The organism is Nocardiopsis terrae (assembly GCF_014651695.1).
In the GTDB taxonomy this organism is placed as follows: domain Bacteria; phylum Actinomycetota; class Actinomycetes; order Streptosporangiales; family Streptosporangiaceae; genus Nocardiopsis; species Nocardiopsis terrae.
Genome location: NZ_BMXJ01000003.1, coordinates 27,046 through 142,388 on the forward strand (window position 1 = coordinate 27,046; position 115,343 = coordinate 142,388).

At 70.9% G+C, this 115,343-nt stretch carries 89 protein-coding genes, 2 pseudogenes, 1 CRISPR repeat array and 1 riboswitch (1 of these 93 running past the window's edge); of the genes and pseudogenes, 45 read left to right on the forward strand and 46 right to left on the reverse strand.

Going from position 1 to position 115,343, the window contains the following annotated elements; genetic code table 11:
* Positions 1-313 (forward strand): annotated as a pseudogene (locus IE195_RS08020) (ABC transporter ATP-binding protein); the annotation flags it as partial.
* A gap of 134 nt (positions 314-447) precedes the next feature.
* On the opposite strand, the gene IE195_RS08025 reads toward IE195_RS08020, so the two are convergent.
* From IE195_RS08025 to IE195_RS08035, 3 genes are all read right to left on the reverse strand, one after another.
* Positions 448-1,110 carry a LuxR C-terminal-related transcriptional regulator gene (locus IE195_RS08025; protein WP_191269170.1) on the reverse strand — a complete coding sequence of 221 codons (663 nt, stop codon included), beginning with the start codon at positions 1,108-1,110 and terminating at the stop codon, positions 448-450.
* Positions 1,092-2,465 carry a sensor histidine kinase gene (locus tag IE195_RS08030; protein WP_191269172.1) on the reverse strand — a complete coding sequence of 458 codons (1,374 nt, stop codon included), beginning with the start codon at positions 2,463-2,465 and terminating at the stop codon, positions 1,092-1,094. Before IE195_RS08030 ends, IE195_RS08025 begins: the two co-directional genes overlap by 19 nt.
* 127 nt (positions 2,466-2,592) lie before the next feature.
* Complete coding sequence (locus IE195_RS08035; RefSeq protein WP_191269174.1) at positions 2,593-4,368, reverse strand: PhoX family protein; 1,776 nt, start codon at positions 4,366-4,368, stop codon at positions 2,593-2,595.
* Between the two features lie 170 nt (positions 4,369-4,538).
* On the opposite strand from IE195_RS08035, the gene rpmG reads away from it, so the two are divergent.
* The 7 genes from rpmG to IE195_RS08070 all read left to right on the forward strand — a co-directional run bounded on the left by rpmG (position 4,539) and on the right by IE195_RS08070 (position 10,393).
* Positions 4,539-4,703 (forward strand): 50S ribosomal protein L33, encoded by a 165-nt coding sequence (rpmG, locus tag IE195_RS08040; RefSeq protein WP_191269176.1) that lies wholly within the window; start codon positions 4,539-4,541, stop codon positions 4,701-4,703.
* A gap of 29 nt (positions 4,704-4,732) precedes the next feature.
* Positions 4,733-4,975 carry a type B 50S ribosomal protein L31 gene (locus tag IE195_RS08045; RefSeq protein ID WP_191269178.1) on the forward strand — a complete coding sequence of 81 codons (243 nt, stop codon included), beginning with the start codon at positions 4,733-4,735 and terminating at the stop codon, positions 4,973-4,975.
* Between the two features lie 108 nt (positions 4,976-5,083).
* A complete protein-coding gene (locus IE195_RS08050; protein ID WP_191269180.1) occupies positions 5,084-6,223 on the forward strand; it encodes an RNA-guided endonuclease InsQ/TnpB family protein in 1,140 nt (379 codons plus the stop codon).
* Positions 6,224-6,441: 218 nt separating this feature from the next.
* Positions 6,442-6,612 carry a 50S ribosomal protein L32 gene (gene rpmF, locus IE195_RS08055; protein WP_191269182.1) on the forward strand — a complete coding sequence of 57 codons (171 nt, stop codon included), beginning with the start codon at positions 6,442-6,444 and terminating at the stop codon, positions 6,610-6,612.
* Between the two features lie 155 nt (positions 6,613-6,767).
* Positions 6,768-9,158 (forward strand): lysylphosphatidylglycerol synthase transmembrane domain-containing protein, encoded by a 2,391-nt coding sequence (locus tag IE195_RS08060; RefSeq protein WP_191269185.1) that lies wholly within the window; start codon positions 6,768-6,770, stop codon positions 9,156-9,158.
* Between the two features lie 105 nt (positions 9,159-9,263).
* Positions 9,264-10,019 carry a MerR family transcriptional regulator gene (locus IE195_RS08065; protein WP_191269187.1) on the forward strand — a complete coding sequence of 252 codons (756 nt, stop codon included), beginning with the start codon at positions 9,264-9,266 and terminating at the stop codon, positions 10,017-10,019.
* 44 nt (positions 10,020-10,063) lie between these two features.
* Complete coding sequence (locus IE195_RS08070) at positions 10,064-10,393, forward strand: hypothetical protein (RefSeq protein WP_229826128.1); 330 nt, start codon at positions 10,064-10,066, stop codon at positions 10,391-10,393.
* 76 nt (positions 10,394-10,469) lie between these two features.
* Here the strand turns inward: IE195_RS08070 and IE195_RS08075 are convergent, their stop codons facing one another.
* Positions 10,470-12,266 carry an acyl-CoA dehydrogenase gene (locus IE195_RS08075; RefSeq protein WP_191269189.1) on the reverse strand — a complete coding sequence of 599 codons (1,797 nt, stop codon included), beginning with the start codon at positions 12,264-12,266 and terminating at the stop codon, positions 10,470-10,472.
* A 145-nt stretch (positions 12,267-12,411) separates the two neighbouring features.
* Here IE195_RS08075 and aroQ point away from each other — a divergent pair, with 145 nt between their 5' ends.
* Positions 12,412-12,867, forward strand: coding sequence for a type II 3-dehydroquinate dehydratase (gene aroQ, locus IE195_RS08080; protein WP_191269191.1), 456 nt, complete (start codon positions 12,412-12,414; stop codon positions 12,865-12,867).
* A gap of 58 nt (positions 12,868-12,925) precedes the next feature.
* On the opposite strand, the gene IE195_RS08085 is transcribed toward aroQ, so the two are convergent.
* Positions 12,926-13,561: a histidine phosphatase family protein gene (locus IE195_RS08085; RefSeq protein WP_191269193.1), complete on the reverse strand. Its 636-nt coding sequence runs from the start codon at positions 13,559-13,561 to the stop codon at positions 12,926-12,928.
* 157 nt (positions 13,562-13,718) lie between these two features.
* Between IE195_RS08085 and IE195_RS08090 the strand changes: the two genes are divergently transcribed.
* Positions 13,719-14,927, forward strand: coding sequence for an FUSC family protein (locus IE195_RS08090; protein WP_191269195.1), 1,209 nt, complete (start codon positions 13,719-13,721; stop codon positions 14,925-14,927).
* A 76-nt stretch (positions 14,928-15,003) separates the two neighbouring features.
* Here the strand turns inward: IE195_RS08090 and IE195_RS08095 are convergent, their stop codons facing one another.
* The 4 genes from IE195_RS08095 to rox form a co-directional block, all read right to left on the reverse strand.
* Positions 15,004-17,289 carry an FdhF/YdeP family oxidoreductase gene (locus tag IE195_RS08095; RefSeq protein ID WP_373295654.1) on the reverse strand — a complete coding sequence of 762 codons (2,286 nt, stop codon included), beginning with the start codon at positions 17,287-17,289 and terminating at the stop codon, positions 15,004-15,006.
* A gap of 262 nt (positions 17,290-17,551) precedes the next feature.
* The gene (locus IE195_RS08100) at positions 17,552-18,142 is read right to left on the reverse strand and encodes a hypothetical protein (RefSeq protein ID WP_191269199.1); all 591 of its coding nucleotides are present in this window, start codon (positions 18,140-18,142) and stop codon (positions 17,552-17,554) included.
* A 444-nt stretch (positions 18,143-18,586) separates the two neighbouring features.
* Entirely contained in the window at positions 18,587-19,069 is a 483-nt protein-coding gene (locus IE195_RS08105) for a YbaK/EbsC family protein (RefSeq protein WP_191269201.1), read from the reverse strand.
* A gap of 108 nt (positions 19,070-19,177) precedes the next feature.
* Entirely contained in the window at positions 19,178-20,605 is a 1,428-nt protein-coding gene (rox, locus tag IE195_RS08110; protein WP_191269203.1) for a rifampin monooxygenase, read from the reverse strand.
* A 590-nt stretch (positions 20,606-21,195) separates the two neighbouring features.
* Between rox and IE195_RS08115 the strand changes: the two genes are divergently transcribed.
* Together IE195_RS08115 and IE195_RS08120 are read left to right on the forward strand one after the other, a co-directional pair.
* A complete protein-coding gene (locus IE195_RS08115; protein WP_191269205.1) occupies positions 21,196-22,008 on the forward strand; it encodes a sporulation protein in 813 nt (270 codons plus the stop codon).
* 146 nt (positions 22,009-22,154) lie between these two features.
* Positions 22,155-22,940: a sporulation protein gene (locus IE195_RS08120; protein WP_191269207.1), complete on the forward strand. Its 786-nt coding sequence runs from the start codon at positions 22,155-22,157 to the stop codon at positions 22,938-22,940.
* Between the two features lie 116 nt (positions 22,941-23,056).
* Here IE195_RS08120 and IE195_RS08125 read toward each other — a convergent pair whose 3' ends face one another.
* On the reverse strand, positions 23,057-23,836 hold the full coding sequence (locus IE195_RS08125; RefSeq protein WP_229826129.1) for a DUF4097 family beta strand repeat-containing protein: 780 nt from the start codon (positions 23,834-23,836) through the stop codon (positions 23,057-23,059).
* A 175-nt stretch (positions 23,837-24,011) separates the two neighbouring features.
* On the opposite strand from IE195_RS08125, the gene IE195_RS08130 reads away from it, so the two are divergent.
* The gene (locus IE195_RS08130; protein ID WP_191269209.1) at positions 24,012-24,515 is read left to right on the forward strand and encodes an SMI1/KNR4 family protein; all 504 of its coding nucleotides are present in this window, start codon (positions 24,012-24,014) and stop codon (positions 24,513-24,515) included.
* 61 nt (positions 24,516-24,576) lie between these two features.
* On the opposite strand, the gene IE195_RS08135 is transcribed toward IE195_RS08130, so the two are convergent.
* The 4 genes from IE195_RS08135 to IE195_RS08150 all read right to left on the reverse strand — a co-directional run bounded on the left by IE195_RS08135 (position 24,577) and on the right by IE195_RS08150 (position 28,738).
* Positions 24,577-25,299 (reverse strand): SMI1/KNR4 family protein, encoded by a 723-nt coding sequence (locus tag IE195_RS08135; protein ID WP_191269212.1) that lies wholly within the window; start codon positions 25,297-25,299, stop codon positions 24,577-24,579.
* Between the two features lie 234 nt (positions 25,300-25,533).
* Complete coding sequence (locus tag IE195_RS08140) at positions 25,534-26,571, reverse strand: FecCD family ABC transporter permease (protein ID WP_191269214.1); 1,038 nt, start codon at positions 26,569-26,571, stop codon at positions 25,534-25,536.
* 20 nt (positions 26,572-26,591) lie between these two features.
* A complete protein-coding gene (locus IE195_RS08145; protein WP_191269216.1) occupies positions 26,592-27,683 on the reverse strand; it encodes a FecCD family ABC transporter permease in 1,092 nt (363 codons plus the stop codon).
* 8 nt (positions 27,684-27,691) lie between these two features.
* Complete coding sequence (locus IE195_RS08150; RefSeq protein WP_191269218.1) at positions 27,692-28,738, reverse strand: ABC transporter substrate-binding protein; 1,047 nt, start codon at positions 28,736-28,738, stop codon at positions 27,692-27,694.
* A 25-nt stretch (positions 28,739-28,763) separates the two neighbouring features.
* A riboswitch (cobalamin riboswitch) is annotated at positions 28,764-28,945 on the reverse strand.
* Between the two features lie 513 nt (positions 28,946-29,458).
* On the opposite strand from IE195_RS08150, the gene IE195_RS08155 reads away from it, so the two are divergent.
* The 3 genes from IE195_RS08155 to IE195_RS08165 all read left to right on the forward strand — a co-directional run bounded on the left by IE195_RS08155 (position 29,459) and on the right by IE195_RS08165 (position 40,979).
* Positions 29,459-32,980 (forward strand): LamG-like jellyroll fold domain-containing protein, encoded by a 3,522-nt coding sequence (locus IE195_RS08155; RefSeq protein ID WP_191269220.1) that lies wholly within the window; start codon positions 29,459-29,461, stop codon positions 32,978-32,980.
* Positions 32,981-34,264: 1,284 nt separating this feature from the next.
* Positions 34,265-40,252 (forward strand): RHS repeat-associated core domain-containing protein, encoded by a 5,988-nt coding sequence (locus tag IE195_RS08160; RefSeq protein ID WP_373295655.1) that lies wholly within the window; start codon positions 34,265-34,267, stop codon positions 40,250-40,252.
* 76 nt (positions 40,253-40,328) lie between these two features.
* On the forward strand, positions 40,329-40,979 hold the full coding sequence (locus IE195_RS08165) for a hypothetical protein (protein ID WP_191269222.1): 651 nt from the start codon (positions 40,329-40,331) through the stop codon (positions 40,977-40,979).
* A gap of 217 nt (positions 40,980-41,196) precedes the next feature.
* Here the strand turns inward: IE195_RS08165 and IE195_RS08170 are convergent, their stop codons facing one another.
* Complete coding sequence (locus tag IE195_RS08170) at positions 41,197-41,796, reverse strand: IS630 family transposase (RefSeq protein ID WP_229826131.1); 600 nt, start codon at positions 41,794-41,796, stop codon at positions 41,197-41,199.
* Complete coding sequence (locus IE195_RS08175) at positions 41,769-42,284, reverse strand: helix-turn-helix domain-containing protein (RefSeq protein ID WP_308428417.1); 516 nt, start codon at positions 42,282-42,284, stop codon at positions 41,769-41,771. Before IE195_RS08175 ends, IE195_RS08170 begins: the two co-directional genes overlap by 28 nt.
* A gap of 483 nt (positions 42,285-42,767) precedes the next feature.
* Here IE195_RS08175 and IE195_RS08180 point away from each other — a divergent pair, with 483 nt between their 5' ends.
* The 4 genes from IE195_RS08180 (at position 42,768) to IE195_RS08195 (ending at position 50,755) form a co-directional block, all read left to right on the forward strand.
* Complete coding sequence (locus tag IE195_RS08180; protein WP_229826132.1) at positions 42,768-45,290, forward strand: alpha-L-arabinofuranosidase family protein; 2,523 nt, start codon at positions 42,768-42,770, stop codon at positions 45,288-45,290.
* Positions 45,291-45,489: 199 nt separating this feature from the next.
* Entirely contained in the window at positions 45,490-46,191 is a 702-nt protein-coding gene (locus tag IE195_RS08185) for a response regulator transcription factor (protein ID WP_191269228.1), read from the forward strand.
* On the forward strand, positions 46,188-50,198 hold the full coding sequence (locus IE195_RS08190) for an MMPL family transporter (protein WP_229826133.1): 4,011 nt from the start codon (positions 46,188-46,190) through the stop codon (positions 50,196-50,198). Before IE195_RS08185 ends, IE195_RS08190 begins: the two co-directional genes overlap by 4 nt.
* A 164-nt stretch (positions 50,199-50,362) precedes the next feature.
* Positions 50,363-50,755 carry a VOC family protein gene (locus IE195_RS08195; protein WP_191269230.1) on the forward strand — a complete coding sequence of 131 codons (393 nt, stop codon included), beginning with the start codon at positions 50,363-50,365 and terminating at the stop codon, positions 50,753-50,755.
* A gap of 56 nt (positions 50,756-50,811) precedes the next feature.
* Here IE195_RS08195 and IE195_RS08200 read toward each other — a convergent pair whose 3' ends face one another.
* A complete protein-coding gene (locus tag IE195_RS08200) occupies positions 50,812-51,795 on the reverse strand; it encodes an ABC transporter substrate-binding protein (protein ID WP_191269232.1) in 984 nt (327 codons plus the stop codon).
* Between the two features lie 83 nt (positions 51,796-51,878).
* Here IE195_RS08200 and IE195_RS08205 point away from each other — a divergent pair, with 83 nt between their 5' ends.
* The 6 genes from IE195_RS08205 (at position 51,879) to IE195_RS08230 (ending at position 57,550) form a co-directional block, all read left to right on the forward strand.
* Positions 51,879-52,658, forward strand: a complete 780-nt coding sequence (locus IE195_RS08205) for a helix-turn-helix domain-containing protein (RefSeq protein ID WP_229826134.1) — start codon at positions 51,879-51,881, stop codon at positions 52,656-52,658.
* 364 nt (positions 52,659-53,022) lie between these two features.
* A complete protein-coding gene (locus IE195_RS08210; protein ID WP_191269234.1) occupies positions 53,023-54,051 on the forward strand; it encodes an iron-siderophore ABC transporter substrate-binding protein in 1,029 nt (342 codons plus the stop codon).
* Positions 54,048-55,091: a FecCD family ABC transporter permease gene (locus IE195_RS08215; protein WP_191269236.1), complete on the forward strand. Its 1,044-nt coding sequence runs from the start codon at positions 54,048-54,050 to the stop codon at positions 55,089-55,091. The genes IE195_RS08210 and IE195_RS08215 overlap by 4 nt, the downstream gene beginning before the upstream one ends.
* Entirely contained in the window at positions 55,088-56,140 is a 1,053-nt protein-coding gene (locus tag IE195_RS08220; RefSeq protein WP_191269238.1) for a FecCD family ABC transporter permease, read from the forward strand. The genes IE195_RS08215 and IE195_RS08220 overlap by 4 nt, the downstream gene beginning before the upstream one ends.
* A complete protein-coding gene (locus tag IE195_RS08225) occupies positions 56,137-56,955 on the forward strand; it encodes an ABC transporter ATP-binding protein (protein ID WP_191269240.1) in 819 nt (272 codons plus the stop codon). Before IE195_RS08220 ends, IE195_RS08225 begins: the two co-directional genes overlap by 4 nt.
* Positions 56,956-57,169: 214 nt before the next feature.
* Positions 57,170-57,550 carry a VOC family protein gene (locus IE195_RS08230; protein WP_191269243.1) on the forward strand — a complete coding sequence of 127 codons (381 nt, stop codon included), beginning with the start codon at positions 57,170-57,172 and terminating at the stop codon, positions 57,548-57,550.
* 343 nt (positions 57,551-57,893) lie between these two features.
* Here IE195_RS08230 and IE195_RS08235 read toward each other — a convergent pair whose 3' ends face one another.
* The 5 genes from IE195_RS08235 to IE195_RS08255 form a co-directional block, all read right to left on the reverse strand.
* Positions 57,894-58,439 carry a hypothetical protein gene (locus IE195_RS08235; protein ID WP_225942451.1) on the reverse strand — a complete coding sequence of 182 codons (546 nt, stop codon included), beginning with the start codon at positions 58,437-58,439 and terminating at the stop codon, positions 57,894-57,896.
* A 273-nt stretch (positions 58,440-58,712) separates the two neighbouring features.
* On the reverse strand, positions 58,713-61,118 hold the full coding sequence (locus tag IE195_RS08240; RefSeq protein WP_191269245.1) for an ATP-binding cassette domain-containing protein: 2,406 nt from the start codon (positions 61,116-61,118) through the stop codon (positions 58,713-58,715).
* 56 nt (positions 61,119-61,174) lie between these two features.
* Positions 61,175-61,585 (reverse strand): VOC family protein, encoded by a 411-nt coding sequence (locus IE195_RS08245; RefSeq protein ID WP_191269248.1) that lies wholly within the window; start codon positions 61,583-61,585, stop codon positions 61,175-61,177.
* A gap of 10 nt (positions 61,586-61,595) precedes the next feature.
* Entirely contained in the window at positions 61,596-62,048 is a 453-nt protein-coding gene (locus tag IE195_RS08250) for a helix-turn-helix transcriptional regulator (RefSeq protein WP_191269250.1), read from the reverse strand.
* Between the two features lie 236 nt (positions 62,049-62,284).
* On the reverse strand, positions 62,285-62,695 hold the full coding sequence (locus IE195_RS08255; RefSeq protein WP_191269252.1) for an arsenate reductase ArsC: 411 nt from the start codon (positions 62,693-62,695) through the stop codon (positions 62,285-62,287).
* A gap of 144 nt (positions 62,696-62,839) precedes the next feature.
* Between IE195_RS08255 and IE195_RS08260 the strand changes: the two genes are divergently transcribed.
* The 3 genes from IE195_RS08260 (at position 62,840) to IE195_RS08270 (ending at position 65,416) form a co-directional block, all read left to right on the forward strand.
* Positions 62,840-63,124, forward strand: coding sequence for an ArsR/SmtB family transcription factor (locus IE195_RS08260; RefSeq protein WP_225943268.1), 285 nt, complete (start codon positions 62,840-62,842; stop codon positions 63,122-63,124).
* On the forward strand, positions 63,124-64,218 hold the full coding sequence (arsB, locus tag IE195_RS08265; RefSeq protein WP_225942450.1) for an ACR3 family arsenite efflux transporter: 1,095 nt from the start codon (positions 63,124-63,126) through the stop codon (positions 64,216-64,218). Before IE195_RS08260 ends, arsB begins: the two co-directional genes overlap by 1 nt.
* A gap of 118 nt (positions 64,219-64,336) precedes the next feature.
* Positions 64,337-65,416: an ArsO family NAD(P)H-dependent flavin-containing monooxygenase gene (locus IE195_RS08270; RefSeq protein ID WP_191269256.1), complete on the forward strand. Its 1,080-nt coding sequence runs from the start codon at positions 64,337-64,339 to the stop codon at positions 65,414-65,416.
* 52 nt (positions 65,417-65,468) lie between these two features.
* On the opposite strand, the gene IE195_RS08275 is transcribed toward IE195_RS08270, so the two are convergent.
* The 3 genes from IE195_RS08275 to IE195_RS08285 form a co-directional block, all read right to left on the reverse strand.
* The gene (locus IE195_RS08275) at positions 65,469-66,521 is read right to left on the reverse strand and encodes a flavin-containing monooxygenase (RefSeq protein ID WP_191269258.1); all 1,053 of its coding nucleotides are present in this window, start codon (positions 66,519-66,521) and stop codon (positions 65,469-65,471) included.
* Between the two features lie 65 nt (positions 66,522-66,586).
* Positions 66,587-67,792 carry an MFS transporter gene (locus IE195_RS08280; protein ID WP_229826135.1) on the reverse strand — a complete coding sequence of 402 codons (1,206 nt, stop codon included), beginning with the start codon at positions 67,790-67,792 and terminating at the stop codon, positions 66,587-66,589.
* A gap of 17 nt (positions 67,793-67,809) precedes the next feature.
* Entirely contained in the window at positions 67,810-69,144 is a 1,335-nt protein-coding gene (locus tag IE195_RS08285) for an FAD-dependent oxidoreductase (RefSeq protein WP_191269262.1), read from the reverse strand.
* A gap of 93 nt (positions 69,145-69,237) precedes the next feature.
* Here IE195_RS08285 and IE195_RS08290 point away from each other — a divergent pair, with 93 nt between their 5' ends.
* The 4 genes from IE195_RS08290 to IE195_RS08305 all read left to right on the forward strand — a co-directional run bounded on the left by IE195_RS08290 (position 69,238) and on the right by IE195_RS08305 (position 75,221).
* Positions 69,238-70,131, forward strand: a complete 894-nt coding sequence (locus tag IE195_RS08290) for a helix-turn-helix domain-containing GNAT family N-acetyltransferase (RefSeq protein WP_191269264.1) — start codon at positions 69,238-69,240, stop codon at positions 70,129-70,131.
* A 235-nt stretch (positions 70,132-70,366) separates the two neighbouring features.
* Positions 70,367-71,602, forward strand: coding sequence for an L-rhamnose isomerase (gene rhaI / locus IE195_RS08295; RefSeq protein WP_373295642.1), 1,236 nt, complete (start codon positions 70,367-70,369; stop codon positions 71,600-71,602).
* Between the two features lie 56 nt (positions 71,603-71,658).
* A complete protein-coding gene (locus tag IE195_RS08300; protein ID WP_191269268.1) occupies positions 71,659-73,710 on the forward strand; it encodes a bifunctional aldolase/short-chain dehydrogenase in 2,052 nt (683 codons plus the stop codon).
* The gene (locus IE195_RS08305; RefSeq protein WP_191269270.1) at positions 73,707-75,221 is read left to right on the forward strand and encodes a rhamnulokinase; all 1,515 of its coding nucleotides are present in this window, start codon (positions 73,707-73,709) and stop codon (positions 75,219-75,221) included. The genes IE195_RS08300 and IE195_RS08305 overlap by 4 nt, the downstream gene beginning before the upstream one ends.
* 64 nt (positions 75,222-75,285) lie before the next feature.
* On the opposite strand, the gene IE195_RS08310 is transcribed toward IE195_RS08305, so the two are convergent.
* A complete protein-coding gene (locus IE195_RS08310; protein ID WP_191269272.1) occupies positions 75,286-76,506 on the reverse strand; it encodes a cation:proton antiporter domain-containing protein in 1,221 nt (406 codons plus the stop codon).
* A gap of 511 nt (positions 76,507-77,017) precedes the next feature.
* On the opposite strand from IE195_RS08310, the gene IE195_RS08315 reads away from it, so the two are divergent.
* Positions 77,018-78,817, forward strand: coding sequence for a LamG domain-containing protein (locus IE195_RS08315; RefSeq protein ID WP_191269274.1), 1,800 nt, complete (start codon positions 77,018-77,020; stop codon positions 78,815-78,817).
* 852 nt (positions 78,818-79,669) lie between these two features.
* Here the strand turns inward: IE195_RS08315 and IE195_RS08320 are convergent.
* The gene (locus IE195_RS08320; RefSeq protein WP_191269276.1) at positions 79,670-80,725 is read right to left on the reverse strand and encodes a LacI family DNA-binding transcriptional regulator; all 1,056 of its coding nucleotides are present in this window, start codon (positions 80,723-80,725) and stop codon (positions 79,670-79,672) included.
* A gap of 364 nt (positions 80,726-81,089) precedes the next feature.
* Between IE195_RS08320 and IE195_RS08325 the strand changes: the two genes are divergently transcribed.
* The 5 genes from IE195_RS08325 to IE195_RS08345 all read left to right on the forward strand — a co-directional run bounded on the left by IE195_RS08325 (position 81,090) and on the right by IE195_RS08345 (position 86,182).
* Positions 81,090-82,565: a sugar ABC transporter ATP-binding protein gene (locus IE195_RS08325; protein WP_191270441.1), complete on the forward strand. Its 1,476-nt coding sequence runs from the start codon at positions 81,090-81,092 to the stop codon at positions 82,563-82,565.
* A 40-nt stretch (positions 82,566-82,605) separates the two neighbouring features.
* Entirely contained in the window at positions 82,606-83,673 is a 1,068-nt protein-coding gene (locus IE195_RS08330; protein ID WP_191269278.1) for an ABC transporter permease, read from the forward strand.
* Positions 83,666-84,736 carry an ABC transporter permease gene (locus IE195_RS08335; RefSeq protein ID WP_229826137.1) on the forward strand — a complete coding sequence of 357 codons (1,071 nt, stop codon included), beginning with the start codon at positions 83,666-83,668 and terminating at the stop codon, positions 84,734-84,736. The genes IE195_RS08330 and IE195_RS08335 overlap by 8 nt, the downstream gene beginning before the upstream one ends.
* Positions 84,733-85,800: a rhamnose ABC transporter substrate-binding protein gene (locus IE195_RS08340; protein ID WP_191269281.1), complete on the forward strand. Its 1,068-nt coding sequence runs from the start codon at positions 84,733-84,735 to the stop codon at positions 85,798-85,800. The genes IE195_RS08335 and IE195_RS08340 overlap by 4 nt, the downstream gene beginning before the upstream one ends.
* Positions 85,801-85,864: 64 nt before the next feature.
* Complete coding sequence (locus IE195_RS08345) at positions 85,865-86,182, forward strand: L-rhamnose mutarotase (protein WP_191269283.1); 318 nt, start codon at positions 85,865-85,867, stop codon at positions 86,180-86,182.
* A 104-nt stretch (positions 86,183-86,286) separates the two neighbouring features.
* Here the strand turns inward: IE195_RS08345 and yjfF are convergent, their stop codons facing one another.
* The 4 genes from yjfF to IE195_RS08365 form a co-directional block, all read right to left on the reverse strand.
* Positions 86,287-87,270, reverse strand: a complete 984-nt coding sequence (gene yjfF, locus IE195_RS08350; protein ID WP_191269285.1) for a galactofuranose ABC transporter, permease protein YjfF — start codon at positions 87,268-87,270, stop codon at positions 86,287-86,289.
* Positions 87,267-88,289 carry an ABC transporter permease gene (locus IE195_RS08355; protein WP_229826138.1) on the reverse strand — a complete coding sequence of 341 codons (1,023 nt, stop codon included), beginning with the start codon at positions 88,287-88,289 and terminating at the stop codon, positions 87,267-87,269. The genes yjfF and IE195_RS08355 overlap by 4 nt, the downstream gene beginning before the upstream one ends.
* On the reverse strand, positions 88,286-89,833 hold the full coding sequence (locus IE195_RS26450; protein ID WP_191269287.1) for a sugar ABC transporter ATP-binding protein: 1,548 nt from the start codon (positions 89,831-89,833) through the stop codon (positions 88,286-88,288). Before IE195_RS26450 ends, IE195_RS08355 begins: the two co-directional genes overlap by 4 nt.
* A gap of 79 nt (positions 89,834-89,912) precedes the next feature.
* Complete coding sequence (locus IE195_RS08365; protein ID WP_191269289.1) at positions 89,913-90,872, reverse strand: ABC transporter substrate-binding protein; 960 nt, start codon at positions 90,870-90,872, stop codon at positions 89,913-89,915.
* Positions 90,873-91,213: 341 nt separating this feature from the next.
* Between IE195_RS08365 and IE195_RS08370 the strand changes: the two genes are divergently transcribed.
* The gene (locus IE195_RS08370; RefSeq protein ID WP_229826139.1) at positions 91,214-92,245 is read left to right on the forward strand and encodes a LacI family DNA-binding transcriptional regulator; all 1,032 of its coding nucleotides are present in this window, start codon (positions 91,214-91,216) and stop codon (positions 92,243-92,245) included.
* A 17-nt stretch (positions 92,246-92,262) separates the two neighbouring features.
* Here the strand turns inward: IE195_RS08370 and mmsB are convergent, their stop codons facing one another.
* The 11 genes from mmsB to IE195_RS08425 form a co-directional block, all read right to left on the reverse strand.
* Positions 92,263-93,558 (reverse strand): multiple monosaccharide ABC transporter permease, encoded by a 1,296-nt coding sequence (gene mmsB, locus IE195_RS08375; RefSeq protein WP_268249159.1) that lies wholly within the window; start codon positions 93,556-93,558, stop codon positions 92,263-92,265.
* Positions 93,555-95,132: an ATP-binding cassette domain-containing protein gene (locus IE195_RS08380; RefSeq protein WP_191269291.1), complete on the reverse strand. Its 1,578-nt coding sequence runs from the start codon at positions 95,130-95,132 to the stop codon at positions 93,555-93,557. Before IE195_RS08380 ends, mmsB begins: the two co-directional genes overlap by 4 nt.
* The gene (gene chvE, locus IE195_RS08385; protein ID WP_191269293.1) at positions 95,129-96,220 is read right to left on the reverse strand and encodes a multiple monosaccharide ABC transporter substrate-binding protein; all 1,092 of its coding nucleotides are present in this window, start codon (positions 96,218-96,220) and stop codon (positions 95,129-95,131) included. Before chvE ends, IE195_RS08380 begins: the two co-directional genes overlap by 4 nt.
* A gap of 54 nt (positions 96,221-96,274) precedes the next feature.
* On the reverse strand, positions 96,275-97,798 hold the full coding sequence (arfA, locus tag IE195_RS08390; RefSeq protein ID WP_191269295.1) for an arabinosylfuranosidase ArfA: 1,524 nt from the start codon (positions 97,796-97,798) through the stop codon (positions 96,275-96,277).
* Between the two features lie 113 nt (positions 97,799-97,911).
* Positions 97,912-98,811 (reverse strand): carbohydrate ABC transporter permease, encoded by a 900-nt coding sequence (locus IE195_RS08395; RefSeq protein WP_191269297.1) that lies wholly within the window; start codon positions 98,809-98,811, stop codon positions 97,912-97,914.
* A gap of 2 nt (positions 98,812-98,813) precedes the next feature.
* On the reverse strand, positions 98,814-99,761 hold the full coding sequence (locus IE195_RS08400) for a carbohydrate ABC transporter permease (RefSeq protein ID WP_191269299.1): 948 nt from the start codon (positions 99,759-99,761) through the stop codon (positions 98,814-98,816).
* Positions 99,762-99,772: 11 nt separating this feature from the next.
* Positions 99,773-101,092, reverse strand: a complete 1,320-nt coding sequence (locus IE195_RS08405; protein WP_191269301.1) for an extracellular solute-binding protein — start codon at positions 101,090-101,092, stop codon at positions 99,773-99,775.
* A 90-nt stretch (positions 101,093-101,182) separates the two neighbouring features.
* Complete coding sequence (locus IE195_RS08410) at positions 101,183-102,619, reverse strand: L-fucose/L-arabinose isomerase family protein (RefSeq protein WP_191269303.1); 1,437 nt, start codon at positions 102,617-102,619, stop codon at positions 101,183-101,185.
* Positions 102,620-102,628: 9 nt separating this feature from the next.
* On the reverse strand, positions 102,629-103,321 hold the full coding sequence (locus tag IE195_RS08415) for an L-ribulose-5-phosphate 4-epimerase (protein WP_191269305.1): 693 nt from the start codon (positions 103,319-103,321) through the stop codon (positions 102,629-102,631).
* The gene (araB, locus tag IE195_RS08420) at positions 103,318-104,991 is read right to left on the reverse strand and encodes a ribulokinase (protein WP_191270450.1); all 1,674 of its coding nucleotides are present in this window, start codon (positions 104,989-104,991) and stop codon (positions 103,318-103,320) included. Before araB ends, IE195_RS08415 begins: the two co-directional genes overlap by 4 nt.
* 41 nt (positions 104,992-105,032) lie before the next feature.
* Positions 105,033-106,076: a LacI family DNA-binding transcriptional regulator gene (locus IE195_RS08425; protein ID WP_191269307.1), complete on the reverse strand. Its 1,044-nt coding sequence runs from the start codon at positions 106,074-106,076 to the stop codon at positions 105,033-105,035.
* A 254-nt stretch (positions 106,077-106,330) separates the two neighbouring features.
* Here IE195_RS08425 and IE195_RS08430 point away from each other — a divergent pair, with 254 nt between their 5' ends.
* Positions 106,331-108,511: an alpha-N-acetylglucosaminidase gene (locus IE195_RS08430; RefSeq protein ID WP_191269310.1), complete on the forward strand. Its 2,181-nt coding sequence runs from the start codon at positions 106,331-106,333 to the stop codon at positions 108,509-108,511.
* A gap of 100 nt (positions 108,512-108,611) precedes the next feature.
* Positions 108,612-109,364, forward strand: coding sequence for a class I SAM-dependent DNA methyltransferase (locus tag IE195_RS08435; RefSeq protein WP_191269312.1), 753 nt, complete (start codon positions 108,612-108,614; stop codon positions 109,362-109,364).
* A gap of 91 nt (positions 109,365-109,455) precedes the next feature.
* Here the strand turns inward: IE195_RS08435 and IE195_RS08440 are convergent.
* Together IE195_RS08440 and IE195_RS08445 are read right to left on the reverse strand one after the other, a co-directional pair.
* Positions 109,456-110,541: pseudogene (locus IE195_RS08440) on the reverse strand (DUF3500 domain-containing protein); the annotation flags it as partial.
* Positions 110,542-111,150: 609 nt separating this feature from the next.
* Positions 111,151-111,789: direct repeats of the CRISPR family, unit length 29 nt; unit sequence GTGAGCCCCGCGCACGCGGGGATGGACCG.
* A gap of 332 nt (positions 111,790-112,121) precedes the next feature.
* The gene (locus IE195_RS08445; protein WP_191269316.1) at positions 112,122-112,697 is read right to left on the reverse strand and encodes a hypothetical protein; all 576 of its coding nucleotides are present in this window, start codon (positions 112,695-112,697) and stop codon (positions 112,122-112,124) included.
* Between the two features lie 167 nt (positions 112,698-112,864).
* Here IE195_RS08445 and IE195_RS08450 point away from each other — a divergent pair, with 167 nt between their 5' ends.
* The gene (locus tag IE195_RS08450) at positions 112,865-113,170 is read left to right on the forward strand and encodes a hypothetical protein (RefSeq protein ID WP_191269318.1); all 306 of its coding nucleotides are present in this window, start codon (positions 112,865-112,867) and stop codon (positions 113,168-113,170) included.
* Positions 113,171-113,205: 35 nt separating this feature from the next.
* On the opposite strand, the gene IE195_RS08455 is transcribed toward IE195_RS08450, so the two are convergent.
* Complete coding sequence (locus tag IE195_RS08455; protein WP_191269320.1) at positions 113,206-113,418, reverse strand: hypothetical protein; 213 nt, start codon at positions 113,416-113,418, stop codon at positions 113,206-113,208.
* 164 nt (positions 113,419-113,582) lie between these two features.
* Entirely contained in the window at positions 113,583-114,065 is a 483-nt protein-coding gene (locus IE195_RS08460) for an ATP-binding protein (protein WP_191269322.1), read from the reverse strand.
* 348 nt (positions 114,066-114,413) lie between these two features.
* On the opposite strand from IE195_RS08460, the gene IE195_RS08465 reads away from it, so the two are divergent.
* Complete coding sequence (locus tag IE195_RS08465; RefSeq protein ID WP_191269324.1) at positions 114,414-115,223, forward strand: helix-turn-helix domain-containing protein; 810 nt, start codon at positions 114,414-114,416, stop codon at positions 115,221-115,223.
* Positions 115,220-115,343 carry the 5' portion of a DUF397 domain-containing protein gene (locus tag IE195_RS08470; protein WP_191269325.1) on the forward strand. It continues 62 nt past the right edge of the window, so only the first 124 of its 186 coding nucleotides appear in the window; its start codon is at positions 115,220-115,222; the stop codon falls past the right edge of the window. The genes IE195_RS08465 and IE195_RS08470 overlap by 4 nt, the downstream gene beginning before the upstream one ends.

The following is a 115,343-nucleotide window of genomic DNA, read 5'->3' on the forward strand; positions in this document are numbered from 1 at the left end:
CATCTGTGACGAGCCGGTGTCGGCGTTGGATGTGTCCACGCAGGATCAGGTGTTGCGGTTGTTGTCGGAGTTGCAGGATGACTTCGGGTTGACGTACATCTTCGTGGCTCATGATCTGGCGGTGGTGCGTCAGGTGAGTGATCGGGTGGCGGTCATGCGTAAGGGTGAGGTGGTGGAGATGGGGGACAGTGACTCGGTGTACGAGAGTCCGCGCAGTGAGTACACGCGGCAGTTGTTGACCGCGGCTCCGGTGCTGGACCCGGACGAGGCCCGCCAACTACGCGCCGAACGTGTCGCCGGGCGCGCCGCCTAGCAGCACGCGCGAACGGGGCCGGCACGCCGTTCCCCGACGGGCGCCGCGGGGGGAGACCCCTGCGGCGCCCGTCGCGTGTCCGGGTCCCGCCACCCCCGGCGGGTGCGGCCGCCCCGGCCTTTCGCCCGCTCCGCCTACTCGGGCCGTTCCCGCAGGTAGGTGAGTACGGCCATGACCCGACGGTCCACGTCGGTGCCCTCCGGAGGCAGGTCCAGCTTGGCGAGGATGTTGCCGATGTGCTTGCCGACGGTGGGCTCGGAAACCACCAGGTCCCGGGCGATCCGCGCGTTGGAACGGCCCTCGGCGAGCAGGGCGAGGACCTCGCGTTCACGTTCGGAGAGCCGCTCCAACGGGGTGCTGCGGCGGCGGACCAGCTGGCGGACCACCGTGGGGTCGATGACCGTGCCGCCACCGTGGACCCTGCGCAGGGTGTCCGCGAAATCGGCGACGTCGACCACGCGCTCCTTGAGGACGTACCCGACGCCGCGTCCGTCCTGGGAGTCGAGCAGTTCGGCGGCGTAGCTGGACTCGACGTACTGACTGAGCGCCACCACCGCCAGGGCGGGCCGGGAGCGACGCACCCCGACGGCGGCCCGCAATCCCTCGTCGCCGAAGCCCGGAGGCATACGGATGTCGGTGACCACCAGGTCGGGTTCGTGCTCCTCGACCGCCCTGACCAGTGCCTCGGCGTCACCGACCGCCGCGACCACGTCGAAGCCGAACCTCTGCAGCAGGCCGGACAGGCCCTCGCGCAGCAGGGCGCCGTCCTCGGCCAGTACTACCCGGATGCAGGACAAGGGATCTCCGCTCGAAGCCGTGTGGGTCCGCCCGGAGGGCTGGACAGCCAGATCCTGCCACCCACGACGGCGACCCGATCAGCCAGGCCGGTGAGCCCGGTACCCCCGCCGGGGTCGGCGCCGCCTCGGCCGTCGTCGGTGGTCTCGACGATCAGCGTGTCACCGTCCAGGGCGGCCTTCAACCGGACACTGGTGGCGTCGGCGTGCTTGGCGATGTTGCTGAGCGACTCGGCGGCCACGTAGTAGGCGGTGCCCTCCACGTGTGCGGGCAGGCGTCGGGGCAGGTCCACACGGGTCCGCACCGGGACGGCGGAACGGTCGGCCAGGTCGGGCAGGGCGGAGGGCAGCCCCCGGTCGCTGAGGATCTTGGGGTGGATGCCGTGCACGATCTCGCGCAGGGAGCCGATGATCTCCTTGGCCTGGGCGTGCACCGAGGAGAGGGCCCGCTCCATGTCACTGCCGGGCGGGGCGTCCATCCGGGCCAGCCCCACCTGCATCGCCAGAGAGATGAGCTGTTGCTGGGCGCCGTCGTGCAGGTCCCGTTCGATCCGGCGGCGCTCGGCCTCGAAGGCGTCCACCAGACGGGCGCGGGAGCGGGTGACCTCGACCAGTTCCGAACGCAGCTCGTCGGTTCCGCGGTCGTCCAGCAGCACACGGGCCAGGGCGGTGTGTGCGTGGGCGGCCAGGGCGACGGGATACGGGGACACCAGGAGGATGACGAGCCCGAGCCCGGCCAGGGGAAGTGTGCGCAGGGGGTCGTCGAAGCTCCAGGGGAACAGGTCGACGGTCCAGCCGAGCGCGGTGGCCCCCGGGGAGGCGAGGAGGAAGACGCCCGCGCCCACGGTCAGGAACAGCACGGACCAGCTGATCGTGTCGAGCACCGTGACCAGCAGGAGCATGTAGGCGAACTCCCGCCAGGTCGCGGCCTCGGTGTAGCGCACGCGCAGCCAGCGGAGCACGCCTCCGTCGGCGGGCCGGTGCCCGCCGACCACCGGGGGGTGGACCAGGCGCAGCCGCCAGCGCTCGAACCGGGCGACGGGAACCGCCACGAGGGGCCCGAACAGCAGGAGCAGGGTCAGTCCCAGTCCGAGCAGGGACGCCAGGAGCCAGCTCGGCCGGCTCCCGCCCCGGACCATCTCCTCCAGGACGGCACCCAGATGGAGGAGGGGGAAGGTGAAGGGGGTGTTCAGGGCCGCGATCACCGCACCGACGACCACGGTGGAGGCCAGGTACGCCAGGCTCCGCCAGGGCCAGGACGAGCGCGGGAAGCACCGCCGTCGCAGCGCCTCCAGGGGTGTGCGCGGCGCGGCCGCCTCCCGGGGCGGTGTCGTCGTCTCCTCCGGCTCCGCACTCACGGTCCCAAGCTAGGGGAACGGCTGTCCCCGGGTGAAGGCCGCCCGCCCTACCTCCGGCTACGGGCCTGCCCTACCCGCTGCCTCCGCGGCGGTCGCGCCGGGGGCGGTCCCGGGAGGTCCGCCGGTCTCAGGTCCCGATGATCCCGCCGTCGTCCTTGCGGATCACCACCACCGCGGACCGGGGCCGACCAGCAGGGTCGAAACCCGGCCAGTTGCTGACCGCGCGCGGATCGTCCACCGTGGGCGCTCCCACCCGGGCGGCGGCCGAACCGGGACCCTGCACGGTGACGAACAGGGTGCGCTGGTCGGGACTGGACGCGGTGCCCCCGATCCCGCAGCCGCGCGGCCCGGTCAGGAAGCGCCGGACCTGCCCGCTCTCGGGGTCGGCGCACAGCAGGGCGCTGTTGGCCGGGGGTACGCGTGCCCCCTCGTCCGCCTCGCCGGGCCGGGTCACGTCCGTCCTGATCCACAGGCGGCCGTCACCACCGCAGTGCAACCCGACCGGGGCGGCGAAGACCGCGCCGCGGCCGTCGTCCGACGCCGCTCCGGCCCGCACGAACTCGTCCCAGGAGAAGAGCGCGGCACCGTGGTCGCGGGCCCCCTCGGTCCACGAGAGCACCCGGCCGCCTCCGCTGCCGGCGGCCTCGGGGCAGTAGACAACCCCCGTCTCCGGGTGGACGGCGGGGGTGCCCGGTCGCCGGAACCCGGTGGCCCCCACCGCGTCGGCTGCCTCGCGGGCCCGCAGGAGTACCTCGGCCTGGTCGGCGAAACCGTCCCTCCTGGTCAGTCCGGACCGGCCGTGGACCAGGGGGAGCCAGTCCCCCAGACCGTCCGAGGACAGCCGGGCCGCGTAGAGGGTGCCCCTGTCCAGCGGACCCGGGCCCCTGCCCCGGGCCTCGCGCCAGGGCCTCGCGCCGACGAACTTGTAGATGTGGGTCCGGTCGCTCATGTAGACCACCGCGCGTCCCCGCGATTCGGTGACGGCCGCGCCACCGTGGGCCAGGCGCCCCAGGGCGGTGCGTTTGGCCGGTGCGGACGAGGGGTCGAAGGGATCGACCTCCACGGTCCAACCGAACCGGTGCGCCTCGTTGGGGTTGCGGGCCAGGTCGAAGCGCTCCCGGTGGGTGTGCCAGCCGTAGACCCCGCCGTCCCCGGTGAGTCCGTAGCGGCGCTGGGTCTCGGTGGCGGTCCAGCCCGCGACCTCGGTGCCGAAGACGTCGCCGAGTGTGTCCTCACCGGTCAGACAGGTTCCCCACGGGGTGGTGGCGTGCGCGGAGCCACCGATGACCCCCGCCGGTCCGGCGCCGGTCTCCAGGTCCCCGTGCCCGGCGAGAGGACCGGACAGGCGTGTGGGCGAGGCGGCGGTGAGCCGCCGGTTGAGTTCGTCGTCGAGCACTCTCCAGCGCCCGTTCGTGAGTTCGACGCGGACCACGGTCATCCCCAGGGACGCCATCTCCTTGTCGGTGCGGGCGGCGGTGGCGGCGCGGCCGCCGTCCGCGTGCAGCAGGACCGGGTCGGCCCAGGAGTGGTTGAGCACGAGCAGTCCGCGGCGCCCCCCGTCGTGGCCGGGGTGCAGGGGGACGTAGCGCAGCCCGCCGTGCCCGGTGCCCACCTGGCGTGCGGCCTCGGCCGCGGTGTCGGAGGCGTCGGGCCGCCAGCGGGGGGTGTCGCGGTGCAGCGGCGCGCCCCAGGGGAGCAGGACCCGGGCGGTGTACCCGGGCGGGACGGTCACCGTGTCGGCCCGGGCGAGGGGTACCCCGCGGAAGGAGGGCGCCGAACCGGTGTCGGGGGTGGCCGCGGTGGCCGGTGCGGTGTCGCCGAACAGGGCGGCCGCGGTGAGGACGCCGATCCCCGCTCCGCCGCGCAGGACCTGTCGCCGACCGGGTCCGTGTCCGGGTGCCATGTTCTCTCCTCCGACCGGGCGTGACGCACACTGCTTCGAGCTTTATGTGACGAGGTAATCACAGAAAGTGGTTTTTCCTCTGTATTCAGGGGTGCGGTGTCGCGTGGTTGTCATGGGAATGAAAACGGTTATCATTTGGTTGTTAGGTCCGACAGCACGAGGAGGCGCCCATGGCACGCAACGAGACCCGCCCCATCATCAAGCTCAAGTCCACGGAGGGGACCGGGACCACCTACGTGACCCGGAAGAACCGACGCAACACCCCCGACCGCCTGGTCCTGCGCAAGTACGACCCCAAGCTCCGCCGCCACGTCGAGTTCCGCGAGGAACGCTGACCAGCGGCCCGAATCCAACGGAGAACCGTATGCGAAAAGACATCCACCCCGAGTACGGACCCGTCGTCTTCCGTGACAAGGCGGCCGACTTCGCCTTCCTCACCCGGTCCACCAGGACCAGTGCGAAGACCGTCGAGTGGGAGGACGGACGGACCTACCCGCTGGTCGACGTCGACATCTCCAGCGCCAGCCACCCCTTCTACACCGGCACCGCACGCGTGGTGGACACCGCCGGCCGGGTGGAGCGCTTCCAGCGCCGCTACCGGCTTTGATCCGAGAGTGCTCCGGCCTTCGGGCCGGAGGTGAATCGGCTCTGAAAAGCCTCCCGTGTGTCCTTGGTCGGTCACGTTCTGTCGTAGCCCGCCTCTACTGTCAAAGGTATGCAGTTGCGGTACAACTTCCGTGTGTACCCGAACGCCGATCAGTGCACAGATCTGGCCCGCGCGTTCGGGTGCTCCCGTGTGGTCTACAACGACGCCCTGCGGGCGCGGGAGACCGCGCGGGCGCAGGGTGAGGCCTTCCCCAAGACGGGGGAGTTGTCCACGCGGTTGATCACCCAGGCCAAGGGAACCGAGGAACGGTCCTGGCTGGGCGAGGTCTGCTCGGTGATCCTCCAGCAGTCGTTGCGCGACCTGGATACCGCCTACCGCAACTTCTTCGCCTCCCTGAAAGGTAAGCGCAAGGGTCCCAAGGTGGGTCGGCCCCGGTTCAAGTCCCGCAAGGACCACCGGCAGTCGATCCGGTTCACCGCCAACGCCCGCTGGAAGATCACCGATCAGGGCAAGCTGTGGTTGCCCAAGGTGGGTGAGGTGAAGGTGAAGTGGTCACGGGCCCTGCCCTCGGCCCCGTCCACGGTCACGGTGATCAAGGACGCCGCCGGGCGCTACTTCGCCTCGTTCGTGGTCGAGACCGATGACACACCGCTCCGGGAGAGTGCGGATGATGTGGGGATCGATCTGGGGTTGGGCCACTTCGCGGTGCTCTCTGATGGCACCAAGGTGTCCAACCCGAGGTTCCTGCGCCGTGCCGAGAAGAAGCTGAGGAAGGCCCAGAAGGACCTGTCCCGTAAACGGGAAGGGTCGAACAACCGGGCCAGGGCACGGGTGAAGGTCGCCCGCGCCCGTGCGGGGGTGGCCGATGCCCGCCGTGAGTTCCACCATCAGCTGTCCACACGCATCGTCCGCGAGAATCAAGCGGTGTTCGTGGAGGAGCTGTGTGTGAAGGGGCTCGGGCGCACCCGGTTGGCCAAGAGTGTGCACGACGCCGGGTGGTCGGCGTTCGTGGGCATGCTGGAGTACAAGGCGCAACGGTACGGGCGCACCTTTGTCAAGGTGGGCCGGTTCCTGCCGTCGTCGCAGACCTGCTCGGTGTGCTGGGTGGTCGATGGCCCCAAACCTCTCCATGTGCGTACCTGGACGTGTTCTGGGTGCGCGACGGTCCATGACCGGGATGTGAACGCGTCTCGGGTGGTGCTCGCCGCTGGACGCAAACTCGCCCCAGGGCGGGAAGCGGAGAGCTGAAACGCCTGCGGGGGTTGGGTAGGACCACCGCCCTTACGGGTGGGGTGCCGGCCAGCGAAACAGGAAGCAGCGGACGCCGTGAGGCGCACCGCGCCTACAGCCGCGAGGCTGTGGGAATCCCCGGGGGTTCACCCCGGGGAGGACGTCAACAGCGCAGGTAACCGAAGAACCCGGGCGGTGGGGGCCTCCCGCCGCCCGAACAGAAAGGACCGGGCCACATGGCCGTTCCCAAACGCAAGATGTCGCGGTCCAACACCCGCACCCGCCGATCCCAGTGGAAGGCCGCGACCCCCGACCTGGTCACCGTGCACATCGGCGGCCGCGAGTACCGCGTCCCCCGCAACCTCGCCCGCGCCTACCAGCGCGGACTCCTCCCCCTCCCGGAGTAGTCCGGCACGGGACGCACCGAACCCGATCCACGGCGCCGCCGGGTCCGCCCGACGGCGCCGTTCCGCGTCCGGCGGCACGGGCCGACGGAACGGAACGGACGAAACACCCGCGTCCCTGGTGCTCGAACCCCCATGAGTCGGGCAGTCTTGTTTCCGTGACAACAACCCCGACCGACACACCGGCCCCCGCCCCGGGCCGCTCCGCAGCACGCGCCCCGCGCAGTCCCGTCGACCTCCTGACCGGCATCGCCGGGCTGGTCCTGGTCTTCCTGGTCCTGCTACTGGTCAGCGACGCGGTGGCCGACGGAGCGCCGACGGACGACGCCACCCAGCTCCGCGCGGTGATCCCGTCCTGGCTGCTCTTCCTCACCGCCGTGGGCGCCAACCTCCTGCTCATCGTCCTGGTCGCCTACGTGGTCCTGCGCACCCTGATCACCGGGGGCCTGCGCGACCTGCTGCGACCGGCCCTCGCCGCGGTGTCCGCCTACGCCATGACCTCCTGGGTCAACTCGGTACTCACGACCGCCACCTACAGCGCCGAACCGCTCCCCGGGCTCCCCGACGGCGTCCTGACCGCCGCCACCCTCGGCTACGTCGCCGCCGGTATCGCCTTCGCCCGCACCATGCCCGCCGGACAGCCCCGGGTGCGCTCCCTGATCTGGGCCGCCAACACCGCGATCGCCCTGGTCTCCCTCATGGCCGGGGTCAGCAGCATCCTCGCCGTCCTCTTCACCATCCTCATCGGTCTGACCTGCGCCTCCCTGGCGCGCTACGCCGTCAGCGCGAGCGTGCCGCCCCCCGCCACCGGCCGCATCCACGCCGAGCTCCACCGCTTCGACCTGACCGCCGACCGCATCACCCGCGCCGGCAGCGACGAGGAGGGCGACCCCCGGTACCTGGCAGACCTCACCGACGGACGCCAGATCGAGATCTCCGTGCTCAGCTCCGAGAACACCAGGGGTTTCTGGTGGCGCCTGCTCGACCTGCTCATGCTGCGCGGCCCCGTCGCACCCCGAATGCTCTACGGGGTCCGCAGACGCGCCGAACACGCCGCGCTGATGAGCTTCGCGGCCCGGGACGCCGGGGTCGACGCCCCCCGCGTCCTCGCACTGGGTGAACTCGCCCCGGGCACCGTCCTCCTGGCCCGCGAACGATCCCGGCTCAGGGGACTGGCCGACCTGGACCCCGCGGAGATCACCGACCCCCTGATCGACGGACTCTGGCACCAGATCGGCCTGCTGCACCGACGCCGCATCTCCCACGGCCACCTCAACAGCGCCACCGTCGGCGTCCTCGCCGACGCCCCCGGCACCGCGGCCCTGGCGGGGGTGGACCGGGGCGCGGTCGCCGCCTCCCAGGTCCGCACCTCCCTGGACGCCGCCGCGATGCTCACCCTGCTGGCTCTGCGGGTGGGACCCGAACGCGCGGTCGCCTCGGCGGTACGGGCCCTGGGCGTGAACGCCACCGCCGCGCTCCTGCCCCTGCTGCAGCCCCCGGGCCTGCCGCACGAACTCCGCGCCGAACTCCGCGGATCCGACCGCGGACTCCTGGGCGTGCTGCGGCGGCACATCGCCAAGATGGCCCCCGAGGCGCCCGCCGAACCCGCGCGCCTGGAACGGATGCGTCCGCGCACCATCGTCAGCTTCGTGGTCGCCACCGTCGTCGGGCTCGTGCTCGTCTACCAGCTCGCCGGGGTCGACCTGGCCGCCATCCGCCACGCCGACCCCGTGTGGTCCTCGGCCGCCCTGGTCATGGCCACCCTGTGCATGATCGGCGCCGCCATGGTGCTGGTCGGCTTCGTTCCGGCACGGCTTCCCTGGTGGCGGACGGTCCTGGTGCAGTACGCGGGATCGTTCGTGCGCATCGCCGCCCCGGCCGGTCTGGGATCGATCGCGGTCAACAGCCGATTCGTGGTCAAGGCCGGCGTACCCGCCTCGCTGGCGCTGTCCGCGGTCGGCCTCTCCCAACTGGTGGGCTTCCTCATCCACGTGCCGCTGCTGCTGGTGTGCGCCTACCTGACCGGCACCTCCTACTGGACCGGGTTCACCCCCTCCCCGACGGTCGTGCTCGTCACCCTCGGCGGGACCGCCGCCGTCGCCGCGGTCCTGCTGCATCCGAAGCTGCGCCGCGCCGTCCGCGCGCGGCTGCGCCCCTACCTGAGCGGTGTCCTGCCCCAGTTGCTGGACATGCTCCAACGGCCCGCCAGCCTCCTGCTCGGGTTCGGCGGCACCCTGCTGCTGACCGCGGCGTTCGTCCTGTGCCTGCACTTCTCGGTCCTGGCCTTCGCCGGCCCCGGGCTCCAGGTGAGCCTGGTCGCCGTCGCCGTGGTCTTCCTCGCGGGCAACGCCGTCGGCTCGGCCGCGCCCACTCCGGGCGGGCTCGGCGCCGTCGAGGCCGCCCTCATCGCCGGGCTCACCACGGTGGCCGCGGTCCCCACCTCGGTGGCCCTGCCCGCCGTCCTGCTGTTCCGGGTGCTGACCTTCTGGTTCCCGGTCCTGCCCGGATGGGCGGCCTTCAGTTACCTGCAACGCCGCGAGGCCATCTGACCGGGGCCCGTGGAGACGCGGCCCATGCACGCTTGCGGTTGACGCGGCGTCAACGCCTAGCGTCGTTCCCGGGCCGGAGGAACCGGCCTGACGAGGGGAGACGGGATGTCGTGGCCGACGGGCGAGGTCTGCCGGATGAGCGGGGTGACCTCCCGGACGCTGCGCCACTACCACCACGTCGGCCTGCTGGTCCCGGAGAGCACCGGCCCGGGCGGGCTGCGCCGTTACGGCCGGCGTGAGCTGCGCAGGCTCCAACGGATCCTGGTCATGCGCGAACTCGGGCTGGGGCTGGCGGACATCCGCCGGATCCTGGACGCCGAAAGCGACGAGGCGGCGGCGCTGCGCCGACACCTCCACGGCCTGGAGTCCGAGCGGGACCGTCTCAGCGTCCTCGTCGAGACCGTGCGCCGCACCGTCGACGCACTGGAGGGAGACGACATGACCAGCCGACCGGAGGAGCTCTTCGCGGGCTTCGACACCGCCCACTACGCCGAGCGGGCCCGCACGCACTGGCCACAGCAGTGGGAGCGGGCCCGGGCAGCGGGGGAGGGGATGACACCGCAGGAGGACGAGCGGATGCGTGCCGAGGCCGCCGAGCAGATGGCCCGGATGGCCGCACACCTGAGGGCAGGGACCCCGGCCGACGCCCCGGCCGTCCAGGCGGAGGTGGAGGACCACCACCGGCGGATCCGCCGGATGTGGACCCCGGACGCGGACGCCTTCGCCAACCTGGCGCGGGTCTACGCCGAGGACGGGCCCTGGCGCGAGGTGTACGAGCGGGTGGCCCCCGGGCTGGCCGACTACCAGCGCGAGGCCATGGAGGTCTACGCGGAGCGGAGTCTGCGGGGTGCGGGGACCTGATCCCCGGGCACTGGCTCCCCCACCGCCGGGAGGAGGACGGGGAGGTGCTGGGCTACCTGCGCCCGGAGGCCGGCGGCCACGTGCCGCTCACCCCGTTCGGCCGCCCCGTCGCCGACGTGCTGCCTGAGCCCGAGGCCCGTGCGGTGCTGGACGCCCTCGGGCTCTCCTATCTGGCCGATCCGTGGTTCCTGGAGCTGCCCGGCCGGGAGGACCCGGTCACCGTGCGGATCGTGGAGGTCACCCCCGAACGCATGCGGGTGGCCAACGCCGACCACGGGTACGAGGAGGCCGACATCGGGCACCTGTTCGTCCTGCGGGTCCCCGAACCCGGGCGTCTGCGCCCCGGCCCGGGCGGGGTCGGCGGGCGCGGCTGATCCGCCCCGGCGACCGCCGGGGCGCCCCCGCGGTCGGCTCCTGGAGGAGGGGCCGGCCGCGGGGGCGGGCCCCGGGTCAGAGAACGTCGGGGGACACGTCCAGGACGGTGCGGTCACCGGAGGCGACCAGGTCGAACTGGGGCCCGGTGCGGGGCAGCTCGTGGCGGAAGAAGTACGCGGCCGCGGCCCGCTTGCCCTCGTAGAACTCGCCCTCGCCGCCGTGCGCGGCGACCAGCTGGTCCAGCCACAGCCAGGCCACGACCACGTGGCCGACCGCCTCCAGGTACGGGGTCGCGTTGGCCAGCGCCGCCGCCGGGTCCCCCTCGGCCCAGGCCGCCCCGGCGGTCTGCGCGGTGCGCTCCAGGGCCGCGTCGAGCAGGTCGGCGTACTCGGCCTCGCGGCCGCCGAGCGCACGTGCCCGCTCCGCGGTGGCGCGGGCCGTCTCCACCAGCAGCGACAGCCGGGCGCCGCCGTCCAGGACGGCCTTGCGGCCCAGCAGGTCCAGGGCCTGGATACCGTGGGTGCCCTCGTGGATGGCGTTGAGCCGGTTGTCCCGGTAGTGCTGCTCCACGTCGTACTCGCGGGTGTAGCCGTACCCGCCGTGCACCTGGATGGCGAGGCTGTTGGCCTCCAGGCACCACTGGGAGGGCCAGCTCTTCACGATCGGGGTGAGCACGTCCAGGAGCAGCCGCGCCCTCTCGGCCGCCTCGGGGTCCTCGCTGCTGTCCTTCTCGTCCACGAGCCTGGCGCAGTACAGCACCAGGGCGAGGGCGCCCTCCACGTAGCTCTTCTGCGCGAGCAGCATCCTGCGGACGTCGGTGTGCCCGATGATGGGGATCTGCGGCTCCTCGGGGTTCTTGGCGCCGAGGGGGCGGCCCTGGAGGCGTTCGCGGGCGTAGGCGAGCGACTTCAGGTAGCCGGTGTAGCCGAGCGCCGTGGCGCCCGCGCCCACGCCGATGCGGGCCCCGTCCATCATGTGGAACATGTACTTCAGGCCCTGGTGGGGTTCGCCCACGAGGTAGCCGACCGCCCCGGGTTCGCCGCCGGGGGTGTGCTGGCCCTCGCCGAAGTTGAGCAGGGTGTTGACGGTGCCCCGGTAGCCCATCTTGTGGTTGAGCCCCGCGGGTACCACGTCGTTGCGCTCGCCGAGGGAGCCGTCCTCGTTGACGAGGTACTTCGGCACGACGAACAGCGAGATCCCCTTGACCCCGGGCGGCCCCCCGGGGATCTTGGCCAGGACCAGGTGGACGATGTTCTCGGTCAGCTCGTGGTCGCCCCCCGAGATCCACATCTTGTTGCCGAAGACCCGGTAGGTGCCGTCCTCCGCGGCCTCGGCGCGGGTGGTGATGTCGGACAGGGAGCTGCCCGCCTGCGGCTCGGACAGGCACATGGTGCCGGTGAAGCGCCCCTCGACCATGGGCCGCACGAACGTGTCGACCTGCTCGGCGCTGCCGTGCGCGAGGAGCAGGGAGGCGTTGCCGGAGGTCAGTGAGAGGTAGGCGGAGGTGCCCAGGTTGGCGGCCTGGAAGTAGGCGTTGCAGGCGCTGGCGACGACCCTGGGGATCTGGTCGCCGCCCACGGAGGCGTCCATCGCGATGGAGGACAGGCCGGTCTCGGCGTACACCTCCAGGGCCTTCCTCACCTCGGGGATGAGGTGGACGCGTTCGCCGTCGAAGTGCGGTTCGTTGGCGTCGTTGGCCTTGTTGTGCGGGGCGAAGTGGTCGGTGGCCACGCGCTCGGCCAGCTCCAGGGCTCCGTCGAAGGTCTCCCTGGAGTGGTCGGCGTACCGGGGGCGCCGGGTCAGGGCCTCGGCGTCGAGCCACTCGTAGAGCAGGAAACTCAGGTCACGCGCGGACAGCAGTGTGGACGCCACGGGTTGCCTCCAAAAGTAATCAACCGACTGGTCGGTATGCTACCTGGCCCGACGGGTGCCCGCCGGGCCGGGGCGGCCGGGGCGAGGGGTCTAACCTGGACCCACCGAACCACCGCTGTGGACCGCCACGACAGGAAGCACCCGCATGACCGACACCGCCCGCACCGTCCTGCTGCTCAACGGCCCCAACCTCAACCTGCTGGGCACCCGCGACCCCGCACAGTACGGCACCACCACCCTGGCCGAGGTCGAACGGCGGGTGGTCGCCCTGGGCGGGGAACTCGGTGTGGAGGTGGTCTGTGCGCAGACCAACAGCGAGGGCGGCATGGTCGACCGGATCCACGCCGCCCGGCACTTCGCCGGGGTCGTGATGAACCCCGGGGCCTACGCCCACTACAGCATCGCCCTGCGCGACGCCGTCGACGCGGTCGAGGCGCCCGTGGTCGAGGTGCACATCTCCAACGTCTACGCCCGCGAGGAGTTCCGCCACACCTCCGTGACCGCCCCGGTGGCCGCCGGGTACGTGGCCGGGTGCGGGGTCCTCGGCTACGAGCTCGGGCTGCGCGCCGTCCTGGCCCGCGACGCCGAACGCCGGTCCTGAGGACCCCCGCAACTCGAAACCAACCAGTCGGTATGTGGCGGGCGTGAAAAGGGGCGGCTCAGCGGTAGGTCATCAGCTCCGGGCCACCCTGCTCCAGGTGGGCGTGGTCGTTGAACGACAGGAGCTGGGTACCGCCCCGGCCGTGCACCAGCTTGCTCACCGAACCGTTCACCACCACCCGGTTCATCGCGACGAACCCGGAGTCCGGGGCGCCCAGCAGTGCCGAGCAGACGGCCCCGATCACCCCGGCCGAGGTGAACACCAGCGCCGTCTCCCCCCTGCCCAGACGGGACGTCAGCGCGTCCAGCCCCGCACGCACACCCGCACGGAAGGAGGTCCACGAACCCTCTCCCCGCTCACCCGAGGCGGTCCACGAGGTCAGGGAGGCGTCCAAACGCTGTTGGAGCGAGCCCTCACCGGTCGGGTAGCGGCCCAACAGGTGCAGGTGGTCGTACTCGTTCCACCGCTCGTCGACCGAGGGCCGCACGTCCAGGCCGGCCTCGGCCAGAGCTGTCTCGGCGGTCTGACGCTGCCGCCGCAGCGACCCCGACACCACGGGTCCCGCAGCCAGACCCCGCCGTTTGAGTTCGGCGCCCAGCAGGCGCGCCTGTTCGTATCCGGTGGGGCTCAGCTCGTCGTAGTCCGCCGCCTCGGGGGAGGCCTTACCGTGGCGGATCAGGTAGATCGTAGGCATGCCGACACAGTACGGGGCAGACCGCACGGCACCTCCCACCGGGGCCCGGAGCCGCCCGCCCAGGCATGGCGCAACAACACTCGGCCCACTTCGGCCGGTATGAATGACAGAGCCGGTCCCCCCGGACCTCCGGCGTCTGCGAGCGGCGAAGGAGAACATGGGAGCCCTGTCCACGGGAGGACGATCCATGCGGCGCGCGGTCGGGACCGCCGTGTCCAAGGCGCGTCGGCGCGTGTCCTCGTACCTGTCCCAGATCCTGCTGGCCGTCATCGCCGCCGCACTGGCCTGGACCATCGCCGGAGGCCTGGTCCAGGACCACTACCCCTTCTTCGCGCCCATCGCCGCCGTCATCGCGCTCAACGCCTCGGGCGGCGAACGCGGGGCCAACGCCATCCGGCTGCTCACCGGAGTCTTCCTCGGCATCATCGCGGGCGAGTTCGCCCTGCTGGTCACCGACCGGGGCGTCCTGGCCCTGGCACTGGGCACCGGCATCGCCATGACCGCCGCGGTCGCGGTCAACGCCGAGCGCATCATCATCGGCCAGGCCGCCGCCAGCGCCATCCTCGCCACCATCCTCGTCGGCGGCAACCCCGGGACGGGCCGACTGGTGGACGCGCTGATCGGGGCCGGGGTCGCCCTGCTCTTCAGCCAGCTCCTCTTCCCGGCCCGCCTGGTCGCCATGCTGAGACGGATCGAGGAGAACGCGCTGCAGGAGATGGCCGACATGCTCGACGCGGTGGGGCTGTCCCTGACCGAGGAGGGCGAGGCCTCCAGCGAGCAGGTCGTCAACCGGCTCGGTGACCTCAGCCGCCCCATGGCCGAACTCAGCCGGGCCCGCGAGGCCAGCATGTCCACGATCCGCCTCTCCACCATCCGCTGGGGGGACACACAGCCCGTACTGGACGAGGACGCCATCATCGAACGGCTCATCCTCCTCGGTGAGAGCTGCCTGTACCTGGCGAGGACCACCACCTCCATGGGCGCCGAGGAGCGCCGTGAACTCGGCCCCATCGTGCGCGGCATGGCCGCCGTGCTGGCCATCCTCGCCGACGACCTCAGCAGCAGGCAGACCCGCGAACAGGCCGTGGAACAGGCACTCACCGCGGCGCGCCTGTACGGGGCCAGCACCGCCGAGGACGATCCCGTCACGCACGCCACGCACCTGGCCGTGGAGATGGTCGCCGCCGACATCATGGTGTTCGCCGGGATCCGCTTCGAGGAGGTCGAGGACGTCCTCCAGGGCGACCTGGAGGACCCCACGATCCCGCTGCCGCCGCAGGAGCCGTGGCTCCCGTGGCTGCGGTGGCGGCCCCGCCTGCCCCGCCCGCCCAAGATCCGCTTCGGCCGCTTCCGGGAACGCCGCTGACCGGGACCGGGCGCCCCGCCCGGCGCGGTGGCCGAGAGGGGCCACCGCGCCGGCGCACACCGGCGCTCCCGGTCAGCTAGACGCGTTCGGGGGACGGCTCGAAACGCACCACCACCGACTTGGACGTGGGCGTGTTGCTCACCTCGGCCGTGGAGTCCAACGGCACCAGCACGTTGGTCTCCGGGTAGTACGCGGCCGCGCTGCCCCGCGCCGTCGGGTAGTGCACCACCCGGAAGTGCGGAGCCCGCCGCTCGCGGCCGTCCGACCACTCGCCCACCAGGTCGGTGTAGGCCCCGTCGGCCAACCCCAGCTCCCGGGCGTCCTCGGGGTTGACCAGCACCACCCGCCGACCGCGGCGCACGCCCCGGTACCGGTCGTCCAACCCGTAGATCGTGGTGTTGTACTGGTCGTGCGAGCGCAGCGTCTGCAACAGCAGCCGACCCGGAGGGACCCGTGGCGCGTAGGTGCCGTTGACGGTGAAGTTGGCCAGACCCGTCGCGGTGGGGAAGCGCCGGTCGTCGCGCGGGGCGTGCGGCAGCGCGAACCCCTCCGGCCGCCGGGCCCTGGCGTTGAAGTCCCCGAACCCCGGGACGACCGCCGCCACGTGGTCGCGCACCCGGTCGTAGTCGGCCATCGCGTCCCAGTCCACCGGATCGTTCCCGAACAGCCTCCGGCCCAGTCCGCGCACGATGTCGACCTCCGAGCGCATCCCCTCCGACAGCGGCGGCAGCACCCCGTGTGAGGCGTGCACCAGCCCCATCGAGTCCTCCACCGTCACCCAGCGCGGCTGATCCCCGCCCAGGTCACGGTCGGTACGGGCCAGGGCGGGCAGGATGAGCGCGCGCGTACCGGTCACCACGTGCGAGCGGTTCAGTTTCGTGGACACGTGCACCGTCAGCCCCACCCGGCGCATCGCCTCCTCCGTCACCTCGGTGTCCGGGGTGGCCGCTACGAAGTTGCCGCCCATCGCGAAGAACACGCCCACCTCACCGCGCGCCATCGCACGGATCGCGTTCACCGTGTCGTGGCCGTGCTCGCGGGGCGGCTCGAAACCGAACTCCAGCCCCAGGGCGTCCAGGAAGTCGTCCGCGGGACGCTCGAAGATGCCCATCGTGCGGTCGCCCTGCACGTTGGAGTGGCCGCGCACCGGGCACACGCCGGCCCCGGGCCGCCCCACGTTGCCGCGCAGCAGCAGGAAGTTGACCACCTCACGGATGGTCGGCACCGAGTGCCTGTGCTGGGTCAGCCCCATCGCCCAGCACACCACGATCCGCTCCGAGGCGACCACCATCGCGGTGAGCTCCTCGACGAGCGCACGGGGCAGACCGGTGTCGCGTTCGGTCCGCGCCCAGAACTCGTCCTCGGGTTCGGCCAGCAGCGCCTCGGCGAACTCCTCGAACCCGTGTGTGTACGCGTCCACGAACCCGTGGTCCAGGACCTTCCCGCCGCTCCGGTCGGCCTCCAACAGCAACCGGTTGACCGCCGAGAACAGGGCCAGGTCACCGCCCAGCCGGATCTGCGCGAACAGGTCCGTCAGCTCGGTGCCGCGCCCCACCAGGCCCCGGGCGTTCTGCGGGTTGCGGAACGCGCGCATGCCCGCCTCGGGCAGCGGGTTGACGGTGACGATCCGGGCCCCGGAACGCTTGGCCCGCTCCAGCGCGGAGAGCATCCGGGGGTGGTTGGTGCCGGGGTTCTGTCCGGCCACGATGATCAGGTCGGCCTGGTGGACGTCCTCCAGTGACACGCTGCCCTTGCCCACGCCCAGCGTCTCGGTGAGCGCCGACCCGGACGACTCGTGGCACATGTTCGAACAGTCGGGCAGGTTGTTGGTGCCGAGCTGGCGGGCCAGCAGCTGGTAGGCGAAGGCCGCCTCGTTGCTGGTGCGCCCCGACGTGTAGAACACGGCGCCGTCGGGGGTGTCCAGGGCGTGCAGCTCCTCGGCGACCATGTCCAGGGCACGGTCCCAGGAGATCGGCTCGTAGTGGGTGCCGCCCTCGGGCAGGTACACGGGCTCGGTCAGCCGCCCCTGCTGGCCCAGCCAGTACCCGGAGCGTTCGAACAGCTCCGCTACCGGGTGCCGGGCGAAGAAGTCACCGGTCACGGCCCTGCGGGTGGCCTCCTCGGCGACCGCCTTGGCGCCGTTCTCGCAGAACTCCGCCCTGTGCCGCCTGTCGGGCTCCGGCCAGGCGCACCCGGGGCAGTCGAACCCGCCCTTCTGGTTGACGGCGAGCATCGCGGGAACCCCGCGCCGCACCCCGGCCTGCTCGCCCACGTGGCGCACGCTGCTGAGCACGGCCGGGACCCCCGCCGCGCTCTCCTTGGGCGGCCCGACCTCCGGCGCGTCCTGGACGGGATCGGGCATGTCCGATTCGTGGTTCTTCACGCTGTTCATTCTCCCACTGGGTTGTCCCGTGTCCAGAGTCCCCGCAGGACCGCGGCCCTGAACCACGGCCCTGAACAGGGGCGGGTCGCACGGGGTGCGACGGTGTTCCCGGCCCGTTCCACCGGTGCGGAAGAACGGGGAAGCGGACGCCCGTACCGGCCGGGAAACCGCGGGGCCCGCTCTTTCCCTGCCGCTGCGGGGCGCTGCCCGCAGGCTTGCGCGGACCGGTCCGGGCCGCCGCTCAGCCGACCGTGCCCGCGAAGGTCACCGCCGGGTAGAGCGGAACGAAGTCCTGGTCGTGGAACTCGACCGTGTACTGGACGTGGGTGTCCTCCTCGTCCGCCCAGCAGTCCTCGTCCCACGATCCTGACTGCCCGGGGTCCAGGCTCTCGGGAGGGTTCACGCTGTCACCCAGCACCGGGGAACCGGACTCCCGCAGGGGGTCGCCCACCGAACAGGACCTGGTCACCAGACCGGTCCGGACGGTCTCGGAGCCCTCGTTGGCGATCTCCACCGTCCACGACAGGTAGGGCAGGTCGCCCTCCTGCCCCGTGTCGGGATCGACCCCGCCCACCTCGACACCGCGCTCGAACCCGTCCAGGCCGATGGTGAACCCGTCACCGAAGTCGTGGGTCTCGTCCAGACCGACGGTGACCGCCTCGAACCCGGTCTCGGGCCGGTCCTCCACGTCGTCGGGGTGCGGGTTCCGGGCGGAGGGCTCCGGGACGGGCGGCGCCGCCGAGGCCCGCTGGGCGAACCAGCCGGCACCGAACCCGAGGACCAGGGCGACCGCCGTACAGGCCGCGGCCACGAGCCAACCGGTTCTGGTCATGCGGGGGGAGTCCTTCCCGGACCGGGCGCGTGAGCGTCCACCTGATGTCGGGGCGACCGTACCGCACGACGCCCCGCCGTAGGGGGTGCGGCGCGGCGGGGGATGACGCGTTCGGACGTAGGAGGCCGGGACCGGGGACTGACGCGCCGCGTACCCCCCGTCCCTGACATGGGACGCATGAACCCACCAGACCGGCCCGCCCCGCGGAGCGGCCCCGGGCCGCAGACCCGCTCCGCCCTGGGGCCGTCCCTTCCCGCCGTCGGTCCTGCACGACCTCGGGATCATCCACGAGGGCACCTTCGCCAACGCCCTGTTCGTGTTCGTTACGCCCCTGGTGTGGATCACCGTGGTGCTGTGGCGGCGGGTGCCGAACCCGTTCCCCGGCGGGCTGACCGCCGACGGCCGCCGCCCGGATGACGGCCGGGCGGCGGCCGGGGCGCCGGATCAGTTGACGGCGGCCTCGGAGCCGCCGGTGATCCTGACCAGCTCGGTGTAGTCGAGCGGGAAGATCGTGTTCGGGGTGCCGCCCGCGGCCCACAAGAGTGGGTAGTCCGCCAGGGCGGGATCGACGACGGTCTCCACCGGTACCGGGTGGCCCAGGGGCGCGACCCCGCCGATGGCCTGTCCGGTCGCCGCCCGAACCTCCTCCGGTTCGGCACGCCGGATCTCCGTCCTGCCCAGGCGTTGGGCCAGCAGGGCGACGTTCACCCGGTGCCGTCCACTGGTCATCACCAGCAGCGGCTTCCCGTCGGCCATGAACACCAGGCTGTTGGCGATCGCGCCGACCTCGCACTCCAGGGCTTCGGCGGCCTCCGCCGCGGTCCGGGTGGAGGCGGGCAGTGCACGCACCCTTCCCCGCGCCCCGAGCGCGCTGAGCGCCCGCGCCACCTGACGGCTGCGTTCGGGCAGGTCCTCGACCTCGTCCATACCGATCCCCTCGTCGCTTCCGGACGCAGGTTATCCAAGCGCCCCCGCCCCGGGGCCCGGATGGCGGACCGGCTCCCGAACCGGCCCCGTAGCCCACCCGGGTCCGGCTCAGCCGGAGGCGGCGCCGAACCACCTCGGCAGCTCGTCCAGCAGAGCCCCCTGGTCCTCTCCGGCCCACGCCACGTGGCCGTCCGGCCGCAGCAGCACGGCGGGCACGTCCAGTTCCTCGCTGGTGTCGACGACGTGGTCGACCCGGTCCGCCCAGCCCTCCACCGAGAGCCGCCCGGTCTGGTCCAGGAGCAGCCCGCGCCCCCCGTGCAGCAACCCGTAGAGGCGGCCCCGCCCCAGGCCGATGTCGCGCATCCGCCCGCCGAGCAGCCCGTGCCCCTCCCCGAAGTCGTAGCGGACCCCGAGCGCGGTGATCTTCTCGGTCAGGTACCGGTTCACCCCGTCGAGGTCCATCAGCTCCGACACCAGCCCGCGCACCGCCTGCGGCCCCGGCTCGGTGGACATCAGTTCCATCTGCGCACGGGTGTTGTCCAGCACGTCGGCGGCCACCGGGCGCCGTTCGGCCTCGTAGCTGTCCAGCAGCCCCTCCGGCGCCCAGCCGTTGACCTCGGCGGCCAGTTTCCAGCCCAGGTTGACCGCGTCCTGGACACCGAGGTTGAGCCCCTGACCGCCGGTCGGCGGGTGGACGTGCGCCGAGTCGCCCGCCAGCAGCACCCGGTCGACCCGGTACCGCTCGGCCAGTCTGGTGGCGTCACCGAAACGCGACAGCCAGCGCGGTGAGTGCACCCCGAAGTCGGTACCGGCCACCGCGCGCAGCCGCTGCCTGAACTCCTCCAGGGTCGGCGGGACCGCGCGGTCCTCCGCCACCCCGTCGGAGGGCACGATGACGCGGTGGACCCCGCCGCCGAAGGGCGCGAGACCGAACCGCTTCTGGGTCTTACGGACCTCGCCCACCACGGCGGCGACCTCCTCCGGCGGTGCTGTCACCTCCATCTCGCCCAGCAGCGTCTCGACCCTGGAGGGCTCACCGGGAAAGCCCACGCCGAGCAGTTTGCGCACCGTGCTCCGGCCGCCGTCACAGCCGACGAGGTAGCGCGAACGCAGCCGCGTGCCGTCGGCCAGTTCGGCGCTCACCCCGTGTTCGTCCTGGTCCAGTCCGACCAGCGCACAGCCGCGCCTGACCCGGGCGCCGAGTTCGGTGGCGCGCTCGGCCAACAGGCGGTCGACGGTGGGCTGCGGGATGCCGAGGACGTAGGGGTGTGCGGTGTCCAGCCCCTCCGGTGCCGGTTTGGCGATCCCCGCGAAGAAACCACCGAGCGGATACCGCTGGCCGAGCGCGAGGAACCGCTCCAGCAGACCCCGCTGGTCCATCAGCTCGATACTGCGCGCGTGCAGGCCGAGTGCGCGAACCACCCTGGTCGGCTCCGCGTCCCTCTCCAGCACGAGCACGCGCACACCGTGCAGCCGCAACTCGGCGGCCAGCACGAAGCCGGTCGGACCGCCACCGACCACGATCACGTCAAACATGAGCCCTCCCCGTTCGATCAGCCCGGACCCCGGCCGTCCCGTGCGGCCTGTGCACCGACGACGGCACAAGCGCCTTTCGGCCCCCTCACCTGGAGGTTCCGGTTACGAGCGTTGATTCTGCGGCATGCCCCGGGCCTTGCCGCAAGCCCCCCGGTGCGCTATACGTTGAGAGTGGCGGGGAGTGTTCTCAACTCCTCGCCTTCGCTTTTCCGCACCTCGGCAGCGGCCGCCCGGGCACCGAAGCCCCCTCGCGTGGTTCAGCCGGACGGCCCCAGTCCGACGCCGCGCGGCCGACGGCCCGCAGGATCCGGCGGGCGTGCTCCTCGGCGAAGGGCAGGGCGTCCAGGATCTCCTCGACCCGGCCGGGGGCGGAACACGCATCGGGTTCGGACCGCGCGCCCCCTGGTGCGGACCGCCCCCCGCCCCGTGGCCGACACCGAAGAAAATGCGGAAAACTCCACAGCGGCGGGAACCGGTACCACCAGCGACGCGTCCTACCAACAGCGCCGGATTCTCCACGAACCCCCATCGGTCCCACCGCCCACCTCCCCTGGCGCTCGGGCAGCGGACCTAGGTAGGAAGAAGACGCTTTGATCTTCAAGCGCATGCTCGCCAGCGTCGGCATCGGCAGTGCCACCGTAGAGACGACCCTCGACAACGAGACCGTCCAGCCGGGCGGTACCGTCACCGGCACCCTCAAGGTCACCGGAGGCAAGGTCGCCCAGACACTGGAGGGCATCAGCGTCGGTCTCCGCGCCAACGTGGAGAAGGAGTACGAGTACGAGGACTCCGAGGGCGAGACGCAGTCGGGCGAGTACACCATCGACGTGGTCGTCGCCGAGCAGACGCTCACCGACGAGGAGATGGAGCTGGAGCCCGAGCAGGAGTTCGAGCTCTCCTTCGAGATGACCGTTCCGATGGAGGCCCCCATCACCTCCATCGGGGGCACGCACGTCCTGGACAACGTGGGTCTCAACACCCGTCTGCACGTGGACAAGGCCCTGGACCGCAAGGACGTGGACCCGCTGCTCATCGAGCCCCTGCCGGCCCAGGCCGCGGTCCTGCAGGCGCTGGACGCACTGGGTTTCGTCCTGAGGAGCGTCGACCTGGAGAAGGGCGAGATCCCCGGCACCCGCCAGAAGCTGCCCTTCTACCAGGAGCTCGAGTACTCCACCGCCGGCCAGTACGAGGGCCTGGAGTCACTGGAGCTGACCTTCCTCACCGACGACGACGGTGTGGACGTGGTGCTGGAGCTGGACAAGAAGCCCGGCATCCTCTTCAGCGAAGGCGGGGACACCCTCCTGCGGCTGAGCATCGAGCACGAGGACACCGACCCCGAGGAGATCGCGGCCAAGCTCCACGAGTGGATCCACGCCATCGCAGGCAACCGCAGCCTGCTCTAGGCCGTGTCTCCGGGCGCCACTGAGCCCGGGCACCCCTACGAGTGCGGCCGGACGATCACAGGGGCCCGGCCGCACCACCAGACTCCGGGTGCGCTCGCCATCCCCGACGTTCCCGGCCAAGCACCCACCGGGAAAAGGAAGTATCCATGGTCATCAAGCGTCTGCTCGCCGGTATCGGATTCGGTGGAGCCTCGGTGGAAACCTCTCTGGACTCGTCCGTGACCGTCCCGGGGGGCTCCCTGCGGGGCACCGTCGTCATCGAGGGCGGCGACGTCGAGCAGCAGGTCGAGCAGCTCACCGTCGGCCTCCAGGCCCGGGTCGAGACCGAGGTCGGTGACCACGAGGTCAACAGCGACATGGAGTTCCACCGGGTCCGCCTGGGCGAGGGCGTGGCCCTGGTCCCCGGACAGCGCTTCCAGGTGCCCTTCGAGCTCTTCGTGCCCTGGGAGACCCCCATCACCGCCCACCGCGGCCGCCACCTGCACCACATGAACCTCGGTGTGAACACCCGCCTGCACGTGGCGAACGCGGTCGACCCCGGCGACCTGGACCCGGTGGGCATCGAGCCCCTCCCCGCGCAGGCCGCCATCCTGGACTCCCTGTTCTCCCTCGGGTTCACCTTCAAGCACGCCGACCTGGAGCGGGGCCGCATCGCCCAGACCCGGCAGCGGCTGCCCTTCTACCAGGAGATCGAGTTCCACGCCCCCAGCCGTTACCGGGGCCTGAACGAACTGGAGCTGTCCCTGGTCACCGACGAGCACGGTGTGGACGTGGTGCTGGAACTGGACAAGAAGCCGGGCCTGCTCTTCTCCGAGGGCCGCGACACCTTCCACCGCTTCGCCGTGAACCACCACGACGGCGCCGGACGCGACTGGACGGGCCACCTGCACCAGTGGATCGACTCCCTGGCGGGCCGCAGGGACCTGTTCTGAGCCAGGCGGGCCCGGGGGCGGTCCCCGGGCCCGGGGCCGCTCCTCGCGAGCGCACTGAGGGGCGCCGACCGCGAACGTCTCGGGGATGACGCGGAGGGCGGGAGCCGGGTCGGAGGTCAGCCGGCCGGGACCAGGGTGATGGTCCCGTTCCCGGTCCGAGCGGTGACGGTGTTGTCGCTGGCCTCGTCCACCGGGACGTCGGCGACCACCCGACCGTTGTCGGAGGTCTCGAACACGGCGTAGGGGCCGCCGGGCAGGGCGATCGTGGCGTCACCGTTGTTGGTGCTGACCTCGACCTCGGAGGGGGCTTCTGCGAACGCGGCGTCGATGCCGCCGTTGTCGGTGGCGGCGCTCAGGCTCTCCGAACCGATCCCGGTGAGGTTCATGTCCCCGTTGACCGAGGTCAGGGTGAGCGGTCCGGTGACGTCGGAGATGTCGAGGCCGCCGTTCCCGGAGCTGATCTCGACCGGGGCGCTGAACCCGGACACGGTGACGGGGCCTTCGTCGGTCGCCACCGTCAGCGCGGTGTCGGCCGGGACGATGACCTGGTAGCGGATCCGGCAGTCGGAGAACGCCGCGCAGTCCGTTTCCAGGCGGAGGGTGTCGCCGGTCAGTTCCCAGTCCCCGTTCGGGTTCCCCTGGGCCTCGCGCTGTACCCGTACCTCGTCGGTGCCGCCGGGGACGATCTCCAGCGCGGCGTTGTCGTTCTCGACGATGAGCAGTTCGGGCACGCCCTCGTAGCTCTTCTCCTCCGGATCGCCCGGTTCACCGGAGCCCGAGTCCTGCCCGCACCCGGCCAGCAGGGACAGGGTCAGAAGAACGCTTCCGGCGGCGAGCAGCCTGTGCCGCACCTCCTCGCGGACGGTGCGGGACGTCGGCTCCTGGGATCCTGCCACGGTCCGAAGCTAGCATGCCCGCAGGTATCGGACGCCCGTGGGTGCCGAAGGGCACGGAACCCCGGGGGTGGGGCCGGGACCACTCGCCGGGAGCTGGAGTCCGTGATCCCGGCCGGGTGCGCCGCAGGCGCGGGCCCCTCGGGCCGATGTCCGTACGGAGCGCTACTGTCCACCCATGATCGATCTCTCCTTCCCCCCGATGCTGGAAGACCTCAGGAGGACCCATGGCGCCCGGGACATGGACTTCGAGATGTACGAAGCCTTCGAGCACCCTGACGAGACCGCGTGGTGGTACCGGTTGTGGACCGGCAACGAGGAGGTCGACGGCAGCGAGTTCCGCTTCTTCGGCATGGAGGGCTCAGGCGGCTACACCGGCCTGTGGCTGGTCCGGGAGGGTCGGCCGCTGACCGAGCAGCCCGTGGTCTTCCTCGGCTCGGAGGGGGAGCTCGCGGTCATGGCCACCGACCTCGGGGCCTTCCTGTGGCTGGTGGCTCAGGGGCACGGGCCGGACGAGGTCATGGGGTGGAGCGATGACGGTCCCTGCGAGCCCGACCCCGATGCTCTGCAGGTCGCCCGACGGCACGCCCCCGACGCCTGCCGTGATCCGGAGGAGATCCTCGGGCGGGCCCGGGAGGAGTTCCCGGACTTCCAGGGGTACATCGACGCGCAGTGCCGGTGAACGGGGGCCGACCGCCACAGCCGTCGGCCGTGCGAAAACGGGGTGCCCTGGCCCCGGTCGGTCAGAGTTCCAGCCACTCGCCCCGTGTCAGATCCCGGAACCGGACGAGCGCCTCGGGGGTCAGACCGCGCACGAGAAGGCCCGCGCCGTCGTCGCGGACCAGCACGTCCTGTCCCAGGAACCAGCGCATGCCGGGCCCGCTCCCTTCACCGGGGCGGTCGGGAGAGGGGAGGCGCAGACACGTTTCCTCCAGCATCCGGAGGTCCTCTTCGGCGGGCTCGTACAGGAAGCCGCAGAGCGCGGAGTCGGCCAGCAGGGACTCCGACAGCACGAGCTCGACGCAGCAGGCGGAGAACCGCTCCGTCCACGGTTCCCACCGTTCTGCGGACCTGTCGGCCAGGTCGGCCCGGACGAGAACCGCCGGGTCCTCTTCGTGGAGGGTTTCGAGAAGGATCCCCCAGGAGGCGGCGCCCTGGTTCTCGTGCCGGAAGACCAGGGCCTCCCGGGCGGCGTCGACGTGCAGCTCGTCCGGAGCCAGGAGCCGGTCGTGGTTGCCGGTCAGGTCCTCCCGACGGGCGAAGAGCCGGTAGGCCTCCCGCAACGCCGTCGGCAGGCGCAGGCCCAGTCGGTTCTCGGCGGCATCGAGGTCGGCCTCTCGCCACCCGTCGTTCTCGTCCAGACCGTCCGCCCAGTGAGCGGCGTAGGCACGGAGGAACTCCCAGGCTCCGTTACGGCTCCCGAGCCCCTGGGCGAGAGCACCGGCGAAATCGAACGTTGTTGTCATGGGTGGACGGTATCCGCAGCCGCCCTCGGTTCCGGGGAGCAAGGGCCACGACAGCCTCGTCCGTCGCGTCGGGCGGAAGGCGCCCTGAGGCTGCGCCTGGAGGCGGAGAGGGTCGAGAACTCGGGCGGGACGGCCGTCTGGGCCGACCCCACCGTGGCGCGCTGACCCGCTCCCCGCGCAAGTCCCGATCCGCCCGCACGAGCTCCGGCGAGCCCTGGCGGACGGGGTTTCGCCTCACCCGCCCCGGCCCACCCCGCCGCCGCGCGCCAGCAGGTACAGCAGGTAGGGGGCTCCCAGGATCCCGGTGACCACACCGACCGGTACCTCGCTCCCGCCGAAGGCGGTGCGGGCGAGCAGGTCCGCGCCGACCACCATCAGCCCGCCGCAGGCCGCGGCGGGAAACAGTCCGACGGCACGCTCCCGCAGCAGCCGCCGTACGATCTGCGGGGCCACCAGCGCGACGAACGCCACGGGCCCGGCGACGGCGGTGGCCATGGCCGCGAGCGCGGTTGCGGTGAACAGCAGGACGGCCCGGGAGAGCTGCACCCGGCCGCCCAGGGCGATCGCGGTGTCCTCACCGAGCTGGAGCAGTGCCAGCGGACGGGCCAGCAGGAACGCGACCGGCGCCAGGAGGGCGAGCGCCAGTCCGACCGTCGCCGCATGCGGCCACTCGCGGTTCGCCAGACTGCCGGTGAGCCAGAGCATGGCGCGCTGCGCCGTGGTGAGTTCGGTGCGGGTCAGCAGGTACGAGGTCGCCGCGCCCAGCATCGCGGTGAGCGCGATCCCCACCAGGACCAGCCGCTGCCCGCTGACCCCGCGCCGGTAGGCGAGCAGGTACAGCAACAGCGCGGTACCCACGGCCCCGGCCAGCGCACTGGACGCGACCGCCAACGCCGTACCGCTGAAGGCGACGATGGCCAGCACCGCCGCGGTCGTGGCGCCCGCGCTGACCCCGATGATGTCCGGGCTGACCAGCGGGTTGCGCGCCAGCCTCTGCAACAGGGCGCCCGAGAGCGCCAGCGCGGCGCCCACCCCCAGCGCGGTCAGGGCGCGCGGCAGCCTCATCTCCACCACCACGTGCGCCGCCATCACACCGCCGCGCCCGGTGAGCGCGCCCACCACCTCCTCCAGTCCCATCGCGAAGTCGCCCACGGTCAGTGAAAGCAGGGCCGCCGCCGCGGCCAGGGCGGCCAGCAGGGAGCCGAGCGCCATCTCGGGCCAGTACACCCGTACCGAGAGAGCGCCGAGGCGGACCACCCCCGTACCCGGCATCAGCACTCCGGAACGCCCGCTCACAGTCCCGCCGCCCTTCGCCGCCGCACCAGGAGGATGAAGAACGGCGCACCGACCAGAGCGGTGACGATGCCGACCTGGAGCTCCTCGGGGCGCGCCACCACCCGGCCCACGACGTCTGCGACCAGCAGCAGGACGGGCGCCAGCACCGCCGACCACGGCAGCACCCAACGGTGGTCGGGGCCGACCAGGGCGCGCGCGATGTGCGGGACCGCGACCCCCACGAAACCGATCGGACCGGCCGCGGCGGTCGCCGTCCCGGCCAGCAGCACCACCGCCAGCGCGCTCGCCCCGCGCACCAGCCACAACCGCGTCCCCAACGAGCGGGCCAGCTCGTCACCGAGCGCCACCGCGTTCAGCGGGCGCGCCAGCGCCACCGCCAGCACCAGCCCGGCGGTCAGGAACGGCAGCGCCTGGAGCAGTGCCGCACCGTCGGCCCCGGCCAGGGAACCCACCACCCAGAACCGGTACTCGTCCAGGCTCGCGCGGTCCCGCAGGATGATCGCCGAGGTCAGCGACCCCAGCAGGGCCGAGATCGCGGCGCCGGCGAGCGCGAGCCTGACCGGGCCGGCCCCGTCCGGGCCCAGCGACCCGACGGCGTAGACCGCGCAGGCGGCCGCCGCCGCGCCCAGGAAGGCGAAGGCGACGTAGCCCAGCAGCGCCGACACCCCGAGCACGCTGATCGCGAGGACCGCGGCCAGGGCCGCCCCCGCGTTGATGCCGAGGATCCCCGGGTCGCCGAGGGGGTTGCGGGTCACCCCCTGCACCAGGACCCCGGACACGCCCAGGGCCGCTCCGACGGCCAGCCCGGCGAGGGTGCGCGGCACCCGCAGGTGCCGCACGACCAGGTCGGTGTCGGAACCGGTGAAACCGGCGTAGGCGATATACACGTCGGCCACGGACAGCTGCTGGTAGCCGACCAGTACCGACGCCAACAGGGCCCCGGCGAGCACCAGCAGCGCCGCCATCAGCCCGATGCTTCGGGCTCCGGGTCCGCTGAGCAGCCCGGAGCCGCCGGACGGGGGCCGCGGTTTCCGGTGCGGTTCGGCGGGGGCGGGGGACAGGGGCCTTTCGGCCACACGGTCGGCCATCGCCCGGCCTACCCGAACAGGTCGGAATGGATGGTCCCGGCGACCTTGGCCACCGCGTCCGCGCTGCGTACGCCCGCGGAGCGGTCGGCGAAGGTGAACCCCTCGACCCGGCCCCCGGTGACCGCGGTCAGGTTGGCCAGCGCGGGGTCGTCCATGATCTGCTCGATCTGGTCGGCGGCGTCGGCGGAGGTCATCCGCGCGTCACAGCACACGTCGACCAGGATGAAGTCGGGGTCGCGCGCGATCACGTCCTCGGTGGCGACGTCGTGGTTGCGCCTGCCGTCGAGGTCGGCGAAGGCGTTGACCCCGCCCGCCAGGTCGATGATCTCGGTGGAGAAGTCCGGCCCGCCGGCGACCCGGAACCCCTGGTCGCTGGGCCGACCGATCATCACGGTGGGCCGGTCCTCCTCCGCCACGCGGCCGTCCAGGGTCTGGGCGACCTCCTCCACGGTGGCCTCCATGCCGGCGATGACCTGTTCGGCGCGCTCCTGTTCGTCGAAGAGGGTTCCCAGGTCGCGCAGGTCGGCGTAGACGTTGTCCATCGTCACCGTGGCGGGGTCGATGGTCTCGTCGGTGCGGCCGTCCTCGCTCGGGCACAGCGGGGACAGGATCCAGCTCTCGACGCCCAGTTCACGCAGGGAGGCCCGGGTCCCCAGGCTCTCGTCGGTGAACACGCCGTTGAATCCGGAGAGCACGAAGTCGGGCTCGTGGCTGAGCAGTTCCTCCAGGCTGGGCAGGTTCGGGTAGTACTCCTGCTCGGCCTGGGCGGCGGCGTGTTCGTCCATCACCTCGGCGTCCAGGAACGCCGTTCCGACCAGGCGGTCGCTGATGCCCAGCGCGTGGGCGGTCTCGATGGCGGGCTGGTAGGCGGCGAACACCCGCTCCGGCGGCTCTGCCGCGGCCACATCGACGTCGCAGTTGCGGATCGTCTCCCCGGCGGTTTCCGGGGCGGGGGAGGAGGGGGACCCGCCGCAGGCGGTCGCGGCCAGCAGCAGGGCGAGGACGGCGGCGGAACGGGCACGGCCCAGGGCCGCCCGTGCGTCGGTGGGCTTCATCGAACAAACCATCCTTCGTGGTTTGATGACGCGGACGGTCGCAGCCGGTCTCCTGGCTCCCGGAGTCGGGCGCTTGCGCCCCGCACCTCCCCCCTTCCCGGACCCGTGCGGGTCCAGTGGCGTGTGGGAGGCGCCCTCCGGTCACAGTGGCGAGGACCGCGCCGGATTCCCACCGGCTTCCCGTGCACTGCGACGTCGACGAAATGAACTTGTGTCGGTAATCAACGGATCACGGTAGTACACCGGGGTTTCCCCGGGGAAGCCCACTCCTGCTTGCCACCGGGCCCCCGGAGCGGCAGCGGGAGCGGGTGCGTGGATGACGTCACCGGGCTCCTGGCGCGGCGGGCCCGGTTCCGACCCGGACCCGCCCCGGGACCGTGCACGCGGGGCACCACCGGGTCACAGGAGTTCGAGGCCCTGGCCTGTGGTTCCGTGCCGCGCCCGACAGGAGGTGAACCCGAGATCTCCGGATCAGTAGGTTCAAACCTTGATCGGTTGTCCGACCTCGGCCACAAGAGCATCTTTTGGGCGAATTCCGGAGAAAAGTACAGGACAAGGGAATTCTGGTGCCTTGAGTGAAGTGGGTCACGGGTTCCGTGTTCACTTTGTCCTGTTAACTTCCTTCTCGGTTTCAGGAACCGGTCGAGGCCGCCCCGCAACCGGGGCGCACCCCACAAACTCGGCCATCCCCCCATACCTGGGCCTAGAGAGCACACCGCCATGCCCCGCGCCGTGCGAGCAGTGACCGCTGCCGCCCTGTCAGCCGCGTTGCTCACCCCCTTCCTCCACTCGACCGCGCACGCGCAGGAGGAACCCGGGCCGTCCCCTCAGGAGGGTTCGGCCTCCACCGCGGAGCTCTTCGAGCAGGCCGCCGTCACCCGGGCCGGCGAGACCGGTGAGCCGGTGGAGATCGCCGGAGCCACCACCGAGACCACACGCCACCTTGCCAACCCCGACGGCAGCTTCACCATGGAGCAGAACGCCCACCCGGTCCGGGTGCGAGACGGCAGCGGGTGGACCCCGGTCGACACCGACCTGGTGACGGACTCCGACGGCAGGGTGCGACCCAGGGCGGCGGCCGCGGACATCGCCTTCTCCGGCGGCGGCGACACGGCGTTGGCGAGCATCGGGCTGGGGTCCAACTCGGTGGACCTGGGCTGGCACGAGGACCTGCCCGCACCGGTACTGGAGGCCGACAAGGCCACCTACCCCGACGTGCTGCCCGGCGTGGACCTGGTGCTGACCGCGGGGGTCGACGGCTTCGGTCAGGTGCTGGTGGTGCACACCCCGGAGGCGGCCCGGCACGAGATGCTGGCCGACCTGGAGCTCGGCTTGGCCACCGAAGGCGTGACCATGCGGCTCGGTGAGCACGGCAACCTGGACGCCATCGGCGACAAGGGCCAGGAGAGCGTGTTCAGCGCCCTCGCCCCGGCCATGTGGGACTCCTCGGGCGAACAGGACATGGCCGAGGACGCCACGGTCATGGCGCCCACCGGCGCCCGCACCGCGCTGCTGGACGTCGATCTGGCCCCGGACAGCATCCGCCTGGTCCCGGACGCGGCGATGCTCACCGACGAGGCCACCCAGTACCCGGTCTATATCGACCCCTCGGTGGCGGTCAGCCGGGTGGGGCGCACCTACGTCAACCGCAACTACCCCAGTCAGTCCAACTGGAACTACTCCACCTCGCACACCCCCGGCGTGGGCTACGAACCGAACGAGGGCAGCACCAAGCGCGCGTTCTGGCGGTTCCGCGTCGACTCGCGCACCCGCGACGCCGACATCACCCGCGCCACCTTCCGGGCCAAGGTCACCCACGCCTACGGGTGCACCGACGCGCGCGTCCAGTTGTGGCGCACCAACGCGATCACCTCCAACACCACCTGGAACTCACAGAACCCGTCCTCGTTCTGGAACACCAGGCTCGACACCCGCACCATCAACGCGGGGCGGTCCAACTGCTCCGGCGGAGCCTCCCCGACGGTGGAGTTCAACGCCACCGACGGGTACGTGTGGAGCCGTGACGCCGGGCACGCGACCACCACGGTCGGACTGCGCGGCAACGAGACCCGTTCGAGCAGCAACTGGGACTGGCGCCGCTTCGCCTCCAACCCCACCCTGCAGGTGGACTACAACAACCCTCCTGAGGTCCCCACCCAGGTGTCGGACTCCCACGGCGGCCCTTGCTCCACCGACCCCGACGACCCCCGGCTGATCAACGAGACCCGCCCCACCTTCACCGCCTACGTGCGCGACCGCGACTCCACCTCCGCCAACAGGCAGAAGGTCAAGACCCGCTTCGCGTGGTGGGTGGACGGCGAACGCCTGGATGACGTGGACACCGCCAGGACCGACATCGCCGTGTGGTCCTCCGGCTCCTTCCAGTCGGTGCGCTCGGGCACCCTCCCGGAGAACGTGCTGATCACCTACCGGGCCAACGCCAACGACGGCGTCTCCTGGTCGGGATGGTCCACCCGCTGCTACCTGACGGTCAGCACCGACCGCCCCGAACAGGGCCCGGAGGTGACCTCCACCGACTACCCGGCCGGGGATGCCTTCCACGGTTCCACCGGGCTGCCGGGCGAGTTCACCTTTACCAACAACGGGGTCGAGGACGCCACCGGCTACAAGTACGCCCTCAACGACGACTCCTGCGTCACCGAGGTCGAGCCCGAGACTCCCGGCGGACCGGTGACCGTCACCCTCACACCCCGTCTGGAGGGACCCAACCGGATCTACGCCCGCACCGTGGACGCCTTCGGCAACTCCTCCGACTGCGTCCTGGCCCACACCTTCCTGGTGGCACCGCCCAGCGACCCGGTCGCGCACCTGGCCTTCGACGAGGGCCAGGGTGACCGCGCCTCCGACGCCGTCGACCCCGAACGCGGGGCCACCCTCTCCGAAGGCGTGGAGTGGGTGCGCGGCCGGGTCGGCACCGTCGACAACCCCCACACCGACCCCGTCCCGCGACTGAACGGCACCGCCGTGCACACCAGCGGCTACACCGACGGAGACCCCGGCCCCTACGACCAGATCAACGCCGACTACCCGGCCGTGGACACCAGCGGCACCTTCTCGGTGTCGGCCTGGGTCAAGCTGGACCGCGCCCACGCCCACCACACCGCGGTGGCCCAGGAGGGCGAGGAACAGAGCGCCTTCCACCTGGGCTACCAGGGCAACACCGGCGAGTGGGTGTTCAAGATGTCCCCCGAGGACCAGCACTGGGACGGCTCCCGGGAGTGGGCCGTCGTCACCTCCTCCACCCCCGCCGAGACCGGGGTGTGGACCCACCTGGCGGGCACCCACGACTCCCAGACCGGAGAACTCGTCCTCTACGTCGACGGCGTCCGGCAGGGAGCGTCCACCCACACCGGCTCCTGGAACGCCACCGGCCCCCTGACCGTCGGCCGGGCACTGTTCCAGGGGGCGGGAAACTACTACTGGCCCGGGTCCGTCGACGACGTCAAGGTCTGGGACCGCCTGGTCCTGGACGAGACCGTCACCGACGCCGAGCAGCACTCCGAGGTGTGGAGACTGGCCAACCGCCCCCTGGCCCCCGAAGGGCGCTGGGCGCTGGACGAGTACCAGGGCACCGAGGTGGCCGACTCCACCGACCACGGCCTGGACGCCACCCTGCACGCCGACCCCGACACCGCCTGGGACCGCGCCGAGAACGACGTCACCTTCTCACCCGGGGTGCGGCTCAACGGTGACGACGAGTACGTCCAGGCCACCGGACCGGCCGTGCGCACCGACCGCAGCTTCACCGTCGCCACCTGGGCACGCCTGGACGAGACCGGCGAGAGCGTCAACGTCTCCGCCCTGAGCCAGGCCGGCGAGTTCCAGAGCGGCTTCCACCTGGGCTACCAGGGCTCCAACGGCAACTGGACCTTCAAGATGGCCCCGCACGACGACGCCCCCACCGAGGGGGCCGCCGGATGGACCTACGCCTACTCCACCACCCCCGCCCGGCTGGGGGAGTGGGTGCACCTGGCCGGGGTCTACGACCACACCAACGGCCAGCTCGTGCTCTACGTCAACGGCTTCGAGGAATCCCGTGTGGCCGTCGACCACGCCTGGCACGCCGACGGACCGGTGCGCATCGGCAGCGCCCAGCACCGCGGTGCCAACACCTACTTCTGGTCCGGTGACCTCGACGACGCCCACACCTACCAAGGCGTGCTCAACGAACGCGAACTCTTCCAGGTCTACGCGGGAGAGATCCCCGTTCCGCGAGGCTGACCCAGGCTCCACCCCCGCCCCATTCGCCCGTAACCGTCACCCCGCCCCGGAAGGCGGGGTGACAGGAGGCTTGCTGTGACCCCGCGCAGTGACACCCCTGAACCCGCCCCCTCGACCAGGCCCGGACCGATCCGCCGCGCCATCGTCTACCCCGTGGCCCTGGTGGTGTTCGCCGGGCTGCTGAACACGCTCCCGGCGTCGGCCACCGCCTACAACCCCCGCCCGGAGGTGGCCGAACAACCCTCCGTGGAGGGGAGCGAGGCGGTCGCCGAGGCCCTGTCCGAGGACGACGCGGTCGCCGAGGCCGCGATGACCGCCCCGGCCTCCGTGGCCTGGCCCGAGGCCACCAGTGTCGACGTCGACCTGGAACAGGACCGGGTGCGGACGCTCAGCGCCCAGGAGGACCCACTGGTCACGGTGGGGGCCGTCAGCGGAGAGGAGTTCGAGGACTGGGAGGTCCCCGAGCACTGGCAGGAGGTGCTGGAGGAGGAGGCCGCCCGGGACCTGGAGGAAAAGGCGGCCGAGGAAGCAGAGGCAGCCGAGGAGCAGGCGGCCGAGCAGCAGTCCGAAGAACCCGGGTCCGCGGACGGGGAAGCCGCACCCGCCGAGGACCCCGACGCCACCGCACCGGAGGAGGAGGCCGACCGCGGCGGGAACGGGGCCGCCGCCGAGCGGGAACGGCACTCGGACCCCGCGACAGCCGAGGAGAGCGCCGCCGAGGAGGAATCCCGGACTCCCGCGGCCCCCGCGCCGGTCGAGGTCCCCGAACCGGAACCGGTCGCCTCGGCCCAGGTCGAGGTGTTGGACCGGGACCGGGCCGAGCAGGCCGGGGTCAACGGTCTGCTGCTGCGGGTGAGTCGCACCGACGACTCCGCGTCGGTCGCGCCGGTCGAGCTCGGCGTCGACTACTCCGGCTTCGCCGAGGCCTTCGGCGGTGACTACGCCTCCCGTCTGACCATGGTCGAGCTCGACGAGTGCGTGCTCGACGAGTCCTGTGCGGACGAGGACACCGCCGCCCATGACTCGGCCGTGCTGCTGGACAACGACACCGGGGAAAACCACATCACCGCCCGGGTGAGCGCCGCACCCCAGGGATCCCTGGTGGCGCTGGCCGCCGCCCCGGCCGGCGGAAACGGCGACTACGGGGCGACCCAGCTCTCGGCCGCCTCCAGCTGGAACGTCAACAACCAGTCCGGCGACTTCTCCTGGTCCTACGCCTTCGCCACACCCCCCGCCCCCAGCGACCTGAACCCGGCGGTCGGGCTGGGCTACTCCTCCGGCGGGGTGGACGGGCGCATCGCCACCTCCAACAACCAGACCTCCTGGATCGGTGACGGGTTCGCCTACGCCCCCGGTGCGATCGAACGCCGCTACTCCGCCTGCGTGGACTCCGGGCACGAGACCGGCGACCTGTGCTGGAACACCGACAACGTCACCCTGTCGATGACCGGCCACTCCGGCGCGCTCGTCAAGGACGACGACGGCTCCTACCGGCTGTCCAACGACGACGGCACCAGGGTCGAACGCCTCACCGGCGCCGACAACGGCGCCCACGACGGCGAATACTGGAAGGTCACCACCCCCGACGGCACCCAGTACTTCTTCGGCCGCAACCGCCTGCCCGGCTGGTCCAGCGGCGACCCGGAGACCGAATCGGCGCAGACCCTGCCGGTCTACGCCCCCGAGTCGGGCCAGCCCTGCTACGACTCCGACTTCGCCGACTCCTGGTGCCAGCAGGCCAACAAGTGGAACCTCGACTACGTCGTGGACGTGCACGGCAACGTCATGACGTTCTACTACGACGCCGAGACCAACCACTACGGCCGCAACCTCACCAAAACCGCCACCCCCTACGTGCGCGCGGCCAACGTCAAGCGCATCGAGTACGGGCTGCGCAGCGACGACGTCTACGCCACCGCCCCGGCCCGGGTGCTCTTCTCCGACTCCGAGCGGTGCCTGGTCACCGACTCCTTCGACTGCGCCGCCGACAAGCGCACCTCCGGCAACGCCGAGCACTGGCCCGACGTGCCCCTGGACCAGGACTGCAAGTCGGGGGAGTCCTGCGCCGGACGGCACTCGCCGACCTTCTGGTCCACCAAGAAGCTCGACGCCATCACCACCCAGGTCCGCGACGGTGACTCCTACACCGACGTGGACACCTGGAAACTGGAGCACTCCTTCCCCGAGTCCGGGGACGGTACCGGCCCCACCCTGTGGCTGGACTCCATCGAACACGTCGGCAAGGTCGGCGGCACCGAGTCACTGCCCAAGATCAGCTTCGCGGGCACCCAGATGCCCAACCGGGTCGACTCGCCCTCCGACGACATCGCCCCCATGCTGCGCTGGCGGATCACCTCGATCTACACCGAGTCCGGCGGCCAGTTCGACATCAACTACTCCCAACCCGAGTGCGAACCCGGGAAAACGCCCGAGCCGCACGAGAACACCAAGCGGTGTTACCCGGTGCTGTGGACCCCCGAGGGCGGGGTGGAACTGACCGACTGGTTCCACAAGTACGTGGTCACCGAGGTCAACGAAGTGGACCTGGTCTCGGACCAGCCCACGCTCACCACCAGCTACGACTACGTCGGCGACCCGGCCTGGCGGTACACCGAGGCCGACGGCATGGTCAAGGACAAGTACCGCACCTGGGCCGACTGGCGCGGCTACGACCGCGTCATCGTGCGCACCGGCCACGAGGACGAGGAACGCACCGAGACCGAGTACCTGTACTTCCAGGGCATGCACGAGGACAGGCAGCCCTCGGGTAAACGCTCCGTGGCCGTCACCGACTCCCGCGGGGTCGAGCACACCGACCACAAGGAACTGAACGGTACCGTCCGCGAGGTCATCGTCCGCGACGGCGAGGGCGGCCAGGACATCTCCCGGGAGATCACCACCCCCTGGTGGAAGCAGACCGCCAAGGTCACCCATGACTGGGGTGAGCAGACCGCCACCAAGATCGCGACAGAACAGGTCATCAGCCTCACCCGTCTCGCCGATGACTCCTGGCTTGAGGCCCGGGTCGACAACACCGTCAACGACGACGGCGCCGTCACCCGGGTCCGCGACCACGGTGACGTGGACGTCGACGGCGACGAGAAGTGCGTCAACACCACCTACGTCAACAACACCGACGCCCGCATCCTCAACCTCGTCTCCCGCGTCGAGACCCTCGCCGTCGACTGTGCGGACACCCCGAACCGCCCCGAGGACGTCATCACCGACGAACTGGTCTCCTACGACGGCGGAGACCACGGCGACACCCCCACCAGGGGCCTGCCCACCAGGACACAGAAGCTCGACTCCTACGCCGACGGCGAGCCCGTCTACCAGACGGTCGACCAGACCGGGTTCGACGACTTCGGTAACACCGTCTCCGAGACCGACGCCTCCGGCGGGGTGACCACCACCGACTACACCTTCACCGCCTCCGGCCTGCCCGCATCGGTCACCGAGACCAACCCCGTCGGCCACACCACGAGCACCACGGTCGACCCGACCCGCGGCCTTCCGGTCTCCGAGACCGACGCCAACGGCCGCACCATGACCATGGCCTACGACCCGCTCGGCCGCCTCACCGGAGTGTGGCTGCCCGATCGCGACCAGGCCACCGACACCCCCACCACGAAGTTCGAGTACCACGTCCGCCAGGACGCACCCACCTCGATCACCACACACACCCTGCAAACCCGCACCGAGTACACCACCAGCCACGAGATCTTCGACGCCTTCCTGCGCCCCCGGCAGACCCAGAGCCCCGCTCCGGGCGGCGGTCGGCTCGTCACGGACACCTTCCACGACACCCGCGGCCAGGTCGTCCGGGAACGCGAGCCCTACTACAACGAGGACGAGGCCACCGACACCCTGTTCGTCGTCGCCAACGACGCCGACGTCCCCCGCCAGGCCGTCACGGTCTACGACGGCGCGGGACGGGTCACCGACAACATCCACGTGGCCCTGGGTGAGGAACGCTGGCGCACCAGCACCGAACACCACGGCGAGCGCACTCTGGTCACCCCACCCGACGGAGCGGTGGCCACCACCTCCATCGTGGATGCCCAGGGGCGTCTGAGCGAGGTCCGCACCCACCACGGGGGCACCCCCGAGGGCGACTACGACGCCATCACCTACACCTACGCCAAGAACGACGAGCTGGCCACGGTCACCGACCCCGAGGGCAACGTCTGGGAGCACACCTACGACCTGCGCGGCCGTCTGGTGCGCACCGACGACCCCATCAGCGGTACCACCACGATGGGCTACAACGAGCTCGACCAGATGGTCTCCGCCACCGACGCCCGCGGGCAGACCCTGGCCTACTCCTACGACGAGATCGGCCGTCAGGTCGGGCTGCACGAAGACTCCCCGGAAGGGGAGAAACGGGCCGAGTGGGTCTACGACACCCTCGCCAAGGGCCACCTGACCTCGTCCACCCGCTACGACGACGGGGACGCCTACACCTCCCGTGTGGTGCGCTACGACCAGTTCTACCGGCCCACCACCACCGAGATCCGCATCCCCGACAGCCAACCCATGCTGTCCGGGCGCTACCGCTTCTCCACCCAGTACAACCTCGACGGCTCGGTCCGGACCCAGACCCAGCCCGCCGCCGGCGGACTGGGTCAGGAGACCATCTCCTACAGCTACAACGAGCTGGGCATGCCCACCCAGATGTCGTCGAGGCTCAGTGACTACGTCACCGACACCGTCTACAACGGGCTCGGCGAACTGCGCCAGATCGCTCTGGACACCGGGCCCTCGTCGAGCACCCACGCCACGTGGATGACCCGCGACTACGATCCCGCCACGGGGCGGGTGGCCGAAACCACCCTGGTGCCCGAACGCGGTCTCACCGGGTCGCTGGTGCACCGCTACTACAGCTACGACGACGCGGGCAACGTCCTCAGCCTGCGCGACGAACCCACCGCCGAACACCTCCAGTCGGACGTGCAGTGCTTCACCTACGACCACATGCGCCGGATGACCGGGGTGTGGACCCCCGACGCCACCGGTGAGGAGGCGTGCGCGGCCCAACCCTCCGCCGACGCCCTGGGCGGTGCGGCTCCGTACTGGCACGAGTACACCTACGACCAGCTCGGCAACCGCACCACCGAGGTCCAGCACGGACTTCCCGGCGGGGACATCACCCGTACCTACCAGCACGGCGATGCGACCGATGTGGCGCCCCAGGCGCTGACCCGGGTGGAGGAGTCCGGACCGGGCGGGACCCGGCTGGAGGAGTACTCCTACGACGAGGCCGGGAACATGACCGGCCGCACCACCTCCTCCCGCGACCAGGAACTGGAGTGGGACGCCGAAGGCAACCTGGCCCGGGTCACCGAGGAGGACGGTTCGGAGACCTCCTACACCTACGACGCCGACGGCCAGCGGCTGATCCGTGAGGACCCGGCCTCCACCACGCTCTACCTGCCGGGCATGGAACTGCGCCTGGACAAGGAAGACCTGGTCAAAGAGGCCACCCGGTTCTACTCCCACGCGGGGGAGACGGTCGCGGTCCGGCAGAACGACGGCACCCTGTCGTGGATCCACGCCGACCACCACGGCACCGGCCAGGTCGCCGTCGATGCTCGCACCGGTGAGGCGACGCACCGGTACATGAGCGTGTTCGGGACCGAGCGCGGGGAAGCTGCCGGTGCCTGGCCTTCGGAGCGCGGGTTCGTCGACGGAACCGTTGACTCCTCCACAGGGTTGACCCAGCTCGGAGCTCGTGCCTACGACTCGACGCTGGGGAGATTCATTTCTCCGGACCCGGTCATGGACGTGACCGACCACCAGCAGATGCACGGCTATATCTACGCCAACAACAATCCAGTGACCTTCACGGACCCCGATGGGCTCTTTTGGAAAACTGCAGCTTTTGTCGCCCGGCTTATGATCAACGCGGTGGCTAATTATTTGGCGAAGCGCGGAGTGAACGTTTATAACAATCCGTCGTTTCAGCGCGCAAATAATTGGATCGACAGGGTTCTTTCTTCTGGCTCCGGTTCCGGGTCCAGGTCAGGAAGTGGCGGCTCGAACTATCAGGATCAGAAGCAGTCCAAAGCCTATCGTGAAGCCCAGGCTGAGAAAGCAGAAGCAAAACAGAAGCTGGTCTCTGCGGCGACCGGCCTGGCGCAGTTGGTGGCCGACGAGCTCGGTATCACCGCCGGGCTGGAGTGCTTCACCACTGGTGATCTGGGTGCGTGTGGTGAGACCGCGGTCAACGTGGCGTTGATGTTCGTCGGCGGACTGCCTGCCAAGATCGCGGCGAAGTACGGTCTGCGGTGGGGTAAAGCGGCGGAGTTGGGCCGGAAGATCTCTGCCTTGGGCGGTGATCTGATCGAGGGTGTCAAGGGCCTGAACAGGGCTAACCGCAAGCTCGATAACGTGAGTTGTCCGATCGGGAACAGCTTTGTGCCCGGCACGGGTGTGGTGATGGCCGATGGGTCCACCAAGCCGATCGAGGATGTCGATATCGGCGAGAAGGTGTTGGCCACCGACCCAGATACGGGGGAGCAGTCGGCCCGGACGGTGTTGGCCACGATCGTGGGGTCGGGTGCCAGGTCCCTGGTGCAGATCACCGTTGACCCGACGAGTGAACGTGATGCCCCTGAAGGGGACGAGACCGTTTCGGGTGAGGAGTCTGAGGGCGCTCCGGGGTCGGTAACGGCCGGGGACGTGATCGTGGCGACCGACGGTCACCCGTTCTGGGTACCGGACCTGGGGTCGTGGGTGGAGGCGATCGACCTGGCCCCGGGCATGTGGTTGCAGACCTCGTCGGGCACCTGGGTGCAGGTCAGCGCGGTCCAGGCCTGGACCCAGACGGCCACGGTCCATAACCTGACCGTGCAGGGCGTCCACACCTACCACGTGGCCGCGGACTCACTGGATGTCCTTAACCACAACTGCGGTGGAGCATCCGACGACCTGCTTGATCTCGCTGATGCGAACATCGGAAAGACAAACACAGCCAGTGAAATCGTCTCTAGGGATGGAAAAGTCGGGCGAGGCGTCAGCGGCCCTCGAGCTCTATCTGACCTTACCCCTGAGGTGCGCACAGCTGCGGAAGCGACAGGCCATCACCGGGGGTGCTCTGAGATCGGTGCTTTGTGTGAACTGGAAAGTCAAGGGGCTGACCTTTCGGGAACCAAGGCGACGACCGTAAAAGTGAATGGAGGATCTCAAGAGTACACATATGACCAGCATGGCGAGATGTACCCAAAGTGTCCCTCGTGTGTTAATCTCTTCAATTACATCGATAAGAAATAGGTGGTGAGGGTTGCCGCGCAGTTTGTCGATTGGGGCTCTCAATTTCCTGAAGCGATTTGGGAAGTATTTCGCTGGGATGAGCAGTCAGTTCGCTTGGGATGCTCATGAACCGGAAAAAAGTATATTAGCTTCGCATGAGCGGGACTTTGGGGGAATTGCGTTTCCTATCCTTGGCGGAGAGCTTCAGGGGTGGGTTCGGCTCGGTGTCAAGTCTGGGAGGGTGCGGACTACGGGTTCTGGTGAGAGAATATTTAATTTTGCCGATCCGCAATTTGTTCAGTGCGGTCTTGTCTGTAGGATGGATGGTCGCTTCGGGGTTTCTTGGGGAAGTGAATTTCTCCCGTGGCATGCTGATGTGTATCGTCTTATTGAATCGAGCGCAGTGTGGGCGAGTCTTGCTGGATGGAAAAGATCCGCTCTTTGCGATGGGGATCCTAGTGTGGTTTTAGGTTCTTTTTTGGGGAGTCGAGATGAAGAGAGTGCTTCTCCAGAGTCTTATTGGTTTCTAGGTGCTGACGTGGCAGTTTATGTCGAGCCGCATCTCACCTACTTGCCTGAGGGGTCTTCTAGGATTCATGTGCTGACGTCTAATTGGGAGTCAAATTTGAATGCAAGGAAGATCCTCGAGGAATTGGATTCAGGTGGCGAAAGATTTTTGGTTCGATATTTGGATAGTATTGTCGAAAGGCCGGGCGAGTGTCCGTTCCGTAGTGCTGATTATCTTTGATTAGGCGGTTGAAGGAATGGGAACTTGAATCTTTTAAGTCTGAGTGTGCAGGTCACAGTCTCGTGCTAGCGTGTGGAAACCACCAATAATACCACCGAACGCTGGGGCTTCGTGCAGGATGAGACCTTTTCATTCAGCATCTTGATTCCCTCACCCTTTGCGGGGTGCGCGACGTAGTCCCTGTTCCAGGGTAGGCGCCTGCTTACTGAGTTTCTCGTTAGTTGTGTGGGGTCGGAGAATGGATCTCCAGCCCGGTATGAGCCAGGAAGGACCATGGAAGCCGGCCCTCTTCGCAGACACGGTTGATGCCTCGCTCTGCCGCGTCGGCGACGTCGGCCAGGTGGTCACCGGCCACGTTGGCCAACTCCCGTGTCTTGATCGCTGACCACAGCATCTCCACGGGGTTGAGTTCGGGGGCATAGGCGGGCAGCCGCTCCAGGGTGAGCCAGTCCTGCTCAGCAGCCCAGGCCCGCATGGCCCGGCTCCAGTGCGCACTCAACCCGTCCCAGACCAGCACCACGCGTTCGCCCTCGTAGAAGGTCTTGAGTTGCTTCAGGACCGCGATCAAAGCGTCGGTGTCATAACTGCCCGGGCGCAGGTCGAAGCACAACCGGGCACCGCGTTCGGCCTCGGCGGCGTGGTAGCCCAACGCGGCGGCCATCGACGCCCGCTTCCAGTTCAACCGATGGCGCAGGGTCGGAGTGCGGCCGCGAGGTGCGTATGTTCGGCACACCTGAGGTAGCAGCGACACGCCCGATTCGTCGAAGAAAACGATCCACGCCCGGTTTCTCAAGGCCCCCTTTTGATGCGTGGCCACTCATGGGCCACCCATCGGGCAATCTCGGATTCATCGCGCTCCACCGCTTTGCGCTGCGGCCGTTGCAGGCTCCATCCCAACTTCTGGGTGAGCAACCGCCATACCGAGGCCCGCGACAGGCACACACCCGTCCGCTGTTCGGCAACCAGGCCCACACGCTCCAGGGTCCACAGATCGGAGGCGAACCCGTGGGCCAGGGCACCCTCCTCCAGGGCCACACGGATCTGTTCCACCTGCTTGTCGGTGAGTTTGCGGGGACGGCCGGTGGGCGGACGGCGGCGCAGCGCGGCCACTCCGCCCTGTTCCATCTGCCGCTGCCATCGCCGCACGCTCTCGGGTGTGACTCCGAGCATGCGCGCAACCTGAGCTTGGGGGTGGCCTTGGTCCAGGAGTTCGACCGCACGCATCCGTCGGGCTTCTGCCACCTGCGGGCGGGTCAGCGGCGGAACAGCTTCTGTGGGGGTGGCAGGTCCGTCTCGCGGGGGCATGCCGCCATGCTCACACAGCCGAACACTTCATGCCCACACAACTAACGAGAAACTCAGTAGGCGGGGTGGTCCATCGATTCCCTGGGCGACGTCTGGCTCGTGTGCCTCATGGGCCACCTCCGACGCCCGCGGGAGAGCGGGGCTGGAGTACCGCTCGCGTTCAGCGAGTGCGGCGGGATGCGGGCGGGTCCAACCCCGCAGGTGAAACCGGCGCACGGGTTTCACCCGTAGAACACCCCTTGACACCTCCGTGGTGGCGAAGCTATATCTAGAAAAATACATTCGGCCGAAATTGATCGTCTCATACTCGTAATGTTAGCGCTAACATACAAATAGAGAACGTCGGGACAAAGGTCGTTTAATGCGCGCCCCGGTCCCTGATTTGCAACGCCTATTGCCGTCGAGAACCCCCGCCTGAGCGACTCGCCACATCCCGCAACCACCGACCGGCGTCCGGCGCCGGTATACCCCCTCGGAGGAGACTTGCGAGCGAACCGAAGGACATCGGCGCGCACCACGTGCGCGCTTCTCACCGGACTGCTGTGCGTCGTGACCACGGCGTCCCCCGCGTCGGCAGCGACCGACTACAGCATCGACATCGACGTTTCCGAGGCCGGGCCGCAGATCAGCGACCAGATGTACGGCATTTTCATGGAGGACATCAACCACGCGGCCGACGGCGGACTCTACGCCGAACTGGTGCAGAACCGCTCCTTCGAATACAGCACCGCGGACAACGGGAACTACACCCCGATGACCGCCTGGGAGGAGGCCGGATCCGGAAACACCGACGGCCAGGCGAGAGTGGTGAACAACTCCGGTTGGCTCAACGAGCGCAACCGCAACTACCTCCGGATCGTACTGCCCACCGACGGCAGCGAATACGGCGTGGTCAACAGCGGATATTCCACCGGAATTCCCGTCACCGAGGGGGAGGAGTACGACTTCTCGGTGTGGGTGAAAGCCCCGGGCCGCCCGGACCCGGTGACCGTGCGGCTGCACGACGCCCAGGGCGAGCCGCTGGCCGAGCCGCTGTCCCTGGACGTGCGGGGCGACTGGGCCCAGTACACCGGAACGCTGACCGCGACCGCCTCCAGCACCGCCGGCCGGCTGTCGGTCACCGGAAGCGGTGGCGGCGTGCTGGACCTGGACATGGTCTCGCTCTTCCCGCACGAGACCTTCAAGGGCCATGACAACGGCCTGCGCAAGGACATCGCCGAGCAGATCGCCGCACTCGACCCGGGTTTCGTCCGCTTCCCCGGCGGCTGCCTGGTCAACACCGGCAGCCACGAGGCCTACGAAGCCCCCGACTGGCCGCGCGAGCGCTCCTTCCAGTGGAAGGACACGGTCGGGCCGGTCGAGGAGCGCGCGACCAACCACAACTTCTGGGGCTACAACCAGTCCTACGGATTGGGCTACTACGAGTACTTCCGGTTCGCCGAGGACCTCGGCGCCATGCCGCTGCCGGTCGTGCCCGCCCTGGTCACCGGCTGCGGTGAGAACCGGGTCACCGACGATCCCGAACTGCTGCAGCGCCACATCCAGGACACCCTGGACCTCATCGAGTTCGCCAACGGTCCGGCCGACTCCGAGTGGGGCGGCGTGCGCGCCGAGATGGGCCACCCCGAGCCGTTCGGCCTGACCCACGTGCAGGTCGGCAACGAGGAGAACCTGCCCGACGCGTTCTTCGAGCGCTTCCTGCAGTTCCGCGACGCCATCGGGGCCGAGTACCCCGACGTCACCGTGGTCAGCAACTCCGGACCGGCCTCCGGCGGCACCGTCTTCGATCGCGCCTGGGAACTCAACCGCGAGCACGGAGCCGCCATGGTCGACGAGCACTACTACAACTCGCCGGCCTGGTTCCTGGCCAACAACGAGCGCTACGACTCCTACGACCGCGAGGGCCCCGACGTCTACCTCGGCGAGTTCGCCTCACAGGGCAACCAGTTCTCCAACGCCCTGGCCGAGGCCGCCTACATGACCGGGCTGGAGCGCAACGCCGACGTGGTGAAGATGGTCTCCTACGCCCCGCTGCTGGCCGCCGACTGGGGCACCCAATGGACCCCCGACATGATCTGGTTCAACAACGGCACCAGTTGGGGCTCGGCCAACTACGAGGTGCAGCGGCTCTTCTCCACCAACACCGGAGACCGGGTGGTGCCCAGCACCGCCTCCGGCACCCCCGGTGTCAGCGGGCCGATCACCGGCGCGGTGGGACTGTCGACCTGGAACACCAGTGCCGAGTACGACGACGTCCGGGTGGCCTCCGCCGACGGCGGGACACTGCTCGAGGACGACTTCTCCTCCGGCGCCGACCAGTGGACCCACGTCACCGACGCCGGGAACTGGACCGTGGAGAACGGCGCCTACGTACAGACCGAGCCCTCGGGCGAGAACACGATGGTCACCGCCGGCGACCCCGGGTGGACCGATTACGACCTGGAGGTGACCGCCACCAAGCGCGAGGGCGCCGAGGGCTTCCTCGTCGGGTTCGGAGTCCAGGGCACCGATGACTACTACTGGTGGAACCTGGGCGGGTGGAACAACACCCAGTCCGCGGTGGAGCGCGCCTCCGGCGGCGCGAAGAGCCTCGTCGTCTCCGACGGCACCACCGTGGAGTCCGGCCGCGCGTACGACATCCGCGTCGAGGTGCGCGGACGTGACGTCACCCTCCACCTCGACGGCGAGGAGTGGGGCAGCTTCACCGCGTCCGAGCCCGAACCGTTCCGCCAGGTCGTCACCCGCGACGAGCAGACCGGAGAGCTCATCGTCAAGGTCGTCAACGCCCAGGGCGAGGCGGCCCGCACGTCGATCGACCTGGGCTCCGCGCGGGTGGGGCCCAGCGCCGAGCTGACCGTCCTGCAGGCCGACCCGGCCGCCGAGAACACGGCGAGCGACCGGCCCGTCAGCCCGGAGACCTCCACCATCGACGGCGTGGACAGCACGTTCACCCACACCTTCCCGGCGCATTCGGTCACCTTCATGCGCCTCACCCCGGAGGAGTAGCCCACGGCGGCACCGCGCCCGCCGGGCACCGCAGAGCCGGTGCCCGGCGGGCGCCCCGGTGCGCCCCCACCTGCCACGGGGGTGAGGCCGGCCGGGGAAGGGGCCGGGGCTACGATCGGGCCGGGCCACGGACCCCGCGCAACCGCGTGACCCGGGCTCTCATCCCTTTCTCATCCGCTTCGGCTGTGATGGACGGACCATGCTCCAAGCCAAGATCCTCGTCGTCGACGACGAACCCAACATCCTCGACATGGTCGCGACCGTCCTGGAGTTCCACGGGTTCGACGTGCGGACCGCCGCCACCGCAGCCGAGGCGCACACCGCCGCGCACGCCTTCGGACCCGACCTGGTCGTGCTGGACGTGATGCTCCCCGACGGGGACGGGTTCGACGTGTGCCGCGCCCTGCGGCGCTCCCGCCCGGACCTGGGCATCGTCTTCCTCACCGCCAAGGACGCCCACAGCGAACGGGTCGCCGGGCTCACCTACGGCGGCGACGACTACGTCACCAAGCCGTTCAACACCGACGAACTCGTCGCCCGGGTGCGGGCCGTCCTGCGCCGGACCCGCCCCGGCCCCCGACCCGAACAGACGGAGGGCCTGCTGCGCTTCGCCGACGTCGAACTCGACGAACGGGCCTGCGTCGTCCGCCGGGCGGGCCACCCGGTCCCGCTCTCGCGCACCGAGTTCGACCTGCTGCGCTACCTGATGCTCAACAGCGGCCGGGTGCTCTCCCGCCCGCAGATCATCGACGAGGTGTGGAGCGAGGGCTACTCCGGCGGCTCCAACATCGTCGACACCTACGTCGGCTACCTGCGCCGCAAACTCGGCGCGCACGGCCCCAACCTCATCCAGACACAGCGGGGGTTCGGCTACGCCCTCCGCGAGGGGGAGAGCAGGTGAGGGCGCCGTGGCGCACCCTGCGCGGCCGCATGGTCGTGCTCAACGCGGTGCTGATGCTCCTCGCCCTGACCGTGGTGGCGGCGGCGAGCGCCACCTTCCTGCGCTCGTACCTGGTTGACCGGGTCGACGAACGCATCGAGACCAGCGCCGCCTTCGTCCGCGCCCACCAGGACGACATCTTCGCCCAGGACCCCTACGAACTGGTCGAGCAGATCCGCACGCCCAGCGACTTCGTCGCGGAGTTCGTCACCCGCGCCCCGGGCGACCCCCATCCCCGGGTGCACCGGCTCCAGGGCGCGGGGCCGACCCTGGTGCGCGACATCGACACCGACAACGCGCCCGAGGGCGTGTTCACGGTCGAGCACGACGGCTCGGAGTACCGGGTTATGGTGCTGGACCTGCCCGACCACGACACGGTCGTCCTGACGGGTGAGCCCCTGGACCCGGTCGGGGCCACCGTCCACCGGCTGGTCGCGATCCAGGTGCTGGTCGGCCTGGCCATGCTGGGGCTCGCGCTGCTCGCCGGGACCGCGGTCATCCGCCGGGGGCTGCGGCCCCTGGACGACGTCGTCGAGACCGCGGAGGCCATCGCCCTCGGCGACCTCGAACGCCGCGTGCCCGAACCCGCCCCCGGGGCAGCCGTCGAGGTCAGTCGCCTCACCCTGTCCATCAACCGCATGCTGGCGCGCCTGCGCGGGGCCCTGCACGGCCACGAGCGCTCCGAGGAGCGGCTGCGCCGGTTCGTCTCCGACGCCTCCCACGAACTGCGCACCCCGCTCACCTCGATCCGCGGTTACCTGCAACTGGTCGCCCAGGGGGTGGTCGACGTCGCCAAACGGCCCGACGTGATCACCCGATCCCAGCAGGAGTCCGAGCGCATGGCCGCCATCGTCGACGACCTCCTCTACCTGGCCCGTCTCGACGAACGCCCCGCCCCCAGGCACGAGGTCGTCGAACTCGGCCGGATCGTGGCCGACAGCGTCGCCGACGCCCGCGCCGCCCAACCCGAACGCGAGTGGCGCACCGAGGCCTCCGCGGAGGGGCTCGTGGTCGGCGACGAACAGGAGCTGCGCCAGGTCGTCTCCAACCTGCTGGCCAACGTGCGCGTGCACACCCCGGCGGCCGGTCCGGCGACGGTCCGGCTGCGCCGCGTCGACGGCCGGGTCGTTTTGGAGGTCGCGGACGGCGGGCCCGGCATGGACGAGGAGAGCGCGGCCTTCGTCTTCGAGCGCTTCTACCGGGACGCCTCGGCGTCGGGCCGCCCCGGAAGCGGGCTGGGGCTGCCCATCGTCCGGGCCGTCATGCGGGCGCACGGCGGCGAGGCCGAGTTCGCCTCCGCCGCGGGGGAGGGAACCACGGTCACCCTGCGGTTCCCGGCCCCGCCCGACCCCGAGCCGGACCCCCTGGCGCACCACCGTGACGATGATCTCACCGGTGGTGTCGCGTTCTCATCGAAATCTCATGGTTCTCGGCATTTCGCCTCATCGCGGTCGGATGGGCTGGCGGCGAAACGAACAGGGTTGAGAGGAATGAGTATGGCTGGTCTGCTCTACCGTCTGGGTGGGTTCGCCTACCGCAGACGATGGTTGGTCGTGGTCTCCTGGCTGCTGGTCCTCGTGGTCGCAGCCGGAGCGGCGCTGATGTTCCGCGCCCCCCTCAACGACGCGCTGCGCATCCCCGGGACCGAGTCGGAGCAGGCCACCGACCTGATGGAGGCGCGTTTCTCCACCACCGGCGAGTCGGTCACCGCGGTGCTGAGCGCCCCCGAGGGCTCCGACGTCATCGAGGACGAACAGTACGCCGACGCCGTCCGAGCCACCGCCGACGAACTCGCGGACGCTCCCGAGGTCGAGACGGTCATCAGCCCGCACGGCATCGTGGCGGACGCCCGCCAGCAGTACGAGGACGGGATCGCCGAAGGCGAGGAGGAGGCCCTGGAGGCCGCCCGCGAAGGGGTCGAGGGGCTGGTGCCGCCGGAGACCCCCAACCGGGACCAGGTCATCGCCGAGCAGCTGCCGGAGGCCGAGGAGCAGGCTCTGGCGGAGGTGGCCCGCCAGGCCCCCGACTTCGACGAGGAGGAGGTCCTCGACCAGGTCCCGCAGCTCTCCGACGACCGCGACACCGTCATGCTCCAGGTGCAGCTGGACGCCCGCAACGGCGAGGTGCCCGCGGAGACCGTCGACGCGATCCTGGCCACCGGTGACGAGGCCCGCGACGCCGGGATGGACGTGGAGTTCAGCGGCCCGGCCATCACCAACCAGGTGCCCTCCATGGGCGCGAGCGAGGCCGTCGGCCTCGTCGCCGCACTGGTGGTACTGGTCATCAACTTCGGTGCCCTGATCACCGCGGGCCTGCCGATCCTGCTGGCGCTGATCGGCGTCGGTGTCGGCATGATGCTGCTCTACGCCTCCTCCAGCCTGATCGAACTGACCAGCACGGCCCCGATCCTGGCTCTGATGCTCGGTATCGCCGTGGGCATCGACTACTCGCTGTTCGTGCTCTCCCGCCACCGCAAACAGGTGTCGCAGGGCTGGGACCCGGCCGAGTCCGCCGCCCGCGCCATCGGCACCGCCGGCAGCGCCGTGGTCTTCGCCGGTGCGACCGTCATCATCGCCCTGCTCGGCCTGTCGGTCGTGCGGATCCCGTTCCTGACCATCATGGGTGTGGCCGCGATGGTCACGGTCGCGGTGGCGGTACTGGTGGCGATCACGCTGCTGCCCGCCCTGCTCGGGTTCGTCGGGCACCGGGTCACGGCCGGGCGCCTGCCGGTGCTGGGCCGACGCGCCGAGAGGGCGATGGTGTCCGAGCGCACCATGAGCGCCCGATGGATCGGCATGGTCACCAGGCGCCCGCTCATCGCGGTCCTGGGTGTGGCCGCGGTCCTGGGCACGCTCCTGCTGCCCCTGGGCAGCATGCACCTGGGCCTGCCCAGCGACGAGACCAGCTCGGAGGACACCACCCAGCGCCAGGCCTACGAGATCATCAGCGAGGAGTTCGGCCCCGGCCACACCGCGCAGCTCGCCGTGGTGGCCGACCTGACCGGCCTGCCCGACATGCCCGCCGCCGCCGACGAGGTCGCCGAGCGGATGGAGGAGGTCGACGGGGTCGCGGAGGTGTTCCCGCCCCAGCTCAGCGAGGTGCAGGACACCGCGATCATCGTGCTGATCCCCGAGAGCGGGCCCTCCGACACCGCCACCGAGGACGTGCTGCACCAGGTGCGCGGACTCCAGGACGAGGTGGACGAGGAGATCGGCGCGAAGATCGTGGTGGCCGGCGCCACCGCCGCCGCGATCGACATCTCCGAACGCCTCGCCGACGCGCTTCCGGTGTTCGCCACCGTGGTGATCGGGCTCGCCCTGGTGCTGATGACCGTCGTGTTCCGCTCCGTGCTCGTGCCGGTCAAGGCGGCGCTGGGCTTCGTGCTCAGCGCGGGCGCCTCGCTGGGCCTGACCGTGGTGGTCTTCCAGTGGGGCCACGGGGCCGCGCTGTTCGGCGTCGAGCCGGGGCCGCTGCTGGCCTTCATGCCGACCCTGGTCATCGGCATCCTGTTCGGCCTGGCCATGGACTACGAGGTCTTCCTGGTCTCCCGGATGCGGGAGGACTTCGTGCACGGCAGCGAGCCGATGGCGGCGATCTCCTCGGGCTTCACCCAGGGGGCGCGCGTGGTCACGGCGGCCGCGGCCATCATGATCAGCGTGTTCGCCTCGTTCGTGTTCGGCCACGTGGAGATGTTGAAGCCGATCGCGTTCGTCCTGGCGGTGGGCATCCTCATCGACGCCTTCCTGGTCCGGATGACGCTCGGCCCGGCGGTCATGGCCCTGTTCGGCCGGGCCACCTGGTGGCTGCCGAGGTGGCTGGACCGGCTGCTGCCCAACGTCGACATCGAGGGCGACCGGCTGAACGCGACCGCGCCCGCCACCGGCGGGGGCAGCGAGGGCTCGGACGGAGGCGACGGGGGCGGCGAGGGCGCCGAGGAGCCCCGCACTCCGGTGGACTCACGCACCTGACCCGGCAGAGCGGTACCTCGAGGTCAGCGGCGTCCGCCGTGTCGGCCCCGTCGAGCAGCAGTGCTCGGCGGGGCCGTTCCCGTGCTCTCGACGGGCCCGGTATCCCTCCCAACGCGGCGCCCGGGTGCTTCTCCGGGGGAGCGCAGGGTGCGATCATGCCGGGCATGGACGTTCTGAGCAGCCGCATCCTGCTGCGGCCCACCGACCTCGCGCGCAGCCGTTCCTTCTACCGCGACGTCCTGGGGTTGGCGGTACACCGCGAGTTCGGGGACCCCGAGGCGCTCGGGACCGTGTTCTTCCTGGGCAACGGGCTGCTGGAGGTCTCCGGCAGCTCCGAGCCCGCCGGGGTGCCGCCGCTCTCCCTGTGGTTGCAGGTGCGCGACGTCCGGGCCGAGTACGAGCGGTTGACGGCGGCCGGGGCGGAGGGCCTGCGCGAGCCCAGGACGGAGTTCTGGGGGCTGGTCGAGGCGTGGATCGCCGATCCCGACGGGGTGCGGATCGTCCTGGTCCAGATCCCCGACGACCACCCCCTGCGCCGGGACCAGCGTTCGTTCTGAGCGTTCCGAGCCCCCGCGGACCGGGCACGTTCCCGGTCCGCAGGGGGCGGCCCCGCTCAGCCGAGCGCCTCGACGGTCGGGCGCAGCTCCTCCGCGAGCCAGCGCAGGCTCATCGGTCCGGCGGAGTTGATGGCGTTGGCGAAGGCGAGGTCGGCGTAGTAGACGGTGCCCGCCTCGACCGAGGGCAGGCTCTGGAAGAGGGGGTCCCCGTCGATCTGCTCGCGCTCCTCGTCACCCGGTGCCCACACGGCGAGCAGGTCGGCGTCCAGGTCGGCCGTGTTCTCCCGGGACAGCGGATCCGAGGTCTGGGTGTTGTCCTGGTTGTCGGCCGGCCGCAGGCCGAACAGTTCGAAGAGGGCCCCGTTGCCGAAGGCGTACCCGGTCGTGTCGGCGCGGACCCACTGGTAGGTGCGGTCCCCGATGCCGGGGACGGCCGAGCCGATCCCGGTGAACTCCGCCTCGATCCCGGCGATGAGCTCCTCGGCCTCGGCGGTGCGGTCCACGGCCTCGGCGGTCTTGAGCAGCCGTTCGTCCCAGTCCGCGTTGGCGGCGTCGGTGGCGGGGGTGACGGTCGGGGCGACGGCGTTCAGCCGGTCGAAGGCCGCCTGGTCACTCACCTGGTAGGTCTGGGCGATCACCAGGTCCGGTTCGGCGGCCGCGATCGCCTCCAGGTTGGGTTCGCCGTCCGCCGTGATCAGGCCGGGGTCGGAGATGTCGGCGATCTCCTCGGCCATCCAGGGCACGCTCTGGTCGAGGGTCTCGGGGTCCTCGGCCACGCTGACCGGGGTCACGCCCAGGGAGAGGAGTTCCTCGGCCGAGGCGAAGCCGAGGGCGACCACCCGTTCGGGGGCCTCGTCGATGGTGACCTCCCCGTGCGAGGTCTCGACGGTCAGCGGGTACGTTCCGTCCGAGGCGGCGGCGTCCTCCCCGCCCTCCTGGGCCGGTCCGCAGCCCGCAAGCACCAGCAGCGAGAGCGCGGCCGCCGTCGCCACACCGCCCTGTCGGCCGGACACGGCCGTTCCCACACGCGTCAACGCCATCAGAACTCTCCTTCTCGCGGAAAATAAGGCAAGGCTACCCTTCACTGCTTTCGGGCTGGTCGGCGGGGCGTAATCTGAACGGCGTGGTCACACGAGACACGAGTCGTCGGCTCCCCAGCTACGCGGCGGGGGAGATCGACGTGCCCTTCGTCGTCCGCGGCACGGAGGAGGTCATCGACCGGGACACGTTCTGGGAGGAGCACTCGCACCCGACGCACGAACTGCTGTGGAACCGGCGCGGAGCCTCCTCGGCCGCTGTCGGGGCGCGGGTCTGGACCATCACCCCCTCGGTCGGCCTGTGGATCCCGGCCGGGACGCCGCACTCCGGACGGACGCCCGCGGGCACCTGGCACCACTCCGCGCACTTCAGCATCCGCGCGGTCCCGGCGATCTCGGACGCCCCCGTGGCCGTGGAGGTCACCCCGCTGCTGCGGCTCCTGCTCGACCGGCTCAACGAGGAGGGGCTGGCCCCCGACTCGCGTACCAAGACCGAGGCGCTGGTGCTCGACCTGCTGGTCCCCGCCCCGGTCGAGCTGTTGCTGAGGATCCCCGAGTCGCCGCTGCTGGCACCGATCGTCGCCGCCGTGCGCGAGGATCCCGCCGACACCACCACCCTGGCGGCGTGGGCCTCGCGGCTCGGTGTGAGCACCCGGACCATCACGCGGGCCTTCCGCGAGCAGACCGGGCTCGGGTTCAGCCAGTGGCTGGCCGCCGCCCGGGTGCAGCACGCGATCACGCTGCTCTCCGGTGGCGAGGAGATCGAGGAGGTCGCCGAGCGGGTCGGCTACCACTCGGCGAGCGCGTTCGGCACGGTCTTCCGGCGGGTGACGGGGATGAGCCCGGGGCGCTTCCGCTCGCAGTGACCCCTGTCGTGGTGGCACCTCCGGGATCCGGTAGCGGGCCGTGGCGGCCAGGAAACTGTCGGGGCGGGAAGGGGCGGCTGGGGTGGCGAACCGGAGTGAGCAGGGCGGACGCTGTCCGTTTTGAGAAGAACGGTGTCACATCTGCGTGATTGCGAACCTGGTGAGTGCACCCTAAATTTGGTTAGGCAAACCTAAGCACTCCCTGTGGTCGGGGTGACGCACCCCCGCGTCCACGCACCACAGGCCCTGGAACCCGAGGACCGCCGTGCCCCTGGCCCGGAGCGCCGCACACCCCGCCGAGGCGACGCGAACCGGTCCCGAAGGCGTCGCACCCAGCGCCCAGGGCCACCACCGGAAGGAAACCATGCCCCGTCTCCCCAAGCTGGCCGTGCTCGCCACAGCAGCGCTGCTCCCCCTCACCCTCGCCTCCTGCTCCTCCGCCCCGGACCAGGAGGGCGCCGCCGACTCCTCCGGGGACTGGACCCCCGTCGAGGTCGAGCACGCCCTCGGCACGACCACCATCGAGTCCGAGCCCGAACGGGTCGCGACGGTGAACTGGGCCAACCACGAGGTCCCCCTGGCCCTGGGCGTCGTACCGGTGGGCATGGCCGCCGCCAACTTCGGCGACGACAACAACGACGGCGTCCTGCCGTGGGTCGAGGAGAAGCTCCAGGAACTGGACGCCGAGACCCCCGTCCTGTTCGACGAGACGGACGGCATCGACTTCGAGGCGGTCGCGGACACCCGGCCCGACGTGATCCTCGCCGCCTACTCCGGGCTGATCCAGGAGGACTACGACACCCTCAGCGAGATCGCCCCCGTCGTCGCCTACCCGGAAACCGCCTGGGGCACGTCCTGGCGGGACACGATCGAGCTGAACAGCGCCGCACTCGGCATGGCCGACGAGGGCGCCGAGCTCATCGCCGGGCTCGAGGACGAGATCACCGAGGCGGTCGCGGAGCACCCGCAGATCGAGGGCGCCTCGGCGATGTTCCTCACCCACGTGGACACCACCGACCTCAGCGAGGTCAGCTTCTACACCACACACGACACCCGCGCGCTGTTCTTCGACGACATCGGACTCCAGACCCCGCAGAGCGTCGCGGACGCCTCCGCCGAGACCGACCAGTTCTCCCTCACCCACAGCGCCGAACGCGCGGACGCCTTCGACGACGTCGACGTCATCGTCACCTACGGCGGCGAGGAGCTGGTGACCGCCCTGGAGGGCGACCCGCTGCTGTCCCAGATGCCCGCCGTGCGCAACTCCGCGGTGGTCAGCCTGCCCGGGGACAGCCCGCTCGGCACGGCCGCGAACCCGACCCCGCTGTCGATCTCGTGGGTCCTCGACGACTACCTGTCGCTCCTGGCCGAGGCCGCTGACGGGGCACAGTGATCACGCGAGACTCCCCCGACCAGGCGGGGGCCGCCACCGCGCGGCCCCCGCACCGGGGTAAACCCCTCTGGCTGCTCCTCGTCCTCGGTGCCCTGCTGGGGATCATGTTCGCCTCGGTCGCCGTCGGTTCCCGCGACGTCCAGTGGGCCGACATCGTCGCCGCGTTCGGCGGGTCCGCCGAGGGGTTCGACCAGGCCGCGGTCGCCAAACGGATCCCGCGCACCCTGCTCGCCGTCCTCGTCGGCGCCGCCCTCGGCGTCTCCGGCGCGGTCATGCAGGGCGTGACCCGCAACCCGCTGGCCGACCCCGGCATCCTGGGCGTGAACATGGGAGCCTCACTCGCCGTCGTCACCGGCATGGCCTTCCTCGGGGTGGCCTCCGCCACCGGTTTCATCTGGACGGCGATCATCGGCGCCGGGCTGACCGCGCTGTTCGTCCACGTCATCGGCTCCCTGGGGCGCGGCGGCGCGACACCGCTCAAGCTCGCCCTCGCCGGTGCGGCCACCTCCGCCGCCCTGTCCTCGTTCATCAGCGCCGTCGTACTGCCCCGCAACGACATCGCCGACGGGGTGCGCTCCTGGCAGATCGGCGGGGTCGGCGGCGGCACGTACGAGTCCATCGCGCACGTGCTCCCCTTCCTCACGGCCGGGTTCCTCGTCTGCCTGCTCTCGGCCCGGGGGCTCAACCTGCTCGCCCTCGGCGACGAGCTCGCCGCCGGTCTGGGCCAACGCGTCGAGGCCCTGCGGATCGGTGCCTCCGTCGGCTCGGTCGTGCTGTGCGGGGCGAGCACCGCCGTCACCGGACCGATCGGGTTCGTCGGTCTCGTCGTGCCGCACATGTGCCGTCTGCTCGTCGGCGTCGACCACCGTTGGCTGCTGCCGTTCTCGGCCCTGGGCGGCGCCGCGCTGCTGACCGCGGCCGACGTGGTCGGCCGCGTGGTGGCACGCCCCGGACAGGTCGATGTGGGGATCGTGACCGCCCTGGTCGGCGCCCCGTTCTTCATCTACATCGTCCGACGTCAGAAGGTTCGTGCCCTGTGAGCATCTCCACCGTCGAGACCGTCGAGACCGTCGAGACCGTCGCCCGCGGTCGGGTGCGCCGTGCGCGCCGACGGCGCGTCGTGATCGGCGTCCTCGCCGCCCTGATCGTCCTCGGGTTCGCCACCACCCTCATGGTCGGGCAGACCTTCTACCCGCCCGGCGACGTCGTCCGGGTGCTCCTCGGACAGGACGTACCGGGAGCCTCCTTCACCGTAGGACGGCTCCGGCTGCCCCGGGCCGTCCTGGCGGTCGCCGCCGGGCTGGCCTTCGGGCTGTGCGGGGTCACCTTCCAGACCATGCTGCGCAACCCGCTCGCCAGCCCGGACATCATCGGGATCAGCGCGGGGGCGAGCGCGGCGGCGACCTTCGCGATCGTGGTGCTCTCCCTCGACGGAGCAGGGGTGTCGGCCTTCGCGATCGTCGCCGGCCTGGCCGTCGCCCTGGCCGTGTACGCCCTGTCGTTCAAGGGCGGGGTCTCCGGCACCAGGCTCATCCTGATCGGGATCGGCGTCGCGGCGATGCTCGAAAGCCTCACCTCCTACATCCTCGACCGGGCCGCCATGTGGGACCTGCAGGAGGCGATGCGGTGGCTGACCGGCAGCCTCAACGGCGCCACCTGGAACGGGGCGCTCCCGGTCGTCGTCGCGCTGCTCCTGCTCGGCCCCCTGCTCCTGGGGCTCTCGGACAACCTCTCCGCGCTCCAACTGGGCGACGACACCGCCTCGGCCCTGGGCGTGCGGGTGGACCGCACCCGGCTCCTGGCCGTCGTCGGCGCGGTCGGACTCATCTCCTTCGCCACCGCCGCGGCCGGGCCGATCGCCTTCGTCGCCTTCCTGTCCGGACCGATCGCCGCGCGGCTGGTGGGCTCGGACGGTTCCCTGCTGGTGCCCTCAGCGCTGGTCGGCGCGCTCCTGGTCCTGGTCGCCGACTTCTGCGGCCAGTTCGCCTTCGGGACCCGCTTCCCGGTCGGGGTCGTCACCGGTGTGCTCGGCGCCCCCTACCTCGTCTACCTCATCGTCCGGACCAACCGCGTGGGAGGCTCCCTGTGACCACGGACCATTCACTCCTCGTCGAGGAACTGACGCTCGGCTACAAGGACCGCGACGTCATCGAGTCCCTCGACCTCGCGATCCCGCCGGGCCGGATCACCGCGATCGTCGGCGCCAACGCCTGCGGCAAGTCCACGCTGCTGCGCTCGATGTCGCGGCTGCTGACGCCCCGGAGCGGGCGGGTGCTCCTCGACGGTCAGGAGGTGCACCGACTCCAGCCCAAGGCGGTCGCGCGCACGCTCGGCCTCCTGCCCCAGTCACCGGTCGCCCCCGAGGGCATCACCGTGAGCGACCTGGTCGGGCGCGGGAGGCACCCCCACCAGAGGATGCTCTCCCGCTGGAGCAGGCAGGACGACGAGGCCGTCGCCGAGGCCCTCGAAACGACGCGGACGGTCGACCTGGCCGACCGCCCCGTCGACGAGCTCTCGGGCGGACAGCGCCAACGCGTCTGGATCGCCATGGCCCTGGCCCAGCGCACCGACCTGCTGCTCCTCGACGAGCCGACGACGTTCCTGGACGTCAGCCACCAGGTGGAGGTTCTGGACCTGCTCACCGACCTCAACACCGCACGCGGCACCACGATCGTGCTGGTCCTGCACGACCTCAACCTGGCGGCGCGCTACGCCGACCACCTCATCGCGCTCGCCTCCGGCAGGCTGCACGCGGCGGGCCCGCCCGAGCGGGTGCTCACCCCGGAGACGGTGCACGCGGTGTTCGGGATGCACAGCCGCATCATCACCGACCCCACCTCGGGCAAACCCCTCATGCTCCCCATCGGCAGGCACCACCGGGCGGACGCGCAGGCCGACGCCTAGTGTTCTGAAGCCAGCTCCGTGTCCTGGAGTCAACTCCGCCACCGCGTGTGGTCAACGGGCCCGCCCGGATGTCCGGGCCCGGTCAGCCCCGAAAATACTTTGTCCGCGTTTTCCTGCTTCGGTACGGTCACGGAGTCGTTCTGCCGACGGGGCCGCACGAGGTTTCTCCTGTGGTCTCCCCGGCGGCTCCCCGAACTGAGAGCAGGTTTCGTTCATGGCATGTCGTATCAGTGAGCTCGTCCTCGGCTGTCACGACCCCGAGGTGCTGGCGCGGTTCTGGTGCGAGGTCCTGGACTTCGTCGTACTCGATCGCGAGGACGGCGAGATGGTGGAGATCGGCCCGCGCGAAGGGTTCGGCGGTGCGCAGCCGACGATCATCCTCAGCCGCAGGGACGAGCCGGAGCCGGGGAAGCCCCGGCTGCACATCGACGTCAACGCCACCGACCGCGATCAGGACGCCGAACTCGAACGCCTTCTCGCCCTCGGTGCGCGCCCGGCCGAGATCGGTCAGACGGGGCAGGAGCAGTGGCATGTCCTGGCCGACCCCGAGGGCAACGAGTTCTGCCTGCTCAAGGCTCGCCTCAACCCGCTCTGACACGTATCGGCCACGCCTTGGCGCCAGGTGATCCGGCTTGCCCGGGGCCTGGTGCGGGGGCGTGCCGTGGATCCGAGGTAGGTGCGGCCGCCCCGGCGATGACGGAGCGGCCGCACCTGGTTGGGGAGCGGAAGGTGTGGATCCAGCAGAACGGAGCCGGACCCCGCGGGGTCCGGCTCCGTTCAGCAGGCCGCCGCCGGCACGATGTGCGCGGCGGCGGCCTTGCTCAGGGATTCCGTTTACCTGTGACCTGCTGACCAACCCGTTGCCGTTCTCCGGCCTCGTGTCGTGAGCGTGCAAGAGCGGGGTTTGCACGCTCCATGTCCGATCCTTGGTCCCTCTGTTACCAGAGGTGGTTCACGATGACCTCGGCGTCGTCGGCCTGGTACCCGTACCGGTCCGGGTAGGCGGAGCGCTGCACGTCCTGGGCGACGTCGCCGATCGGCTCGTCGTCCCAGCTCCCGCCGGGGTAGACGAACTCCAGCTCGTCGTAGAAGGCGTTGGCGGCCCAGGTGGGGTCGAGGCGCTCCTCCTTCGAACCGTAGTGGTCGCGCTGCTGGAACAGGCCGACGCTGTCGCGGTCGCCGCCCGGGTAGTTGTTCATGTGGGTCTCGACGATGACGGTGGCGATCGCGATGGTGGCGGCGCGCTCGTCCAGGTCGCGCTCCTGCGCCGCCTCGACCACCTCACGTGCGTGGGAGACGTACTCGTCGGTCATGTGGCCGGCCATGTCGGAGCTCAGCTCGTCGTTCAGGGTCGCGGCGACGGCCTTGTCCTCGTTCGTGTCCGCGGAAGCGGCGCCCGCTCCGGCCAGGAGCAGGCCTGCGGTGATCAGCAGGCTCGTGGTCACGGCAAACATGAACTTGGGTATCGATCCGATAAACTTCATATGTGCAATGTATGCGCTGACCAGCACTTTGGTAGTGCTTGAAACCACATTGGGTGCGTGGGAAAGACAACACCAAGGCCGCGCAACCCCGAGGACACGGTGTCGTATACCGGGCGCGAACCGGCCCCGGGCGGTGACCGCGCCCGGCCTCCCGGCCCGCACACGCCGGACACGAGCGGGCCCGGCGGGGGCCCGTGAGCACGCGCCGAACCCGGCGCGGGCCGCACACCGCAGCCGTGTGCGACCCGCGCGCCGCGACCTGCCGTCGCGGTACTAGGTGTTGACGTAGTCCGCCAGGTGCTCGCCGGTGAGAGTGGAACGGGCGGCGACGAGCTGGGCGGGGGTGCCCTCGAACACGACCCGGCCGCCCTCGTGGCCCGCCCCGGGGCCGAGGTCGATGATCCGGTCGGCGTGTGCCATGACCGCCTGGTGGTGCTCGATCACGATGACCGACTTGCCGGAGTCGACCAGCCGGTCGAGCAGGCCCAACAGATGCTCGACGTCGGCGGGGTGCAGGCCGGTGGTCGGCTCGTCCAGGACGTACACACCGCCCTCCTCCGCCATGTGGACGGCCAGCTTGAGCCGCTGCCGCTCACCGCCGGACAGGGTGGTGAGCGGCTGGCCGAGACTGAGGTAACCGAGCCCGACCTCGTCCAGCCGGGTGAGGATCCGGTGCGCCGCGGGCGTCCCCGCCTCACCGGAGCCGAAGAACCCGGCTGCCTCGGCCACCGACATCGCCAGCACCTCGCTGATGTCGCGGCCGCCCAGCCGGTACTCCAGCACCGAGGTGTCGAACCGCCGACCCTCGCACTCCTCGCAGGTGGTGGCGATACTGGCCATGAACCCCAGGTCGGTGTAGACGACCCCGACCCCCTTGCAGACGGGGCAGGCGCCCTCGGAGTTGGCGCTGAACAGCGCGGGCTTGACCCCGTTGGCCTTCGCGAAGGCCTTGCGGACCGGATCGAGCAGCCCGGTGTAGGTGGCCGGGTTGCTGCGCCGCGAACCGCGGATCGGACTCTGGTCGATCGAGACCACACCCGAGGAGTCGACCCCGGCCCCCCTGGCCAGCGCCTCCTGTACGAGGGAGCTCTTGCCCGACCCGGCCACACCGGTGACGACGGTGAGCACCCCGAGCGGGACGTCCACGTCCACGTCGCGCAGGTTGTGCCTGCCCGCGCCGCGGATCCGCAGGGTGCCCTCGGGGGCGCGCACCTTCTCCTTCAGCACGGCCCGGTCGTCGAGGTGCCGACCGGTGGCGGTGCCGCTGGCGCGCAGCCCCTCCACCGTGCCCTCGAAGCAGACGGTGCCGCCCGCCGAACCGGCGCCCGGGCCGAGGTCGACGACGTGGTCGGCGATCTCGATCGTCTCGGGTTCGTGCTCCACGACCAGCACCGTGTTTCCCTTGTCCCGCAACCGCAGCAGCAGGTTGTTCATCCGCCGGACGTCGTGGGGGTGCAGGCCCGCGGTGGGTTCGTCGAAGACGTAGGTGGTGTCGGTCAGCGAGGAGCCCAGGTGGCGGATCATCTTGGTGCGCTGCGCCTCGCCGCCGGAGAGCGTGCCAGCCGAGCGGTCGAGCGACAGGTACCCCAGCCCGATCTCCACGAACGAGTCGAGGGTCTGCCGCAGCGCGCTCAGCAGGGGAGCGGCGGAGGGCTCGTCCAACTCGCGCACCCACCCGGCCAGGTCGCTGATCTGCATCGCGCAGACCTCGGCGATGTTGAGCCCCCTGATCCTGGCGGACCGGGCGGCCTCGCTGAGCCGGGTCCCCCCGCACTCGGGGCAGGGGGTGAAGGTGACCGCGCGCTCCACGAAGGCCCGGATGTGCGGCTGCATCGCCTCCTTGTCCTTGGCCAGGAACGACTTCCTGAGTTTGGGGATCAGCCCCTCGAAGGTCAGGTTCGACTTCTCCACCTTCACCTTGACCGGCTCGTGGTACAGGAAGTCCCGCATCTCCTGCTCGGTGTAGTCGCGGATCGGCTTGTCCGGGTCGAAGAAGCCCGACGCCTTGTAGGTCCGCACGGTCCACCAGTCGTCCGACTTCCAGCCCGGGATGGTGAACGCGCCCTCGGAGAGCGATCTGGAGTCGTCGTACAGCTGGGTGAGGTCGAAGTCGGAGACCGAGCCCCGCCCCTCGCAGTGCGTACACATGCCGCCGGTGCGGGTGAACGTCTGCTTCACGGTCTTGCGGTCGCCGCGTTCGACGGTGATCGCGCCGCTGGCCCGGACCGAGGCGACGTTGAAGGAGAACGCGTGCGGCGAACCGATGTGCGGATGCCCGAACCGGCTGAAGAGGATGCGCAGCATCGCGTTGGTGTCGGTGGCGGTGCCGACCGTGGAGCGCGGGTCGGCACCCAGCCGCTCCTGGTCGATGATGATCGCGGTGGTCAGACCGTCCAGGACGTCGACCTCGGGCCTGGGCATCGTGGGCATGAAACCCTGCGCGAAGGTGCTGTAGGTCTCGTTGATCATCCGCTGCGACTCCGCGGCGATCGTGTTGAACACCAGGGAGCTCTTGCCCGACCCCGAGACCCCGGTGAACACCGTCAGGCGGCGTTTGGGGATCTCGATGCTGACGTCCCTGAGGTTGTTCTCCCGGGCGCCGTGCACCCGGATCAGCTCGTGGCTGTCGGCCGGGTGCGGTGCGGGTGACGGCGTCCGTGCCGTCGGGGCCTTGCTCATCGTCTCTCCCTCTGCGCGGCGGTGCTGGGTGTGCCTTCCGTGTCGGCCCTTCCGGGTCAGCGCCGCTCCTGGATGCGCAGGAGGTTGCCCGCGGGGTCGCGGAAGGCGCAGTCGCGGACGCCGTAGGGCTGGTCGGTCGGCTCCTGCACGACCTCGGCGCCGCTGGCCTCCAGCCGCTCGAAGGTGCCGTCGACGTCGGGGGTGGCCAGGTTGACGAAGCCGTAGGTGCCCTTGGCCATCATCTCGACGATGGTCCTGCGCTCCTCGTCGGTGACCCCGGGGTCGGCCACCGGCGGTTCCAGGACGATGGAGGTGTCGGGCTGGCCCACGGGGCCGACCGTGATCCAGCGCATCCCCTCGTATCCGACGTCGCCGCGGACCTCGAAACCGAGGGTGTCCCGGTAGAAGGCCAGGGAGACCTCCGGGTCGGTGTGCGGAAGGAAGCTCGCGTGAATGGTGATGTCCATGTCCGTAACGCTAGCCCCGGCCCCCCGACCGCGCTTCTTGATTCCTGATCGGTCTGGTGACCTGTTTGGCCACGCACGGCAGCATCCCCGCCGTCTCGTCCGCGGACCGGAGCCTGTAGGCGCTGGGCGGCATCCCGACCAGCTCGGTGAAGCGGGTGCTGAAGGTGCCCAGGGAGGAGCAGCCGACCTCGAAGCACACCTCGGTGACGCTGAGGTCGCCGCGGCGCAGCAGCGCCATCGCGCGCTCGATGCGCCGCGTCATCAGGTAGGAGTAGGGCGATTCGCCGTAGGCGCGCCGGAACTCGCGGCTGAGGTGCCCCGCCGAGATGTGCGCGTCCCGGGCCAGGGCCTCGACGTTCAGTGGTAGCGCGTACTCGCGGTCGATCCGGTCGCGTACGCGGCGCAGCCGGGCGAGGTCGCCCAGGTGCTGCTCGGTGGTGGGTCTGCTGGTCACCCGGGCCATCGTGCCATGCCGTCCCGGCCTCCTCCAGTGTCCGGCCCGGGGCGGCGGTCCCGGGTCCCTTTTCTCGCGGTGATCTTGCTACCAGGGGCTACTTCGGCGCCGAAATCGCCCCTGGTAGCAAGATCACCGGGGTTGGGGGAGTTCGGAGGCAGGGAGCGCGAACCGGTGTGAACCGACCGGGGCAGCGGTCTCGGGCCGCCCGAGGCAGCAGCCTCGGGCGGTCACGGCCGAGTGGTTCAGCCGGGGAGGAGCTCGTCGACGAGTTCCGCCACCCGCCCGCGGATGTCGTCGCGGATGGGGCGCACGGCCGCCACGCCCTGACCGGCGGGGTCGGGGAGCGTCCAGTCCAGGTAGCGCTTGCCGGGGAAGATCGGGCAGGTGTCGCCGCAGCCCATGGTGACGCACACGTCGGAGGTCTCGACCGCGTCGTGGGTGAGGACCTTCGGCCTCTCGGCGGAGATGTCGATCCCCACCTCGGCCATGGCCTCGACGACCGCGGGGTTGAGTGAGTCCGCGGGGGCCGAGCCCGCCGAACGGACCTCGATCCTGCCCTCGGACAGGTGGCGCAGCCAGGCCGCCGCCATCTGGGAGCGTCCGGCGTTGTGCACGCAGACGAACAGGACGGACGGCTTGTCGGTTCCGGCCATGGTGGATGCCTCTGTTCCGGTTCGGGGACGGTGGGTGCTGTCCCGGTCCGACCCCCGGTGGAGCAGGGGGCGCACCCGGGGACACACCGGTGACGGTCGATGGGATAATATCAGCGCATGCTGATGTCAGTTGATGATGACCTGATGAAGGTCCTGGCCGACCCGCTCCGGATGCGGATCGTCACCCTGCTCGCCCGCGAGACCCTGTGCACCACGCACCTGACGGCCGAGACGGGCGCACGCCAGACCAACCTGTCCAACCACCTGCGCCTGCTGCGCGAGGCCGGGGTGGTCGAGACCGAGCCGTGCGGCCGGTTCACCTACTACCGGCTGCGCCCGGAGGTCCTGGAGTCCCTTTCCGCGGGGTTGGCCGACCTGGCGGCCACCGCCCGCGCGACGGGCGCCGCGCAGAACAGGCGGCCCTGCTGATGGGGCGCCCCGAGACCACCCCCGAGACCACCCCCGGAAGCGCTGACGTCTCCACGGTGGCGAAGCTGTCCACCCTGGACCGGTTCCTGGCGGTGTGGATCCTGCTCGCCATGGCCGTCGGCCTGGGCCTGGGCCGCCTGGTCCCCGGCCTGAACGAACTCCTGGCCTCGATGGAGATCGGCGGGATCTCCCTGCCCATCGCGATCGGCCTGCTGGTGATGATGTACCCGGTCCTGGCCAAGGTCCGCTACGACCGCCTGGACACCGTCACCCGCGACCGGCGCCTGCTCGTCACCTCCCTGGTCGTCAACTGGGTCGTCGGCCCGGCGGTGATGTTCGCGCTGGCCTGGATCTTCCTGGCCGACCTGCCCGAGTACCGCACGGGCCTGATCATCGTCGGCCTGGCCCGCTGCATCGCCATGGTGATCATCTGGAACGACCTGGCCTGCGGCAACCGCGAGGCCGCCGCCGTCCTGGTCGCCCTGAACTCGGTCTTCCAGGTGCTGGTCTTCGGCGCCCTGGGCTGGTTCTACCTGGACCTGCTGCCCGGCTGGCTGGGCCTGGACACCGGCGGACTCGACGTGTCCCCCTGGCTGATCGCCCTCAACGTGGTGATCTTCCTCGGCATCCCGCTCGTGGCCGGGTTCCTCACCCGCACGCTTGGTGAGCGACGGATGGGCCGGGAGCGCTACGAGTCGGCGTTCCTGCCCCGGATCGGCCCCTGGGCGCTGTACGGGCTGCTGTTCACCATCGTGCTGCTGTTCGCCCTCCAGGGGGAGAGGATCACCAACCAGCCCCTGGACGTGGCCCGCATCGCCGTCCCGCTGCTGGCCTACTTCGTGATCATGTGGTTCGGTACCTTCGCCTTCGGCAAGGCGATCGGAATGGACTACGACCGCACCACCACGCTGGCCTTCACCGCCGCGGGCAACAACTTCGAACTGGCCATCGCGGTCGCGATCGCCACGTTCGGCGTCACCTCCGGGCAGGCGCTGGCCGGGGTGGTCGGCCCGCTGATCGAGGTCCCGGTGCTCGTCGCCCTGGTGTACGTCTCGCTGGCCTGGCGCAGACGCTTCACCCCCGAACGCCGGTAGGAACAACGGGTGCCCGGCCCGCACACGGGTGTGCGCGGGCCGGGCACCGCAGCAGCGCATGGCGCAGGCCGCGACCAGAAACCGGTAGCGGCCCCGCCGGACGGAACGGAGAACGAGGATGGGCACCCGCGGACACGAGGTCGACGTCGTGGTGGTCGGCGGTGGACAGGCCGGGCTCGCCGCGGGCTACTTCCTGCGCCGGGCCGGGCGGCGCACCGGGCTCGACTTCGCGATCCTGGACGGGGGCGCGGAACCGGGCGGCTCGTGGCCGCGGTACTGGGACTCGCTCCGGCTGTTCTCCCCGGCCGGGCACAGCATGCTGCCCGGCTGGTGGATGCCCGAGGAGGAGGGCCGGGAGTACCCGTCCGCACGGCACACGGCCTGGTACCTGTCCGAGTACGAACGCCGCTACGATCTGCCCGTCCGGCGTCCGGTCCGCGTCGAGGGCGTCGAGAGGGCCGGGGACCGCCTGCGGGTGCGCACCGACCGGGGGAACTGGCGGGCCCGGTACGTGATCAGCGCGACCGGCACCTGGAGTGCCCCGCACCTGCCCGACCTGCCGGGCCGCGGAGTCTTCGCGGGCAGGCAGCTGCACACCGTCGACTACCGGAGCCCGGAAGAGTTCGCCGGGCAGCGCGTCGCGGTGGTCGGCGGCGGCAACTCCGCGGCCCAGATCCTCGCCGAGCTCTCCCCGGTCGCCGAAACCCTCTGGGCCACCCGGCGCCCGCCCCGGCTCCTGCCCGACGACGTCGACGGCCGGGCGCTGTTCTCCATCGCCACGCGTAGCCAGCAGGCCGCCGAACGGGGGGAGAGCGCGCAGGGGGTCGGCGACCTGGGTGACATCGTGGCGGTGCCGAGTGTGCGCCGGGCCCGGGACCGGGGTGCGCTCAAGGCCGAGCCGATGTTCGACCGGCTGACCCCCACCGGGGTGGCCTGGGCGGACGGCACCACCTGGGACTGCGACGCGGTGCTGTGGTGCACCGGTTTCCGGCCCGCTCTGCACCATCTGGAACCGCTGGGCCGACTGGGCCCGGACGGACGGGTGGCGGTGGAGGGGACCCGTGCGGTCGCCGAACCCCGGCTGCACCTGCTCGGCTACGGGGACTGGACCGGTGCCGCCTCGGCCACGATCATCGGCGCGGGGCGCACCGCCAAGGGCGCCGTCGCCGAGATCGTCCGGGAGCTGGCAGAGCGCTAGCCCGGGTGCGCCCGGAGGACTTGGCCCCCGGCACACCCGTGGAAACCGTTGGTCACGCCCGGGGCCGCAGTCGGCGCAGCACGTGTCGGGCGTCCCGGCCGACCCCGCGCAGGGTCGCCGAGGAGAAGGAGCGCTGGAACTCCAGACCGACGTAACCCAGCCCGGGAACGGTGGTGGAGACCCCGCCCCTGTGCAGCGGGCGCCCCTCACCGTCCAGGGCGCCCGTATCGGAGAGGTAGCCCAGCGCGGGCCGGTAGCCGGTGGCCAGGACCAGGGCGTCGATCCCCTCCACGGTCCCGTCGGACCAGGTGACCTCGTCCTGGTCCAGCCGGGTGAACATCTCCCGGCGGTCGGGGTTGCCCGAGGCGAAGGCGGCCCGGTGACGCCCGTCGTCGTTGACCAGCGTCGGCCCCCTCTCCCACAACCGGCGCAGCGGAGCGGCGTCCAGACCGCTGCGCGCGAACCACCAGTGGATGTCCCGCCCCAGGGGGCGCTGCTCGGCCCAGGCCACCGGGGCCCGGCTGGCCAGGCTCACCCGGGCGACCCCGGCGAGTTCGGTCGCGATCTGCACCCCCGAGTTGCCGCCGCCGACCACCACGATCCGCTGACCGGTGAACGGGGCGGGGGAGCGGTAGTCGGCGGTGTGCACCACGGTCCCGGTGAAGTCCGTCAGCCCGGGCAGGTCGGGGCGGTGCGGTCGGGTGAAACCACCGGTCGCGCACACCACGGTGACCGCTTCGAAACGCGAGCCGTCGGCGGTGGTGAGCAGGAAACCGTTCCCGCTCCGCTCGACCCCCGCCACCCGCTGGCCGTAGCGGAAGTCGGCGTCCAGGCGGGCGGCGTAGTCGCGCAGGTAGGCCACGACCTCGTCGCGCACCGGGTACCGGTCCGGTTCACCCGGCACCGGTCGGCCGGGCAGGGAGGAGAAGCGCGCCGGGGAGAACAGGGTCAGGCTGTCGTAGTGGTGCGGCCACGACCCGCCCGCCCGGTCGGAGGCCTCCAGGACGAGTGGGTGCAGTCCGCGCCGGTTGGCGGCGTGCACGGTGGCCAGACCGGCCTGTCCGGCTCCGATGACGGCCAGGGGGAAGCGTTCGGCGGGGGGCATACGGATTCCTTCTTCGGCTGTTCAGGGGTGTTGGTGCGGGGTCGGTGTACGGCTGTGGTGCCGGTTCAGGGCGTTGGGAGGGGCCGGGGCCGACTGGCCAGTGCGATGGCGGCTCCGGCGGTCGCGACCATCCCCAACAGGGCGAACGCCTGCGGGTGGCCGCCCAGCGGTCCGGCGAGCGCCGCACCCGCCCAGGGGGCCAGGGCGATCGCGAGCATGAGCGGGGTGTGCATGAGGCCGCTGATGGCGGCGTAGTTCCCGGCGCCCCAACGGTCGGTCACCGCGGTGGCCTGGACCAGGGTGAGGATGCCGCGGGCCGTCCCGGCCAGCAGCGCCACCAGCATCAGCAGGGACCAGGGGCCGGGGACCAGTGCCAGCAGCAGTGTCGTCGCGGCACACGCACCGAGCACGGCCACTGTTCGGGCTACGGGGCGGCTCCACCGGTCCAGCGGCGCGTAGACCACCCGCCCGAGCACCTGGCCGAGGCCGCCCAGCCCCAGCGCCCAGGCCGCCGCGGTGGTGTCGAACCCGCGTACCTCCAGGAGCGGCACGAGGTTGACCACCACGGCGTACACCGTCAGCGACCCCAGGGCCAGGGACGCGGTCAGGGCCCAGAACGCCCGGCTGCGCACCACCGCACGTACCGGCGCCCCCTTCTCGTCGGGGTGCTCGTCGGCGGTCCGTGACCACCCCCGGGGTAGGGAGCAGTGCAACGGGACCACCACGACGAGCAGTACGAGGGCCAGCACCAGATAGGCGCCCCGCCACCCCCACAGTCCCTCCAGGGCCGCTGTCAGGGGAGCGAAGATTGTACTGGCCAACCCCGCAACCAGGGTCAGCACGGTCAGGGCGCGTACCCGACCGGCCGCGAACCAGTGCGTCAGGGCGGCGAAGGCCGGCGGGTAGAACAGCCCGGCCATCGCCGCGCCGGCCACCAGCCATGCCAGGGTGAAGGCCCACAGGCTCTGGGCGGAGGCGATCCCCAGCGTGGCCGGTACGGCGAGCACAGCCGCCGCCGTCATCACCGGTCGGGGACCGCGGCCCTGCAACCATCTCCCCACCAGGGCACCTGCCAGCCCCGCCACCACCTGTGCCGCGGAGAACACCGCGGTGAGGGCGGCCAGGGACCAACCGGTGTCGGAGGTGACCGCCGGGGCCAACACGGGGAAGGCATAGAACAGCACCCCGTAGCTGGTGGTGACGGTGACGCACAGGATTGCCAGCCCCCGGCGCGCCCCGGCCGCCTGCGCGGCCGGGGCACGCCCGAGCACGCGGTCGCCCAGCGGCCTCACCGGAGCGGGGCCGCCCCGGTCAACTCGACCTCCTGCGCGCCGGGTCCGCAGCAGCCGCCGACGTCCTCGGCGGCCTCGGGCTCCTCGGCCAGCCCGGCTCCGCCGCACACCCCGGTCTCGGGCAGGGTCAGCTCGACCCGGGCCGCCGCCCCGTGGTCACCGGCCAGGTGGGCGGCGATGCTGCGCACCTGCTCGAACCCGGTCAGGGCCAGGAACGTGGGCGCGCGCCCGTAGGACTTCATCCCGGCCAGGAAGAACCCCTCCTCGGGATGGGCCAGTTCGGCCGCGCCGTGCGGGTAGACGGTGCCGCAGGAGTGCACGTTGGGGTCGATCAGCGGAGCCAGCGCCACCGGGGCCTGCAGTACGGGGTCCAGCCCCAGGCGGACCTCGGAGAGGAAGGACAGGTCGGGGCGGAACCCGGTCAGCGCCACCGCCTCGTCCACCGGCTCCAGGGCGCGGCCGTCCTCGTCGACCAGGACCAGGCCGCCCCGCGCCGAACGCAGTTCTGCGGTGCGGAACCCGGTGACCACCTCGACGTGCCCGGCCTCCACCGCGGCCCGGGCCCGCGTCCCCAGGGCCCCGCGCCGGGCGAGCTGGTCGTCGTCCCCGCCGCCGAAGGCGTCCCCCACCCGGTCGCGGCGGAGCACCCACACGATCCGGGCCCCGGGCTCCTGCTCGGCCAGCTCCGCCAGGGAGACCAGGGCGGTCAGGGCCGAGTGCCCGCGGCCGACCACGGCGGTGCGGCGCCCCGCGTACCGCTTCCGGGTGTCCGGGTCGGTGAGGTCGGGGACGCGGTGCGAGAGGTACCCGGCCGCCTCGGGCTCGCCCAGGGCGGGCAGTCCGTCGCCGCCGACCGGGTTGGGGGAGCCCCAGGTGCCCGAGGCGTCGACGACCGCGCGGGCCCGGAGGCGCTCCTGCCCGGCTGCGGTGCGCACCCGGACGACGAAGGGCTGTTCGGCGCGCTCGGCGTCGACCACCCGGTCCCGGCCCAGGCGGCTGACGCCCACCACCTCGGTGCCCAGGCGCACCCGCTCCCCGAGGGCCCGGGCCAGCGGATTCAGGTAGAACTCCACCCACTCCCGGCCGGTGGGGTAGCCGGTGTCGTCGGGGCGCTGCCAACCGGCGGCGGCGAGCAGCCTCTCCGCGGCCGGGTCCACCAGGTCGCGCCACATCGAGAACAGGCGCACGTGCCCCCATTCGGTCACCGCGGCTCCGGCCCCGTCGCCCTTCTCCAGGACCAGGACGGGCAGTCCGCGTTCGGTGAGCTCCGCTGCCGCGGCCAGGCCCACCGGGCCCGCACCGATCACCACGACGGGGTTCTTCTCGGTCATGTCCCACTCCTTGATCGACCAATGTCTATGAAGAAGGACTCTATCGATGGGCGTCTATGGACGCAAGCATAGATTGTCGTCGATAATGGAGGTATGACCACACCGCCCGAACACGACGCCGGACCGCTGCCCCAGGCGGACGCCGAGACCTACGCGGCCTGGTTCGCCTGCCTGGCCGAACCCACCCGTGTGCGGCTGCTGCACGTCATCGCCACCACCCCGGGCTCCGTCAGCGTGGGGGCGCTCGCCGAGACGGTGGGGATCAGGCAGCCCACGGTCTCCCACCACCTGCGAAAACTCGCCGAGGTCGGCTTCGTGACCCTCACGAGGGCCGGGACCTCGACCCGGGTGGCGGTCAACCCCGCCTGCTGCACCGGCCTGCCGCACGCCGCCGACGCCGTCATGGGCGTCCTCAACACCCGTCCCTGCTGCCCCACCGACCTGCCCGAGGACGTCACCACCCGGCCCATGGCCGACGCCGACCTGGACGCGGTGCGCGAGATCCACGCCCAGGGCATCGCCGCCGGTGACGCCATCTTCGAGTCCCGGGTCCCCGACGATGAGGCCCTCAGGCACAGGTGGCTCCCGGGGCACTGCTGGGTCGCCGAAGCCGGGGGAGAGGTGGTCGGCTGGTCCGCCGCGGCCCCCGTCTCCGACAGTGAGGCGTACGCGGGGGTCGCAGAGACCTCCGTCTTCGTCGCCGAGCGCGCACGCGGACGCGGTGTGGGCAAGGCCCTGCTGTACCGGCAGGTCACCGAGGCCGACGCCGGCGGGCTGTGGACCCTGCAGGCCTCGGTCTTCCCGGAGAACCGCGCCGCGCTGGCCCTGCACCACCAGGCGGGTTACCGCACCGTGGGCGTGCGCGAGCGCATCGCCAGGCAGCACGGCCGCTGGCGCGACACCGTCCTGCTGGAACGACACCGGGACGCCGTGGCCGGACCGGTGGCGGCCCCGTGCGGTGACGGGGCCGACTGCCCGCCCGTGTGATCCGGCCTGCATCACAGGTGTGAGCCCACCCGCGCCGCCGGGCCCGGCGGTTCCGCCCCGGGCCCGGGGCGGTCGGTGGCGCAGGTGGGCGGCCGAGTCCGTGCCGTCTCCTCTTCCGGGGTCCTGTCGCCGCGCTTGTAAAACGATTCAAGCACATTATCCCTGGTAGACGCAATGATCGCCCGATGTGCATTGACTTCCTTGGTGGCCTGGGGGTAATTTCGTGGCGCTTGGAATGAAACGATTCAATCGGCTGGATCAGAGTCGTCGAACCGAACGGAGACCCACCGTGGTTGCATCGCATGCAGGCCTCAGCGCCGACGCTCTGGACACCCTGCGGCGCCAGCACATCGAACTGCCCTCCTGGGCCTTCGGGAACTCCGGGACCCGGTTCAAGGTGTTCGGCCAGCCGGGGGTCCCGCGCGACCCCTGGGAGAAGATCGCCGACGCCGCCGAGGTCCACCGCCTCACCGGCGTCGCCCCCACGGTCGCGCTGCACATCCCCTGGGACCGGGTGGACGACTACGGGGCCCTGGCCGCGCACGCCCGTGACCTCGGGATCGGCGTCGGGACCATCAACTCCAACGTCTTCCAGGACGACGACTACAAGCTCGGCAGCGTCACCAACCCCGAACCCCGGGTGCGCCGCAAGGCCATCGACCACCTGCTGGCCTGCGTCGACGTCATGGACGCCACCGGCTCGCGCGACCTCAAGCTCTGGTTCTCCGACGGCACCAACTACCCCGGGCAGGACGACCTGCGGGCCCGGCAGGACCGGCTGGCCGAGGCGCTCCGCGAGGTCTACGCCCGCCTGGGCGAGCACCAGCGGATCCTGCTGGAGTACAAGCTCTTCGAGCCCGCCTTCTACGCCACCGACGTCCCCGACTGGGGCACCGCCTACGCCCACTGCCTCGAACTCGGTGAACGGGCTGTCGTCTGCGTGGACACCGGGCACCACGCCGCGCACACCAACATCGAGTTCATCGTCGCGTTCCTGCTGCGCGCCGGGAAGCTCGGGGCCTTCGACTTCAACTCCCGCTTCTACGCCGACGACGACCTCATGGTCGGCGCGGCCGACCCCTTCCAGCTCTTCCGCATCATGTACGAGGTGGCACGCGGCGGGGGCCTGGCCACCGACACCGGGGTCGCGTTCATGCTCGACCAGTGCCACAACATCGAGCCGAAGATCGCCGGTCAGATCCGCTCGGTCATGAACGTCCAGGAAGCCACCGCCAAGGCCCTGCTCGTGGATGCCGAAGCCCTCGACGCGGCCCAGCGGGCGGGCGACGTGCTCGGCGCCAACGCCGTCCTGATGGACGCCTACAACACCGACGTGCGCCCCATGCTGGCCGGACTCCGCGAGGAGCAGGGGCTCGACCCCGACCCCATGGCGGCGCACGCCCGTTCCGGCTACCTGGAGCGCGTCGTCGCCGAACGCAAGGGCGGCACCCAGGCCGGGTGGGGCGCGTGACACCCGAGCCCGAACCGGCCGCACGACCCCGCACCCGCACCCCACAGGGAGATCACGTGTCCGACCCCGTCGCCACCCAGCTCGTCGCACGCAGCAACACCCTCGGTTCCGACCCGCGCAACACCAACTTCGCGGGGGGCAACACCTCCGCCGCCGGAACCGCCACCGACCCGGTCACCGGGAAGCCCGTCGACCTGCTGTGGGTCAAGGGCTCCGGCGGCGACCTGGGCACCCTCACCGAGGACGGCCTCGCCGTCCTGCGCCTGGACCGGCTGCGCGCCCTCGTCGACGTCTACCCGGGCGAGGAGCGCGAGGACGAGATGGTCGCCGCCTTCGACCACTGCCTCTTCGGCAAGGGCGGCGCCGCACCCTCCATCGACACCGCCATGCACGGGCTGGTGCGCGCCGCGCACGTGGACCACCTGCACCCCGACTCCGGTATCGCCCTCGCCACGGCCGCCGACGGCGAACGCCTCACCCACGAGTGCTTCGGCGACCGCGTGGTGTGGGTGCCCTGGCGCCGCCCCGGCTTCCAGCTCGGCCTGGACATCGCCGCGATCGCCGAGGAGAACCCGGACGCCATCGGCGCGGTGCTGGGCGGCCACGGCATCACCGCCTGGGCCGAAACCAGCGAGCAGTGCCAGGCCAACTCGCTGGAGATCATCCGCACCGCCGAACACTTCATTGAACAGCGCAGTCTGGAGGAGAAGGGCCGTCCCGAGCCCTTCGGCCCCGCCCTGGAGGGCTACGGGGCCCTGCCCGAGGCCGAGCGCCGCGAACGCGCGGCCGCCCTGGCCCCCGTCATCCGCGGACTGGCCTCCACCGACCACCCGCAGATCGGTCACTTCACCGACAGCGACGCGGTCCTGGACTTCCTCGCCGCCGCCGAGCACCCCCGCCTGGCCGCGCTGGGCACCTCCTGCCCCGACCACTTCCTGCGCACCAAGGTCCGTCCCATGGTGCTCGACCTGCCCGCCGACGCCCCGCTGGAGCGGGTGGTGGAACGGCTGCGCGAACTGCACCAGGAGTACCGGACCGACTACCGCGCCTACTACGAGCGCCACGCGGGCCCCGACAGCCCCGCCATGCGCGGCGCCGACCCGGCGATCGTCCTGGTCCCCGGCGTGGGCATGTTCTCCTTCGGCAAGGACGCCAAGACCGCGCGCGTGGCCGGCGAGTTCTACGTCAACGCCATCAACGTGATGCGCGGCGCCGAGAGCGTCTCCACCTACCGGCCCATCGAGGAGTCGGAGAAGTTCCGCATCGAGTACTGGTCCCTGGAGGAGGCCAAGCTCAAGCGGATGCCCAAGCCCAAGCCCCTGGCCGGCCGGATCGCCTTCGTCACGGGCGCCGCGAGCGGCATCGGCAAGGCCATCGCCACCCGCCTGGCCGCCGAGGGCGCCTGCGTGGTCGTGTCCGACCTCGACGCGGACAAGGCCGCCGAGGCCGCGGCCGAACTCGGCAACGCCGACGTCGCCGTGGGCGTGGCCTGCGACGTCAGCGACGGCCAGGCGGTCGCCCGGGCCCTGGGCGAGGCCGCCCTGGCCTTCGGCGGCGTGGACCTGGTGGTCAACAACGCCGGGCTGTCCATCTCCAAGCCCCTGCTGGAGACCACCGAACGCGACTGGGACCTGCAGCACGACGTCATGGCCAAGGGGTCGTTCCTGGTCTCCCGGGAGAGCGCCCGGATGATGACCCGCCAGGACATGGGCGGCGACATCGTCTACATCGCCTCGAAGAACGCCGTGTTCGCCGGCCCCAAGAACATCGCCTACTCCGCGGTCAAGGCCGACCAGGCCCACCAGGTGCGCCTGCTCGCCGCCGAACTCGGCGAGCACGGCATCCGCGTCAACGGCGTCAACCCCGACGGCGTCGTCCGGGGCTCGGGCATCTTCGCCGGCGGCTGGGGCGCCCAGCGCGCCGAGGTCTACGGGGTCAAGGAGGAGGAGCTGGGCGCGTTCTACGCCAAGCGCACCCTCCTGGGGCGCGAGGTGCTGCCCGAACACGTGGCCAACGCCGTGTTCGCGCTGACCGCGGGGGAGCTGTCGCACACCACCGGACTGCACGTGCCCGTGGACAGCGGCGTGGCCGCCGCGTTCCTGCGGTGAGCGCCGTGCCCGAGAAGAGGGATGCGGCGGTGCACGCCGCGATCGACCTGGGGGCCTCCAGCGGCCGGGTGATCACCGGTCACCTCCTCGACGGCGTCCTGCGCACGGAGGAGGTCGCCCGGTTCGCCAACACCCCGGTGGCCGTTCCGCGCCGTGGCGGCGACACCCTGTACTGGGACGTCCTGTCCCTGTACCGGGGAGCCCTGGAGGGGCTGCGCGCGGCGGCCGCGCCCCACGGGGGCCTGGCCTCGGTGGGCATCGACTCCTGGGCCGTGGACTACGGACTGCTCGACGCCGACGGGGCGCTGCTCGGCAACCCGGTGCACTACCGGGACGCCCGCACCACGGGCGTCCCGGAGAAGGTGTTCGAGCACCTGCCCGCCGACCGCATGTACGCGGTCAACGGGCTCCAGGTCCAACAGTTCAACACGGTGTTCCAACTGGCCGCCGCGGCCGACGACCCCCGACTGGCACCGCTCGCCCGCGGCGCGCTGCTCGTCCCGGACCTGCTGGGGTACTGGCTGACCGGGGAGCGGGTGTGGGAGCTCACCAACGCCTCCACCACCGGGCTGGTGGACGCGCGCACCCGTGACTGGGCCCAGGAGTGCCTGGAGGTGCTGGAAGGGCCCTTCGGGGTGCCGGTACGCGGTCTGCTGTCCCGCCTGGTCGAGCCGGGCGCGGTCGTGGGACGGCTGGAGGCACGCGAGTCGGTGGGGGCCGCCGCGGGGGCGCCGCTGGTCGCGGTCGGCTCGCACGACACCGCCTCGGCGGTGGTCGCCGTTCCGGCCGCCACACCGAACTTCGCCTACGTCTCGAGCGGAACGTGGTCGCTGGTGGGGGTGGAGCTGGACGCCCCGGTGCGCACCGAGGAGAGTCGGGCCGCCAACTTCACCAACGAACTCGGTGTGGACGGCACCGTCCGCTACCTGCGCAACGTCATGGGGCTGTGGGTGCTGCAGGAGTCCCTGCGCACCTGGCGCGAACAGGGCCGTGACGTGGACCTGGCCGACCTGCTGGAGCGGGCCGCCCGCGTGCCCGCGCTCGCCTGCGTGGTCGACGTGGACGACCCCCGGTTCCTGCCGCCGGGTGACATGCCCGCCCGGATCGCCGCCTACGCCGCCGAGACCGGGCAGCGCCCGCCCGAGGGGGAGGCCGAGCTGGCCCGGTGCGTCATCGACTCCCTGGCCCTGGCCTACCGCAGGGCGGTGCATCAGGCCGCCGAGCTGTCCGGTAAGGACGTCGAGGCGGTGCACGTGGTCGGCGGAGGTTCGCGCAACACGCTGCTGTGCCGGCTCACCGCCGAAGCCACCGGGCTGCCGGTGGTGGCGGGCCCGGCCGAGGGCACCGCCGTGGGCAACCTGCTGGTGCAGGCCCGCGCGGTCGGCGCGGTGGAGGGGGAGTTGTCGGACCTGCGACGGATCGTGGCCGACTCCTTCGAGACCCGTACCTACCGTCCGGAGGCGGCAAGCGCCCCCTGGGAGAGGGCTCAGCGCTTCCTCTGGCCGGAGTGAGCACACCCCCGGCCGAAGGCTCGCCCGGTCGCCCCGTGCGGCCGGGTGAACCTTCGGCCACCGGTCAGGAGCCGGCCGCGGGGGTGCCCGCGTAGCGCGCGTACAGCGAACGGAAGGGCGACGAGGTGACGCCGTGCGCGACCACGCTGGCGGTCACGGCCAGGCTGACGGCGGCGAACAGCCGCGGATCGTGCACGCCCTGATGGGCCGCGTGCGCCGCGTAGAAGAGCGCGCTGACACCCATCGGGCCGAACCACCCCAGGAAGGCGGATCCGCGCGGACGCAGCCCCAGGGGCCGCCAGGCGAGCATGATCAGCGGAAGACGGCGCAGCAGGAGGACGGCGAGCACGAAGGCGAGCGCGGCCGGCCCGAACCCGATCCACTCCCGCCAGGGCAGCACCGCGCCCAGCAGCACGAACACGGGCAGGGCCAGGTAGCGGTTGACCGCCTCGTCGATGTTCTGCTGGGGGCCGCGCTCCCCCCTGCGCACCGACCAGTTGTAGGCCAGGCCCGCGCTGAAGACGGCGAGCACCCCGCCCACACCGATCAGCCGTGCCGCTCCGAGGACGGCGACGGCGAGCAGGAGCGTGAAGAGAAGGGAGGGCCCCTCTTCCAGTTCCCGTTCACGGGTGGCCGCCTCCATGGCCCTGCCCGCCACGGCTCCCGTGAGCACGCCCAGGGCCACGCCGCCCAGCACCTCCCACACCAGGCGGACGACCGTGCCGCCGGGCCCGGTGAGGGGCAGGGCGACGGCCACCGCGACCCCGACCAGGGGCAGGGCGAGCCCGTCGTTGGCACCGCTCTCTCCGGTGAGGAGTCTGCGTATGCGCCCGGGCAGGTCGCGTTCGGCGGGGCCGCCGGTGACCACCGAGGCGGCGAGCACCGGGTCGGTGGGGCACAGGCAGGTGCCCACCACGGCGGCCAGCGCCAGGGGCAGGCCGAGCAGCAGGGCCGAGGCGCCGGTCACCGCGGCCGCGAGCGGCATGATCACGCACAACAGCAGCAGGAACTGGGGGATCAGCGGGCGCAGCGAGGAGACGGGGAAGCGCAGCGCCGCGGTCATGACCGAGGCGGCCAGCAGGAGGCGGGTGCCCTCCAGCAGGAGGGGCTCGCGTGTGGCGGCGGACAGGGAGACCAGGTCGAGGAAGACGGGCCCCAGAGCCACGCCGAGCAGGAGGGCCAGGAGGGGTTCGCTCAGCGGCAGGGTGCGGGTCCGGTTGCTGAACAGCGCCAGGAGCACACTGAGCGTGCCGATGGCCGCGTAGGCCAGGTGGAGGGAGTTCATGCCGGGCCGCCTCCGCTGCCTCGGGTCCGTTGCGTCCGTCGGAGCAGGGTAGTAGCCGACGGCCGCGGAGTCCCGTAGGCCCGTCCGGCGGGCCCGAAACAGCGGTGAGCACGCACGCCCCGAGCGGGCCCGTTCGGGGGCCACCGAGGCAGAGAACGCCGCAGTGGCGAAGGAACCCACCTGGTCTCGGGTGAGGGAGTCCGGGCGTGCACGACCAGGAGGGATCAGCGTGTTCCCGGTACCGTTCCGCGAGTTCGTACTGGTGGTGGGTGGTGGACGGTCAAACGTAAGAAATGTGTCCGAATGTGGTCATTGTTGACACGAAACTCCTGTATGCAGGTTTTTTCCCATTTCGGAAACGATGTGCGCATGGCGCGGTGAGATGGATCACTGGCCGTTTGTTTTCCTGCGCCTGCTAACTTCGTCTCTCGTCCCAGGGCAACCACCGGTCGTGTTCCGACGGCACGGCCTCCACCAGGTGATCCCTCACCCTGAGTCAGAGAGCCCTGCCATGTCCCGCCGTGCTCGGGCACGCGTCGCCGCACTCCTGGCGCCGCTGCTCCTGCTGCCCGCCCTGCCCGCGCCCGCCCTCGCCGAAGAGGGAGCCGAGGTTACCTCAGCCGACTACCCGGCCGGGGACGAGTTCCACGGTTCCCCCGGCCGGCCCGGCGACTTCACGTTCTCCAGCAACGGGTCCGAGGACGTTCAGAGCTACTTCTACGCCCTCAACGACAGCTCCTGTGTCCACGAGGCTGTGCCCGACGAGCCAGGCGGTTCGGTCACGGTGACCCTCACCCCGCGCCTGGCGGGCCCCAACCGCATCTACGCGCGCACCGTGGACGCCTCCGGCGGTTCCTCCGCCTGCGTGCTCGTCTACTCCTTCCTCGTCGCTCCGCCGAGTGACCCGGTTGCCTACTTCGCCTTCGACGAGGGGCAGGGGGACCACGCCGCCGACATCATCGACCCCGATCGGGGCCTTGACCTGTCCGAGAGTGTGGAGTGGGTACGCGGCCGGGTCGGGAGCGCCGAGAACCCCAACACCAACCCCGCCCCACGCCTGGAGGGCACGGCCGTCCGTACCGACGGCCGTACCGACGGCGAGATCGTCGCCGACCACTCCTCCGTGGACACCTCCGGTTCCTTCTCCGTCTCCACATGGGTGAAGCTGGACCGCGCCGTCGCCGACCACGTCGCCGTCGCCCAGGAGGGCGCCGCGCAGAGCGCCTTCCACCTCGGCTACCAGGGCGACACCGGCCAGTGGGTGTTCAGGATGTCCCCTGAGGACGAGCACCGGGGCGGGCCCCGGGAGTGGACCGCGGCAGCTTCCACCACCTCCGCCGACGTCGGGGTGTGGACCCACCTGCTGGGTACCCACGACGAGCGGACCGGTGAGATCACCCTCTACGTCGACGGCATCGAACAGGACACCGCCACCCATCCCGAACCGTGGAACGCCCAGGGGCCACTCGCCATCGGACGCGCCCTGTTCCAGGGCACGGGCGAGTACCACTGGCCCGGCGCCATCGACGATGTTCGGGTGTGGGACCGCCTCGTCGTGGACGAGACCGTGTCCGACTCCGAGACCGACTCCGAGGTGTGGCGGCTGGCTAACCGCCCGATCGCCGCCGAGGGCCGGTGGATGCTCGACGAGTGGGACGGCACGACCGTGTCCGACGCCACCGACCACGGACTCGAAGCCACCCTGCACGGTGATCCCCTCACGGCTTGGAACCTCGCTGACAACGACATCACCTTCTCCCCCGCAGTGCGGCTGAACGGGGACGACGAGTACATCGAGGCCCCCGGTCCCGCCCTGCGCACGGACCGCAGCTTCAGCGTCGCGGCCTGGGTGCGCCTGGACGAGACGGGTGATGGCGCCGACACCACCGCCGTCAGCCAGGCCGGTACGCACCAGAGCGGCTTCTACCTGGGCTACGAGGGGTCCACCGGTGCGTGGGTGTTCAAGATGGCCTCCCACGACGACGCGGCCACCCCGGAGGGGAGCGGATGGACCCACGCCTCCTCTTCCTGGACCGCTCAGCCCGGGGAGTGGACTCATCTGACGGGCGTCTACGACCACACCCGCGGTGAGCTGGTGCTCTATGTCAACGGCTCCGAGGCTTCCCGGGCGGCGGTGTACCACGCCTGGCACGCCGACGGTCCGCTCCGGATCGGCAGCGCCCAGCACGGCGGCTCCAACACCGACCACTGGACCGGCGACATCGACGACGTCCACGCCTACCAGGGCGTCCTCGAAGCCCACTCGATCTCCTCCGTCTACGCCGGGTTCTTCCCCACCGCTCAGAACTGATCCCCCACCGCCACCCTGTCCCGTGACTGTCCCCCGCCTCGCCAGGCGGGGGACAGAGGGCTGCCGTGGCTCCACGCGGTGACGACCCCAATCCTTCGGGGCTCGTGCACGGGAGCCGCGGGCCGAGTCTGGCGCCGCGGTCGTGGCGAGGCTCATGTGCTGCCGCCGGAGCAGCGTTGGAGTATCCGTTCGGATCCGAGGCGGGAACGGGACGAAGTATTATGCGGATCTTCTTTTAAGTGCGGAAATCCATGGCCGCAACGGATGTGGGGCTCATTTGTTTTGCGTGTTAATAACCTAATGTTCTCCTTTTGCTTCAGGGTTTTCTTCCCATTGGGAAGGTGGTGTTCCTGATGGTGGCGAACTCTTGCTTCGGGTCATTTCCAATGCGAACATCTCGGTGGGGAAGCGTATTCTGTTACACCTCTGTCGGTCTGCCGTGCAAGGAGATCAGGTGACGGCGGGAGCCCGACGTCCCCGTGGCTGGACACCCCGGCCGCGGGGCGGTCCGCGGCCGGGGGATCCGGCTTCTTCGTGTCCTGGGACTTCGATGGCGGGCGAGCGGGAGGACGCGCCCCGGTAGCCCTCTGTGCGGATATGGCGGAACTGATCCGAAAAGTCCGCGACTGTCGGACGCAATGGTGAAAGATGCTGCCCCGCGTTTTGTTTCCGGAGAGTTCTCGCCGACGGTTAAGGTCTCGCTCCCAATGGTCCGGACCTTTCGTCTCCGTTGAAGCGCACGGACAGGGGTCGGGGCCACGGCTGTTCCATTGCCGGTCGGCGCCGGTGTTCGTTCCCCTCGGGAAGATCCGGTCAAACCGAACGGACGGGCGGAGCCCTCGCCGCCCGCCCTCAGGGCCGGTGGGCGGCAGTGGAACCGCGCAGCACCAGTTCGGGGCTGAAGAGCAGGCGCTGGTGCAGGTGGTCCGGGTCGTCCAGCTGCGCCCGGAGCAGGCGCATGGCCGTACGGCCCAGCTCGTACTTGGGCTGGGCGACGGTGGTCAGGCCGGGGTGGACCAGGCTGGCGACGTCGACGTTGTCGTAGCCGATCACCGAGATGTCGTCCGGTACCCGCAGTCCGCGCCTGCCCAGCCCCTTCATGAACCCCAGGGCGAGCTGGTCGTTGGCGCACATGACCGCCGTCGACCGCTGCCTGGGTCCGCCCGCGAGGGCGGCGTCCACCGCCCGTTCGCCCTGCTCGGGGTTGAGCTGGGGGAGCTCGATCACGCTGATCGAACCGTCGGGGTCGAGGTCGGACTCGGTGAAGGCGTCGCGCAGGCCGTCGTGGCGCCTTCGCACCTGCTCGATGGCGGGAGGCCCGGTCAGGAAGGTGACCCGCTCGTGGCCCAGCCCGACGAGGTGGCGCCCGGCGGCCAGGCCGCCGGCGTGGTTGTCCACACTGACGCTGCACCCCACGTCCTCGGGGACGTCACCCCGGTCCAGGGCGACCCACGGCACCCCCTGCCGGTGCAGCCACAGCAGGTCGGAGAGGTCGTCGTCGACCGGCATGACCACCGCTCCCGCCGCGCGCTGTTCGGCGAGCAGCCTGAGGTTGCGGCGCTGCCGGGTCCCCGACTCCGCCGAGTTGAGCAGCAGGACCGCGAGCCCGGCTTCGGCTGCCTCGTCCTCCATCCCGCGCGCCACCTCGGTGAAGAAGGGGTTGGTCACGTCGAGGACCAGCAGGCCCACGGCGTCGCTGCGTCCGGAGCGCAGGCTGCTGCCGGAGGAGTTGCGCACGTAGTCGAGCTCGGCGATGGCCGCCTCGACCCTGGCCCGGGTCGGGCCGGCGACCCGCTCCGGCCGGTTGAGCACGTTGGAGACGGTTCCGGGGGAGACCCCGGCGTGCCTGGCGACCTCGGTGATCCCCGCGGGGCGTTTCGCTGACGGGTGGGGTTGGGCTGTCGACAACGGGGTCTCCGGTGCTCTGTCGGTCGGACGGTTCGGCGGCGGTGCGGGTCCGCCCGGACACCGCGCCGGCCGGGCCTCACTCGGTTGATCGTCACATCGGTTTTGAAACGTGTCAACGGAGTGTCTCGCAAGCCGTGGGATCGCCCTGTGGTCCTGTGTTGCCGGTTCGGTGCAGGTGGTCCGGGAAGCCCCTTACCTCTGCAAATTACCAGAGTGCCTCTTGACGGTGTGGTGTGTCCCACCTAGCATCCCCATCATATTAAAACGTTTTGAGAAGCGGCGGAACCCGCATCGACCCGAAACAAGGAGGGCGTACGTGCCAGAACAACAGCCCCCGGCGCCCCCGCCCCTCGCCCTCGACGGCGTGAGCAAGTCCTTCGGCAGCGTCCGAGCCCTCCGGGGACTCTCCCTCGAACTGCGGGCGGGTGAGATCCACGCCCTGGTCGGAGAGAACGGGGCGGGAAAATCCACCCTGGTCAAGACCATCGCCGGGGTGCACCGGCCCGACTCCGGACAGATCCTGGTCGACGGCGAAACGACCGCCTTCCAGGCCCCCGCCGACGCGCAGCGCGCGGGCATCGCGGTCATCCACCAGGAACCCACGCTCTTCCCCGACCTGTCGGTGGCCGAGAACATCTTCGTCGGCCGCCAGCCGAGGACCCGTCTGCGCACCATCGACCGGGCCCTCATGCGCCGCCGGACCGCGGAGGCCTTCGCCCGCCTTGGGGTGGAGACCGACCCCGACCGCCCGGCGCGCGGCCTCTCCATCGCCGACCAACAGCTCGTGGAGATCGCCAAGGCCCTCACCCGGCGGGCCCGCGTCCTGGTCATGGACGAACCCACCGCCGCACTGTCCGGGGTGGAGGCCGAACGCCTCTTCCGCGTCGCCCGCTCCCTACGGGACTCCGGCACCGCCCTGCTCTTCATCTCCCACCGCTTCGACGAGGTGTTCGCCCTCTGCGACCGCATCACGGTCGTGCGCGACGGCGCCTTCGTCTCCTGCGACCCCACGCCCGAACTGGACGTGGACACCGTGGTCCGACGCATGGTCGGCAGGGAGGTCTCCAGCCTCTACCCGAAGGAGGAGGCGCAGGTCGGCGAAACCGTCCTGGAGGTCGAGGGCCTGACCCGCCGGGGCGTCTTCACCGACGTGTCCTTCTCGGTACGCGCCGGGGAGATCGTCGCCCTGGCCGGGCTGGTGGGCGCGGGGCGCAGCGAGGTCGTCCGGGCCGCCTTCGGCGTGGACCGCCACGACACCGGGACGGTCCGGGTCCTGGGCCGGGAGCTTCCCAACGGCCGCCCCCGGGCCGCCATGGCGGCCGGAGCGGCACTGGTCCCCGAGGACCGCAGGCTCCAGGGGCTCGTGATGGAGTCCTCCATCGAACGGAACTCCACCGCCACCCGCCGCGGCCCGCTCAGCCGCCTGGGCCTGCTCCGGCCCCGGGCCGAACGCGACGCCGCCCGGGAATGGGGTGAGCGCCTCCAGCTCAAGTACGGCGACACCACCGACCCGGTCTCCACCCTCTCCGGAGGCAACCAGCAGAAGGTCGTCCTGGCCAAGTGGCTGTCCACACGACCGCGGCTGCTGTTCATCGACGAACCCACCCGCGGCATCGACGTCGGGACCAAGGCGGAGGTGCACCGCCTGCTGTCCCGCCTGGCCGGGGAGGGGCTGGCCATCGTCATGGTCTCCAGCGAACTCCCCGAGGTCCTCGCCATGGCGGACCGGGTCCTGGTCATGCACGAGGGGCGGATCACCGCCGAACTCGACCGGGACGCGGCGACCGAGGAAACGGTCATGTACGCCGCCACCGGCCAACAGCCGCGAAGTGCCGCCTGATGCGCGCGCCGTCCCCACCACCACCCACCCCGGAGGCCCCGTGACCCCGCCAGGCACCCCAGCCCAGGCGCCCGAACGCCCCCCTGAGAACCCGTCGGCCACGGCCGCGCCGCCGAAAGGCCGACCGGCACAGCGCACACGACAGGTACGCGAACTCGGCGTCCTGCTCGCCGTCGCCGTCCTGATCACCGCCACCTGGCTGCACAACCCGGGCTTCCTGTCCGCACAGGGCGTGCGCGACCTCTTCCTCGGCGCCACCGTGCTGTCGGTCCTCGCCGTCGGCCAGGCCATGGTCCTGATCACCAGGAACGTCGACCTCTCCGTCGGCTCCGTGATGGGCCTGTCGGCCTTCGGCACCGGCATCCTCTTCGTCACCTTCCCCGGGCTCCCCGTGCCGGTGGCCATGCTCTGCGGTGTCGCCATCGGAGCGGTCTGCGGCCTGCTCAACGGAGCCCTGGTCACCACCGTCCAGGTCCCCGCCTTGGTCGTCACCCTCGGCACGCTCTACGCCTTCCGCGGGATCAACCACTGGTGGGCGGACGGCGGCCAGGTCAACGCGCACGACATGCCCGCCGCCTTCCTCGCGCTGGGCCGGGTCAGCCTCCTGGGCGTCCCGCTGCCGGCCGCGGTGGCCATCGCCACCGTGGTGGTGGTCGGCCTGTACCTGGCCCACTACCGTTCGGGCCGCGAACTGTACGCGATCGGTTCCAACGCCGACGCCGCACGCCTGTCCGGCATCCCCGCCGGCCGGCGGGTACTGACCGCCTTCGCCGTCAACGGGGCCCTGGCCGGGCTGGCGGGCGTCCTGTTCGCCGCCCGCTACGGGACGGTCGACTCCACCGTCGGCACCGGCATGGAGCTCCAGGTGGTCGCGGCCGCCGTGGTCGGCGGCGTGGCCATCGCCGGCGGGGTCGGCACCGTCTACGGGGCCGCCGTCGGCGCGGTGCTGATGACCACCATCACCGCGGCCCTGCCCATCTGGCAGATCAACCAGTTCTGGCACCAGGCCGTCGTGGGCGCCCTGATCCTGGCCGCCATCGGCCTGGACCGCCTGCTGGCCCTGCGTACCGCCCGCAAACTCGGAGGAGGGGGAGCACGTGGTGCCTGACCACACCCGAACCCCGGCGGGCACCGTCTCCCGCCTGCGTTCCGCACTGTCGCTGCGCGAGGCGCCCGTACTCGGGGCGCTGCTGGTCACCCTGGTGTGCGCCGCGATGTTCGTCGACAACTTCGCCACCGAACGCAACACCGGATTCCTGCTGCTGAGCGTGGCCGCCATCGCCCTGATGGCGCTGCCCATGACCCTGATCGTCATCACCGGCGAGATCGACCTGTCCGTGGCCAGCACCCTGGCCCTGAGCAGCGCCACCATGGGCGTCCTGTGGGAGGCGGGCGTACCCATCGAGACCGCCCTGTGGATCTGTCTCGCGGTGGGTCTGGCCGTGGGGGCGCTCAACGGCGTACTGGTCACCCTGTGCGGACTGCCCTCCCTGGCGGTGACCATCGGAACCATGGCCCTCTACCGGGGCCTGGCCTACGTCCTGCTCGGCGACCGCGCCGTGGCCAGCTACCCGCAGACCTGGGTCAGCGGTGTCCGGGACACCGTCCCCGGCGTCCCCGGCCTGCCGTGGACCGTCCTGGCGATCGCCCTGCTCGCCGTGCTCTTCGCCGTCCTGCTGCACGCCTCCGTGCTGGGCCGGTCCCTGTACGACATCGGCAACAACGCCGAGGCCGCCCGCTTCGCCGGGGTCCGGGTCAGGTGGACCAAGTTCTGGCTGTTCGCCGCCAGCGGCCTGGTCTCCGCCGGGGCCGGGGTGCTCTGGACCCTCCAGTACGGCACCTCCAGGGCCGACACCGCCTTCGGTCTGGAACTCCAGGTCGTGGCCGCCGTCCTGCTGGGCGGGGTGTCCATCTTCGGCGGTGTCGGCACCGTCGTGGGCGTCATGGCCGGCGTCCTGCTGCTCGGTTCCCTGCGCAACGCGCTCCAACTCCTCGGAATCTCCAGTGACGTCCTCCAGGTCGTCACCGGACTGATCCTCATCGCCTCGGTCGTCGCGCCGAGCGCGGCGGCCCGCCTCCGGGCCCGCCGCAAGGCACCCGGTCCGAGACCGGCACCCGACCCAGACGACCGGAACCGTCCGGTCGCAGCCCCTTCAGGAGAAGAATCATGACCGATCCCCTGCGCCGCCGTTCGCTGTGGTTCGCCTCCGCGGCGTCCGCGGTCCTGCTCACCGCCGCCTGCGGCGGCACCACCATCGACGACGCCCAGGACGACGGGGGCGCCGGGCCGACCGGTACCGCCGACCCGAACGCCGAGATCCCCGAGGGCCTGGCGATCGACTTCCTGCCCAAGCAGCTCAACAACCCGTTCTTCGACCTGGTCAACGAGGGCGGATTCGCGGCCGTCGAGGAGCTGGGCGGCGAGGCCACCGAACGCGGCGGCACCGAGGCCACCGCCGACTCCCAGGTGGAGTACGTCAACGCCGCCAGCCAGGCCGGCAGCGACGTCATCGTGATCGCCGCCAACGACCCGGACGCGGTCTGCCCCGCGCTCAACGAGGCCCGGGACAACGGTGCCGCCATCGTCGGCTACGACTCCGACGCCAACTGCACCGACGTGTTCGTCAACCAGTCCACCAACGAGCTCATCGGCCGCGCCCTCGCGGACATGATCAGCGACGAGCTCGGCGGTGAGGGCACCTTCGCCGTCCTGTCGGCCACCCCCAACGCCACCAACCAGAACGCGTGGATCGCCGAACTGGAGGAGATCCTCCAGGAGGACGACTACGCCGACCTCGAACTGGTGGACACCGTCTACGGAAACGACGACGACCTGGAGTCCTTCCAGGAGATGCAGGGCCTGGTGCAGGCCCACCCGGACCTGGACGGCGTCGTGTCGCCGACCACGGTCGGCCTGGCCGCGGCGGCCCGCTACGTCAGCGACTCCGAGTACCAGGGGGAACTCGCCGTCACCGGCCTGGGCACCCCCAACCAGATGCGCGAGTTCGTGCACGACGGCACCGTCGGCCAGTTCGCCCTGTGGAACCCGAACGACCTGGGCTACCTGTCCGGGTACACCGGGGCCGCCCTGCAGGCCGGCCAGATCACCGGTGCCGCCGGTGAGACCTTCACCGCCGGGGAGCTGGGGGAGTTCACCTTCGAGACCGACGGCGAGGTCGTGCTCGGCCCGCCGATGGTCTTCGACGCCGACAACGTCGACGACTTCGACTTCTGACCCGATCCGACCAGTGCCGGAGGCGGCCCCGCGCCGCCTCCGGCACTCCCCGCAGGGAGGCCCCGTGGAACGTGTCTGTTTCGTGCTCAAGGTGCGCGAGGACCGCCTTGAGGAGTACCGGGAGCGCCATGCCGAGGTCTGGCCGCAGATGCGGGCGGCCCTGTCCGCCTCCGGCTGGCACAACTACTCCCTCTTCTGCGACGACCGGGGCATGGTCGTCGGCTACCTGGAGACCGAGGACTTCGAGGCCGCCCGCGCCGCGATGGCACGGACCGACGTGAACGCGCGCTGGCAGGCGGAGATGGCCCCGTTCTTCGAGAACCTGGACGGTCGCCCCGACGAGGGCATGGTGCCGCTGACCGAGATCTTCCACCTGCCCTGAGCCGCCCCGGGCCGTTCTGAACCGCCCCGGGCCGCTCGGGGTCGCGAACGGCCCGCGCCGCCCGGCCCGCCCGCACCGTGCGGGCGGGCCGGGCGGCGCGCGCCTCAGCGGGCCCGGCGCACCACCGCCCGCTGGAACACCACGAAGACCAGGAGCAGCACGCCGACCACGATCCTGGTCCACCAGGAGCTCAGGGTGCCCTCGAACGAGATCAGCGTCTGCACCGTTCCCAGCACCAGCACACCCGCCACCGAGCCGGCCACATAGCCGACCCCGCCGGAGAGCAGCGTCCCGCCGACCACCACGGCCGCGATGACGTCCAGCTCCATGCCGACCGCGTGCAGGCCGTACCCGGACAGCATGTAGAGGCTGAACAGCAGCCCGCCCAGGGCCGAGCAGAACCCGCTCACCGCGTAGACCCCCACCTTGACCCGGCCGGTGGGCAGCCCCATCAGCCGGGCCGAGGCCTCACTGCCGCCGACCGCGTAGACTGTGCGGCCGAAGCGGGTCCGGTGCAGCACGTGCGCCGCGACCAGCACCACCGCCAGGGCGATCAGGACGCTGTAGGTCAGGGTCACGCCCTCGACGGGGGTGAGGGTCCCCGTCGCCGCGGCCCGGAAGGCCGGGTCGGTGATGGAGACCGACTCGACGCTGATGAGGAAGCACAGCCCCCGGGCCAGGAACATGCCGGCGAGCGTCACGATGAAGGGCTGGACCTCGAAGTGGTGGATGACCAGCCCCATCAGCAACCCCAGGCAGGTGCCCGTGAGCAGTACCGCGGCCACCGACACCAGCGGCGGCCAGCCCGCCTCCAGGGTCGCCGCGGCGATCATGGTGGACAGGGCCGCCACGGCGCCCACCGACAGGTCGATCCCGCCGGTCAGGATCACGAAGGTCATCCCGACCGCCAGCACGATCAGGAACGCGTTGTCCACGAACAGGTTCGTCAGGACCTGCGGGGAGGCGAAACCCTCGTAGCGCAGCGAACCGGCCCCGAAGGTGAGCACGAACACCGCGAACGTGGCGGCCACGGGCAGGAAACGCCGGGGCACACGGACCTGTCTGCTTCTGACGTCCATGACGCTCATGCGGCGGTCACCTCCTCGGAACGGGACGGCCGCGGACCGGCCTTCCTGCGGACGCCGAACACCTGCGAGGTCCGCGGGGACTGGAGCAGGCACACGGCGATGACCACGACCGCCTTGAACACCAGTGCGGCGTTGGGCGCGACACCGATCGAGTAGACGGTGGTGGTCAGGGTCTGGATCACCAGGGCGCCGACGAGGGTCCCGGCCAGCGAGTACCGGCCGCCGGCCAGCGAGGTGCCGCCGATGACCACCGCGAGGATGGCGTCCATCTCGATCCACAGCCCGGCGTTGTTGGCGTCCGCGGCGTTGACGTTGGAACTGATCATCAGGCCCGCCACCCCGGCGCAGAGCCCGGCGAACACGTACACCGTCCAGATGATGGTGCGGGACCGGACCCCGGCCAGCAGACTGGCCCGTGGGTTGACGCCGACCGATTCGACGAGCATCCCCAGGGCGGTTCCGCGGGTCAGCAGGGCGACACCCACCAGGACCCCCAGGCTGACCAGGACCGCGATCGGGAGCACGAGGAAGCCCGCACCGATCTGGTGGTAGAGCGGGTCGTCGACGGTGATGATCTGCCCCTCGGTGACCAGCATCGCCGCACCGCGCCCGGCGGTCATCAGCACCAGGGTCGCGATGATGGGCTGGATCCCCAGCACCGAGACCAGGAAACCGTTCCACAGCCCGAGCAGGACGCAGGCGCCCAGGGCCAGCAGCACGGCGGTGGCCGCGCTTCCGCCCGAGGCGATCCAGGTGCAGGCGACCGCGCCGGCGATCGCCGCGACCGCGCCCACCGACAGGTCGATCCCGCGGGTGGCGATCACCAGGGTCATGCCGACGGCGATGAGCAGGGTCGGGGCCCCGTTGCGGAGGATGTCGACGAGGCTGCCGTACAACTGGCCGTTCTGCAGCCTGATCTCCAGGAACGACGGGTTGGACACGGTGTTGAGCACCAGCAGCAGGACCAGGGCGGCGATCGGCCAGAAGAGGTGGTGGCGCAGGAGCTGTCGCGGTCTCACGAGGCCACCGCCCTGCCGTGCTCTCCGTGTGCGGCGGCGATGCTGGCCATCACCCGGTCCACCGTGGCGTCGGCGCCGTCGAGTTCGGACACCTTGTGCCGGTCGCGCAGGACCACCACCCGGTCGGACACCCGGACCACCTCCTCCAGTTCGGCGGAGACGAACAGCACGGCCGTGCCGTCCGCGGCCAGGTCGGCCACCACCTGTTGGATCTGGGCCTTGGCCCCGACGTCGATGCCGCGGGTGGGTTCGTCGAGGATGAGCAGTTTCGGCCGGGTGATCAGCCACCTGGCCAGCAGGACCTTCTGCTGGTTGCCTCCGGACAGGTTCTTGGTGAGCGCTCCCGGGTCGGCCGGCCGGATGTCGAGTTTTCCGATGTACTCGGCCACGAGGGCGTCGGCGGTGCGCCGTGGGACGGGACGCGCCCAGCCCCGGGCGGCCTGCAGGGCCAGGAGCAGGTTGTCGCGCACGCTGAGGTCCGCGACCAGTCCTTCCGCCTTGCGGTCCTCCGAACAGAAGGCGACCCCGCGGGCGATCATCGAACGCGCGCTCCGGGGGCGGAAGGGGCGGCCGCCGGTGGAGAGGCCGCCGGTGTCCGCGCGGTCCGCGCCGAAGAGCAGCCGGGCCAGCTCCGTGCGCCCCGAACCGAGCAGCCCGGCCAGGCCCACCACCTCCCCGGCGTGGATCTCCAGGTCGAACGGTGCGATCGCGCCGCCGCGCCCCAGGTTCCGGGCGGTCAGGACCGGGACCGAGGCCGGGGCGCGCTCCTGGGACCGGCGCCCGACCTCCTCCAGGACGGTGTTCTCCCGGCCGAGCATGGCCGAGACCAGCTCCAGGCGGCCCGTCTCGGTCGGCAGGTACTCCCCGACCAGGCTGCCGTTGCGCAGGACCGTCATCCGGTCGGCGATCTCGTACACCTGGTCCAGGAAGTGTGAGACGAACAGGATCGCGACGCCGTCGTCGCGCAGGACCCGCATGATCCGGAACAGTTCGGCGACCTCGCCCGCGTCGAGGCTGGAGGTCGGTTCGTCCAGGACCAGGACCCGGGCGTCGACGGCCAGGGCCCGCGCGATGGCGACGAGCTGCTGTACGGCGATGGGGTGGCTGTCCAGGGTCGAGGCGGGGTCGATCGACAGGCCGATGCGCTGCAGCAGCTCGGCGGCCCGGGCCCGGCAGGCACGGGCGTCGATGGCGCCCAGGCGCCGCGGTTCGCGGCCCAGGAGGATGTTCTCGGCCACCGACAGGTTCGGGCAGAGGTTGACCTCCTGGTAGACGGTGCTGATCCCGGCGTCCTGGGCCTGCACGGGCGTGCCGAACCCCACCTGTTCCCCGTGGAGGAGGATCACCCCCGAGGTCGGTCGGTGCACGCCGGTGAGGGCCTTGATCAGGGTGGACTTCCCGGCGCCGTTCTCGCCCATCAGGGCGTGGACCTCACCGGGAAGCAGCCGGAAGTCGACCTCCGAGAGCGCCCTGACACCCGGGAACTCCACGGTGATGCCGCGCATGTCGACCGCGGGGGCCGCGCGCGCTGATGAATCGGTCATGACCAGAGCTTTCGTTTCTGGGGCCCCGTTCCCGGGCTCCGGGACGGGGGCGGGAACGGGGCCGCCGGTGCGGGGCGGTTCAGTACTGCCGGTCCGGGAGTGCGGCCTCGGCCTCCTCCTGGGTGAAGGTGGTCTCCTCGACCTCGATGCGCTTGGTGACCTCCTCGCCCGCGGCGACCTGCTCGACGAGCTCCATCAGCTGTTCGCCGAGCAGGGGGTTGCACTCGACGATGAAGTTGATCTCGCCCTCCGCCAGGGCCTCCATCCCGGCCCGGACGGCGTCCACCGTGATGATGCGGATGTCCTCGCCCGGCTCCAGCCCGGCGGCCCTGATCGCCTCGATGGCGCCCAGCCCCATGTCGTCGTTGTGCGCGTAGACCACGTCGATGTCGTCGTGCGAGTTCAGGAAGGCCTCCATCACCTCCTTGCCGCCCGACCTGGTGAAGTCGCCGTCCTGGGTCGCGATGACCTCGATGTCGGAGCTGCCGGAGACGGCCTCCTCGAAGCCCTCCTTGCGGTCGATGGCCGGAGCGGCCCCGGTGGTGCCCTGTAGTTCCACGACGTTGGTCGGGCCGTCGCTGTTGTCGACCAGCCACCGTCCGGCCTTGCGGCCCTCCTCGACGAAGTCGGAGCCCAGGAAGGTCTCGTAGAGGGAGTCGTCCTCGGAGTCGATGGCCCGGTCGGTGAGGATGACCGGGATGTCGGCGCGCTGGGCCTCCAGCAGGACCGCGTCCCATCCGGTCTCCACGACCGGGCTGAAGGCGATCACGTCGACGTCCTGCTGGATGTAGGAGCGGATGGACCGGATCTGGTTCTCCTGCTTCTGCTGCGCGTCGGAGAACTGCAGGTCGATCCCGGCCTCCTCGGCGGCCTGCTGGATGGACTCGGTGTTGGCGGTGCGCCAGCCGCTCTCCGCGCCGACCTGGGCGAAACCCAGGGTGAGGGTGCCGTCGTCCCCCGCGCCGTCCGACCCGTCCGCTCCGCAGGCGGTCACCGCCGCCAGCACGATCGCGGCCGCGGCCGCGGTGTACTTCTTCATCGCGAGTGTCCTCCGTGTTCGTAGCGCCCCGGATCGTCGGTATCCGTGATGGTGACCGGGGTCACTGGAAACCTAAGAGTGAGCGCTAACAATATTTCGGTCAATCCCTCTACGGAAACGTTTTCGTATCGTTGATGGGTGGGATGAATGTGTAGTGTTAGCGCGCACTTAAAGTGGTGGAACTGTCGAAGCGTGCCGGGGCACGGCCCCGTACCCCGACACGGGGGCGCCGGGTGCGCGCGAACGGGCGGGGACCGGCCGGTCGCGTAGCCTGGCCACCCGCTCGCAGTGGAAGGCACGACGAAGCCGGCACACGAACGCCGGCACACAAGGAGCCATGGGTGGACCACACCTCTTCAGCCGTCCGGGGGGCGCGAGAGCCCGCGATGACCGACGTCGCCCGGCTCGCGGGCGTCTCCCACCAGACGGTCTCCCGGGTCCTCAACGGGCACCCGAACGTCCGGGAGCAGACCCGGCTGCGGGTGCGCGCGGCCATCGAGGAACTGGGGTACCGGCCCAACCGGGCCGCCCGCGCCCTGGCGACCGGGCGGTCCCAGCACATCGGCGTGGTGGCGCAGAACTCGACGCTGTACGGTCCCGCCTCCCTGCTGGCAGCCTTCGAACTGGCCGCCGCGGTCCAGGGGTTCGTGGTCAGCGTGCGCAGGGTCCGGGTCCTGGACCGGAGCTCGATCACCGAGGCGGTGGAACACCACCGGGAGCAGCGGGTCGCCGGGATCGTGGTGATAGCGCCCACCGCGGCGGCCGGCGAAGCCCTGGCCGAGGTGCCGACCGACGTCCCCCTGGTCGCCGTGGACGGCGACCCCGACCGCGGCGCGACCCTGGTGACCGTGGACCAGGAGGCCGGAGCCCGACTGGCGACCCGCCACCTCCTGGAGGCGGGACACCGGACGGTGTGGCACGTGTCCGGGCCCGCGGAGTGGTTCGACGCCGCGGGTCGGGTCCGGGGCTGGCAGGCGGCCCTGGAGGAGGCCGGGGCCGAGGTCCCGCCGGTCAACCCGGCCGACTGGAGCGCCGCCTCGGGCTACCGCGCGGGCCTGCTGCTCGCCCGCATGCCCGAGGTGACGGCGGTGTTCGCGGCCAACGACCACCTCGCCCTGGGGATCCTGCGGGCGATGTCGGAGCGCGGACGGTCCGTTCCCGGCGACGTGAGCGTGGTCGGGTTCGACGACGTTCCGGAGGCCGCGTACTTCACCCCGCCCCTGACGACCGTGCGGCCCGACTTCGACACGGTGGCCAGCGAGACCCTGAACGTGCTGATGTCCTGTATCTCCGACCCGGAGGCCGGTTCCATCCGGCGGACGATCACCCCCACGCTCGTGGAGCGCGACAGCGTGGCCGCGCCCCCGGGCTGACCGCGCGGACCCCGGCCTCAGACCGGTGCCCGCTCGACGCCGTCCCGGCCCCGGGCGCTACCGCCCCCCTTCGCCGGCCCTCCGGGCCCCCGTCCGCCCCGCGGCCACAGGACGGGCAGGGCGGAGCCGGAGCCGGCCCGGCGCTTGTTGTAGATGTCGAAGGCCACCGCGAGCAACAGCACGAGCCCCTTGATGAGCTGCTGCCAGTCCACACCCAGCCCGATCAGCGACATGCCGTTGTTGAGCACACCCATGACCAGGGCGCCGATGACCGCCCCGACGACACTGCCCACACCCCCGGTGGCCGAGGCGCCGCCGATGAAGGCGGCCGCGATGGCGTCCAGCTCGAACATGGTCCCCGCACCGGGGGTGGCGGCGTTGAGGCGGGCCGTGAAGACCAGCCCCGCCAGCGCCGAGAGCACCCCCATGTTGACGAAGACCCAGAACGTGGTGCGCCTGGTCCTGATCCCGGACAGTGCCGCCGCCCGTTCACTGCCGCCCACCGCGTAGACGCGCCGGCCCATGGTGGTGGAGCGCATGACGAACGAGTACCCGGCGATGAGCGCGACCAGGAGCAGGCCCACCAGGGGGAGCCCGTTGTAGTCGGCCAGCGCGTAGGTGAACGCCAGGATCACGCCGACGACGAGGACCGAGCCCGCCGCGGTGACCGCCGCCGGCTGGACCGGGAGGCCGTGTGCGCCGGCGCGGGCCCGTGAGCGCCACTGGATCCACACGATCACGGCCGAGCCCGCCAGGCCCAGGCCCAGGGTGAGCAGGTGCAGGCCCCCGTCACCGCCGGGGAGGAATCCGCTGGCGATCACCCGCAGGGACTGGGGCAGGGGAGCGATGGACTCGCCGCCCAGCACGGCCAGGGTGGCGCCGCGGAAGACGAGCATCCCGGCCAGGGTGACGATGAACGCCGGTACTCCCACGTAGGCGATCCAGAACCCCTGCCAGGCCCCGATGACGGCGCCCAGGAGCAGCGCCGCGGGGATCACGACGACCGTCGGCAGCCCCCACGAGGTGAGCATGATCGCCGACACCGCCCCGGTGAAGGCCACCACCGAACCGACCGACAGGTCGATGTGCCCGGTGACGATCACCAGCATCATCCCGATCGCCAGGATCAGGATGTAGGAGTTCTGCATGATCAGGTTGGTGAGGTTGAGCGGGGTCAGTAGCAGGCCCCCGGTGAGGACCTGGAAGAGGACGATGATGGCCACCAGGGCGATGGCCATGCCGTACTGGCGTGCGTTCCCCTGGAGCAGTGCGCCGATCCTGGCGCGCGGTGAGGTCTGGGATGTCTGGTTCACGGCTGGTCCCCGGTCCGGGTCATGAGTTTCATCAGGGTCTCCTGGTCGGCCTCCTCGCCCGACACCTGGCCGGTGATCCGGCCCTCGCACATGGCGTAGATCCGGTCGCACATGCCGAGGAGCTCCGGCAGCTCGGAGGAGATGAGCAGTACGCAGGCGCCCTCGGCGGCGAGTCGCCGCACGATCAGGTAGATCTCGTACTTGGCGCCCACGTCGATGCCGCGCGTGGGTTCGTCGAGGATGAGGAGTTCGGGGCGGGTGAACATCCACTTGCCCAGGACGACCTTCTGCTGGTTGCCGCCGCTGAGCGTGCGCACGGTCTGGGACGTGCCGTGGCTGCGCACCCGCATGTGCTCGCTCATGCGCCGCGCCTCCACCGTTTCGAGCCCGGGGTCGATGACCCCGCGCGTGGAGACGCGGCGCAGCCCCGCCAGGGTGGTGTTGCTGCGGATGTCGTCGTCGAGCACCAGCCCCAGTGACTTGCGGTCCTCGGGCACGTAGGCGACCCCCGAGGCGATGGCGTCCGCGACGCTGCCCACGGGCAGGGCCCGTCCGTCCCGGTAGAGGCCGCCGCGCACGTACCGGCCGTAGCTGCGGCCGAAGAGGCTCATCGCGAACTCGGTGCGACCGGCCCCCATCAGGCCCGCCATCCCCACGATCTCCCCCGCGCGCAGCGTGAGGCCGACCCCGTCCGCCACGCGCCGTCCGGCCCGGGTGGGGTGGTCCACCGTCCAGTCCCGCACCTCGAAGAGCTCCGGGCCGATCCGGCCGGTCCGTTCGGGGTGGCGCTGGTCGAGGTCGCGGCCGACCATCCCCCGGATGATGCGGTCCTCGTCGACCGAGGGCACGCCCCGGGCGTCGCGCTCCACGGCCAGGGTCTCGATGGTCCGGCCGTCCCGCAGGATGGTGACCTCGTCGCTGACGCTCATCACCTCCCCGATCTTGTGCGAGATGAGGATGCAGGCCACCCCCTGGGCGCGCAGCTCCAACAGCAGGCCGAGCAGGCGCTCGCTCTCGGCCTCGTTCAACGCCGAGGTCGGCTCGTCCAGGATGAGCAGCCGGACCCGTTTGGCCAGTGCCTTGGCGATCTCCACCATCTGCTGCGCGCCGATGCTCAGCGCCGACACCGGAGTCGCCGGGTTCTCGTCCAGGCCGACGCGGAGCAGCAGCTCACGGGCCCTGGCGTGGGTGGCGCCCCAGTCGATGACGCCGAAGCGGCTCACCTCGTGGCCCAGGAGGACGTTCTCGCTGACGGACAGCTGCGGGACGAGGGCCAGTTCCTGGTGGATGATGGCGATGCCGGCCCGTTCGCTCTCGGTGACGTCGGCGAACCGTACGGGCTCGCCGTCGACGAGCACCTCCCCGGTGTAGGAACCGGCGGGGTGGACCCCGCTGAGCACCTTCATCAGGGTGGACTTCCCGGCGCCGTTCTCGCCCATCAGGGCGTGGACGGTCCCGTGCCCCACACTCAGCGAGACCCCGTCCAGGGCCCGGACCCCGGGAAACTCCTTGTGGATGTCGCGCATCCGCAGCAGGGGCCCCGGGGCGGCGGGCGCGGTGTTCGGGGTGCTCATTCGAGCTCGGACTCCTCGTAGTAGCCGCCCTCCACGAGGACCTCGTGGTAGTTGTCGACGTCCACCGAAACCGGTTCGAGCAGGTAGGACGGGACGACCTTGACGCCGTTGTCGTAGCTCTCGGTGTCGTTGACCGGCACCTCCCCGCCGGTCAGGACGGCCTCGGTCATCTCGACGGCCTGCGCGGCCAGGACCCGGGTGTCCTTGAAGACGGTCTGGGTCTGCTCCCCGGCGATGATGGACCTGACCGAGGACAGGTCCGCGTCCTGGCCGGTGACGACGGGCAGCGGGCGGGCGTCGGTGCCGTAGCCGGCCGCGCGCAGGGACTCGATCACGCCGAGGCTGATGCCGTCGAAGGGCGACAGGACCGCGTCCACCTCCTCGTCGGAGTAGTTCGCGCTGAGCAGGTTGTCCATCCGGGACTGCGCGATGGCGCCGTCCCACCTCTGGGTGGCGATCTGCTCCATCGACGTCTGCCCGCTGCGCACCTCGAGCGTGCCGTCGTCGATGTGGGGCTGCAGGACGGACATGGCGCCGTCGTTGAAGAAGTAGGCGTTGTTGTCGTCGGGGGAGCCGCCGAAGAGCTCGATGTTGAACGGCCCCTCCTCGTTCTCCAGGTCGAGCGTGTCCACGATGTACCGGCCCTGGATCACGCCGACCTCGAAGTTGTCGAAGGTGGCGTAGTAGTCGACGTTCTCGCTGCCCATGATGAGCCGGTCGTAGGCGATCACCGGGATGTCGCCGTCGGCGGCCATGTCGAGCACGTCACCGAGGGCCTCGCCGTCCACGGAGGCGATGACCAGGGCGTCCACGCCCCGGGTGATCATGTTCTCGATCTGGGAGAGCTGGTCCTGGACGACGTCCTCGGCGTACTGCAGGTCGGTGCCGTACCCCTGCTCCTCGAACTCCGCCACCATGTTCTCGCCGTCGGCGATCCACCGTTCGGAGGACTGGGTGGGCATGGAGATGCCGATGACACCGTTCTCGCCCTCGGGCTGTGCCGCGTCGCCCACCCCGCCGCAGGCGGTGAGCGCGAGCGAGGCGGTGAGTAGTACGGCGGTCGTTGCGGTGCGCGTGTGCTGTGCCATGCGCGGTTCCTTTCTGGGGGCCCGGAGTACCGGGCGGGGGGTTGTCCCGGCCGTTCAGCTGACGCCGGTGGACAGGGTGATGACGGACCAGGAGACGGGCGGGAGCACCGCGCTGAGCCGGCCTCCCTCCAGACGCGTCTCCTCGGCCGGGCGGGGCACGACCCGGTCCGGGGTTTCGAGGGTGTTGGCCGCGTAGGGGTCCTCGTCACTGAGCGTCTGGGCGTCGGTGACCGCCACGGGGGCCAGGGCGCGCAGGTCGGCGTCGAGGGTGAGGGGTTCGTCGGTGGAGCGGTTGACCACGAACAGCGAGACGGTCCCGTTCTCCTCGTCGTGGGTGGCCACCGCGTCCAGCACGGGCACCGTGCCGTGGCGTTCGGTCCCGTGGCCGGGGGCCGTCAGGCCGGTGCGCAGCACCTGGCCCCGGGCGGCGCGCGCGGTCAGCGCGAAGGGGTGGAAGACGGTCTGGCGCCAGGCCGGGCCGCCCGGTTCGGTCATGATCGGGGCGATGACGTTGGCCAGTTGTGCCTGGCTGGCGGCGGTGACCCGGTCGCTGTGGCGGAGCAGGCTGATCAGCAGGTTGCCGACGACGACCGCGTCGGCGACGTTGTAGCGGTCCTCGATGACACGGGGGGCGATCCGCCAGTCGTCGGTGGGGTGCACCGCGGCCTCGGCCTGGTGGCGGCTCAAGTACCACACGTTCCACTCGTCGAAGGAGAGCTGGATGCGTTTGGGGTCGCGCAGCCGGGCGCCCACGGCGTCGGCGGTGGCGGCCACCGACTCGATGAAGCCGTCCATGTCGGCGGCGCTGGCCAGGAAGGAGGCCAGGTCGCCGTCGTGCTCCTCGTAGTAGGCGTGCAGGGAGATGTGGTCGACGGCGTCGTAGGCCTCCTCCAGGACGGTGGCCTCCCAGGTGCCGAAGGTGGGCATGGACGAACCGGAGCTGCCGCACACCACCAGTTCCAGGTCGCGGTCGGCCATCTTCATGGCGCGGGCGACCTGGGCGGCCTTGCGCCCGTAGGAGCGGGCGTCCAGGTGGCCGATCTGCCAGGGCCCGTCCATCTCGTTGCCCAGGCACCACATACGGATGTCGTGCGGGGAGGGGTGACCGTTGGCGGCCCTCTGGTCCGACAGGCGGGTGCCGCTCGGGTGGTTGCAGTACTCCAGCAGGTCCAGGGCCTCGGCCAGGCCCCGGGTGCCGAGGTTGACCGCCATCATCGGTTCGATGTCCAGGGTGCGGCACCAGCTCATGAACTCGTCGAGGCCGAACTGGTTGGTCTCGATGCTGTGCCAGGCCAGGTCGCGGCGGACGGGCCGCTGGTCGCGGGGACCGACACCGTCCTCCCACCGGTAGCCGGAGACGAAGTTGCCGCCGGGGTAGCGGACGGTGCTCACCCCCAGTTCACGGACCAGGTCGGCGACGTCGCGCCGGAACCCGTCGGGGCCGGCGGTGGGGTGCCCGGGTTCGTAGATGCCGGTGTACACGCAGCGGCCCATGTGCTCGACGAAGGAGCCGAATGTGCGCCGGTGGACGGGGGCGATCGGGTCGGAGGTTTCGACGTGCAGGGAGGCGTTGAGCATGGGTCTCCTCGGTTGGTGGGCGGTACCCGGTGTGCGGCCCGGTCGCGGCGGTGAGAGCGGTCAGGGTGCGAAGGAGGGGGGAGGTCGTGGTTCGGGCTTCTCGCGGGTGGTCCTCAACCCTTGATCCCGGCTCCGGCGACACCGGTGACGATGTGCTTCTGGAAGAGCAGGAAGACGATGAGCAGGGGAACAGCGCCCAGCACGGCCGAGGCCATGAGCTGGGCGTACTGGATGCCGTACTGTCCCACAGCCGTGCCCAGCCCCACAGGCAGGGTCATCATCTCCGGGTCGTTGGTCACGATGAACGGCCACAGGAAGTTGTTCCAGGCACCGATGAAGGTGAAGATGCCGACGGCGGTGAGGATGGGCCGGGACAGCGGCAGGATGACGTTCCACAGCACGCGCAGGGGTCCGGCGCCGTCCAGGCGGGCGGCGTCCTCGTAGTCGCGCGGGATGGCGTCGAAGAACCGTTTGAGGATGAACACGAAGACCGGGGCGACCACCTGCGGCAGGGCGATGCCCCAGTAGGTGTCCACCAGGCCCAGCTGGGTCATGAGCACGAACTGCGGGACGATCAGGGTCTGTGGCGGGATGAGGATGCCGCCGATGACCAGGGCGAACAGCGCCGGTCGGCCGCGGAAGTCGAACCGGGAGAACCCGTAGGCGGCCAGGACGCAGAACACCAGGGTCAGCGCGGTGACGATCAGCGTGGTGATGAGCGAGTTCATGGTCCAGCGCAGGATGTCCCCGCGGCCCAGGACCAGGGCGTAGGCCTCGAAGGTGGCGTTGGCCGACAGCCACGAGGGCGGCATGACGGTGGTCTCGCCCTCGGGCTTGACCGAGGTGGCGAAGGCCCACAGCAGGGGGACGAGCCAGACGAGCGCGGCCAGGGTGGCGACGGTGTACAGCGCGACGGCGCCGACGGACGTCCGGCGGCGGCGAGGGGGCGTGCGCCTGAGGGGTTTCGCGGGTCCTTGGACGGCGCGCGGGGCGGGAGGCGTGGAGGTGGCCATCGTCAGCCCTCCTTCCGGGAGAAGAGGCGGAACTGGGCGATGGAGGCAGCGATGATCAGGATCATGAAGACGTAGGCCATCGACGAGGCCAGCCCGATGCGCAGCCCGACGAAGCCGGAGTCGTAGATGTACTGGATGACGGTGCGGGTGGCGAAGTTGGGACCGCCGCTGGTCATGAGGTAGATCTGCTCGAACACGCGCAGCGAGCCGATCAGTTGCAGCATGGCGATGAGCGCGGTGGTGCGGGTCAGCATCGGCAGGGTGATCCGGCCGATGCGCTGCCAGGCCCCGGCCCCGTCGATCGCGGCGGCCTCGTACACGTCCTTGGGGATGGACTGCATGGCGGCCAGGTAGAGCAGGTAGTTGAACCCGACCTGCCACCACGCCGTGGCGATCACCACGGAGTACATCGCGGTGTCCTCGGCGAAGAGCCACTCGGGGCCCTCGATGCCCAACCGGCCGAGCGTGCCGTTGAACAGGCCCAGGCTCGGGTTGTACATCCAGCCCCAGATGAGCGTCATCACCGTCACCGGCAGGATGAAGGGGGCGAAGAACGACAGGCGCAGGAACCAGCCGAGGCGGCGCGCGTGGTCGGTGAGCACGGCCAGGCCCAGGGCCAGCAACACCATGAGGGGCACGCTCAGGATCGTGAACCACAGCGTGTTCCACAGCGAGTCGTACATGGCCGAGTCGGTCAGGCTCTCGGACCAGTTGTCCAGTCCGATGAAGGAGACGTCGCCGCCGGCCAGGCTACGGTCGGTGAAGGTGTAGCCGAACCCGATGATGGCGGGCCACAGCAGGAAGAGGGCGTAGAAGGCCAGGAACGGCAGGACGAACCACAGGCCGGTCCAGGTGTGCGGGCGGCGGCGGACGTCGACGAGGCCGCGCGGGCCAGCCGTGGCGGATCCGGGCGCGGTGCGGGGCGCGGGAGCGTGGATCTTCTGGGTCATGGTGTGGCTCCCTACACCGGCGACGGGACGGTCAGCAGTTCACGGATGGTGCCCTTGAGCTGGTCGAGCGCCTGCTCCGGGGTCTGGGTGCCCTGGTGGAGGGTGGTCAGGGCACCGGTCGCCTCCTCCTGGAGCCGCCCGGCCGATCCGCTGAACCAGCCCTCGGGCTCGAACTGGACGTTCTCCGCAGCCTCGCGGTACTCGGACTGGGGGTGCAGCGCGTCGTACTCGGCGCTCTCCACGACCGGCTGGTAGGCGGGGATGTGGCCGCCGCCGGCCCAGGTCAGGCTGTTGTGCAGCATCCACGCGGCGTACTCCGCGGCGGCCCGGGTACGTCCGGGATCGCGGTCGCGCTGGTGCGGGAAGACGTAGCAGTGGGAGTCGCCGCGCGTGCGGTGGTTACCGAACACTGCGGGGAACTGGGCGGCGGAGAACTCGATCCCGGCGGCCTCCAGCGTGGGGATCTCCCAGTTGCCGTGGATCATCAGCCCGGCGTGGCCGTTGGCCAGGTTCGCGGCGGTGTCGGCGTCCCTGGAGTGGCGCGGGGCCAGCCCCTCCTCGGAGAGGCGGTACATGACGTCCATGGCGGCCAGCGCCTTGTCGTCGTCCATCTCGAAGTCGTCCTCGCCGAGGACGAGGTCGCCGTCCTGCTGGCGGTAGAGCGCCCAGAAGTTGGACCAGGGGTTCCAGGTGTCGATGGAGATGCCGTACTCGCCGGTCACGCCCCGGATCTCACGGAGCAGGTCGAAGTAGTCGTCCGTCCCGGAGACCTCGATCAGGCGGTCGTCGGCGTCGAGCACGCCCGCCTGGCGGCACACGTCGAGGTTGAGGTACTGGATCAGCACGTGGGTGTCGATGGGGACCGCGTACAACTGCCCGCCGAAGAAGCACTTCTCCCAGATGTTGGGCAGCACGACGGTGTCGTCGATGCCGAACTCCGCGAGCAGGGCGGGGTCGATCGGGTCCAGCAGGCGGCCGGGGGCCAGGCTCTCCAGACGCGAGACGTGCACGGTGGCCACGTCCGCGCCGCGGCCCCCGGCGGCGCCCATGGCGACCTTGGTGTAGAAGGGCGCACCCCAGGTGAAGGTGGTGGCGCGGAAGTCGATCTCGGGGTGCTCGGCCCGGTAGGCGTCGTGCATCTCGATCATCCGGTTGCCGTCACCGCCCGCGAACAGGTTCCACTGCCGCAGCCGGGTCCGGCCGCTGATGAGGGTGTCGGGCGGGGCGCAGCCCGCCGCCGCCAGGCCCGCGGTGGCCAGGGCGCCGGTGACGAAGGCCCGGCGGCCCGGCCCGGCCGGGGTCGAGGGTGGTGCGTGTGGTGCTCTGCGCATGGTGTGCTCCTTGCGCTGAGGGGGCGGGAGGGCCCGCTAGGGGCCCTCCCATGGGGGGTGGGTGCGCCGGGGCGCCTCAGGGCCGGTCGCTCAGACCGGGACGTACTCGATACCGGTGAGCTCGCACAGGACGCGCCAGTCCCGTGCCCGGTGGCCGGTGTTCATGACCATGTGGTGGGTGCCGCCCGCCCGCAGCCAGGCGTCCATGCAGCCACGGACGCCCGAGGACGGCCGGAACTGTCCGTAGGGCATCTCCAGGGCGGGCAGCTCGGGGGCGTCCAGGACCTCGCCCTCGGCCACGACCAGGCGGAACCGTTCCCCGCCCAGGGCCACCAGGGAGGCCAGGGTCGCCGCCCCCGTGCGGTAGCGGAACAGGATCGTGGGCGGGTCGTCCAGCCCGCCGATGCCCAGGGGCCTCTTGATGAGGCGGACCGGTTCGTCCTCGCGGGCGAGGCGCCAGTTGCCCTCGCCCATGTGGCTCATCAGGATCGAGTCCGAGGGGAAGTCCATCGCGTACATCTCGGTGAAGTGGCCGTCCCCGGCCAGTTGGTGCCCCGCGTAGACGACCGAGGCGGCCAGGACGTCCCCCTCCCCGGCGAACCCGTACCCCTGGGCCATGAGGGTGGAGGCGGCGGCCATCGGCAGCCGGGCGAAACGGCCGTCCTCCGCGATCGCGTCGAAGTGGGTGGAGTAGGCTCCGCAGCCCGAGTCCTCCAGCAGCCGTTCGATGCCCAGCTGCATACGCGCGTGGTCCTCGCGCTCCTCCTCGGACAGCTTCTCGTCCACGTCGAACGTTCCGTCCTCCCAGGAGATGAGGTCGCGCACCGCCTGTTCGGGCAGGTCGGCCATCGTGCGGTGCAGGGCCCCGGGCGCGATGACGTGGACCTCGGGGCCGAGCGCGCGCAGCAGGGCGGTCTCGTCCACCCGGGCGTCGCCCATCCCGTTCATCGGGTAGCCGAAGACCCCGACCCGCAGGCGGCGCAGCGAGCTGACCGTGCGCGCGGCCCGGGCCCAGCGGTCCACCTGTTCCGCGAAGTGCGGGTCCTGCCACTCGCCGGTGATGACCTCGAAGCGCGTACCTGCGCGCACCAGGGCGTTGGCGGTGTCCTGCGCACCGTGGATGCCCTGGTTGTAGGTCATGTCGTCCATGTCCCACTCGGCGGTCACCGCCGGGTCGGGCTGGATGTTGGCGAGCGCCACGGGCAGGCGCGACTCGGTGAGCGCCCGGGTGACGCGCAGCGAGGGGCCGTAGGTGAGCATGACGACGAGGACCCCGTCGAGGCCTTCGGTCTCGAAGTCGCGCATCGCCCGCTCGGCGTCCTGCCTGCCGCGCACCGGCCGGCTGACGGTCCACTCGGCGACACCGGACAGCTCCGCGGCCACCCGCTCGGCGTAGGCGGCCTGGTGTTCGGTGATACCGGGGATCATGGCGTCGTAGAGCGGCTGCATGACGCCGAGCAGGCCGATGCGCGGAAGGCGCGTTCGCACTGCGGGGTTCTCGCTCACCGGAGGGGTGGGTACTGGCACGGTGGTTCCTTACTGTCCGTAGACGTTCTGGTAGCGGTCGTGGAGGGCGTCGATGTGCTCCTGCGGCAGGCGCTGCACCGGACCGCCCTGGCGGGCGAAGTGAACGGTGCGCGCCACGTCCTCGCACATCACCGCGGCCTTGACCGCGGCCCTGGCGTCCCCGCCGATGGTGAACACGCCGTGGCCGCGCATGAGCACGGCCGGGGAGCGGTGGTCGCGCAGGGTCGCCACGACCCCCCGGCCGATGTCGTCGCCGCCGATGAGGGCGAACGGTCCCACCGGCACGTCCCCGCCGAACTCGTCGGCCATCGCGGTGACCGCGCAGGGGATCGCCTCCCCCCGGGCCGCCCAGGCGGTCGCGTAGGGGCTGTGGGTGTGGACGACGCCCCCCACGTCCGCGCGCTCCCGGTAGACGTAGGCGTGGGCCTCGGTGTCGCTGGAGGGGTTGTGCCGCCCCCGCACCCTTCGCCCGTGCAGGTCGCACACCACGATGTCCTCGGGGCGGAGGTCGTCGTAGGACACGCCGCTGGGCTTGATCACCATCAGGTCGGTGCCGGGTACCCGGGCCGAGACGTTGCCGCTGGTCCAGGTGACCAGGTTCCACCGGGGCAGTTCGGCGTGCAGGTCGCACACCTGCTCCCGCAGGCCCTCCACCTCCGTGCGGTGCTCGGCCAGCTGTTCCTCGGGCGTGCGTGTGCTCATCGTGCCCCCCGGGCGGTTCGGTCGGTCCTGGTCAGCGCCTCGTGGCGCAGGGCGCGCAGACGGTGGAGGCTGTCGCTGCCACCGCGGCCGAAGTGGTCGTGGAGTTCGGTGTAGACGGCGAAGAGGTCGTCGTAGGCGGCGGACCTGCCCGGATCGGGGCCCACGGTCGCCTCGCGGACCCGGCCCATGGCAGCGGACGCGGTGTGCACGTCGGGGTGGAACCCGGCGGCGACCGCCGCGTGGACGGCGGAGCCGACGGCGCAGCTGTGTTCGGTGTCGACCACGCGCAGGGGCCGGTTCAGCACGTCCGCGTAGACCTGCAGGACGAACGGGTTGCGGACCATCCCGCCCCCGATGGTGAGGTCGTGCACGGGGACGCCCGCGCCGGTGAAGGCCTCGATGATCGTGCGGGTGCCGAAGGCGGTGGCCTCGACCAGCGCCCGGTAGACCTCCTCGGGCCGGGTGGCCAGGGTCATCCCGACCAGCACCCCCGACAGTGCGTGGTCCACCAGCACCGAGCGGTTGCCGCTGTGCCAGTCCAGGGCGACCAGGCCGTGCTCGCCCACCGCCGCCCCGGCCGCCCGGTCCGAGAGCACCTCGTGCACGGACAGGCCCCGTTCGGCGGCCTCCTCGTGGTAGGCGGGCGGAACGTGGGTGTTCGCGAACCAGCCGAAGATGTCGCCGACCCCGCTCTGCCCGGCCTCGTAGCCCCACATCCCCGGGGTGATGCCGCCCAGGGCCAGCCCGCACATGCCGGGCACCTCCGCCAGGACGTCGGAGTTCATGACGTGGCAGGTGCTGGTGCCCATGATCGCGAGCATGCGGCCGGGCTCCGTGGTCCGGGCGGTGGCGGCGGTGACGTGGGCGTCGATGTTGCCGACGGCGACGGGGACGCCCGCGGGCAGCCCGGTCCACTCGGCGGCCCGGCCGGTGAGGGCGCCCGCGCGCTCGCCCAGCTGGGAGAGGGGGTGGTCGAGTTTGTCCTGGGCGAAGGTGGCGAAGCGGGGGTCGAGGGCGGCCTGGAAGTCCTTCGACGGCCACCGTCCGTCCTGGTACAGGCCCTTGTACCCGGCCGTCGCGACGTTGCGGGTCTCGTGTCCGCACAGCTGCCAGACGATCCAGTCCGCGGCCTCGATCCAGCGCTCGGTGCGTTCGTAGACCTCGGGGTCCTCGCGCAGGACCTGGAGGGCCTTGGCGAACTGCCACTCGGAGGAGATCCGCCCGCCGTAGCGGGGCAGCCACTCCTCGCCGCGCTCGGCGGCCAGCGCGTTGATCTCGTCGGCCTCGGGCTGGGCCGCGTGGTGGCGCCACAGCTTGGGCCAGGCGTGCGGGCGGTCCCGTAGGTCGTCGAGCTGGCACAGCGGTGTGCCGTCGGCCGTGACCGGCAGGACGGTGCAGGCGGTGAAGTCGGTACCGATCCCGATGACCCGTTCCGGTCCTACCGCGGCCCTGCGCAGCGCCTCGGGCACGGCGCTGCGCAGTACCTCCCGGTAGTCCTCGGGGTGCTGGAGCGCGGTCTCCGGCGCCAGCGGTTCGTCCCGGCCGGGGAGCCGGTCGGTGATGACCCCGTGCCGGTAGGCGTACTCGGCCGAGCCGAGTTCCGTGCCGTCGGCCGCCCGGACCACGACGGCGCGGCCGGAGAGGGTGCCGAAGTCGATCCCGATGACCACAGCGTCCTCAGCCGAACCTGTGTTGGCGCTAACATCGTCTGTCAAGAGGTTTCCTTTCGGGGGTTGTCCCGGACGTCGGGGGCGGGCGCGGGGCCGCTGCTGCCCCGGGGCAGCAGGCGGGCCGGGACCATCCGGCGCAGATCCGCCCGCGGGGCGGTGTCGGCGCCGCCGACCTGCTGGAGCAACAGGGACAGGCTCTCCTGCCCCACCCTGGCGAAGTCCTGCCGGACGGTGGTCAGTGCGGGGGAGAGGAACTCGGCCTCGGGTACGTCGTCGAAGCCGACCACGCTGACATCGCCGGGCACGTCCAGACGTGCTTCGCCCAGGGCGCGCAGGACACCGACGGCCATCTGGTCGTTGCCCACGAAGACCGCGGTGACCGGCTCGCCGGCGGCCCGGCGGGCCAGCAGGGCCCTGCCCTGCTCGTAGCCGGAGCGGGGGCTCCAGTCCCCGTGCAGGGTCGCGGGGGCCGGGGCGCCCGCACCGGCGAGCGCCCGCCGCCACCCGGCCAGACGTGCCCGCGACTGCGGCCACAGCGGGTTGCCCTCGATGTGGTGGACGGTCCTGTGGCCGAGTCCGAGCAGGTGTTCCACGGCCTCGGCCGCCCCCTGGGCCTGGTCCACGCAGACCACGGGCAGCCCCCAGTCCTCGCCGCCCTCCACCATCACCAGAGGCCGGGGGGCGTCCGGCGCGGTCAGCCGTTCCGCCAGCCGGCGCTGGGGGGTGATGGCCACGCAGCCCTCCACCGACTGCTGGATCAGGTGGTCCACCGCCTCGGCGGCACTGTCCCGCGAGGTGTGGTCGAGGCTGACCACGGTGAGGAAGTAGCCCGCCTCGCGGGCGGCCCGCTCGATGCCGACCAGGGTCTGGGCGGGCCCGTACAGCGCGGTTTCGGAGGCGATGACCCCCAGCACGTTGGTCCTGCTGGTGGCGAGGGCGCGCGCGGTGGAGTTGCGGCGGTAGCCGGTCTCCTCGATCGCCCGGCGCACGCGCTCGACCGTCGCCGCGCGCACGTTGGGGTGGCCGTTGACGACCCGGGAGACCGTCTGGTGGGAGACGCCGGCGAGCCGGGCGACGTCGGCCATGACGGGGGCGCGGTTCTTGGGCTGGGATGTCAGAACGAAACAACCCCTTCGGGAGGATCGCAGGCGGGGGGTGTGACCTGGCCAACATTGTTGGCGCTAACATCCGGAGAAGTCAACCCCCCGGAGGATCGGGATTCCGTCCGTCCTGACCGGGCGGACCACCCGGTCAGCGCCCGCGCCGCGCCCCGCAGGGGGTGCGGCGCCGGAGCGCCGGGTACGCCGGGGGAGGAGACGCCCCGGACCCAGGAGAGCGGATGACCCACACCGACAACGTGTCCGACAGCGCCCGGCACCCGCACTGGGCGGCGGCGGTCCTCGGACTGGCCGAGAGGATCCTCGGACCGGCGCACCCGCCGATCGCCCTGCACGAGTACCCGGCCCCCGAACGGTCCTTCGAGTACCGTGCCGACGCCGGAACGCTCACGGTCCGCGCGACCGACGCCGTCGCGGCGGCCGTGGGGCTGCACACCTACCTGAGGCAGGTCTGCGCCGTCACCGTGGACTGGGACGCCCGGCTCCCACTGCCGGTCCCCGCCTTCCCCGACACCCCGCCAGCACACCGCACCGCCGAGGTCGACCAGGTCTACTACCTCAACTTCTGCACCACCGGTTACACCTCCCCCTACTGGGGGTGGGACGAGTGGGAGCGCGAGACTGACTGGATGGCGCTGCACGGCGTCACCACGCCCCTGACCGCGGTGGGCCACGAGGCCGTCCTACGCGACGCCTACACCCGGCTGGGACTGAGCGACGACCAGGCGCGCGCGTTCATCGGCGGACCCGGCTACCTGCCCTGGCACCACATGGGCAACCTCGACCACTTCGCCGGACCGCTCCCGGCCTCGTGGGCCGACACCCACCTGGAACTGGGCAGACGCATCCTGGAACGCCAACGCTCCCTCGGCATGACCCCGGTTCTGCCGGGCTTCACCGGACACGTCCCGCCCGCACTGGCCCCGGCCGGGCCAGGCGGCCGGACCAGGACCCGGACCTGGCAGGGGCTGGTCACGCACGTACTCGACCCCGCAGACCCCCTGTACGCGGACGTCGGCGCCCGGATCACCCGCAGCCAGCGAGAACTCCTGGGGACCGACCACCTGTACGCGATCGACCCCTTCATCGAGATGGTCCCGGTCGACGCCGACCCCTCCTTCCCCGCGGCGATCGCCGCGGCCACCCTGGAAGGGCTCACCCGGGCCGACCCCGAGGCCGTGTGGACCATGCAGAGCTGGCCCTTCTCCTACCAGCGCTCCTTCTGGAGCGACGAACGGGTCACCGCCTTCCTCGACGCCATCCCCGACGAACGGCTCCTCCTGCTCGACCTGTTCGCCGAGCGCGAACCCCAGTGGACCCGCTTCGACTCCTTCGGCGACAAGACCTGGATATGGTGCGCCCTGCTCAACTTCGGCGGCCGCACCGACCCCATGGCCGACCTCCAGGGCACCCTGGACCGGGTCAACGCCGCCAAGGCGGCCCGTAACCGCCCCGCCGGGATCGGCCTGGCCATGGAGGCCACCCGCAACAACCCCGCCTTCTTCGACCTGGTCATCGACCAGGCCTGGACCCGCACCGAACGGGTGGAACGCGACTGGCTGCCCGGTTTCGTCGAACGCCGCTACGGCCGGGGACACGATCCCTCGCTCCTGGAGGCCTGGCGAGGGCTGCTCGCCACCGTCCACGCGGTCCCCGACACCTTCCGCCACCCGGCCGACCAGCACGGGGTCCTGGGTCAGCGGCCCCACTACCGGGACCTGGCCGACCCCGGAGAACTGCGAGCCCGGGTCGCCGCCCGGGTCTGGTACGCGTGGCCGGACCTCCTCCGCGCCTGGGAGCGCCTGGTCGGTGCGGCCGAGAACACCCCGGGACTCGCCGACGGTCCCCTGGGACGGGACCTGGCGGACGTGGCCATGGCGGTCCTGCTACGGGTCGCCGACCACCGTTACCTGGAGCTGGTCGAGGGCGTCGCCCGGGAGGGGACCGTCCCGCAGGAGGAACTGGCCGACTTCCTGGCCGTGTTCGACCACCTCGACGCGCTCCTGGCCACCCGCCCCGAGTACACCTACCGGAACTGGGAGGACCAGGCCGCCTCCTGGGCCGCCGGGGAGGAGGACCGCCGGGTGCTGCTCGACAACGCCCGCCGGATCCTCACCGTGTGGACCGTGCCCGGCGACGGCCAGCTCGACGACTACGCCAGCCGCATGTGGGCGGGGCTGGTCGGCGACTACTACCGTTCCCGCTGGCAGCTGTGGGCCCGGGAGCTGGGATCGGCCGCGAGCGACCCTGCCGGGGTCGCGGCGCGGCTGGACCGCGCCCTGCTCGAACGCGAGGAGGAGTTCCTGGCCCGCGGTGTGCCGGACCCGCCGCAGGAGAGCGGGGATGTGGTGGCCCGTTCACGGGCACTCCTGGACCGTTACGGCCGCACGGAACGCCCCTGACCCCTCCCTGACCGCCCCGCCGCACGATCCGGCCCGGGCGGCGGGTCTCCTCCCGGAAAACCCGTGGCGGCGTGCGCGGGCCCCGGGCTACGTTGCCCGGATGAGCGACACCGATTCGACCCGGGTCTGGGACACCGAGACGGCGGCCCGCTACGACACTCCCGGCGAGGGGATGCTCGCCCCGGAGGCGCTCGACCCCTGCGTGGACCGGCTGGCCGAACTCGCCGGTGACGGCGCCGCCCTCGAATTCGCCGTCGGTACCGGACGCGTCGCGGTGCCGCTGGCCGCGCGGGGCGTACCCGTCACCGGAATCGAGCTGTCCGAGGCGATGGTCGCCCAGCTGCGCACCAAGGCGGACGAGGCCGCGCTGCCCGTGGTGGTCGGCGACATGGCCACCGCCACGGTGCCGGGCGAGTTCGCCCTGGTCTACCTCGTCTACAACACGATCTCCAACCTGCTCACCCAACAGGAACAGGTCGAGTGCTTCCGTAACGCGGCCGGGCACCTGGCCCCCGGAGGGCGCTTCGTCGTGGAACTGGGGGTGCCCGAACTGCGGCGCCTACCGCCCGGCCAGGAGGGGCTACTGTTCACCGCGGACCCCGGCTACATCGGTGCGGACACCTACGACGTGGTCAATCAGCACCTGGTCTCGCACCACTTCCTGTTCGGCGAGGGGCGCCAGGCGCGGGTGTTCCGGGTGAAACAGCGGTACGCCTGGCCGAGCGAGCTCGACCTCATGGCCCGCATCGCAGGCTTCGAGCTGGAGTCCCGGCACGCCGACTGGCAGGGGGCCGAGTTCACCGGCGACTCCCGTTCGCACGTGTCCGTCTACCGGCTGCCCGCATCGGGATGACGCCCGGCCCGCCCCGGTCCCGCGGGGCGGGAAGACGGACGCCCTCCCCGCGCCCCGGTCGCGGGGAGGGCGTACCCGGGGTGCGGCCGGGTCAGTCGTCCCAGCCGTAGTCGGCGTTCTGGTCGCGGAACATCGTGTGTTCGTGCACCTTGGACGTCTCCACCCCGGGCTGGTTGGAGAACTCGATCCAGGCCGAGGGGCCGTCCAGTCGGATGTAGGTCTCCACGTCGTCGGCGCCGGTGGACCCGCTCCACGACAGGTAGGTCTGGTGGTACTCGGACACGTACTGCTCGACGAGCGCCTCGGCGGCCTCCTCGTCCAGGTCACCGACCCAGGCGCGCAGCATCGCGGTCACCTGGTCCTGCTGCTCCTGGCTCAGGTCGCTGACCAGGAGGCCCTCCTCCTCGGGGAAAGGCCCGCCCTCGCCCGGGCCCAGCACCAGGTCGTTGGAGGAGTTGTCGATCTCGGCCTCGGCGAGCTGCTCCTGGTCCAGGGACCTGACCGCGCCCAGTGCGGCCTCGCGCTTGTCCGCCAGGGGCTCGTACGACTCGCCCCGGTAGTCGAACTCCAGAGGTTCGGTGCCGGTCAGTGACGGCGACAGGGTCACGTCGTCGCCCGAGTAGGTGATGTTGTAGGCGAGGTGGTGCCCGCCGTACTGCACCATGAAGGAGTCGGTCTCGCTGGGCTCGCCGAAGAACGACAGGTAGTACTGGTCCTCGCCGAAGCTCAGCTCACCCGGGGCGCCTCCGCCGGGACCCCCGCCCTCCTCGGGAGACTCTCCCTTACCGTCGGGCGCCTCCGAGGGCGGCCCTCCCTCCCCGTCGTCCGAGGGAGCGGCGTCCTCGCCCTCCTCGCCCCGCTGCTCCTGTCCGTCCTGTCCCTGGGGGCCGTCGGTGTCGCTCTGGTCCTGGTTCTCGTCGAGGTAGCCGTCGGCCGCCTGGATGGCGAGCAGTTCGTCGTAGCCCTGTTCGCTCAGCGCGGCCTCCATGACCGCGAGCGCGGCCTCCTTCTGCTCCTCGTCCAGGTCCGCGAGGGAGATGCCGTTGCGTTCGACGAACGTCGTCGGGAAGTTGGACCACCCGGTCGTCCTGGCCTCGTCGTCGTAGTCCAGGACCACCGTCTCGCGCTGTTCCTCGGAGAGGGTGTCCAGGAAGGCCTCGGCGGCGGCCACCACCTCGGCGGTGTTGGCGTTGCCGGTGCGGCTGTCCGCCTCGCTCACGTCCGACGCCTCCGAGCCGGAGTCGCCGGTGGCGGCCCCCGCGCCGGTGGCGCAGCCCACGAGGCCGATCACCATCCCCAGGGCCGCGGCCGAAAGCGTGAGGGAACGGAGCCGGCGGGACGGCGGGAGGGGGAGTCGTCGTGGTGGCGCATGTGTGTCCTCGTTCCGGTGGGTTCTCGGTCGCCCCCACCATGGATGACCAGGGTGAACCCCGGTTCGGTTGCGGGTGAGGGCAGCGTGAGAACCCGGTTTGTGTACCGGTGTCTTCGGCGCGGGTACGGGCGGAACGGCTCTGTCAGCTTTTCTCTCCTCGTACCTGGCCAGCTTCTTCGTCTTGCTGTGGCCCCAGAGCTGATAGCTGCCGCTTTGGTTTCGTGGGGGAGATATTCCAGGCCACTGCCCTGTACACCTCTGTTGCCTCCCGGGCAGGGCGGAGGTCAGGGCAGGGTGACAAGCTGTCCTGGCAGGCCCCGGGGGATGTGGGAGCATGGGTGGCCCAGGTTCTGGTGTGAGCCATTCGGAAGGTTAAGCGGAGATAACGGCTCGCGTCTTCGCAGGTCATTAACTGTGAGCCCCGCGCACGCGGGGATGGACCGCAGATGTACTCCGGGTTCCTCGGAGGGCTGCTGTGAGCCCCGCGCACGCGGGGATGGACCGCACCCCGGAGCGGACTGGACATCCGGTACGCCGTGAGCCCCGCGCACGCGGGGATGGACCGTCCAACACGGAGGTCAAGCTCTCGCCCACGGAGTGAGCCCCGCGCACGCGGGGATGGACCGGAGGACTCGAAGGAGGAGAAGCCCAAGGAGGAGTGAGCCCCGCGCACGCGGGGATGGACCGAGAAACCCCTGTGATCACCTTCGGAACCTACTGTGAGCCCCGCGCACGCGGGGATGGACCGAGAAACCCCTGTGATCACCTTCGGAACCTACTGTGAGCCCCGCGCACGCGGGGATGGACCGATGTGGTCCTTCGTGGCGGGGTTGGTCACCACGTGAGCCCCGCGCACGCGGGGATGGACCGGTCGTGGCCCGGATCCCGTTCTTGTAGGCACTGTGAGCCCCGCGCACGCGGGGATGGACCGGGCGTGTACCCCGAGGCGGGTGTGCAGATGTCGTGAGCCCCGCGCACGCGGGGATGGACCGCGTCTTTTACGGCAACGCGGCACCCGACTGCAGTGAGCCCCGCGCACGCGGGGATAAACCGCCAACGCCATCCGCTAGGACCTCTACCCGAAACACGCGCACATACAGCGCTGCCCCACGATCACCGTGCGCATGTCCAGTGCTGATTGGGACTGCGGCTGCTCATCGGAGTGCACGCACGGCGACCAGTTCGAGATCCACGCTCTCACCGAGTGCGGATACAGGACCGCGTTCTCCTGGCGGGCCATGTAGCTGTGGTGACCTGCCCGCCGTGATCGACGTCCTGGACTCCTATCGTGAAGGGCCCGACTGCGCGTACTGGCGGGGCGGCGACGAGTTGACCTGACCCCGCACAAGACGACGCCCGCGGCCAGCAGTGCCGCCATGCACGAGCTAGGGGATCTCCACCACAGCCATTTCCGGAGCCTCCTCGGCGGTCAGGCTGAGCACGGCCAGCTCGGTGCCCTCGGGTACGTCGAACACCACCTCGTACTCCGAGGTGTTGCCCGGGTTGGTCTCGTCCGAGAACGAGCAGATGTCCCCCTCCAGGGAGTACTCGGTGCCGTTCGGGGCGTAGGCGTACACCCCCGTCCAGGAGTCCGTGGGCGGGTAGGCCGGCGACGTGCCGACGTTCTCTGCGGAGATGGTCAGCACGTGATACTCGCCCGTGGCGGTGTACCGCTCGCCGCACGGCTCGTCGTTGTAGGTGTCCGATGTGCGCGAGTCGGTCACCTCGTAGGTGAACACACCATCCGTCGGCTCACCCGACGGCGGGGCGGCCGGCGTGGTCGGGGCCTCTTCTGCCTCGTACTCCTCCATGTCCTCGTCGAAGTCAGCTTCGATATCCTCGAACGCGGACTCGAATTGGGTGCGGATGTAGGCCTGGTTGCCGAACCATCCAGCGGTGAAGCCGATGAGCAACGCCACCACGGCGGCCGTGGCAGTCGCAATCCAGCCAGTCTTGTTCACAGGAGTCTCCTTACAGGGAGCGGGTAAGCAACCGGCATGGGAACGGGGTCGCAGAACCCTAACCCGGGGAGATGGGCGGGCGGGGCTGTTTCTGCAGATCATCCTGCAGCCGTTTCCAGCCACAGCCTTGGCCGTGGGGTGACCCGCGCCGGAGACGGTCCGTCAGCATGGAAGGCGTGGTGAAGAGGCCGCCCTTTCACTTCGAGGACAACGAGATTCCCAGTGTGGAAGCACGTGGACAACTCCAAGAGTTCCCCACGTATCCGATAATGGGCAGACGCAGCCGCGCTGCCTTTGTATTGGATGCTGAGAGAGTGCACCACGTCATCCACGGATGCCTGCACAAAATGAGTGATGATCAGCTCGTAGTCCATCGGGAGGAGATGGTGGACGAGGGCGGGCAGCAGTTCGGCGAAGTGTTGGCGGTACATCCCAGACGGTTCGATGGTCTGATCAATGTGGTGGATGAGTAGCTGAGGACCAGGTGGAACGTAGGGAGAGACCAGTCTCACTCCTTCGCTGACACGGTGGGGCGGGGGCAGGCGGTCGCGAGTGAGCGTTCCAGCAGCCGCTCGCGCAGTTCCGAAACCACCGTGGAAACGTTGGGGATCTCCCACCGCTTCGTGAAGTCGCTCCGCTTCTCTCGCACGGCCTGCTCCCACATGAGCAGTGACAGGTCGTGTGTCTCCCCGTCGACGTAGAGCCGCACGATCTCCGCCACACCGGTGCCTGGTTCGACGGTTATGCCAACACCGCACCCGAACCACCCACCCCCGCGTTGCCAGATCGGCCCGGTCGAACGCCCCGCACAGTTCGCCGGCGCGCTCAGGGCACTCCCTGAAATGCCCTGACCACCGGTCCAGCTCGGCGTGGCCCCCGGTTGTCTCATCCGGGGGCCATCCCGAGGGCGGTCAGGTCGAACACGACCTGCACGGTGGTGGCGCGGATACGGGCGCCGTCCCAGTCCCAGGAGAAGTCCCAGTACACCGACAGTCTCTCGACGAGGGCCAGCCCACTTCCGGGGGCCCGCTTCTCCAGGCGGGGATAGGCGATGCTGTCCTCCTGCAGGGGGCCGTCGTCGGTGACGTACAGGTGGGGGAGCAGGGGCCGGGTCCGGTCCAGCACGATCCGGACGGTGCCGCCGGGCAGCCCGGAGCGGCTGTGGTGGTGGGCGTTTCCGGCCAGGATGCGGGCGACCCGGATCAGTCGGGTGGCGTGGCCGGGTGTGACGGTGTGGAACCAGTCGGCCAGGACCGTGTACTCGCGGTGGTGGCCGAGGAGGATGCCGTGTCGGTGGGGGTGGTCCAGCCGGAGGCGGCGCGGGAGTCCGGTCCCCGGTGTTTGGGGGCGTGCCTCGATATCCTGCATGCGTCTTCACCTCAGGTGGTTCGGGGTGGGGCCACAGCCCCGGGCGACCGCTCTCCACTTCGGTCACCGGGGCTTTTCCTGTCCGGCGGTCGGACCGCCCGGGCGCGGGCGGGGCGCTCTGCTGCGGCCGTCCCCCTGTGCCCCGGTGCGGCGGCCGATCGTTTCGACCCCCGCCGACTGCTGGCCTCGCACCGGGGAGGTGCTCCCCGTGGCGGTACCGACACCCTCAGGTGTCGGTACGGACTCTTCCACCGTGTCCGCGGCTTGGTCCATATTCATCGCCCAGAACGTTCGTATTTGTATGCTGAGCTATTCAAACTGATAGACCGGCGATATTGGCGGTGAGGCGTGGGATCAAGCGATGCTGCACGGGAACGTTTCGGTAAGCTGCTCAAGAAGTACCGAGGTCAGTCGGGTCTCACCCAGCAGGAACTCGCCAAGGCCGCCGTCATCGCCCAGAGCACCGTCAGTGACCTGGAATCAGGGAAGAAAGGGACGCGGCGCGAACAAGTAGAACGAATCGACAACGCTCTTATCGCCAACGGGGTTCTGCTCAACGCCTGGGAGGCGGCCTTCTCGTCCACGGGCATGATCGGTTACTTCCGAGAGGTCGCCGAAGACGAGCAGGTCGCCATCGAGATCCGCGAGTACGCTCTCGGGCTTGTGCCCGGTCTCGTGCAGGTTGAGCGGTATGCTCGTGTTATCAGCCAAATCGCGTCCCCTTATACGCCTCCCGGGCAGATTGAGAAGATCGTCCAGGCGAGGATCTACCGGCAGCAGATTCTGGAAAGCGACCATCCGCCGAAAATGACCGTTCTTCTGGACGAATCGGTCCTGCTGCGCAGGTTCTCCGACCCCGCGGTCATGCCCGAGCAGATCAGCCATCTGCTGGAATTGACTTACCGCCCCCGCGTCACCATCCAGGTCATCCCCGAGGACACCGAGGACCATGTGGGCCTGAGCGGTTCATTTAGGCTGAGTACCGCCCCTGACAGCAACCCCTTCGTCTACGTCGAGGGCCAGAAGACGGGCATGACCCTCAAGGAACCCGAGATCGTGGCAAGCTACGAGCGGACATTCGCGGACCTGCGAAGCTCAGCTCTGCCGGTGCCCGCGTCCCGATCCCGGATGGAAGAGATACGAGGCAGCATCACATGATCACCGACGGTTGGAAGAAGTCCAGCTACAGCAACGGTGAGGGCGGCAACTGTGTGGAGGCGCGCGGCGATATCGCTGATGTCCGTGTCCTCGTGCGTGACACGCAGAACCGTGCCCTGG

What these genes read in the sequence shown, in the direction of transcription:
- IE195_RS08405 (WP_191269301.1), bottom strand. Translation starts at nt 101,092, where the DNA reads ATGCGCAGAGCACCACACGCACCACCCTCGACCCCGGCCGGGCCGGGC.
- IE195_RS08340 (WP_191269281.1), top strand. Translation starts at nt 84,733, where the DNA reads ATGACCGATCCCCTGCGCCGCCGTTCGCTGTGGTTCGCCTCCGCGGCG.
- chvE (WP_191269293.1), bottom strand. Translation starts at nt 96,220, where the DNA reads ATGGCACAGCACACGCGCACCGCAACGACCGCCGTACTACTCACCGCC.
- IE195_RS08210 (WP_191269234.1), top strand. Translation starts at nt 53,023, where the DNA reads ATGCCCCGTCTCCCCAAGCTGGCCGTGCTCGCCACAGCAGCGCTGCTC.
- IE195_RS08150 (WP_191269218.1), bottom strand. Translation starts at nt 28,738, where the DNA reads ATGAAGCCCACCGACGCACGGGCGGCCCTGGGCCGTGCCCGTTCCGCC.
- IE195_RS08165 (WP_191269222.1), top strand. Translation starts at nt 40,329, where the DNA reads ATGAGCAGTCAGTTCGCTTGGGATGCTCATGAACCGGAAAAAAGTATA.
- IE195_RS08435 (WP_191269312.1), top strand. Translation starts at nt 108,612, where the DNA reads ATGAGCGACACCGATTCGACCCGGGTCTGGGACACCGAGACGGCGGCC.
- IE195_RS08365 (WP_191269289.1), bottom strand. Translation starts at nt 90,872, where the DNA reads ATGAAGAAGTACACCGCGGCCGCGGCCGCGATCGTGCTGGCGGCGGTG.
- IE195_RS08120 (WP_191269207.1), top strand. Translation starts at nt 22,155, where the DNA reads ATGGTCATCAAGCGTCTGCTCGCCGGTATCGGATTCGGTGGAGCCTCG.
- IE195_RS08090 (WP_191269195.1), top strand. Translation starts at nt 13,719, where the DNA reads ATGGGAGCCCTGTCCACGGGAGGACGATCCATGCGGCGCGCGGTCGGG.
- IE195_RS08260 (WP_225943268.1), top strand. Translation starts at nt 62,840, where the DNA reads ATGAAGGTCCTGGCCGACCCGCTCCGGATGCGGATCGTCACCCTGCTC.
- IE195_RS08045 (WP_191269178.1), top strand. Translation starts at nt 4,733, where the DNA reads ATGCGAAAAGACATCCACCCCGAGTACGGACCCGTCGTCTTCCGTGAC.
- IE195_RS08065 (WP_191269187.1), top strand. Translation starts at nt 9,264, where the DNA reads ATGTCGTGGCCGACGGGCGAGGTCTGCCGGATGAGCGGGGTGACCTCC.
- IE195_RS08050 (WP_191269180.1), top strand. Translation starts at nt 5,084, where the DNA reads ATGCAGTTGCGGTACAACTTCCGTGTGTACCCGAACGCCGATCAGTGC.
- arsB (WP_225942450.1), top strand. Translation starts at nt 63,124, where the DNA reads ATGGGGCGCCCCGAGACCACCCCCGAGACCACCCCCGGAAGCGCTGAC.
- IE195_RS08145 (WP_191269216.1), bottom strand. Translation starts at nt 27,683, where the DNA reads ATGGCCGACCGTGTGGCCGAAAGGCCCCTGTCCCCCGCCCCCGCCGAA.
- IE195_RS08285 (WP_191269262.1), bottom strand. Translation starts at nt 69,144, where the DNA reads ATGACCGAGAAGAACCCCGTCGTGGTGATCGGTGCGGGCCCGGTGGGC.
- IE195_RS08400 (WP_191269299.1), bottom strand. Translation starts at nt 99,761, where the DNA reads ATGACCCAGAAGATCCACGCTCCCGCGCCCCGCACCGCGCCCGGATCC.
- IE195_RS08155 (WP_191269220.1), top strand. Translation starts at nt 29,459, where the DNA reads ATGCCCCGCGCCGTGCGAGCAGTGACCGCTGCCGCCCTGTCAGCCGCG.
- IE195_RS08395 (WP_191269297.1), bottom strand. Translation starts at nt 98,811, where the DNA reads ATGGCCACCTCCACGCCTCCCGCCCCGCGCGCCGTCCAAGGACCCGCG.
- IE195_RS08235 (WP_225942451.1), bottom strand. Translation starts at nt 58,439, where the DNA reads ATGAAGTTTATCGGATCGATACCCAAGTTCATGTTTGCCGTGACCACG.
- aroQ (WP_191269191.1), top strand. Translation starts at nt 12,412, where the DNA reads ATGACCGACACCGCCCGCACCGTCCTGCTGCTCAACGGCCCCAACCTC.
- IE195_RS08315 (WP_191269274.1), top strand. Translation starts at nt 77,018, where the DNA reads ATGTCCCGCCGTGCTCGGGCACGCGTCGCCGCACTCCTGGCGCCGCTG.
- IE195_RS08380 (WP_191269291.1), bottom strand. Translation starts at nt 95,132, where the DNA reads ATGAGCACCCCGAACACCGCGCCCGCCGCCCCGGGGCCCCTGCTGCGG.
- IE195_RS08415 (WP_191269305.1), bottom strand. Translation starts at nt 103,321, where the DNA reads ATGAGCACACGCACGCCCGAGGAACAGCTGGCCGAGCACCGCACGGAG.
- IE195_RS08175 (WP_308428417.1), bottom strand. Translation starts at nt 42,284, where the DNA reads ATGCCCCCGCGAGACGGACCTGCCACCCCCACAGAAGCTGTTCCGCCG.
- rpmF (WP_191269182.1), top strand. Translation starts at nt 6,442, where the DNA reads ATGGCCGTTCCCAAACGCAAGATGTCGCGGTCCAACACCCGCACCCGC.
- IE195_RS08200 (WP_191269232.1), bottom strand. Translation starts at nt 51,795, where the DNA reads ATGGCGTTGACGCGTGTGGGAACGGCCGTGTCCGGCCGACAGGGCGGT.
- IE195_RS08085 (WP_191269193.1), bottom strand. Translation starts at nt 13,561, where the DNA reads ATGCCTACGATCTACCTGATCCGCCACGGTAAGGCCTCCCCCGAGGCG.
- IE195_RS08240 (WP_191269245.1), bottom strand. Translation starts at nt 61,118, where the DNA reads ATGAGCAAGGCCCCGACGGCACGGACGCCGTCACCCGCACCGCACCCG.
- rpmG (WP_191269176.1), top strand. Translation starts at nt 4,539, where the DNA reads ATGGCACGCAACGAGACCCGCCCCATCATCAAGCTCAAGTCCACGGAG.
- IE195_RS08460 (WP_191269322.1), bottom strand. Translation starts at nt 114,065, where the DNA reads ATGCAGGATATCGAGGCACGCCCCCAAACACCGGGGACCGGACTCCCG.
- arfA (WP_191269295.1), bottom strand. Translation starts at nt 97,798, where the DNA reads ATGCTCAACGCCTCCCTGCACGTCGAAACCTCCGACCCGATCGCCCCC.
- IE195_RS08290 (WP_191269264.1), top strand. Translation starts at nt 69,238, where the DNA reads ATGACCACACCGCCCGAACACGACGCCGGACCGCTGCCCCAGGCGGAC.
- IE195_RS08105 (WP_191269201.1), bottom strand. Translation starts at nt 19,069, where the DNA reads ATGGACGAGGTCGAGGACCTGCCCGAACGCAGCCGTCAGGTGGCGCGG.
- IE195_RS08250 (WP_191269250.1), bottom strand. Translation starts at nt 62,048, where the DNA reads ATGGCCCGGGTGACCAGCAGACCCACCACCGAGCAGCACCTGGGCGAC.
- IE195_RS08140 (WP_191269214.1), bottom strand. Translation starts at nt 26,571, where the DNA reads ATGCCGGGTACGGGGGTGGTCCGCCTCGGCGCTCTCTCGGTACGGGTG.
- IE195_RS08230 (WP_191269243.1), top strand. Translation starts at nt 57,170, where the DNA reads ATGGCATGTCGTATCAGTGAGCTCGTCCTCGGCTGTCACGACCCCGAG.
- IE195_RS08270 (WP_191269256.1), top strand. Translation starts at nt 64,337, where the DNA reads ATGGGCACCCGCGGACACGAGGTCGACGTCGTGGTGGTCGGCGGTGGA.
- rhaI (WP_373295642.1), top strand. Translation starts at nt 70,367, where the DNA reads ATGAAACGATTCAATCGGCTGGATCAGAGTCGTCGAACCGAACGGAGA.
- IE195_RS08135 (WP_191269212.1), bottom strand. Translation starts at nt 25,299, where the DNA reads ATGACAACAACGTTCGATTTCGCCGGTGCTCTCGCCCAGGGGCTCGGG.
- IE195_RS08275 (WP_191269258.1), bottom strand. Translation starts at nt 66,521, where the DNA reads ATGCCCCCCGCCGAACGCTTCCCCCTGGCCGTCATCGGAGCCGGACAG.
- rox (WP_191269203.1), bottom strand. Translation starts at nt 20,605, where the DNA reads ATGTTTGACGTGATCGTGGTCGGTGGCGGTCCGACCGGCTTCGTGCTG.
- IE195_RS08425 (WP_191269307.1), bottom strand. Translation starts at nt 106,076, where the DNA reads ATGGCCGACGTCGCCCGGCTCGCCGGCGTCTCCCACCAGACGGTCTCC.
- yjfF (WP_191269285.1), bottom strand. Translation starts at nt 87,270, where the DNA reads ATGAGCGTCATGGACGTCAGAAGCAGACAGGTCCGTGTGCCCCGGCGT.
- IE195_RS08310 (WP_191269272.1), bottom strand. Translation starts at nt 76,506, where the DNA reads ATGAACTCCCTCCACCTGGCCTACGCGGCCATCGGCACGCTCAGTGTG.
- IE195_RS08255 (WP_191269252.1), bottom strand. Translation starts at nt 62,695, where the DNA reads ATGGCCGGAACCGACAAGCCGTCCGTCCTGTTCGTCTGCGTGCACAAC.
- IE195_RS08095 (WP_373295654.1), bottom strand. Translation starts at nt 17,289, where the DNA reads ATGCCCGATCCCGTCCAGGACGCGCCGGAGGTCGGGCCGCCCAAGGAG.
- IE195_RS26450 (WP_191269287.1), bottom strand. Translation starts at nt 89,833, where the DNA reads ATGACCGATTCATCAGCGCGCGCGGCCCCCGCGGTCGACATGCGCGGC.
- IE195_RS08245 (WP_191269248.1), bottom strand. Translation starts at nt 61,585, where the DNA reads ATGGACATCACCATTCACGCGAGCTTCCTTCCGCACACCGACCCGGAG.
- IE195_RS08100 (WP_191269199.1), bottom strand. Translation starts at nt 18,142, where the DNA reads ATGACCAGAACCGGTTGGCTCGTGGCCGCGGCCTGTACGGCGGTCGCC.
- IE195_RS08195 (WP_191269230.1), top strand. Translation starts at nt 50,363, where the DNA reads ATGGACGTTCTGAGCAGCCGCATCCTGCTGCGGCCCACCGACCTCGCG.
- IE195_RS08130 (WP_191269209.1), top strand. Translation starts at nt 24,012, where the DNA reads ATGATCGATCTCTCCTTCCCCCCGATGCTGGAAGACCTCAGGAGGACC.
- IE195_RS08450 (WP_191269318.1), top strand. Translation starts at nt 112,865, where the DNA reads ATGGAAGGCGTGGTGAAGAGGCCGCCCTTTCACTTCGAGGACAACGAG.
- IE195_RS08185 (WP_191269228.1), top strand. Translation starts at nt 45,490, where the DNA reads ATGCTCCAAGCCAAGATCCTCGTCGTCGACGACGAACCCAACATCCTC.
- IE195_RS08430 (WP_191269310.1), top strand. Translation starts at nt 106,331, where the DNA reads ATGACCCACACCGACAACGTGTCCGACAGCGCCCGGCACCCGCACTGG.
- IE195_RS08035 (WP_191269174.1), bottom strand. Translation starts at nt 4,368, where the DNA reads ATGGCACCCGGACACGGACCCGGTCGGCGACAGGTCCTGCGCGGCGGA.